The organism is Elusimicrobiaceae bacterium (assembly GCA_017520185.1).
Lineage (GTDB): Bacteria > Elusimicrobiota > Elusimicrobia > Elusimicrobiales > Elusimicrobiaceae > Avelusimicrobium.
The window spans coordinates 57,672-173,014 of sequence record JAFXGO010000008.1 but is presented as its reverse complement, the minus strand read 5'-3'; the positions used below and the strand labels follow the sequence as shown (position 1 = coordinate 173,014).

Genomic DNA, 115,343 nt, shown 5'->3' with positions numbered 1-115,343 from the left:
AATTATGCAAAATGTTGATTATGACGGAAAATGCCCATTTGACATGCAGGAAAGTTCTTTTCCTGAAGTTTTTCAAGCGGGAGATTTAACTACTTGCGGATATATGGAAAGCGGCGCTTGGACGAATACTTCTTTTGAGTATATGATTTGCGGTACAACTCCTACGGGAGAAATTTGTTCGAAAAAAGACGGAGAGAATTTTCCTTTGGCTTGTGTGAAAGCAAGAGACACAGCCCGACTGCCGGATCAGTTTAAAACCAATACCTATTGTGTGTATGAAACCGGAAAAGGTATAGAATGCCGTAAAAAAGATTCTGAAGAAAAATGTGTGTCCTTATAGAGGTGTAATTATGGATAAAAAGGGTTTTACCTTAATGGAAATTTTGTTCGTGCTTTTGGTTATCGCAACGATTGTCAGCTTTGCGGTGCCGGGTTTACGTTCGGTACGTTTTGATATTCGTAATTCTCAAGCAAAAAATGCTTTAAAAAACTTGTTGGAAGCACGTCGCTCTTTTTATCAAAATACAAAAGGGGTGGATATCAAGGAGGACTCTTCGTTTGAGGCTAAAAATGCTAAGGGTTTCTCTACTCAGGCATGCAATAACCAAGCAGCCAGCGGTATCCCTTCTCCTGCTCAAGAAAAGGCAGAACCCGCCCAATTGTTCGCTTGCGGTTTTGCTAATTGGAAAGACTTTTCCTCTTTGCCTTATACCTTTTATTTTTGTGATCATTGGACTGCGGCCAGCCATACCAGTGAGTTGTGCCAAGTAAAAAGTTATGACGACCGGACGGTAGCTATGTATGCCTATGTAGCAGAAGCAGACAGACGCTTAGGCGGAGATAAATACTATATTTTAAAAGATGGGAGTACTCATTATTATATGGCTATCGGTTGGGATGGGCAAATATATGAGAATTTGGAGTAAAAAATGAAAAGAATTTTAAAAAGTAAAAAGGGTGTTTCGTTGTTGGAAGGGTTGATTGCGCTGATGCTTTTGGCCATTGTGGCGACTGGTACCTTTGGCGTTTTGCTCAGTACTTCTCGCAAAAGTTCAGCTCCGGATATGCGTGAAGAAATGGCTCTTGCCGTAGACAGAGCCCAGCAAATGTTGCAAGTGTATGTAAATGCAAATCAAACCAATATAAGCAGTGATTTTGGCGATACTTATGCTACGCAGATTTCGTCTGGATTGTGCGGAGATGATACCACCCCTTTGGCTGTGGGCGAACATGAAATAAACTGTTTGTTGCCGCATCAATGCGATGTTAAAAATTCCGGTTTTATATATAAAGTTTCAGAAGTTGCCAATGCTGCTTTGCGTCCTCGCACAACAGATTTGGCCAAGAAGAAAAAAGAAGATGGTACAGATGATGCTGTTGTAAATAACGCAGCGACGACGGAAATTCAGGTAGAGTTTTTGATTTCTTGTAATGGGTACACGTTATGAAAAATAAAAAAGGGTTTACGTTAACGGAAGTGTTGTTGGCGGTGATGATTGTGGGCCTTATTTCCATCTCTTTGGCAGCATTAACTCGTTCTGCCGCCAGAGAATCCGGTGTGGGCCGCAGCAAAGTAATGATGAGAAACAACTTGTCTCGCTTTATGCGTACATTGCGTGCTGATTTGCAGGAGGCTACAAGAGTAGATGAATGTGCTCTTTGTGCTGCAGACGGAGATAATGGGGTGTTTGAGGTAGGTGCAGGAGACACCGTAAAACTTTTGCGCTTGACGAAAAATCAAATGCGCGACGGAAATCCTGTTTTAGAGCAAATTACGACGCAAGTCGGTTCTACTTCTTCCACAGAAAAAAAGACGGTTTTGTATTGTTTTGAAAACGGTACCGAAACCAGCAATGTTGTGCCGGAAGGAGCTATCAGAGGCGGTAAGATTTATCGTTATGAATATCCTACTGCTATTGTGCTGACTTGTGATGAGGCCAAAAACTCCGGAGAAGTCTCCAAAGAAGTGGCACTCTCTCACGTGAAATACATTCCCTCTATTGCAGGATATGCCGTGCCTATGATAGGGCGCAGAAGTTTTAGTCGGGAAGGGATAAACAGTATGTTGCGTGTAAATATTATTACGGAATTGGATTCCGTCCCCGTTGTTAACGAAACGGTGGAAGAAACCTTTGTTGCGCCTATCGGCTACTAGAGGGGGAGAAGATGATTAAAAATAATAAAAGAGGCGCCGCCCTCATGCAGGTATTGTTAATCACCGTTATTCTGGCAGGAATTACCACGATGATTTTGCGGGCTAATTTGTCCCGTACGGCCTCTGCCCGTAAAACCCGTCGGCAGGCATCGGCTCAGGTGTTAATCCAGGCTTGTATGTCCAGAGTAAATGATTTGTGGACGGCCAAAAGTCCGGATGCTTTTCGCAGAGATATGAAAGACGGTATTATGTATTGCAAAGGGAGCAATCCTTCTCTTGCTTGTCCTGCTGCTGACCAGGTAAAATCCATCGTTTGTGAATTTGGTAAGTTTAAAGTGACGGCAACTATAGAACCTGATGCGACAAAAGAATCTGCCAACAATGGCGGTTTACGTGCCATTGTATATGAAGTGACAACGGGAAGTAATTTTCTGTAAAAAAGGAGGCTGGTGAATGAAAAAGATTCTTATTTTCTTTTTCTGTTTTTGTGTTGTAGGTTTTCTTCAGGCTCAAACTTCTTCATTTCTGCAAGAATCTTTAGGTGGTAATGCAGTAGATGCTCCTCCTTCCAATATTGATTTATTGAAAAAATCTTTTGGCACTTCCGGCATTGCTGCTCCGGCTACTTCCGTTAATACGGATACGTCTGCCCCAAAAGAGCAAGCCAAACCGCAAGTGCCCTCATCGGCTCCTTCTCAGACTGTGGAGACAAAAAAAACTGCTTCTTCAGCAGCTCCGCTAGTACCTCAGAAATCCGCCGTGCCCGCTGTTCAATCAAAAGAGGTGGTAAAGAAAAAAGTTGTTTCTCCTCTAGAATCTTTGCAACCTAAGCCTGCGCAAACGCCTCAAAAAACTGCCATTGAAAAAGAATTAGAGACCAACAATGCTTTAAAAGAGGGTGAACGCATCGGTACTCCTAAAAATAAGCAGGAAAAAGCAGAAGATAAACAAAAAAAAGAAGCAGAAGAAGCCGCACAGGCTGAATTGGATTATGCCGCGCGCATGTTGCAAGAATCCAAAAAAGCCAGTACACAAGGTCGCTTTATTCCAGAACCGGCTTCTAAGACTGCTCATGCTTCCGTCCCTTCGCCTAAAGAAAAAAAATTTAACCCCAATACCTTTAGACCGGGAGTGGAGTGGGTCAAAAGCAATAGTACACATTTTGTAATTTATACGCAAAAAAGATCGGGCGGAATCGGAAGTTCTAATATGTCAATGGCTTTTGAGTCTGCCTATGCCACGCTCCGTCGAAACATTCCCTGGATGATGACGGAAAAAGTAAGGGTGTTTGTATATCAAGATCATGGTAATTACTTAAAATATGAACCCAGCGCCAAAGCATGGACCAGAGCGTTAGCTTATCCGACTCGTGGAGAAATTGTGGTCTATGATGAGCCGGGTAAACAACAAGAACTTAAAGAAGTGTTTACGCATGAATTGGTGCATATCTTTACGCAAAAATATTTTGACAAGCATAAAACCAATCGCTTAGCTACGCCCATTTGGCTGGATGAAGGGTTGGCTGTTTATATGGAAGACCAAGCCTATAATGGTGTGAAAGGCGGTCCTTGGGCCAATGATTTTAAGACGTATAATTTGCAACGAAGTAAATCCAGCCCGACGGAAGAATTTGGCTCTAGTCGCGTTAAAAAATTTCGTTCATCCTCTCGCAGAGCAAAGCCGCTGGTGCTGATGCCGTTTGGCCAATTTATGCAAGAGGGGTCTTTGGAGGCAATGCAAGCGCGTGGAAAAACGCAAGAGTGGTATTTCCAAGCCTATGCTATGGTGCGGTTTTTATTAAATCCGGCCAATACTTCTTCCCCGTCTAATCGTATGCAATTTGAGCAGTTTACCCGCCTGCTTTCACAAGGAGAACCTATGAGAGACCCGTCGACGGGGTTTGTGATGAAAGATAAGAGCGGAAAAACCTTGTATCAGCCTTATTCCGTCGAAAAAGCATTAGGTAAAGCCTACCGTTATAGCAGTGCTGCCAATTTTGAAGATGCTTTTTGGAAATGGGTCAACACCCTCCGTTAATTTCCACTTAACGAAAGTTTTTAACAGCATAAGATTATATCTTATGCTGTTTTTTTCTCGAAAAATTGACCTAATTTTTTATTTATTTGACAAACAATAAAAAATATGATATAATAAATACATACAAACTAAAAGTTTGTATTTTTTTGTCCTCATTTTTCCCCGAAATATTATTATCTTCTTTTTGGCCCGTTCTCAGCGGGTTTGTTTTTCATCGATCGTTATGACTTCTCGTAGCAAAAAAATGACAAATTCCAAAAGAAAAAACATATCTTCCGACAAGGATACACTTGTTTATCAAGAAGAATATGCCCAACGTTTGTTGGCATTTTTTGACATATCGGCTTTTACCGTCACAGAAGTAATAAAAAAGGACGGTTCTGTTTCTTTAATAGAAACGGCGGCAGAACTGCCTACCTTTGCGGCATTTGCACGAAGTTTGGGGGTCACGCAAGAAATATTAACCCAATGGGAAAAAGAATATCCGGACTTTGCCCAATCTGCCAAAAAAGCACGCGATTTGCAGGGAAATATCTTAATTCAAAATAGTTTGCGTGGGAATTATTCTGCTTCTTTTGCTGTTTTTACGGCTAAGAATTTATTAGGGTGGAAAGACGGAAAAGAAGAAACCTCTAAAAAAGAAGTACCTTTAGTGATTCGGTGGGAGAAATAAAATGCCTCGTCAAAGAATGGTAGAAGAGATTGTTATTCCTTACAAGCCGCGTTATCCTCAGACGCTGATTCATGAGCAGTTGGAAACTCACCGCTTTAATGTTTTGGTGACGCATCGGCAAATGGGCAAGACGGTTTGCGCCATTAATCATTTACTAAAAAGTGCTTTGAAAAATAAACGCACCGCTGGACGTTATTTTTATATTTCTCCTTTTTTAAAACAAACCAAACTCATTGCTTGGGATTATATGAAGCGTTATACTATGCCTTTGCCGCAGGTTAAACTGTGCGAAACAGAACTAAGTGTTTTATTGCCGAACGGGTCTAAAATTTGGCTGTTGGGGGCCGATAATCCAGACGCTTTGCGCGGTACATATGCCGACGGAGTAGTGCTGGACGAATATGCCCAAATTAAGCCAGATGTATTTGATGAGATTATCCGCCCAATGCTTCTTTCTCGTCAAGGATGGGTTCTGTTTACCGGAACACCAAAGGGACAAAATCAATTTTATGATTTGTATCAACACGCCCAGAAAGCCATGATTTCTATGCCGCAACAATGGTGGTGCGGTGTTTTTCCGGCGGATAAAACAGGAGTGATTGACGCAGACGAATTGGCTCATATCAAAGCGCATACGCCGCAGCATTTATTTCGCCAAGAATATTTGTGTGATTTTACGGCCGATGCCGATGATGTGCTGATTAATGTAAGTGAGGTGTTGGCTGCAGAACAGAGACATTATTCTTCGGCTCAATTACGTTATGCGCCTAAAATTATCGGGGTTGATCCGGCCCGTTTTGGAGCGGACAGAAGTGTAATTTTTAGACGTCAGGGAATGCAAGGTTTCCCACCGGAAATATTTTCCAAAACAGACCACATGACGCTTGCTTCACGCGTAGCAGCTACGATAGATTCTTTTCGTCCGGATGCAGTATTTATAGATAGCGGTTGTGGCGGGGGGGTGATAGACCGCTTGAGACAACTTGGTTTTGAAGTTTGTGAAATAAACTTCGGTTCTGCTCCGATAAAAGTGGGACAATATGCCAATAAACGAGCTGAAATGTGGGGGGAAATGGCACAGTGGTTGCACGACGGAGGGGCCTTGCCGGTATCGGCACAACTTAGGGCGGATTTGTGCGGGGTGCGTTATAGTTTTGATTCTTCCGGCAAAATGAAATTGGAAAGTAAGGAAGATTTAAAAGCACGTTGTGGCCGAAGTCCGGACTTGGCAGATGCCCTGGCGCTCACTTTTGCCATGCCTGTTTTGAAGAAAAAAGGTGAAAGTTCAAGTTTTGCCAAAACAGAATATAATGTGATTTAAAACTAACTTTAAAAAAGAAATTTAATAATTTATCGACGAAAAAATAAAAAATGCTAACAAAAAACTTGACAAAACTAACAAAATATGCTATAATCGTTTTATCAAGTTTATCTATTAAATCTAGGTCTTTTTAGACCAAAAACACTTACAACATTGTTCCAAACATCATAAGCAGTAAACCTACTAAAAAAATTGCACTTACCAATCCTGAAATCCAAGCCGCCTTGCGTTTGCTTCCTCTCGGAAAAACTTGGCGTGTGATGAGATAAAATCCCGGAAAAGCCAATAGTAGTACAAATATCAAAATAAAAATAACTCCCAACATAAACACTCCTTTAGGTTTTTTTATATCCTAATAAATTTTTCTTTTCTTTGCACGCAGTACATATCTTCCAACAAAGGTGATTTATGACTTACAGAACACAAGAAACGGAATTTTTCCGCAAACAGTATGACGGCATGAAAGCCCAATCTAAAACGTGGAAAAACACGTGGAAAGAGTTGTCTAAGTTTATTGCTCCCACACGTGGTTTTTTTGAGGGAGAAGCAGTAAATGACGGGCAGAAAATAGATCATCGCGCTTTAATTGATTCCGATCCGATGCTGGCGGTAGAGGTGCTTTGCGCCGGTATGATGTCTGGCCTTACCAGTCCCAGCCGCAGTTGGTTTGAATTAAACTTATCGGATGCCGATTTGATGAAACAAGACGGGGTGCGTCATTGGTTGTATGAAGTAAGACGCAGAATGGAAGAAGTGTTAAGCCGTTCTAATCTTTACAATACTTTGCACAGTTTTTATCAGGAGATTTCTATTTTCGGTACGGCTGCTTTTCTATTGGAGGAGGATGCTGACCATATTATCAGTTGTCGCAGTTTTACGGCCGGAGAATATGTGTTGGGAGCCGATAGTCATGGGAAAATTAATGCTTTTGGGCGAGAATTTTTTATGACAGCAGGACAAATGCTAGAACAGTTTGGCTCAAATAACTTACCTGCTTCTATCGCCTTGCGTGCCCAAGAAAAAAGTGCAGAATTTTTTCCTGTAATTCATGTAATTGTACCCAACCCTCAGGCCGATCCAAGCAAAATAGATTTTCTTCATATGCCATACGCATCTGCTTATTTTACACCGCAAGGACATCTGCTCAGACGAGCAGGATATCAAGAGTTTCCCGTTATTGCGGCCCGTTGGGAAGTAAAAAACAGTTCCGATATCTACGGACGCGGACCAGGTTGGAAAAGTTTGGGCGATGTAAAAATGCTCCAAAAAATGCAAAAAGCCAAATTGGTGGCTTTGGATAAAAATATTAATCCTCCGATGATGGTATCTGCCAATGTGCAGGGAGAGGTAAACCTTTTACCAGGTGGCTTGACCCGCTATAACGGCACTACAGATGCCGCCGTTAAACCGGCCTATCAGGTGCCTATAGATTTGGCCGCCCTAGACAGTAGTATTGAACGTGTAAAACAGACGATTAAAGGGCAATTTTTTGCCGATGTGTTCCTGATGTTAAGTGCACAAAATTTTTCAAAAATGACTGCTAGAGAAGTGGCCGAAAGACATCAGGAAAAAATGTTGGTATTGGGGCCGGTATTGGAAAGATTGAAAAATGAACTGTTGGACCCGTTAATTGAGCGCACCTTTAATATTATGTACCGTCGGGGGGTAATTCCTTTGCCTCCGCAAATTGTAGAGGGAGAAGATATTAAAATTCAGTACGTATCCATGATAGCACAGGCGCAAAAAGCAAGCGGAGTCAGTGCTATCGAACAGGGGATTAATTTTGTTGCACAGTTGGCGCAAGGGCATCCGGAAGTACTAGATAAGATTGATTTTGACAGAGCCGTAGAGGAAGGATTGGATTTGTTGGGAGTGCCGCCGGTGCTTCTTCGCAGCGAAGAAGAAACGCAACGCATTCGCACACAACGCCAAACGGTGGCGATGGCTCAGATTGAGCAAATGCAACAAAAGTAAAAATCTAAAAATAATGCTGCGGCGCGGGGAGGCCTAAAATTAACGAGCCCCCCTACGCAGTGGGGAAGGAAATACGCTGTTGTTTCCTTCCCCGTTAAAAGCAGAGAGTGAAGCATGAGTAAATCGATAGAAAAAAGAAATCTGGCAGATTTATCTGCCGTATTGAAATTGCCACAAGGAAGGCGGCTATTATGGCGTTTATTACAGGTGGCACAACCGGATCATCACGGCTTTGTGCCGGCAGATCCGTATGCAACGGCTTTTCACTGCGGTCAAAAAAGCATTGGACTGTTTTTGCAAAACCAAATTTTAGAAGTTTCTCCCTTGCTGTTGGCACAAATGCGGGCGGAGTATTTGTCTGAATTGAAGGCCCAGCAAAATAAAATTGATAAAGAAAAAGAGGAGCAGCCTTATGTCTGAAACACAATCCTTAGAAACAACCCCCATAGATGATTTGAAGGCCGACGAAACAACCGGCCGGCTGAGCGAAGCGGAAAAAAGTTCCGCCGCAGATCAGCTGCCTGCTGTAGAAAAGTTAGACGAGTATGAAAAATTGGAACTTCCCACCCAATTAAAAGGTTGTGAGGAAAACTGGCAATCTTTTAAGCAATTGGCCGGTCAATTACATCTACCGGCTGAAACGGTGCAGAAATTATTGGATTGGGAGATGCAAATATTGGCGGACGGACGGAAAATATCCGACGAAGCGCGTCGACAAATCCTAGATAAATGGACGGCACAGACCCAACAAATGCTGGGACCCTGCTATCAAAAGCATTTGACTGCAGCTTTATCTGTGGTGCAACGTTTTGGCGGAGAAGAACTGAGAAACTTATTAGATGCCACCGGTTTGGGCAGTCATCCGACAATCGTTAAGACTTTTTATGAAATCAGCAAACAAATCAGCGAAGATTGTTCTATCGGCGGTTCGGCGCGCACCACGATGGACAAAACCTTTGCTGAGGCTTTATACGGGAAATCCGCCTAGACGGTTTTCTTTGTCCGAAAGGACCGACTTTATAAGGAAATTTAATTTATGGCGATTATTGCAGATAAATATTACAACCTCTTAGATTATGCCAAACAATTTGACCAATCCGGCCAAGAGTTGGCTATTGCTGAGGTATTAAGTAAATCCAATGACATCATCGCAGATGCGTTGGTGGTGGAAAGTAATTTAGACTCCGGTCATGAGTATGCCGTTCGTACCGGCATTCCGGAAGGTACTTGGCGCAGAGCCTATCAAGGAATTGAGCCTGCCAAAGCTACTACAAAAGTGGTGGTGGAAGGGTATGGCACGTTATCTTCTTATTCTGTGGTGGATAAATTGGTGGCGGAAAAAGGCGGTAATTTGCAGGCGGTACGTACAGGGCAAAGCAAAGCCATTATTGCCGGTATGTCCAATACAATGGCCAGTAATTTGATTTATGGAAATGCCGGTCACACACCGGAACGCTTTACCGGTTTGGCGGCTCGTTATAATACGCTGACTGAAGCCGAAAGCGCACGCAACGTTATTGATGCCGGTGGAAAAACCGACGGGCAAAACTCCTCTATTTACTTGGTTGTGTGGGATAATGATAAAATCTTTACCTTTTTCCCGCATGGCTCTAAAGCCGGTATTGAGCGGGTGGATCATGGTTTAATCAATCATACCGATGCCGAAGGCAACGAATATCCTGCTTACAAAGAGTATTTTGAATGGAAATTAGGTCTGGCGGTGCAAGATTGGCGTTATGCCGGGCGCATCTGCAATATTGATGTGACCAATGTGTCGGAAGATTTGATTGATAAAATGTGTGATTTGGAAGAACGTATCCAAAGCCTTAACTTGGGAAAACCTTTCTGGTATATGAACCGCACCGTAAAAGCGGCTTTGCGCAAGTTAACCAGCAATAAACATAACGTACAGTATACGCCGGATCAAATTACCAGCCGTCCATTAATGACGTTTAATGAAATTCCGGTCCATATCTGTGATGCTATTACCGATACGGAAAATGTGGTTATTTAAGAAATTAAGGAGAAAATATGTTAATTGATACCAGTTTGCTTCTTTCAGATAAACAGGCTGTTGTCGCTTCCGGCGCATCAGAGCATGTCATTGACCAAACGGCCGCAGGGGATATGGCCGGACATGTAATGGTGGTGGCGCAAGTGGCAGAAGATTTTGCCGGATTATCCGGTTTAAAAATCTCTTTGCAAACTTCCAATCAGGCAGATTTTGCCGGAATGGAAGAATTGGCCGCCGTTTCTTTAAAAACGGAGGATTTAAAAGCAGGAAAAACCTTACTGAAAATGGTTTTGCCTTTGGGAGCCAAAAGATATATTCGCGGTTATTATGATGTGACAGGATCTGCTACGGCAGGGAAACTCTCTCTGTTTCTGACAGACTGTTCGGATATGTAATCGCAGCCAGAGGGCGCAGGTTTTTGGGTGTCTCCTGCGCCCTATATCGCTATTTTATAGAAAAAAAGAGTGTGTCTGGTAGGTTTTTAAGGCATAAGAGGGTAAAAGTATATATCAAGAACAAAAAAAACAGAAAATAAAGGGTTTTTTGGAGAAAAAAAGGTTTAAAAGATGAAATTTTAAAGAAAAATGATATTTTATGTGCTGTTTGTATCCAAACAATAATGAATTGAATCTAAATCTTTTTAAATTTGTTAAAGAAGGTTTTAGTTGTGTAAAAATATATATAAAAATAAAAATACTTAAAAAATAAGTATTTTTAAAAATTGTATTTATTTTTAATATTATAGTTTTATTGAAAAACCTTTAAAATTTAATATAAATTAAAATCGGAGTTTAAAATGATATCAAAAACGGATATATGTAATATGGCTTTGGCTCATTTGGGGCAAGAACCTATTTCTTCTTTGAAACAAGATGATGAGAAGTCTCGCAGATGTAATTTATTTTATGAACCTGTAAAAAGAGAGGTTCTGCGGACGCATAATTGGGCTTTTGCCGGCTGTATTGAAAATTTGTCTTTATTACCGCAAAAAACCCCATCCGAATGGCCTTATATGTATGCTTATCCGCAAGATTGTTTATTTATTCGCCGCGTTTTTGGACAGGGGGGATATGCTCAATCTACTGCCTTTAAAGAGATTTATCAGCATGATATTCATGCCAGAGTTATTTTTTCCGGTATATCTCAGGCTCAAGCCGAGTATACACAAGATGTAAAAGATGAGGGAATGTTTGACCCGGCCTTTGTAAAGACCTTTTCTTTGGCTTTAGCGGCAGATTTGGCAGTGGCTTTGACCGGTGATGGGGCTTTGGCGCAGCGTATTTTACAGAAATATACGTTGGCTTTAGATGAAGCTCGCCGCTGCAATATGACGGAAAGTTTTGATATCCATCAGGGTAAAAGTAGTTTTTGGGAGGCAAGATAATATGGTTTTTCATGCAGTACAATCCAACTTTTCGGGTGGGGAAGTAAGCCCTCATCTTTATCCTCGAGTAGATGTGCCTTCTTATACTTCTTGGCTGAAAACAGCCTGCAATTTCTTTGTTCACCCACAGGGGGGTGCCTCTAACCGTTGCGGTACGGCCTACATCAATCAGGCTAAATATTCTGATAAAAACTGCCGTTTGATTCCTTTTGTGCTCTCTGAAGAAGAAGCCTATGTCTTGGAGTTGGGAGAGCAATACATTCGTGTCCATGCTCCGGCCGGCACTTTGCTAAAAGAGGGGCTGATTTATGAAATACCTTCTCCGTATTTAGCAAAGGACTTGGACTTGATTCATTATGTACAGTATGACCAAACTCTTTTTTTGGTCCATAGCGAATATTTTCCTAAAAAATTGATACGAACGGAGGATGGTTTTTTTACTTTACAAGATTTGCAGATAAAAGACGGCCCTTTTATGTTGGCTAATACAGACGAAAGTAAAAAAGCACGTTTGTGGAGCAAAAGCGAAACGGTAGTTTCGGAAGGGGTAAAGGCCTCTTTGTCTTTTTTGCCTATTATTTATCCAAATTGTTTTATTCAGGCTTATTGGCGGGGAGAACGTTTTTATGACCCCAGCGGATTTGGTTTTAACATTAATGAAGTGGTGCAAGCCTTCAATCTCAGATGTAGCAGTAGTGGTTGTATAGCATTTAATCAGGGCGGGGTATTGCGCATTGAATCACCTCAGCAGACGGGGGGAAGTCATAATGGAGCCCAGCTGGTCATTGAATATAGAGAAGCACTTTTGTCTGCACCCAAATTGATCGTGACGCAAACCATGAGCGGTGGCTCGAATGCCGGAGAAGTGATAAGCAGCGGAGAAGAAAAACTTTATCTTCAGACAGATTTTGATTTTTTCAGACCGGGACAGGTAGGGGGACTTTTTGCCTTAAATCACCGTATAGAGAGTTTTTACGAGACGGGAACATTAGGCTACAACGGCGTATCTGCGATTATTAAAACAGGGGGGGATTGGCGCTTACGGACCACCGGAAATTGGTTTGGAGAAGTAGTGTTGGAATCTTCTGAAGATGGGCAAACGTGGAACAAAGTGAAGCACTTTACCAAAGCCCAAGATGAAGATAATATAAGTACTTTGGGAAATTTGGAACTGTCGGCCAAGATGCGTTATTTGCGTTTGCGTTGTTTGGGCATTTCCGGCGAAATGGGTTATATTTTGCAATCGGATGCCTTTATGCAAGAAGGAATTGTAAAGTTGGAAAGTTATGTCAGCCCTCGAGAAATGTTGGTATCGGTGCAGCGTCAACCGGGAGATATGCAACAGTGGACCTCAGATTGGGCAGAGGGATCTTTCCATTCGGAGGCAGGGTTTCCTAGTTGTGTATTTTTTTATCAGGACCGTTTAGGCTTTGCCGGTAGTAAAAAAGAACCGCAAACAATTTGGTTTTCTAAAACGGGGGAGTATGAAAATTTTGGGTATTTGCGCACTTTAGAAGATTCAGATGCTATTAGTTTGCATCTTTCCAGCAAAAAACTCAATGCCATTCATTCTGTGGCTGTTGGAAGCAAATTACTCATTTTTACGGCAGGAAGTGAGTGGAGTTTGGGTTGTAATGGGGCCTTAACTCCGTATAATATTGAAATTGCTCAAGAGGGAGAACGCGGTGCCAGCAAAGTGGCACCGTTGGTGGTGGGCAATCGCACTTTGTATGTACAATCGCGCGGGGGCGTATTACGAGATTTTTTCTACGATTATAGCAGCGACTGTTATACAGGTAGAGATTTAACCTTACGTGCCAAACATCTGTTTTTTAACAAGGAGATAAAGGCCCTCTCTTATCAGCAAGAGCCCGATAACTTAATTTGGTGTGTACTAAATGACGGAAGTTTGCTCTCGTTAACCTATTTGGCAGAGGAGGAAATGTGGGCCTGGAGCAAACACCAAACACAAGGGAAATTTCTTAGTGTGTGCTGTATCCCTTCGCGCGGATATGACGAAACTTGGTTTTTAACACAAAGAAATGGAGTTTGTTTCATAGAACGCATGTTGGCCCGTATGCCCAGCAAAGCAGTGGAAGATCAGATTTTTTTAGATTGCAGTGTATCGCAAAAAAGCAATCAGCCTTTTAGCCAAATGAGCGGATTAGAGCATTTAGAAGGGCAAAAAGTGGTGGTTTTGGCAGACGGAAATCCACTGATGGATGTGCAAGTAAAAGACGGAAAAATATCCTTTCAGCAGCCTGTTTGTACGGCACATGTGGGGCTTTCTTATCAGGCGCAGTTAGAGACACTGCCTGTTTCTTTTGAAACATCAGAAGGCAGTATGCAAGACAGAAGACGCCGTCTAGTTAAAATAACGCTTAAAATGTTGGATAGCCGCGGTGGGGAAGCAGGAGCATCAGGGGGAAAATTGGACCCATTGTATCCGTTGCCTTCAGAGGTATATGGACAAGCAGCCCCATTGCAGACGCGCGAGTTTTGCAAAGTGTTATCTTCTGCTCATTCGGTCTTTCCGGCAGTGACGTTTGTCCAAAAAGACCCATTTCCCGTCACTGTTTTGGCGGTGGTGGCGCAAATATGTTAAAAAAACGCCCGATGTTTATCGGGCGTTTGAGAAGTTTTTATTTGGTGATAACAAAACTGCTGACAGTATCTAAAACCTTTTCATTTCCTAAGTTGCCAACCCCTACTAAGAAATAAGTGTTATAACCTTTGGTGGCCATTACTAAAGAAAATGTCAGCGGAGGGGTTTGATCCAATGGGTAAATATCTGCGGTGAGTATTTCTCCTATAGTATTGGATCCTACATCAATAGGTTGTGCCTGTTTTATTTCAATTTTACCTTCGGATGAATCGTAAGAAGAAAGAGCTTGTGTTATATCTTCCATGATTTTATGCACATTTTGAGGGTCATCGTCTGTTTCGTGGCCCAAAAGGTAAAATGAGAAGGGCTGATTTTTCTTTTCTTTGTTTACGAAAATATTAGTATCCAAGCCTACCAAAAAGTTCCAATCCTCTACTTTAATCCAATTACTCATGGTAGTCCCATCATGTAAAGTAAGGGCAAAACCTACGGGATTAGTATAAAGGCGACTTCCTATTTGCAAACTCTTTTGCGTTTTGGCAGTTTGTATGATAGGGTCAAAAGGTTTTACGTATTTTTGATATACAGAATAGCTAAAGAATGCCGCCGTTAACATCAGGATAGTGGATAATACGGCGGAAAGAATCAGCGGCCAAAAGTTTCGTTTGTTTTTGCATAAAATCCAAATGAGCTTAAAAATAAGGAACAAAAGGCCGAAAGAAACTGCTCCTAACAACAGGATAGCAAGAATGATGAATGCAAGCATTATATCCTCCTTAGATAAAAAACTACTCTCTTATCATGATATTAGTTTGCGGTTGCTTTGTAAAGAAGATTTAGCGCAGTTGGCTTTATCTTTACGCAGACAAGATCGCTCAGAAATCTGGGCGGCCTATCGTCTGCCGGTAGAAGATGTGTTGGAGAAATGTTATCAAAAGTCCAGCATTGCTTTGGCTTTGTTTTATCGTGGGAAGATTTGCGGCGCAGCTGGAGTAGAGGCAGACAGTTTGTTGGGCGCGAGAGGATGTGTGTGGTCTTGGACGGGAAAAGGAGTGGAGCAAAGCCCCAAGAAATTTTGGCAAGTGTCCAAAGAGGTTTTACGCTACTTTTTAAGTATTTATCCGCAATTATATGCCTTGTGCGATGTTCGCTATCGGCAGGCGCAACGGTATTTGTTGCGTTTAGGTGCATGTAAACAAGAAGGAAAAATACATTTAGCCGGAAAAGAAACCGTTTTTGAGTTGTATCAATTTCAAAGACCTTGTTAGGTCTACAAATCAGCAAGGAGGCATTATGGGAGGAGCTTTAGGAAATGTTTTATTTACGGGGGGGAGTGTTCTATCTACGGCGGCGGCACTATTGACAGATCATGATCAGGAAAAAGATTATTACCGCTCTTTGGCTAAAATGGCTGATGAACAAGCCAAGCAAGCGCAAGAAAATGCCAAAAAAAATACGGAATATATTTTTCAAGATGCAGGATATCAAAATAGGGAACTTGGCAAGGATTATGCCCATTTATTGGGCCAGCAGAAGACTTCTTTGGCTGCCAGCGGTTTATCTGCCGGTTCGGCTACAGTACAGAAAATCTTGAAAAATAGCCGTCTTAATGCGCTTTTGGATCAAGAAATGTTGGCTGAGAATATGAGCCGATCTATCCGGCAAACAAATACACAAGCCACGTTGGAGGCCATGCAAGCACGTACAGAAGCGGAGCAATATCGAAAAGCAGCTAAAAGAGCAAACTCTAAATGGTGGGGCAAAATAAACAATGTGTTGAGCAGTTGGTTTAGCCAATAATGAGGAAAATATGAAAATACCGGTTTATAAAAATAAAGTAGTATATCAAGGCAGTTTTGCCCGTTCGGTGCCTTTGGCCAGACCTTTAAAAGAGGCTTCCGGTCATCAGCATTGGTTTGATTTGCATAAAGTGGGACAACAGTGGAAAGCCGTTGCTCAAACATATCAGCAGGCAACAAATCTGCTGGAAAAAAATAAATATTCCAAACAGAGCAAAACAGAAAAGACGGAAAAAAACGCCATCTCGGAAAATCCGGCGAAACAAAGAGTTTTTTCTTCTGATCAGAGAAAAGAATTGTTTGATTTCTATCAAAAGAATCTATTTTCTGCAGAAAATGAAAAAGATTCTTCTTCGGTAGAAAAATTAGATCAATACGCAGAATCTCATTCTTCCGGAATGGAAACGGATTTCTTGGCTTCTCAAGATTATGTGGTCATGCGCCGTCATGCGCTAGAGCAAGAACAAAAGAAATATGCGCAGGCTCATCAAATGCGTTTAGTACAAGGACGTCAAATTTTCTTGCAGGTGGCCAGTGCCGTTAGGGGGGTGGCCGCTTTGGAAGAATATATTCAAAACAATTTATCCGCAGCTTCACAAGAAAACGGGAGTGAAAGTATGTCGGAAATCGCATGGAAAGAAACACAACAAACCTTGCGACAAGAGGCCGTTTTGAAAAATATCCACACATCTTTACAAGAAGGTCTTGTTTCGCAAGCGGAGGAAGTGTTTCATCATTTTTTAAATGAAATTCCTGAAGAAAAAGCAGCGGTTTTATCATCTAAAATCTCTTATAAAAAAGCAGAGTTGCAGGTGGCTTCTTTGCCGAAAAGTATATATCAGCAGATGGAAAAAGAGCAAGATTTTTCTGCCAAGAGAATGGAGTCTTTTATCCAAGATATCAAGCCTGAAACAGAGGATAAAGATATTTTTTGGCAGGTTTTTTCGGCTCATGTGGCAGAGCGGAAAAGGGCCTATTTTGCCGATAGAGCCAACCTGTATAAAAAATTATTTTCCCAAAGAAATTCATCCATGATAATAGACTTTGAGGTGGATAAGTTAGGGAAGGAAAGTTTTGATAAATTGCAAAAAGCCTCTTTGCGTATGGCAGAGGAGGGCTCTTTTAGCAATCCGGTCGTTTTTAACAGTTTGTATGAAAAAGTGCTGGAGGGAAAGGCAGAAGAAAAAGAAATAGAACGTTCTTTTGAAAAAAAACAACTGACCGCTAAAGAATATTTTTTGCTTCAGCATAAATTTTGTCAAAAACAGGCAGGTGAAAGTGTATCCGACGAAGTGTTTTTAAAACAAGCGGTGGAACAGTTGGTACAAGAACAAGCAAAGGAGGACTCGCAAAGGCAGGCTCTTAAATACAGTATTTATACTTCAGGGATAAATTGCGAAGATGCTTTAGCAACAGCGCAACGCGCCCGCCAAATTTTGCGCCTGCAAGAGGTAGAAAAATGACAATCAGAACAACGCAAACATATGTAATCTATCAAGGAAACGGAGAAACCGTACGGTGGGATATTCCTTTTCCGTTTTTAAATAAAGAAGATATAAAAATTTATTTGCTCGATGAAAAAGGAGAAAAAAATCTTCTGACGGGAGATTTTGAAATTGATGAGGAAAATAAAATTTTCTATTATCCGCAGCCGGATAGCGATGCTCTGCCCCTTCCGTCAAAAAAAAGATTATTGTTGGAGCGAGAAACACCCCTGTGCCAAGAGACAGAATTTTTGGCCCAACAAAGTTTTGACCCTTCTATTTTAGAAGCAGGCTACGATAAAGCCATGCTGATTGCACAGGAATTAGCGGCACAGTTGTCGCGTGCAGTAAAATTTCCTATAAACGCAGAAAGTACTTCTACCGATGCGATGGAATATTTGCAGGAATTGGCCCGCGCCAAAGAAGATGCGCAAAACATCACTGTCTCAGTCCAACAGAGTTTATCTACCGCCACCTCAGCGGCACAAACGGCGCTACAAGCAAGTGCGGCGGCAGAACAGGCCGTAGGTAATTTGCAGCAATATGCACAACAGGCTGCTGATGCGCGTGATGAGGCGGTGGCATCTTCTCAAGCGGTCGGCCAAGCCCAAGAGAATATTTTAAACGCGCAAATAAGCGTTCAAGAAGCCGCTTATCAGGCATTATCTGCTTCGCAAACAGCGCAAAATGCGGCTATTTCTGCCGAATCTTTTGCACAAGATTTACAAGCCAGCCAAGAATCTGCCGCCCAAAGTGCAAACCAAGCTAAACAAAGCGCAGAATCGGTGGCAGAAAGTGCGTCAAAATTAGATTTATTAACAGAATCTATTCAACATAAAGCCAATGCCGACTTCAGCAACATTCCTCCTGCTTATAACTATGTAGTGGAAAGTTATTCTGATGAAGATGGAAATTGGTATAGAGTTTGGAAAAGCGGTTGGTTGGAACAAGGCGGGATTGTACCTACAGGCTCAAATACCTACGTCTCTGTTTCTTTTTTAAAACCTTTTGCTGACACTAATTATTATGTATCTGTCCCTTCTTTGCAGGATAATTCTACTGTACAAAGTGTGTGGGGCGCGATTACAGCAAAGTCAGAAAGTAATACATACTTTAAAACTCTTTCATTGGCATACGTAAGAAAATATTATGCCTGTGGACAAGGAGCATAAAAATGTTTGAAATCGGACAAATTTTAACGAAAGAAAACTATACGAAAGCCGCTATTTGGTGCAACCAAAACAATGCGCACATTAAAAAACAAGGAGCGCAGTATGTCATCGTGGCTAATCCTGCTCCTAAAGAGCCGACATTAGAAGAACAGGTGGCTAAACTTGAGCAAGACTATGGCATGAGCCGTTGGCAACGCGAAGGTATTTTGGCAGAAGGCTCTTTGTATTCCGACTACACCAAAGCCAAAGCCCAAGAGATTGAGGACTTGGCTGCCGAGTTGCGTGAGGGGGAAAAATGAGTGAAAAAATACAAGGCTGGGTATATGTATTAAGCATATTGGGGGCGGTGTTGTTTTGGTTTTTTACGATGTATGGCTTGCCACCGCGTGTAGATAAATTGGAGGCACGTGTACAACAACACGAAGACCAATTGGCTCGTCAAGACGTCAAAATGGACATCGTGATAGATGATGTTAAAACTATCAAATCTATTTTAATGCAATTCAGACGCAGTAATTAGGAGAAAAATATGGAATGGATACAGAATAATGCAAAAGATCTTTTGGCCATATTGGGGGTGGTAGTGACACTGAGTACGATGATAGTAAAGTTAACCCCTACGTCTAAAGATGATCGTGTTTTACAAAAAGTAATCAAAGTTCTTTCGGCTTTGTCTTTGTGTAATCCGGATGGGTCTTTTAGCAAATGATAACGGAAATCATTTTTGTTTTAGTGGTCTTGGTAGCCGGTGTTTTTGGTTTTTGGACCGGAAAAACCTTTGCTGATAAAAAATCACTTCAACAACGAGAGCGAGAAAATGAACAAATTCAACAAATATTACGCGCTAATGCTCATCTTTCTTATGATGAGTGTATGCAGCGCTTGTGCGGGAAATATCAAAAATAATGCACCTGTTTGTCGGGTACGTTTTGATTATCAAGATGAAGCAATCGGACAGTTAAATATTCAAAATCTTCGCGCTTTGCTGAGTTTTCAGCAAATCTGTCCATAAAAAAAGCCGCCTAAAAAGGCGGCTTTTTAAAAACAACTTTTACCATTTTCCGTCAGAGTCATGTCCGCCGGTGATGGCTTTGCACATCTTCAAAATTTCACCGCTGGCGGCTGTTCCGCAGGCGCTGGCAGAGGACGGAGCCGTACTTCCACAACAACGAACAGCCTCTCCGCTGGTATCGACGGCTGTATATAATTTGTAGGCATTACCGCCGGTAGCTCTTTCCGCCGTAATCAAGAAATCCCCGCTGTCTAAAGATTGCATGGTGATGCTAAAGTTTTTGGTTTGGGCACCGGCATCAGCCGATTCATCGGGAACCTCGAGGTCTAAATCGTCAAAAGAAGTAGGCCATGCGTTGGTTTGTAAACGAAACCGCTCCGCCGCATGACGAATATTGCCCAACAGGGTCACTGCTTCAGTAGCGCGGGCTTTTTCTACGGAAGTAGTGTATTGAGGCAATGCCACCGCCGATAAAATGCCGATAATGAGTACCACTACCAACAATTCAATTAAAGTAAAACCTTTCTTCATAAATGTCTCCTTAAATCCAAATGGGTACTATTGCTAGTCCGTACACATAGTATAGCAAATCAGACTCTAAAAACAAGTAAATTTTTTAAATCTTAATGAAAATTGCTACCATGTATGTATGTCAGCCAAACGTACCTCCAAAAATCTTAAGAAAATTGCGAATCAATCCGCTCAAAGAGGGGCAGGTTGGGTGCCTTTCAGAGGCCAAGAATCTCCGCATACAGTTTGCCAAACCAAGCAAAAGACGGGCAGATTTGTGTCTTTTGTAGATAAGGCTTTGTCTTGGGGAGTGGGTTTTTTGTGTTTATTGGTATCTATTTCTTTTTATACGGGTACATATGATACCGCTTTTGTTAAGATTACCCTGTTTCAAACAGGAGGATTAGTGCTCAGCGCTCTATGGCTGAGTTTGCTGGCGGTACAAAAACGGTGGCCCTTTACGCGTAAAAATGCAGTATGGTTTTTGCCTTTCCTTTTGTATTTCGGTTGGAATTTTTTGGGCTATGCTTTTAACCCTTATAAACTCGTCGGGTTTGATGAATTTTTCCGATATGTGTTATATTTTTTCCTATCTATTATTATTTTAGATCGTTTTAATGAAAATTCCGCCAAAGTGTTAACGAAATGTATCATCTGGGCGGCATGGATATCCTGTCTGTATGGTATAGTGCAAGTGCTGGACCGCTGGATAGTGGGGGTGGATATTATGCCTTGGAGAGGGTTTTTCGGTACGCGGATTTTTTCTACCCATGCTAATCCTAACTTCTTTGCTGATTTTGTGGTTTTTTCTTCTTGTATCGTCACAGCAGAGTATCTTAGAACGAAACAAAAAAGCCTTTTAGCTCTTTTGGCCGTTGCCTCCATTGATTTGTTTTTCAGTGAAAGTAAAGGTGCCTGGATAGGGTGTGCCGCGTCTGTGACGTTTTTTTCCGCTCTTTACACCTATGGCATAACAGGGGTTAAAAAACATCTGCGCAAAGCGCATATAGCCGCTGCACTGCTTTTATTGGGTGCGGTGATTTTAACGGGTGTATATGCGGCAAAGCGTTTTCAATCTGTCAGTTTCCGCGCTTATACATGGGCGTCTACATTTTCTATGGTACAGCAAAGCCCTATCATGGGTACGGGAGTAGGCAGTTTTAAAGCGATTTATCCGGCCTATCGCAAACCGCAAATTTTTTATATTGAAAAAGCCCATAATAATGAAACGCAACATGCTGAAAATGAATTTTTAGAACAATGGGCCACTGCCGGTACAGTGGGGTTGGTGCTATTTTTAGGGCTTTTGTTTTTTGTGATTTATGTCGGTTCGTGTGGCATTAAAAGTATGGCACAAGAGGCACGCAAAAGCGGTCACAAACTTGCTGCTCAAACTTGGTGGTTGCTGGGATATACAAGTGCATTTTTTGGTATTTTGGTTCATAGTTTTTTTGATATCAGTATCCGGTTTGTATCTACGGGGCTTTTCTTTGCTGTTTTTGCCGCGCTTATTGTGCGCTTGGTGATGCCGGCGCAGCAAGAATCGGATCGTTTGCCTGCTTCATCAAGTGGGCTGTGGTTGGGGATTAGTCGGTTTGTGTTGGTGGCGGGGGTGTGTTATGTGGGGTATTATGTGATTTATATGTTTGGGCAAACCGCTGCCAATATAGCAGCCAAAGGACTAGGCGAATGGCTATTGAAATGTTGCGCTTGGACGGTGCTTATAGGGGTTGTTGTGGCTGTGGGTTGGCTTTATATCAAGGTTTCTTGGATAGCCCGTTGGGTACGGGTACCTGTGATACTATTGATGAGTTTGTTGCCCGTTTATGTTGTGTTCGGTTTCTTTTTGTCAGACCATTATTATGGTATTGCGGCGGCTTTTTCTGGTAAAGGTTTGTTAGACGGTGCTTTAGATTTTTATAATAAAGCCATTGTTGCCAATCCTTTAGTCCCCAGTTATCGGCAGTATCGGGCGTATATTTTGCGCCAAACGATGGATTTAAGCAAAACTTTTTCTCCTCTCAAAGGTGATAAAAAAGAACCTTCTAACGATTATGACCGCGCTTTAAAGGACTTAAAATATGTAGAAAAACACGTCCCCAATCATGCAATGTTGCATCAGGCTTTTGGGGAGTTTTATTATACCTATGCTGTGTACTTTAGTAAACTTTCACAAACGGCGCGGTTGGGTTTTGAGCAAGCGGACTATCATCAAAAAGCGGTAGAAAATATGGAACAGGCCAAAAAAAGTTTTCAACACTCCTTACTCTTAGACCCCGTTAACGAAGCTACTTATGTATATTTAACCAGCATTGCCTTAATGGAACATCAGCCGGCTCAAGCGCAAGCATGGATAGATGCCTATCGTCGAGGACCTAAAGAAGTGACGGAGCCTGCATTTTTAGACAGTCATAAACGCTCCGGTAAATTGGACCAATTACAGATGCGTTTGTGGCAACCGCCGTTTAATTACTTCCCGGATAAAAAATAGAACTCTCTCTCATTAAAAGAGAGTGGTCCATCCATCCATATTTATGCTGACATTTTGCTGACACGCAAATCATCATCAACCGCGCTTATTGCGTAAGTAGTTTTACGACGAGAAGCAAGCAAAAAAAGTGTTTTTTAGACGAAAAAAAACCCTCCGTCGGAGGGCTTAAAGTTTAGCCAAGAGGGGGGATCGAACCCCCGACCTACCGCTTACGAAGCGGTTGCTCTACCAGCTGAGCTATCTTGGCGTAAAAAAGGAAAAGAACTGTGATAAATATATTTTACAAAAAACAAAATACTTTTGCACTTTTTTCTTTATTTTATAAATAAATCAATAAAAAACCCTCACTTGAAAAGCGAGGGTTTTTTTGAAGGAAATCTTATTATTTTTGCGGTGCTCCGCCGGTCAAGTCTTTAATAGCAGCTACCGCTCCTAAGACATTGCTGGCTTCGTAAGGCATATAAATAACTTTATTATCTTTACCTTCGGTCATTTTGGATAAGGCTTCAATATATTTTAAAGAAACCTGATAATTGGCTGGGTTGGCTCTGTCTCCCACACCTGCTGCCAAAATTTTAATAGATTCGGCTTCAGCACTGGCTACTTTTATCTTGGCTTCGGCAATACCTTCCGCTTCCAAAATAGCGGCCTGTTTCATACCTTCAGCTTTTTTGATTTCGGCTTCGCGAATAGCTTCGGCTTTTAAAATTTGAGAAGTTTTCAACCCTTCCGCTTCCGTGACGGTGGCCCGGCGGTCGCGCTCAGCCTTCATTTGTTTTTCCATTGCTTCGCGAATAGCGGTGGGGGGGATAATGTCTTGCAATTCTACGCGGTTTACTTTTACACCCCATTTGTTGGCGGCATTATCCAAAGTCACTAAAAGTTTGCTATTAATTTTTTCGCGTGCGGTATAAGTTTGGTCCAAATCCAACTCACCAAAAATATTGCGCAAGGTGGTTTGGGTTAATTTTTCAATAGCTACCGGCAAAGATTCCACTTCGTAGGCGGCTTTAACGGGATCGGTGATCTGGAAATACAAAACAGCGCTGATTTCAATGGTAGCATTATCTTTGGTGATAACGCTTTGGCGTGGAAAGTCATACACCGTTTCGCGCATATCGATCACCGTACGTGCTTCTTTGCGCGGAATCATGTGCGTGCGGCCGGCGCCGTCGATATATTCATGGTTTTCGCGCCATTCCATGATGTGGGGTTTATCCATAATGGGGATAATCCAGTTGATGCCCGGTTTTAGAACCCTATGATATTTACCAAATCGCTCGATGATGACTACTTGCGCTTGATCAACGACGCGAATACCTTTTGCAATGAGTACGATTGCAAAAAATACGATCATTACCAGAAATGTGGTATACAAGTCCATATTATTTCTTTTCCTCCTTTTGAATAGGTACTACAAAAAGGGTATTTCCGTCTAGTTTTTCTACGCGCACCTGATCTGAGTCTGAGGCCGGCTGGTTAAAGTATGCTCTCCAAGAGTCTCCATCTATTTGTACCCGTCCGATACCGTCTTCGTCCGGTTGGGAGGTGACACAAGCCACACGACCGATTAAGGCGTCCACATTGGTTTTAATGTGTTTGCTTTTTTGATAAAGATGTTTTAAAGCAATAGGACGAATCCCTACGAACAGGGCCAAAGAAAGAACTACAAAAATGGCCACTTGCCAACCAAATCCCAAACCTAAGAAAGAGACTAATCCTGCTCCAAAAAGCCCTACACCGAAACAAGCAAGGGAAAAATCCATCGTAAACATTTCTCCCACAAAACACAATACCCCCAAACTTAGGTAAAAATGATAAGCCATTACATTCTCCTTAGAAATTAATTTTTAAAATATCCATATAACGGCGTAAATAATCTAGGCGCCGTTCGTCCTTTAATTTATTTAAAGCAAAAATCATATTTCCAAAAAATCTTCGCAGTAAGGTGCGGGAGGATAACGGGGAAAGAAAAGATTCATTCCATTGCAAATTACGAGAATCAATATAACGGTGACAATCAAATTCAGTGAACAAACATCCTTTTTCCACCGGATCTATAAATAGTTTCTCACTGGAGTCATTTAAACGGATAAAAACCATCAGTTTTCCGGCCAAATCCACCACGCCGGCTTCTAGGCCGAAACGTTCAGCACATAATACATATAAACAGGCTAAACACAAGGCAGAGCCGCGTTTTTTTTGTAAAAATCGTCCGAAAGAAATTTCCTTGATATCTTTGATAGTAGGTACAAGGGTTAATTGTTGTTTTTGAATGAAGAAATATTCCATCGCGTGCAATAAGTCAGCCGTATTGGCCGAACGCGCCGCCAACGGCTGCAAACCGCGAGCAACAACATCTAAGTCTTGCGTTATTTCTTCCGATTTAATAGCCGGATTGACAAAGCGGGTTTCTATGGAAAGAGCTTCTTCCAATGAGGGGTTGATTTTGGCCACAAATACTTCTATTTCTTGGGCTAAGTTTTCCCAACAGGCTTGCTCAATATTATGCACTAAATCAGCCGGTACAGAGGAATGGAAATCCTGCTCAATAACATCTCTTAAAGCCTGCGGTTGTTCTTTCATGATGCGGGCCAACTCCGTACGCAAAAACACCGCCTGCTCGCCGCTTTCTTTGCCAAGCAGTTCAATCAAGGCCTTGATTTGATGTTTTTGAGTGATAGCCATGAATATTTTATAGCAAATTTACTGCTGATATGTGTAAGAAAATTTACGTTTCGTAAAAAAAAATCCTCCGGTTTTCCGGAGGATTTGTAAGTTAAGATTGGCTTATTGCAAATCTTTTTCATTGGCCGTAATCAAAAGTTCTACGCGGCGGTTTTTGGCGCGGCCTTCAGCAGTAGAATTGTCTGCTACGGGGCTGGTTTTGCCATAACCTACGTATTGAATGCTTTTAGTTTGCAAATCATTGGCCAATAAATAGTCGTACACGGCTTTGGCACGTTGTACGGACAAAGCGTTATTCAATTCGTCAGAACCGGTAGAGTCGGTGTGACCGGCTACTACGATATTGTTTTTCGGGTATTTTTTAAGTACGCGCAACAAATCGTTCAAAGTGGTGACGGATTCAGCAGACAAAGCGGCATTGCTGCTTTCGAATAAAATTTCGTTTTTCAAAGTGATTACCAAGCGAATGGTTTTTCCGTTGGCATCTTTTACTTTAGTCACGTCAGCGATAGCGGCTAATTCTTTGGCTTGAGCATCATAATAGTTGCCCAACAAACCACCGGCTGTTGCACCAGCCAAAGCACCGTAAATGGCGCCTTGATGGCTTTGACCGCCGGTATTATTGGCGATAATAGCCCCAGCCAAAGCACCTACGGCAGCACCGCCACCGGCACCCCAAGCAGTACGTTTGCCCGGAGTAGTACAAGCAGCACACAACAAACATACGGCACTGCCTAACAGAATCAGTTTTTTCATGTTTCGGGTCTCCTTTTGACTTCCATAGAGGAAGTGTTTAAAATAGTGGATATATTGTATCTTTTTTCGTGCCATCTGAAAAGCAATTATGTAAAACCTAAAAGGGAGTTGCTTTTTTGCTCAGGAAATAGAGTTGAATTTGGTATAATCTGTATATGAGAAAATGTGCCTTTATTTTATCTGTTTTTGTTTTATTTGCTGCGGGCATAGCACGTGCAGAAAATACGGTGTTGCCCTCTTTGACTGATAAAGCGGTGCCTGCAGTGGGGCATGCTAGTATTACCCTGAGCGAAGGTGCAGCAGAAAATATACAAGCCGTTAAAGAAGGGGAAGGTTTTGTGTCCGGTACGGTGACCAAAAGTTCTTTAGTGACCCGTATGGACTTTCAGTTGAACGATAAAATTTTGCACACGTCTGTTCAGGATTATACTCAACCGGCAGAACTGAAAGAAGTGGCTGAAAAATGTTTGACCGCCGATCCGGATGAATGTTTCTTTTATTATAAATCATATGAAAATTCTGCTGACAAATCCGTCTCCGCACGTGCTAATTTGGAATTATCTATTTTATCCTTGCAGCGCGGGCAAGTAAAGCAAGCCTTATCTTATATTAATCAAGCGGCCGTCTTAGAACCGGAAGATCCTTTTATTGAATTAACGCGCGGGTGGACATTGTTTTCTGCCGGAAAGTACAAAAAAGCACGCAAATCCTTTGCCGATATGCTGTTTTTAACGGCAGATTTTGAGTATGCTTCTTCTGCCAAATTAGGCACAGCCCTATCTTATTACTTTGAAGGAAATATCACCAAGACGGCCGAAGATTTGCAATATATCTATACCTCTGACCCGTATAAGATTTCTTTTGCTTCATATATGATGGGCCGCTTGGCCGCACAGAAAAAATCTTCACGTTATCAGGCCCCCGTTTTTTTACAACAATCTTTGAGCCATGATGGGCATAACTACCCGGCTATGCAAATGTTGGCGCAATTAGCGGCGAAAAATAAACAAAATAAACTTGCTGCTTTTCAATCTTATGCCACTTTGTACAGTTTAGATCCGGCCGATAAAAAAGCCAAAAAGCAGGTGTCTCGCTTTGCTAAAGATTTATCGGGTAATTTGTCCGATTATTTGTTTTTCTTGCGTTTAGACCGTCCCATTGTGCAGGATTTACCTTCCGTTCCTTCACCTCTTATCAAAATGGCTTTGTATGCCAACCGTTGGCAAGAGCCTGTTGCTTTGCAAAAAGTAAATGTGATTCCTTCCGGCATCATGACCATCAGCAGCCAACATTTGGGGGAGGTGTTGAAATCTCCTTCTTATGTGACGCGCACCTTGTCTTTTAATCCGGAGACGAAAGCCGTAGATTTTAAAGATAGGTATGGGCATGTGGAGTTTTCCTCCAGAAAACCGTTTACGATTGCTACGGAAAAAGAGGTGAAGACTTTGGTAGTAAAAGAGGCTGAAGCAAAGGATTTGTTTGCTGCTGATTTTAGCGATAAAGAATTAAAAGGCTCGTTGACAGTTATTCCGCAAGAGGAAGGCATGTTGCTTATCAATCATGTGTATATAGAGGATTTGATTCCGGCTTTGCTGGCCACTCAGGCCCAAGCCGTTCAACATCCGCAAGCATTGGCGGCATTGGCGGTGGTATTTCGCGCCGCATTAAAAGAAGCTGCTGAAAAAAATGCAACGCAAGTTTATCATATTACCGATAATGACGTTTATTTTAAGTTTAAGGGAATTAATCTGACGGTGCTGGCCATGTTGGAGGCAGTCAAAGCCTCTCGTGGTTTAGAACTGTCCGGTACGGATTTGGGCTACTACGGAGCTTGTGGCAGCGTAAGTTATGACCAAGTGGCCAATACCCAAAACCGCCCGAACTATACCTATTCCCCAGCCAATTTGTCCAAATATATCCTTTCCAGCCCTCCGGCGGATTTATACGCTCGTCCTGATGATGAGACCCAATGGGCGGATGTGAAGTGGATTTATTTGTATGACGGAAAAGATATACAAGCGCGCTTGAATGCGCGTGGGAAATTCGGCACGTTGCGTGCCATGACGCCAACAAAACTTTCTCCCAACGGGCGCGTGTTAGCCATGCGCTTTACGGGCAGTAAAGGTACTTATGAAGCCCAAACTCCGCAAGAAGTGAGTTATATATTGAGTGCGGGGACGATGCGCTCTACCTTTTTTGATTTTGTACCCATGTATAAAGGCAAAAACGTAGTGCGCGTATTGGTGCGCGGTTATGATAGCGGCACCGGGGTAGGTCTGTGTGTAAACGGCGCAGACGGATTGGCGCGCGGAGGCAGCGATTATCAAGGTATTATCAAATATTACTTTCCGAATGCCCGTATATTAGATACCCATACCGGAGAAGTACACTAATGGAAAAAACAAGAATTCTGTATTTTATTACTGCGCTCGATCAAGGTGGCGCACAAAACAGCGTGCTTACCACAATTAAGCGCTTGGATAGACGTGAGTTTGAAACTCATTTGGCAGCCGGAAAAGGCGGTCGTTTAGACGGTAAAGTAAAGCGGGAATTTAAAAATATACATTTTATCCCTGCTTTGCGCCATGATGTACGCCCCCGCTATTGCTTTCATGATGCCATCGCCATTATTCAAATGGGTCTTTTAATGCGCAAACTGCGTCCGCACATTGTGCATACCAACGCACCGAAGGCCGGTATTTTAGGCCGTATTGCCGCGCGTATATTTTACAGAAAGGCAAAAGTGGTGCATACGTTTCATGGGTTGGGTTTTGCCAAAGAGCATGGTGCCAAGCATTTTAATTTCTTTGTAAAAACGGAAAAATTTTGCTCCTCTATGACAGATGTTTTAGTGTTTGTCTCCAAGAAAAACGCTGCCGAAGCGGCCCAGCTGGGTATTGGTAAAGGAGTCAAGAGTGAAATTATTCGCGCAGGTATTGAGTTTGAACGTAAACTTCCTTCTAATTTTAATCCGGCGTCTAAAAAAGCTTCTTTAAAAATTCCTGCCACTGCGCGTGTGGTGCTGGCCATTGCTAATTTTAAGCCGCTTAAAAATCCGCTTCATTTTGTATTAGCTGCTTATAAGGTGCTGGGCAAGATGAAAAATGTCTATTTCGTATATACCGGTGACGGTGAATTAAAAACCACCGCTACCAACTTAGCCAAACATTTGGGGATAGAAAAGCAGGTCATCTTTCCGGGTTGGCGCGGCGATACAGACGAACTTTTGGCCATTAGTGATGTTTATGCCAGCACTTCTTTGCGTGAAGGGGTGCCTATGTCTTTGCTGGAGGCGCAGGCCCATCAAGTACCGGCCGTTTGCTATGATGTAGACGGCATTAGCGAGGTGGTGACGGATAATCGCACCGGTTTCTTAGTCAAAGTAAAAGATATTTCCGCATTGGCGGAAAAAATCCGCACTTTACTGCGCAATAACGGTTTGCGTGAGCGCTTTAAAAACAATATTGAACGTAGAGATTTTGGTGAATTTACGGTGCCGGTGATGATTCGCCGCCAAGAGCAGCTTTACCGCTCTTTAGCGCCTAAAAAACAGAGCCGTCATAAAAAGTTTTTCCGTCATAAAAAGCATAATTCCCATCGGAAATTTCAGCCTAAGGGGGAGCATAAATAATGGACTACGCTATCAACGAAATAGAGCAGGAAACCTTAAACGCAACGCGTGAGTTTGCTCAGAAAAAACTAAAACCCGTTCGTGCTGAAATGGACGAAAAGGAAGTCTTTTCTCCGGAGATTTTAGAAGAATTTCGCAAAAGCGGAATGTTTGGAGTTTGGTTGCCGGAAAAATACGGCGGTTTGGGAGGGGGAATTACTTGTTTGGCGATGGCATTTGAAGAATTTTCTCGTGTATGTGCCGGCCTTGCCTTAACACCCGGAACGACGGCTTTGGGCGCAATTCCGATGTTTTTGGCCGCTACGCAGGAGCAAAGAGAACGCTGGTGTTATGATTTGGCCAGCGGTAAAAAGTTATGGGCCTTTGCACTTACGGAGCCGGAAGCCGGTTCCGATGCCACTGCTTTGAAAACCACCGCTATTAAAGAGGGTGATTATTATATAGTAAACGGTACCAAACATTTTATTTCCACCGGTAAAGAGGCCGATTTTTATACGGTTGCCGTTAATACCAACCCTTCTCGTGGGGCGAGGGGTATTTCTTTATTGGTGATTGAAAAAGGAACACCCGGTTTTACCTTCGGTAAAAAAGAAGAAAAGATGGGCATCCGTACCAATCCGACCTATGAACTTATTTTTGAAAATGTACGTGTCCCTAAAGAAAACCTGTTGGGTTCTGAAGGGCGTGGACTTTTGTATGTACAGGAAACCTTAGACTATTCCCGTCCGGGAGTGGCAGCCCAAGCGGTAGGTATTGCACAAGGGGCATTGGACGAAACGGTGCCTTATCTGCGCACCCGCAAACAATTCGGGCAGCCGATTATCACTTTTCAAGCCTTAGCCCACAAGGTGGCTGAACTGGCCGCAAAGACCGAAGCCGGCCGGGCGATGGTGTACAATTTGACGCATCGTATGGACGAGGAATTTTTGCCGGCGGTGAAAGCCGCTTTGCAAAACGGTACCACCGTACATGATGAATTGAAAAAAATAAAAGGGGTGCGCTGGACCAAATACAGTGCTATGGCCAAACTCTTTTGTGCCAATACGGCAATGGAAGTAGCTGATGAGTGTGTCACCCTGTGCGGTGGGGTGGCTTATATGCGTGATTTCCCGTTAGAAAAATATATGCGCGATGCTAAAATTACCCAAATTTATGAGGGTACGGTGCATATTCAGAAAAATGAAATTATAGCGGCTTTGATTAAAGAATATGCCGCTAAAGGAGAGTAATATGCATATTTTGGCTTGTGTGAAACAAACCCCCAAATCTGACAATGTAAAAATTGACCCCGTCACCGGTTGTTTGATTCGCTCCGGTGCCGAAAGTGCTATAAATCCGTTTGATGAATATGCCTTAGAAGAAGCAGTGGTGCTGAAGGAACAAATGGGCGGCACAGTGTCTGTGATTACTATGGGGCCTGCGGCGGCGGAAAATGTGTTGCGCGACAGTATTGCGCGCGGTGCCGATAAAGTGTACCAACTTTCCGATATGGCCTTTGCCGGCTCGGATACTTGGTCCACCAGTTATGCACTAGCAAAGGGTGCTGAAAAGATTGACCAAATTGAAAAAATAGATGTCATTATTTGTGGAAAGCAAACCAACGATAGTGATACGGGGCATATCGGCCCTCAAATATCTGCATGGTTGCATTGGCCTAATGTTGCCTTTGTCAAAAAGGTCATTTCTGTAGGAGAAAAAGGGCTGACGGTAGAACGTCTAACCGAAGCCGGTACCGACGTGATAGAGTTGCCTTTTCCCTGTGTGATCAGTGTGGTGAAGGAAATCAGTAATCCTCGTGTGCGCAGCATCAAAGGGCGCATAGCTGCCAAACGTGCCGAAGTGGTGAAATGGACGGCCGATGATATTGCTGCCGATAAAAATAAATTAGGGGTGAAAAATTGCCCGACCCGTGTGGTAAAGTCTTTCTCTCCGACACGCTGCACCAATGCCCTTGTGATAGAGGGAACTAATGCCAAAGAAAAAGCGGCCAAATTGGTAGCCTTACTCAAGGAAAACAAATATATTTAAGAGGGTTTATTTATGAACGAATGGAAAAATGTATGGATTTTGGCAGAAGTTTCGCAAGGTAAAATAAGCCCGACTGCTTATGAACTGTTAACGGCAGGGAAAAATTTGGCCACTGATTTGGGAGAAAAACTGTGTGCCGTTTTGTTGGGCAAAGATGTCAAAAAATTTGCTCAAGATTTGTTTGAGCATGGTGCAGATACAGTGTATGTGTGCGATAGTCCTGCGTTGGAAAATTACATAGATGACGTATGGGCCAAAACATTAAGTGCCATGATTTCGGCCTATAAGCCTAATAAATTTTTGCTTCCTGCCACCAATTTAGGCCGTTCTTTATCTGCCAAAACGGCTATTTTTGCCGGTACCGGTTTAACGGCTGATGCCACCGAAGTAGTGATTAATAAAGAAGACGGACAAATGCATGCCACGCGCCCTACTTTTGGCGGAAACCTCATGGCCACCATTACCTGTACGCGTACTCGGCCGGAAATGTGTTCTTTGCGTCCGATGTCTTATCCCAAAGCTGCCAAAACGGAAGGGAAAACAGCAGAGTTGGTTGAGTTTGCTTTTGATGCTCAAAAATACACTTCTTTGGCCAAATTTTTAAAGTTTATTAAAAGTGAAGGCGAAGGATTGGACCTTTCTGAAGCCGAAGTCATCGTGGCCGGTGGACGCGGTTTGGGTAAAGCGGAAGGATTTGAATTGTTAAACAAATTGGCCGTACGTTTAGGCGGTGCGGTGGCTGCTACCAGACCGCCGGTGGATAGTGGGTGGATTGAATATCGCCGTCAAATCGGTCTTACGGGAAGAACGGTTAAGCCCAAACTTTATATTGCTTGCGGTATTTCAGGCCAAATCCAGCACATGGCCGGCTGCAGTGGGGCAGATGTGTTGGTGGCTATTAACAAAGACCCCGAAGCCCCTATTATGAAGATGGCGCATTACGCGGTGGAAGGAGATTTGTATGAAGTAATTCCCGCGATGTTAGAAGCATTGGATAAATAAAAAGGGCTTTTGCCGGAATTGGAAAATGATACACAGGGTAAAACTTTATGTTTTACCCTGTGTTTTTCAGTTGCTGAATTTGTTAGAAGTATAAAAAAATAATTTAGAAAAAGAAAGAGTTTAACCCAAGTTTGGAAAGCATGCGGTCTAATAAGCCGCTGACCTTTTCTTTGGGGGAGGATAATTTGCGTCCGCCATGTTGTTGAGAATGACGTGCCAAAGCCAACGCAGACGTATATTGCGCAGCCAACATTTCTTCTCCGTCTGCAATCAAATGCTCAAAATTGGCCAATCTGGCGCGCCGAATGCCGAGTGCTTTTTGGGCGGCATTTTTTACATGTATGCCCACACCGCCACCCGTTAATACCACTACAGAGGGAGCATATTTTGCATAGCGTGGCTCTAAAATCAATGTCTTGCGTAAGGTTAGCAACATTTTGGTGGCTGCTTCATCCAACAAATCGTCCATGACGTCATCATCGCCATAGGTATAATCTTTTAAAATGGCTTTGGCTTGGCTGAGTTCGTTTTGTAATACTTCGGATACTTCTTGTGCCACAATATCAGCCCCTTGCGGGATTTCCCATGCGGCCTCTATAATTCCCTTGTGATAAAGCAAGGCAGAACTATTTTGTGCGCCAATGTCTAATAGCAACAAAGAACCTTTTTTTTCTTCCGGTTTAAGCAACTGATGCGCTAAGGCTAAAATGGTAGGGACAGCTTCAAAATCTTCACAACCGGCGGCTGCCAACACGCGGTTTAAATTATTTAAATGAGTTTTAAGGCCTAAAGATAAAAAAGTTTCCGCATCTAAACAATTGGCGAATAATCCAACAGGGTTCTGTACACCGGCATTTCCGTCAACCGTATAAGATTGGGCGAATAAATCTACCACTTCCAATATTTCACTTAAATTAATGGGAATAGAATTATCCAACACTTCCTGCACGTCTTTGGATGTGATGATTTGGTCTTGGTTTTCAATAGGTTTAAATCCGGCGGAACGGCGAAAACTTAAAAAGTCTCCTCTTAACCCTACAGAAACGGTGGGTGCAAAATCTATATATTCCTGAAACTGAGAGAATATTTTGTTCAAACAACGTACTGTTTTATCAAAATCCAAGATATAGCATCCGTTAACGGACGGGCAAGGCTCGCGCAAAGCATGGCGAACGCGGCAAGAGAGCGTTTGTTCGTCATATACAGTCAGCACGGCGGAAATTTGCCCGCTACCAAAATCTAGGGAGATAAAAGGATGTTGCATGTTCATATTTTATCAAATTTACATTTGCTTCTGCTTTCGCCTAAGCCTCGCCTAAAAAACCAACCTTTACGGCGAGCAGAGGGGGGAATTTCATATAATATAAATATGATTGAGATTAAAGATTTATCTTTTCATTTTGGATTGCGCACCTTGTTTGAAGATGCCAACTTGCTCCTGCCGGACGGCTTAAAGGTGGGGGTGGTCGGTTTGAATGGGTGCGGTAAGTCCACACTCTTTAAACTCATTACGGGGGATTTGTTTCCCGACGGGGGAAAAATAGAAATTTCACGCGGAACCCAAATTGCTTCTGTGGCACAAGAAATCAAAGACCCTTCTAAAAAATTACTTGAATTTGTATTGGAAGCACATACGGAAATTACCCGTTTGGAACGGGAACTGACCAAAGATTTGTCCGGCGAAAAATTGGCTGAAATTTACGACCGTTTAGACTTTTTAGGTGCACATGCTGCCAAAGCTCGTGCCAGCGCTATTTTAAGCGGTTTGGGGTTTGAAAATAGTGATTTTGAACGCCCCTTAAAGGAGTTTTCCGGCGGTTGGCAAGTGCGTGCCAATTTGGCGGCCACTTTATACGCCCCAAGTAATTGTTTGCTTTTAGACGAACCGACCAACCACTTGGATTTAGAAACGGCCACTTGGCTGGAAAACTATTTGGCCAAGACGGATAAAACCGTTTTGCTTATCAGTCATGACAGACATATTTTAAACCGCTTGTGTGATAAAATCGTGCATGTGGAGGCGGACGGCCAGCTGCGCATGTATAACGGAAATTATGACAGCTACGAACGAACGCGCGAAGCTGAACAAGAGGGTGCCCGCTTAGCCGCAGCCAAGCATGAGCGTGTGGTGGCGCATTTGCAGTCTTTTGTAGATCGCTTCCGTTATAAAGCCACGAAAGCCAAACAGGCCCAAAGCCGTATTAAGATGATTGAAAAAATGGGCGAGCCTCCGGCTGTGATTAAAGACCCTGAGGTACATTTTCAATTTCCTTCTCCGTCTGCTTTAACGCAGGCATTGATTACTATAGAAGACGGCGTGGCCGGATATGACGAAAAACCCGTTTTGCAAAATTTAACTCTGCGCATAGAGCCAGATGATCGTATTGCCTTGTTGGGTGCCAATGGAAACGGTAAGTCTACGTTGGCTAAAATATTATCGCATCGGTTATTGTTGATGAATGGGCGCATGACCATTGCCAAAAAGATTAAAATCGCTTATTTTTCTCAACATCAGACGGAAGAATTAGACGTAGAAAAAACCCCGTATGAGCAACTTTCACAGTTGATGCCCAATGCCAGCGAAACTCAAATTCGTGCACAGTTGGGCGCTTTTGGTTTAAATAAAAGCAAATCAGATACCTTAATTGGGAAACTTTCAGGGGGAGAAAAATCCCGCCTGCTTTTGGCTTTGATTACCAAAGATGCCCCCAATTTACTCATTTTAGACGAGCCGACCAACCATTTGGATATTCTTTCCCGTCAAGCCCTTTTAGAAGCGCTCAATGCCTATGAAGGTGCGGTGGTGCTCATTACGCATGATTTGCATGTGATAGAAATGGCCTGTGATACATTATGGTTGGTCAAGGGCGGTACTTGTCAGATTTATCGCGGAGATTTGCAAGATTATAAAGCCAGCTTACTTAAACACAATGATAAAGAAAGCGCTGCCGGTGCGCGGCGCCGCAATGCGGCTCAACGCCGGGCGGAGCTGGCTCCTTTGAAAAAAGAAATTAGAGAAATTGACAAAAAATTAGAGAAATTAAACCACCGTAAACAAGAGTTGGAAAATGCACTTTTAGTGCGCTATGATGCAGATAATAGCATAGAGTTGGCTTTGTTGGGAGATCAAATTTCGGATTTGGAAGAACGTTGGATTTTGCTTAATGAACAATGCGAAGAAATTATGTCCGACAAGGAGGGCGCATGAGTGCCTTTCGGCAACTTCCTGCGTGGTTGCAGGCAGCATTAACGCGTTTGTGCATTACAGAGCCTACTCAAGTGCAACAATCAGCACTTCCTCCTGCTTTAAAAGGGCGTGATATTTTGGCCACTGCGCAAACAGGAACGGGCAAAACTTTTGCCTTTTTATTGCCGTTATTAGTTTATTTAACCGAGCAGACCGATAAGGCGGCCCTTATTTTATCTCCTACAAGGGAGCTGGCCCAACAGACCCAAGAGGCAATGCAATCTTTGCTGGAAGATAAAAAACAGATGCCCTGTGCTTTGATTATCGGCGGAGATAATATCCATAAACAGTATGCCGATTTGCGCCGTCATCCACGCGTGATTATCGGTACGCCGGGCCGTATTATAGACCATATCGGTCGTAAAAGTCTGAGTCTGAAAAATATTGGTTTTTTTGTGTTAGACGAGGCTGACCGTATGCTGGATATGGGTTTTATGCCCGACGTGCAAAAAATTGGGTCTGCCATCGTAAGCGAGCATCAAACTTTACTCTTTTCTGCTACGTTTCCTAAAGAAATTGAGGCTTTATCTCAAGGATTTTTAAAAGACCCTGTGCGCGTACAAATAGGCTCTGTGACACGCCCTGTAGATTTAGTGGTGCAGCAAATGGTACGTTTAAGCACGCGTGAGAAATTGCCACAGTTGGTGCATGAACTCAAATTGCGCAAAGGCTCGGTGCTTGTATTTGTAAAAAGTAAACATGGGGCAGACCGTTTGGCCAAACAACTGAAGCAATATGGTTGTAAAGTAGGGGCCTTGCACGGAGATTTACGCCAAAACCGCCGCCGTCAAGTAATGGAAGGTTTCCGAGAAGGCATGGTGCCTGTGTTGGTGGCTACAGATGTGGCCGCGCGCGGAATAGACGTGGCGGATATCGGTTGTGTCATTAATTATGATTTACCACAATGTGCCGAAGATTATATCCACCGTATCGGCCGTACCGGCCGAGCCGGCAGTGTAGGAACGGCGCTCTCTTTTGTGACGGAAGATGTGGAAAAATGGACCGAAATTTGCCGCGTATGCCGCTTGGGTAAAGTGACAGAATTAACCAAAACCACTCAAAACTTGCCGGCGCCTAAATTTGTGCCGGAGCAGGTGCGCCGTAAGAGAAAGGAAAATGCTGCTTTTGTAGAAAAGCCTACAGACTCGGCCTTGCCCATTCGCGCCAAAGAGCCTGCCAAGAAACCGACTGTTCAGCCTAAACCTAAACCTACTCTACCACAAGAATCTATCCAATTAAAAGTGGAAAATTCGGCTCAAAAAAGTGGATTTAATGTGGTGCGCGTAGGAGGGAAAAAGAACAATAATCCTACATCAACCCTACCTACAAAACATTTTTACGCGAGTGCTAAAAAGCATGGAAAACATAAGTTTTTTAAAAGAAAAAGGAAATAAAAACCCCGCTTAATAGCGGGGTTTTTGTAAGAGATCTTATCTTATTTCTGTGCAAGTCTCCTCCGGACTCTTAATTGTGGAAGCATTCTTACATACCCAATTATCAGCCGGACAACAATATATGGGGGCGGAAACGCCTTGTTCGGTGACTACGGGAAAGAACATTTGCAGATAATAATCATCTTTGTTGTTTTGTATTTTTAAGTGTGCCGGTTCTTCCGGTTGAATTACATAAGTAAAGTTTACATCGGTAAAAACATTTCCGTCAATAAAAACATTTCCTTCAGTATCTTCTTCTACGCCGATAAATCCCACATCTATTTGGTCAAAAGAGGGAAGAACACTGTTAACGGCCTTGTAGCGGATAACAGAATCAAAAATTGTTTTTCCGTTGGTAAGTCCTTCAATCATTTCAGCGCGGCGTACAGAACGGGTATATTTAGGGACGGCCACTCCTGCCAAAAGTCCGATAATCAGTACTACAGCTAATAATTCAACCAAAGTAAAACCTTTTTTCATAAACACTCCAAGCGATTAAGATACTTAAAGTATATTGCTTTTAAGAGGGGATTTCAAGATTTTTTATTTAACTTTTGCTTAACTAAAAATAAATGGGTAATAGGATATCAGTATTTTTAAGGCTTGTCAATCTGTTTCTAAAAAAGGACTTGCCAAAAAAAAATATTTTGGTTTAAAATAGGGGGGTAGGGTAGGTTAAATACAAACTAAGGAGGAAGTACTGCATGAAGAAACTACTTGGCTTACTGTTAGTGCTCACTATGGGTTATCCGGTAAGCGCAGATGTGCTGAAGAATGTAGACCTCAAAGGTGAGGTACAAGTGATCGGCTCTGATGTCAGAGACCATCGTTTAGAATATAACTCCGGTACCAATTTACGTGTGTTGGCCGGTGCTTCTTTTGACTTAGTGGAAGATGTAAGAGCCAATTTGTTATTTGGCTATGCCAATAGTTGGGGTTCTTCTACTGACGGCGTGAAAGGTTCCAACGTTCAACATTATTGGGATAATGTAGACTTGGCTGAAGCTAACATCGTACTTTCCAATTTGTTTGACTGTTTTGAACTGACCATCGGTCGCCAATTCTATGGCGATGAAGACAGTGCCGTTATGTACTTTGGTCCCGGCCATTACAATGCCGAAACCAATGATCACTGGGCTGCCTTAGATGCTGTAAAATTTAACTATGCCGATGATTATAAATCTTTTACCATGTTGGCCGGTAAAATGTTGGGCACTGAAACCCCGTTGACGAATGGTTTTGAAGGGGAAGTATACGGTGCCGACTTTAAATTAAACTTGGCAGACAACTTGCAATGGCAAGTATATGGTTATAACTTCCAAAACTTGAAATACTACGATGAAGAAACCAGCGCAGAAAAGGCTGCTGAACACCAAAACAGCGGTTTCTATGGTACTAAATTGACCTTCGCTCCCGAAGCCTTCACTTTGGCGGCAGAATATGCCCGCAACTTTGGCGGTGAACGCTTAGTGAAAGAAGAACAAGGTACCGGTTATTTCCTCAAAGCCGATGCTGCTTTGAACTTAGATGCCTTCACCCCGCGCGCCGCTTTTGTATATAGCAATGAATTCTTGGGTTTTGGCAACTATACTCCCGGCTTGCTCGTAGGTGACTTCGAAGATGTATTGGCACAAGAAATTCGCTTATACAACATCGGTGTGGATTTCAATACCGGTAAATGGACTTTTGCTTTAGACGGTTTTGCCTTCCAAGATCGCTATGGTCACCATGCCGCCACGTGGGAAGCTGACTTGACTGCCAAATATGCTCACAATGAATATGTGGACTTGTTTGCCGGTGTCGGCTATGCCAAATTTGGTACGGAAACCAAAGCTGACGAAGGTAGAGATAATACCAAAGGTCAGTTGGGTATCTTAGTGAAATTCTAATTTGTTAAGTTTGCTGCAAAGCCTCGCCAAACGGCGGGGCTTTTTTATGTAATATTTTTTTGTTTCGTTTCTTTGGCAGAGAAAAAGATAAAATAAAGATATCTATCTAAACCAGAGGAAACTATGAAAATTTATAAATGTCTTTTATCTGTGTTGTTGTCTTTTTTTATTTTTACGGCAAGTGCTTGGACGGCCGAGCCTTTAAAAGTGGTGGCAGCATCTCCCAAAGGGGAAGAAAGCGCGCAGGGGCGTTTGCCTATCAGTATTACCTTTAATCAGCCGGTGGTTGCGCTGAGCGAGCAAAATGCTTTTGCCGAGGATCAGTGCCCTATTAAGATTACTCCTTCCGTTAAAGGGAGCTGCCGCTACGTGGGTACGCAAACATTGCAATTTGAGCCGGAAGACAACTGGCCGCTATCAACGGAGTATAACGTTGTTTTAGCTGCTGGATTTCAATCTGCGGTATCTGGGCAAGGGCTGGCGCAAGATTATTGCTTTACTTTCACTACCCCTCGTTTAACCGTAGAAGGGGTTTTGCCTGCCGATCAAGAACAATGGATAGACTTAAATCCTCTTATTTTTGTTCGCCTTTCCCAAGCGGTCGATTTGGCCAGTGTGCCCGCATCGCTTACACTGAGTTATCAAACCCTAAAACCATTAACCTGGTGGGAACAATTAAAAGAGCGTTTTCTACAAGAAAAAATAGTACGTCAAGAACAAACGGTGCAGGTGCCTTTTGCCGTACGAAGTATTACGAAAGAAGAACATAAAGAACAATTCTCTTGGGTAAAAGAAGAGAATTTATTTGTTATTAAACCACAAAAATCATTACCTGTTGGGACTCAAATTACTTTAACGATAAATTCTTCCTTACGTGCCAAACAGGGAGATTTGGGCCTGAAAGATCCTTTTGTTTCTCATTTCTTTACATACCCTGCCTTAGTTATTAAATCCATCGTTTCTCAAGGGTGTTTGCCCTATGAGGCTCAAATTCAATTTTCTTCTCCGGTGAGATTGGAAGATTTACTAAAACACATTCGGGTTTCGCCACAAGGTGCTTTGCGTACATTAACCGAACAAGAAAAACAAACTTTAGGTCGTCAATATAATGGGGATATCCCCGGCGGTGGCTATTTTGCAATGCCACTTTCTTTTGTAAATATGACTCCCCAACAACCTCTGACGATAGTCATAGATAAGCAGTTGCCTGATATTTACGGACAGACATTAGGGAAAGAACAAACATTAAATTTTGAAAATAGCGGCTATTGTCCTGCAGTTGATTTTCAGGGGGGAAACGGTGTGTTGGAAAGTTATTTCCCGCCCAAACATCCGATTGATGTGCTTAATGCCAAACAATTAGATGTGCGTGCTGCACGTTTCAATAAATCCAACTTTATTCCCTTTTTACAAAAAAATATTCCTTATTGCGGTGAGGCAGAAATCAAACAAGCCGATTTGCAATATAACGCAGCCTATCCCTTCCACATCAGAGAAGACAAAACACAAAAAACCTATTTGGATCTAAAGAAATTCAATCCCACCGGTCAAAACAGTATTATTTTTTCACAGGTCAAAGTACCTTCCCGTCATAGAAAAGAGGGGTATTGTTGGGTTAATGCTACCGATAATATTACCGATTTGGGCATTACTTTAAAATCTTCTGCCGAAAATACCTTGATTTGGGTCACTTCTTTGCAAAGCGGTGAGCCCAAAGGCGGTCATAGCATAGAGTTAAAAGACGATACCAATACTACCTTATGGAAAGGAAGTACCGATGCCAACGGTTTGGCTTGGGCACCGGGCACTGCTGCGCTTAAAGCCCGCAGCAAAAATCAATGGTCCAACCCCACTTTGTATGCTTTTGTCACCAGCAGTGGCGGTGATGCGGTACTGGCCAGCAGTTGGAATAGTGGTTTAGAGCCGTGGCGCTTTCAAATTAATTATGATTATCAGCCTATGCAAAACACCGCTAAAACGGTATTGTTTACAGACAGAGGTATTTATCGCCCTGAAGAAACAATCTATATAAAGGGTATTTCTCGTCATAAAAAGAACGGAAAATGGACCTTGCCTCAGCAAAAAAAGGGAACCCTTAAAATATTCAACTCACGTGGCGACAATGCCTATGAACAAGAGGTTTTTTACCAAGAAAACAGTGGCAGTTTTTCTGCACGTTTTGACTTGCCTAAAAATGCCCCTACGGGTCTTTGGCAAATCTATTTTGAGGAGATTGGCGGCCAAAGCGACGGTTATGTCTCCGTACGTGTAGAAGCCGTAGAGCAAGCAGATTTTGCCATTTCCGTAAGTGCGCTAAAAGATCAATATATCGGCGGTGAAACGGCCGAATTTTCCGTATCGGCTGATTATTTATTCGGTGCGCCGGTATCAGAGGGAAAAGTAAATTGGAGCGTACGAAAAACGCGTTCTTTCTTTTCTGCTGACAAGTTTGAAGACTATGAATTTATGCCCTATTTCTTAACGGAAGATTTGCCGGAAAGTAATAATTTATTGGTACAATCTTCTGCCACTTTAGATGAAAAGGGGAAAATTAACTTTTCAGTGCCTTTGCCAAAAATTGCCTGGCCTCAGCGCGTTCATGCGCAAGTCAGCGTGCAAGATATGTCCGGTCAGCAATTGTTTGCGCGGCAATCGGTTTTTGTAAATCCGGCCTCTTTTTATCTGGGCAGCAAGATGGCTTCTTCCCAAATAGAATTGGGCGAAACAGCCCAAGCGCATATTCAGGCGGTCTCTTTGGAAGCAGAGGCGATAGAGGCTGCTAAAGTGACGGCTAAAATACAGAAGGAAGAATATTTAAGCGTTAGAAAAAATGGTTTATTTGGTAGGCTGGAGTGGATTACGCAACGTCGTGTAAAAGAAATTCACACGCAGTCTTTTTCTGTAAAGCGGCAAGGGTATGACTTTTCTTTCACACCCGAAGAAGCCGGTGTTTATCAGGTAGTTTTGCAAAGTGTCGATGAAAGCGGAAGAAAGGTGCTGGGCGGTTTTGAATTTATCGTATACGGAAAAGGGAAAGCCTATTGGAAACAAAATGATGATGATATTTTGGTTTTAAAGCAAGATAAAACCCAATATGACACTACGGATACAGCCCGTATTTTGGTACAAAGCCCTTACGAAAATGCCCTAGCCTTGGTGACGGTGGAAAGAGAAGGCGTGTTAGATGCATGGACGGTGCCCATATCGGCCGGAGCTGATTATATATCCGTTCCCATGAAGTCAAATTATCTGCCCAATGTTTTTGTAGGGGTCACTTTAATCAAAGGTCGCGCGGCAGAGCCTAAATTTGATGAGCAAGGCTTAGATTTGGCTAAGCCACAAGGAAAAACAGGCTACGTCAATTTAACACTTTCTCAAAAAGAGCGGGAAATTCAAACGAGAGTTTCATTGGATAAACCTGACTATCAACCCGGAGAAGAAGTAAATGTAAAGATAGAAACTTCGCGTTCGGATAAACCGGTATCGGCAGATATTACATTGATGGTGGTGGACGAAGGTATTTTGGCCTTGACGCAATACAAAACGCCGAATTTGTTAGATGATTTTTATGGTATGCAAGCCCTGTCTGTGTTGACGGCTGATAACAGAGTTTTCTTAATCGGTCAGCGTAATTTTGGCGAAAAAGGGGAAAATCGCGGTGGGGGCGGTGCTGCATCTTCCAAATTTGACGGGACAGACTTGCGCAGTCACTTTGAGTTTACGCCCTACTTCAATGGTCAACTTCGCACCGATTCCAAAGGCAGAGGCCATATTAAATTTACTTTGCCGGATAATTTAACTACTTTTCGGGTAATGGCGGTAGCGGCTACGGTGGCGGAATTCGGCGCCACACAGCAAGACTTTACCGTTTCAAAACCTTTAATGATTACCCCTAAATTGCCGCGTTTTGCCAGAGAAACAGATACATTTAATTGTTCGGCCATCGTGCATAACTACTCAGAAGATTTAGCTTCTTTAAAAGTGTGGGCACATGCGCAAGGGGGCCTTGCCCTGACGGAGAAAGTACATTCTCTTTCTTTAGAAAAAGGAAAAAGCGCAGAAATTTCTTGGCCTTGCAAAGCCACCAAAAAGGAAGAAGCAAAGGTGTCTTTTCGGGCGGAATCTGCCCTTTATCAAGACGCAGTGGAGAAAAAGATTGCCATTGTAGAAGTGGAAAAGCCACAAACATTGGCTTTGTATAGTGCTACTGACAAAGAGGAAGAACAACTTTTGGGCAAGCCCTCATCTATTAATAAAGATGCCCCGTCTTTAGTGGAGTTATCTTTGGCATCGACGGCCTTGTTAAATTTACGCGGAGGGCTGTTGTATTTGCTTAATTATCCCTATGATTGTTTAGAGCAGCGAATGTCTAAAATATGGCCTTTAATACAGGGGGAGGAATTGTTGAAAGATTTCTCTCTTGTGCAAGATGAATCCTATCGTAAAACCGTACAGGAGAGTTTGGACCAAATGCCCCAATATCAGGCATCTTCGGGGGGGTATGCTTATTGGCCCTCTTTTACGGCAGACCCGTATGTCACTGCGTATGCGTTAGAAGTTGCATACTGGGCACAAAAGGCCGGATACGGCTTGCCGGACAGTTCCGTCAAGAAGGCCTTATCTTGGTTGAAGGGGGTTTTCTCAGATGATAGGAACTATGCTTTTGATTATTCCGCCTCTGCTGACAAAACAGTGCGTGCTTATGCGGTGTATGTGTTGTCCTTGTACGGAGAAAAAATGACGGGACAGTTTAATAATCTCTATAGCCAAAGAAATGCTCTCTCCGTATCGGCTCAAGCCTATTTGTTGCAAAGTGCGCCTTTGTTAAACCAATCCAAACAGGTGCAAGACGAGCTGGCGCAAGGTCTTTTAAACCATGCTGTTTACGGTGCTCAGACCTTACACTTTGCAGAAAAACAGGAGCAAACCTGGTTGCCGATTAATGATGAAAAAGTGACGGCTCTTTGTTTGCAGGCTTTGTTAAAGACGGGGGATTATTTGCCCCAGCCTTATCAGGCAGTCCGTTGGTTGCTTGAGCAATTAAATCATCAAGGACACTGGCAAAATACGCATTCTAACGCGGCGGCATTTTCGGCCTTATATACCTACTATAGTTTAAAAGAAAATGGTTCGGTGAATTTTAAGGCAACGGTTTCTTTTGATGAAAAAGAAGTGCTGAAAAAGACCTTTAAAGGCCGCGATAACCAAAGCCAAGAGGCGCAGTGGCCCATGCAATCGGTTTATCAGGGGACAGATGAAGTACGTGTGAAAATGAATAAATCCGGCACAGGGACATTGTATTACTCCCTCTCTCAAGTTTATACCCCCAAGTCTTACGATAAATCTTTAAACGCAGGGTTTGCCGTGAGCCGGAAAATAGTGGACTTGCAGGGGACCCCCGTCCAGCAATTACAAGAAGGCCAACGCTACAAAGTAGTGCTTAATGTAGAGTCTGCCGTTTCACGTTCATTTGTTGTGTTGGAAGATTTCATTCCGGCCGGTTTTGAAATTGTGCAAACAGAGTTAGCCACTCAAGCAGTCCCCGCAGCTGAAAAATCCGTAAAGCCAAATTATTTTGCCAGAAATGAAAAATATGATGACCGTTTTGTTGCCTTTGCCGATTACCTGCCCGCCGGAGAACATGAGTATAGTTATTGGGTGCAGGCCCGAACGGCCGGCAGATTTGCTTATCCAAGTTTGTGGGCCAGCCAAATGTATGATCCTTCGGTTTTTGGAAGAAATAAAACGGGAACCCTAGAAATACAAAAACCATGAAAGGAAGAAGATTTTTCTTAACGGTATTGGGTTTTTTATTAATCTCATCAACGGTCTCTTTGGGGCAGGCTTTTGGTTCTTCTTCAATGGGCCGGCCCTCAGTCACCGTCACAGACCGTTATGGTACTGCTTTGCGCAGCTCTTTAACGCCGCAACAGACCTACCAGCAATGGGTTTCATTGGACAGAATGTCAGTGTGGCTTTTGCAGGCGTCAGTAGCGGTGGAAGATCGACGTTTTTACCGTCATTATGGAATAGATCCTAAAGCCATTTTGCGCGCCTTGTGGCAAAATATCAAAGCAGGCAGGGTGATTTCGGGTGCGTCTACCATTACGCAACAAGTAGTGCGTATGCAATATTCCACAAAAAAAAATATGGGCGGAAAACTAAAAGAGGCTTTTTTGGCTTTATATTGGGACTATCAACATAGCAAAGAAGAAATTTTAGAACAGTACCTTAATTCTGTATCATTGGGAAATTTAACGCAAGGGGTACAAGCGGCTTCGTTATATTATTTTGCAGTGCCTGCCAAAGAAGTTTCTTTGGCGCAAGCAGCATTATTGGTGGGATTGATACAGGCCCCTACTCGCTTAAATCCACTTCAAAATCCTCAAGGGGCTTTAGAGAAAAGAAACAAAGTTTTGCAAGCCATGAAACAGGTGGGAGCCATATCTTCTTCTTTATATGAAATGGCTTTGGCAGAGCCTTTGGGTGTTGAGCGCGGGGACAGGCCTTTTCAGGCGCCGCATTTTGTCCGCCGTCTTTTAAAAGACGCCCCTTCCGGCACAGTAGAAAGCACCTTAGACAAAGACTTACAACTCTATGCTGAAAACTCTCTGCGCAACCATTTGACTTTATTAAAAGACAACCACGTCACTAATGGCGCAGTGGTGGTGTTAGACAATACAAGCGGTGAGGTGCTGGCTTATGTAGGGTCGGCTGATTTTTTTGATACTAAAAATCAAGGGCAAGTGGACGGTGTGAGTGCCATGCGCCAACCGGGCTCTGCATTGAAACCCTTTGTATACGGACTTGCTATGCAACATGGGCTGACAGCGGCCAGCCTTTTGAAAGACGAGGATACCTTTTTTGATGGGGGATATCGTCCGCGCAATTATGATGAACGCTTTCATGGTGCGGTCACTGTGCGTAAAGCGCTTGCCAATTCTTACAATGTACCCGTTATCAAAGCGGCCGAACCGCTGGGGGCGGGAGCGGTTTTGGAGTTTTTGCACGAGTTTGGATTTCATTCTTTATCAAAACCGGCAGATTTTTATGGGCTTGGGTTGGCTTTAGGCGGCGGAGAAGTGACTTTGTTGGAGTTGGCCAACGCCTATGCTACGTTAGCACGCGGAGGTATTTTGCGGCCGGTGGTCTTTGCCCAAAATCCGTTGATAAGCCAACCGACAACCGTTAAACGAGTCTTGCCGGAAACGATCAGCTATATTCTTACCGATATATTGGCAGACAATGCCGCCCGCGCCGATGCTTTTGGCCTTAATTCCCCGTTGAATTTTCCTTTTGCTGCTGCTTCAAAAACGGGTACCAGTAAGGATTATAAAGACAATTTTGCCATTGGATACACACCGCGTATTACCGTAGCCGTATGGGTGGGAAATTTTGATGCCGCTTCCATGCAAAAAGTGTCCGGTATTTCGGGCGCGGCACCTGTTTTGCGTGATGTTTTGTCCTACGCTCAAACCAAGTATCCCGGCGGTGAATTTGCGCGTCCTTATGATGTAATTTCTGCGCTTGTTTGCCAAGAAACCGCTTTGCTGGCAGGGCCCGAATGTAGGCATGTGAAAGAAGAACTTTTTGTACAGGGTACACAGCCAAAAACATATTGCAGGGCTGAACATGAGCCGGCACAAACCCCGTTGCACTTTGTTTTTCCTGCGGAGAATGATATTTTTAACTATGACCCCTCTTTACCGCCGCAAGCACAACAAATACTTTTGCAGGTTTCTAAAACGGCTGCTTCTTGTGAGTGGAAAATTAATGGACAACCTTTAGCGGAAAATGGTACGGAAGTTTGGTTTGCTTTAAAAGAGGGGGAATTTGAGGTGCAAGTGGTTTGTGCTGAGGAGATTGCCCACACCCACTTTAAAGTATTGTAAGAGAAAAAGAGTTGAAAGGTTCTTTTTTGTTAGAAATTAAGGGTAGTGAAAATAAAATGAAAGAGGATAAAAATTTATAAAAAAAACATTTAAAAATGTCGGCGGTTTTACGCTGATTGAATTGTTATCTAATTGATATCTCGGGTTCCGATGCCGGTTCAGTGGCTTTCCGACGAACTGCTTCCGGTGGACTTACATATCCGGTATAGAGTTTAGTAAATGGAAAGAGACATTGTTTATCAGAAGATGTTAGTCTATGTAAAAGATTGGGAATGTCGATTGGCGGATCGGGGTGTACTTCCGGTGTGGGAACTACTGCTTCCAATAATTGTTATGTAGAATAAAATATCTGTATTTAAAAACCCGAGTTCTGTAAAGAACTCGGGTTTTTTTATCTTTATTTAATGTAGATTTTGTCACCGTCTGTATGGGCGGAAAATTCCGGTGCGTACATAGACTGTACTTGTGCGGGCAAGATGTGATATTCTCCCTGCAGAGTGGGACGCAATGTGTAGGAGAAACTATATTCACCCGCCGGTACGCGGTCTAAAAAGAAGTGGGTGGAGGCATCTCTATACTCGCGGTACGTGGGCAAGATGTCCCAACTCCAACCGCTTAATAATTCGGTATTTTCAAAACCGGCCGGTTTGGGGTCTGTTAATACTACAAAGTCAAAGGCAGAGGCGGTTTGTAAAGTCAAACGTACCTCTATTTCCGCCCCGACGGGTATTTCTTCTTCGGGCAAAATTTCACGCACTTTTTCTATTCCGTTTTCCGTATATTTGAGTAAATATCTGCGCGATACATTCAGCACCCCTTTTGGCGAAGGTAAGGCTTTTTGCGTTGTGTATATAGCATCTAAGGTGGCAAAGCCCGTTAAACCGGCGCGTTTGGTCACTTGTGCGGAATAATACTGAGGGTTTACGTCAGAGGCTTGCTGTGTCCAAACCAGTTGTTCCGTCCAATCAAACGGTTCAAAAGCAATTTTTTTGTGTTCGTCACCCCATGTGATGGTATATTCGGCAGGGTCGTCCAAAATGCCGTTTCTGGTCATATATTCCAGCAAAGCATAGATGGCTTCTGCCGTTTGTGTAGTGGAGTTCCATGCTTGGGCTTTGCGGTTAAACAACAACCACTTAACCATAGCACTGGCTTGCTCGGTGGCTTCGGGACGGAGTTCTAATAAAGTGCGCAAGGTGACCGCTTGCGTAGCAATGGTATCGTTGTACCATAGCCAACTTTGCGCTTCCGGCGCAAAATAAGCACCCGTCACAGGGTCGGTTTTCATGGTGGAAAGCACCAGACCCATATAATTTTGCGCTTTGGTATCCTCTTGCAAGCGGAAATAGGCTGCCGCCGCATACGTTTGCCCCAGAGGAGTCATAAAAGCGCTATGCTTGTCTGCATAATCTAACCATTTGCGTACAGGTGCGGAGGAAACTTCCTTCCACTCTTGCGGAAATGCGGTATAGACATAGGCCGCATACAATGCATGGGCCACCCCATGAAAAGAGGGGGGATTTTTCTGCAAATCTTCTTCAATGCGCGGGGCCAACCAGGCCAATGCTTTTTGAGCGCTTTTCTGGGGGATTTTCCCTCCATAACGCAAAACTTGCGCAAAGCCGGACAGGACATTCATGGTAAGGTATTGGCTGGCATTTCCGCCTGCTAACCAACTGTATCCGCCGGAAGAAGTTTGATATTTGCTCAATTCTTTTTCCGTTTCCTGACGTGTTTTTTCAACCATTTTTGCATTGAATAAATCTGTCAGAAATTGCGCTTTATCCGCTCCGCCCTGCGCCTGACGCAGCCAAGGGCTTTCTTCCAAGAGCATCAAACGGGCCGGATCTTGATTGTCATGCCAGGCCGGAGTGGCCGTATTTCGCTTGGGCAGTTTGGCTACGGCTTGCTCAAGCAGGGGGTATTTCTGGTAAAGCCCATGCACCACTGATAAAGGAACGTACCTATCGGTTAAACTCATGATATCTTGGTGATAGGGCTTGAGCAACTGAGGCATAGCATTAAAAACGCTGAGCAAAAGGCCCGGATCAATGCGTAGATTAACGGTGGACACTTTGCGCGTATCATCAGACACCAGCAAGTTTTGCAAAGATAAAGAAGCAGTGCCATTTTCTAAAGCGACCGTTGTACTTTCTGCCAAGCGTTCTACCGCCGGTAAAATGGGGATTTGACGTTGCTCTGCATCACTGTCTTGACCTGCTTGCAAAGAGGCGGTGGCCGTCAGCACTCCTACCCCTTGCGGGATATCGACAGGCCAATGCAAAGAGAGCGTTTCATTGGCAGGGATACTGACTTTTTGGCTTTGTGACTTAATGCCAAAAGAGGAGGAGACTTCTTGCCCGTCTAAGCGCAAGTCTAGGCTTAGCACTCCCTCTCTTTTTTTAGCGGTAGTGTTGGTAATTTGTACGACAAGTTGGCTCTTATCTTTTTCTCTCCAAAAACGAGGCAGAGACAGACGGACCATTACATCTTTTTTCGTAATGGTTTGTGCTGTAAAAGTGCCATAGTCATCTTTTTTGGTAAAGGCCAAAGCCAAGATGTTCCACGCGGTCAAACTTTGTGGCATGGTAAACTGCATTTTGGCCGTTCCTTGAGGGGCTGAGAGCATGGCATTAAAGTAAGCCGTTTCTGAAAAATCTGTGCGAGGGGCACTCTGCTCAGGGGAAGATGCAGCACTTGTTTGGGCGCTATCAGCCTGTTTGGCAAGGGCAGTTTCTTGTACGGCAGCTTCTTCTGCTACGGCCATATCTGCCCCGCGTGCAAAAGCAGCTTTTGGGGCGGCTAACGTGTTAAGAGTACGCATTTTGGTAATTCCGTAATGCAGAGCCATAGAATTTAAATTAATGCTAGGCATTTGCGGATAAGGCTGATACTTCCTATCTTGCGTTTCTACACGATCTAATGTGCGCGGATAAACCGAGTATGCGCTTTCTGCAAAGGCTAAAGATCCGCTTAAAATTTCTTTCCACAAACCGCTCAAATTGACGGAACTGTTTTTGGCATAGTAATCTAAGGATTTGTCGTACACTTTGGCGGAAACCTGCGCCGATACCGGTTTGCCGGCGGCATTTTTAACGGATATTTTCCAAGCATTTTTTTCAGCCGGTTTTACACGGTCCGGTACTTCTATGGATAAGGAAAGTTCTTTTTCCTTCGGATAAACGGGGATAACTGTTCTTTGGCCATAGAGTTTGTAATCACTAGCACCGAACCATTGTAAATGTAAATCTCCGGCCAAACAATCGGCCGCTATGGGCAAATGATACACACTGACGCCGGAATCTATCATTTGGCGCGAAAGAAGGAAATTGCCTTGCGTGATTTCCACCCGTTTTTTGCCTTTTAATTTTTGTGCGCCGATTAATATACGGGCTTGCGTGTTGGGGGAATAACTGTCTTCTTGTACGATAGCCACTTCCGGTAATGCAAGCTGACTGTGTTGTTGTGCTACCAAGAAGATTAGTTCTTGAGTGTCGGCTTGTTTGTGCTGTAATTTAAGTTTGTAAATTCCTTCAGGTAAGGCCGGAATGTGTATGGGAGCATAGTTTTCCTGTAAAGAAATAGTTTGAGATTTTACTTTTCTTACTTCTTTATTTTTGCCGTACCAAGCCTGTAAAGAATTGTTGGAGTTAGTGTTATCTTGTGACAATTCAGGCAAGGTGTTTTCTAATTCGTATATTTCTACGAGCACTTTTCCTTTAACGGCAGATTCGCTGATATCCGTTAAAGCAATATCAGCCAGTACGGTGGGGGTTTGGGCATCGTAGAAACCTTTTTTAAACTTGACGGCAAAAAAGAAAGGCTTTTCGCTGGTATAGTACGTATGAGTTGTGTCTATCGTTCTGCCCGAAGCGTCTCTGACAGATAACTCCACTAAAAAAGAGGTGGGCGTTTTTTGTTGTTGCGGAGCTAAAAAGGAGAATATAAAATCACCTTTTTCATCGGTTTTCGTTTCTCCCTGAGCAATTTGTTTCTCTGAAGAAACAGCAGGGCTGCACCACCAACAAAAGCGCGGCTGAAAGGAGCGTTGGGTCACTTTGTAAGAAACAATGGCATCTTGCAACGGCGTGCCAAAATAATATTGAGCATGACCGGTGATTTCTGCTTTTTTGCCAAATTCTATTTTTGCCTGCTTATGAAGATTTACTTCATACTCCGGGCGTTTATATTCTTCTACTTTAAAAGAGTGGATAGAAGAATATTCCTTGTTTTTAATTTTAAAGGACGTATTGACGTGATAATTTCCCAAAAGTCCCGTTTCCGGTAATGTAAAAGAAGTCTGCGCCGTACCAAAATCGTTGGTGGATAATTGTTCTTTATAGACCTCTTGATAATTAGGGTCACGAACAATGATTTGAACGGCGGAATCTTTGTCTAATGTTTGAAATCCGCGTGCGGTATTTTTAAATCCATATACAGCGAGTTGCACTTTTTGACCCGGACGATAAAGGGCCAAATCTGTCTCTGTATAAAATTTATATGGCTGCGCAGGGCGATAATAAAAATTAAACCAACCGGATAAAAAGGCGGTGTTTCCGTCTTTTTGGGCTTTGGGTGCAATTTGGAAATGAGAGGATTTTTGAGGAGAAATAGTTTGTTTAACCGTCAGCAAACCATTTTCATTGCTTGTTGCCTGATGGAGATTATTTTTATTTTGTAAAAAATAGGTGATTTTGGCATCAGCAACAGGTTCTCCCGTTTTAAGGTTTAAGGTGTACAAGCGGAAGGTATCGGCAGAGAAATCGGCCAGATTCCAGGCATTGCTGACGGGAGCATCAATAGCCCCGCTGGCAAATAAAGCCAAGTCTGTTTGATTGAGAACAAAGGCTTCAATCGGTGCTTGTTTGCTATTAAAATCCGGGTTGTGGCTTACCAACACCACATAGAATCCGCTCTCTTGTAAAGAAGGAAGTGTCATTTTGCTCTCTTTGAAAGCGTAAGGATAAGGATAACTTATTTTTTCAATATGCGTTTTAAAAGGAGTTTTTTGGACAAAAGATTGAATTAACTTTTGATTTGTATCCTTTAGATAATTCCAAGGAGGATAAGAATTTTTGCCGTTTAATTGCTGAAGTTCTGCCTCGTCGGTGCGGTAAATACGAGCGTAAACAGCGTCTATATTTCTGGCAGTAAAAGAAACCGTAATATCAGACGGATTTTGCGAAAAAGGAACAAAATCCAAATTTAAAACGGGTTTGGTGATATCATTCACCAACTCTGCACACGCATAAGAAGAATAATAATTATCTCCCAAATTTTCTTGACTCCACCGGCACAGTTCTAGGGCCTGTTGAAAGGATTGAGCCTGCTGATATAATTGGGCCGCTTCATGGGCGGCATAGGCCTGCCCATAGACGGGTTTGCTTTGCAGAAATTCTTTGCATTTATTCCACCAAGAGGTTTTTTCCTTTTTATGTCCGGCCAAGTCTTCCAGCAAAGAGGCCGTTTGTAAACGTTGGGCTTTTTCGTCTTTGAAGTCAAAAAGATAAGAATAATTAAAGGGGAGAACCAACCGTTTGGCCTGCCAGATGATACGGGCATTGTTGCGATTTTTGCCTGCTAAAAGAGAGGCTTGTTGATATAAGGAAAGTACTTTGGTGGTATTTTCTTTTAACAGAGTCGGCTCTGCTGCCGATTCTTGCAAAACAATATCGGCCGGCAAAGGTTCCTGTGTGGGTTGGTTTAACAGGAAATCACTCCAAGTCAGAACCACAAAATCAAACAAAGTGGCAATGGCGGTGGTATCAGTATCTTGAATGTTTAAGATAAAAGTTTCTTTTTCAATGGGGGCATTGAGCAGGGTAGATTTCAAATCCCACAACTGTTCAAAAGTTTTCGTTATTTTTTCATTCCATTGCGCTTGGCTTAATTGAGCCAAAGAGGCATTATCTTCTGACGTGTCAGGCAGAATGGCGCGGTATTGATTTTTTACGCGTTGGGCCGTTTGGATGCGGTAAAGTAAAAAACGCGCTTTCCAAAGATTGTTTTCCGGCAAAGGAAAGGAAAATGCACTTTGCGCCGCATTGAGATATTGCCCCAACATGTATTGGCTGGCAATGACGCGAAGCTGTGCCTGATAAAGTGCAGTAGAAGAAAGCGAGGGAATGGCCTGCTGGTATAAAGACAGAGATTGGGCGAAATTATTATTTTGATAAAATTCTTCGGCTTTTTGCAGGTCTTGGGCCGGTAAAAAACAGGGGAAAAAGAAGCCTAGCAATAAAATGGTTTTTTTCATATATTCTCCTTATTTAGACAGAAAATCTCTTTGAGTAAGCAACCGCAAAGAGATTTTCTATAAATACAACTAATCAATACACCAAATCATTTTTACATTTTTTCAGGTGCACTGACGCCTAAAAATTCCAAGCCTTTTTTAATGCGTTCGGCTACCCGTTGGCAAATGAGCAGGCGCGAGCGCGTAAGAGGCAGGTTTTGCTCGTCTAAAACGCGGCAATGGTCATAGAACGAGTGGAACAGGCCTGCCAATTCCATTAAATACGTGGTTAAATGATGCGGGCTCAAATCGTTTAAGCAGTTTTGAAGAACAGGTTTGAACCAAATCAGTTTTAAGAGTAAGGCTCTCTCCTGAGGGGACAACGGAGTCAACACATCACCGGTTTCAATACCCTTTTCTGCCGCAGCGGCAAAAATGGAGTGAATGCGTGCATGTACATATTGCACGTAAAATACAGGGTTCTCATTAGATTGTTTTTTGGCTAACTCAATGTCAAATGTCATTTGAGCATTCGGAGTGCGGCTGGCAAAGAAGAAGCGACAAGCATCAGCCCCTACTTCGTTGGTCAGTTCGCGCAGAGTAATAAATTTACCGGCGCGTTTAGACATTTTGACCTGCTCTCCGTTATCAAGCAAATGGATTAATTGGTGAATGATGGGGGTAAAAGCCTTTTCTTCTTTTCCCAACGCATGTACCGCCGCTTTCATACGAGGAACATAGCCATGATGGTCTGCACCCCAAATATCTACCAGGTTGTCATAACCGCGATCAAATTTGTTTTTATGATAGGCAATATCAGCCAAGAAATAGGTGGGTCTGCCGTCGGTGCGTACGAGTACGCGGTCTTTATCGTCTTTAGCTACAGAATCTTTAGATGAGCCGAACCAAACGGCATCGTCTTTTTTATACGCGTAGCCATTGTCTTCTAAGGCTTTTAAAGCATTTTCTACCGCACCTTCTTTATGAAGTTCGGACTCGCGGAACCAACGCGTAAACTGTACGCGGAAGGCTTGCATATCTTCCTGTTGGGTTTTAATTAAATATTCCATTGCCCAACGTCCGTAATCTTCTTCTTTCAAATCTTTCGGGGCTACTTTCGCCATTTCTGCCAAATATTCCCCATGATATCCGTTCTCCGGCGGTTCTTTGCCTTGAATGCGGGCTTTTAAAGATTCGGCCAAGAGTTGTGCTTGGTTGCCGGCATCATTGACGTAATATTCACTGTCGCAGTTATGGCCCAAAGCGCGATGGATGCGGACTAAACTGTCCCCTAAGGCGGCACCGCGTCCGGAAGCCACGTGCAAGGGGCCTGTCGGGTTGGCGGAGACAAATTCAATTAAAATTTTATGTTTATTGGTACCGACGGAGGTGTTTTCTTTAATGCGACGGTCCAAAGCAGAAGTGATGAGTAATTTGTCTTCCAACTGTAAATTAATAAATCCGGGTGCGGCGGCTGTAGCATCGGCAATACCGTTCACTTCTCTGAGCAAAACGGCTGTTTGTTTGGCAATTTCCATCGGGTTTTTGCGCAAAACTTTGGCAGCGGACATGGCCCAATTTAACGATAAATCGGCTCCGGTATGTTCCGGCGCGGGGGAAAAATCCACTTTCGGTAATTCTACCCCTTCAAAAGCGGGGGTGCTGGATAACTTAAGTTCAATTTCTTTTTTCAGGTATGCAAACATATTTATTTAGCCGCCTTTTTTGTAGTTTTTTTCGTGGTCGTTTTTTTGACAGTTTTTTGGGTGGTAGTTTTGACGGCCTTTTTAGCAGTGGTTTTTTTAGTGGTTTTCTTAGCTGTTGTTTTGGTTGTTTTTTTAGCGGTTGCTTTTTTAACCGTTTTTTTGGCAGCTTTCTTAACGGTTTTCGGTTTTTTGTAATCTACTTCCGTACCAAAACTAAAAATTTTATCCAAAGCATAAAAATCGCGTGCTTCTTGGGTCATGATATGCACTAAAAAAGAGCCATAATCAGCCACACGCCACGTCATGCTCTCACCACCGTCTCTGTTGGATTTATAAACACCGATTTGTTTAAGCTGGGTGCTGATTTCATCTTCCACTGCTTCCATGTGCGGTTTGGACGTGACGGTGGCAATTAATACATATTCGCACAAAGAAGATAATCCTTTCAAATCAATCAGTTTAATGTCTTCGGCCTTTTTATCATCTGCATAACGCGCAGCTAAAATGGCAATTTCTTTATTTTGCATATGGCACCTCTAGCTTTGTTCTAATATAGTAAAGCATAGCATTTTTGAGAGGCTTTTTACTATATACACCCTTACGCGCGCGTAATTTTATATACTAATTCTATGTTATCTATCGTTCCAACCCCTTTAGGCAATTTGCAGGATATTACCCTTCGTGCTTTGGAAACTTTAAAAAGTGCGGATTTTGTGCTGTGCGAAGATACGCGCCGTACGCATATATTACTGACGCATTTTGGTATTTCCAAACCGACGGTGCGCTATAACGAAAATGATGATTTTTCCGTACGTCGATGTTTGGATTTGTTAAGAGGCGGTAAAAACTGTGCCTTAGTGTCTGACTGTGGCACCCCTTGCATATCAGATCCCGGCTGGAAATTGGTGCGTGAAGCAGCTAAAGAAAAGTTGCCCATTACCTCTTTGCCGGGTCCCAGTGCGGCTGCTTGTGCCTTAGCCGGTGCCGGATTTACAGGCGGAGCATTTACCTTTTTAGGATTTTTACCCAGAAAAGCGGGTAAAGCGGCTAAACTTTTAACTTCCGCTTATAGCCAACAACATCCCGTCATTGTGTATGAATCTCCGTATAGGGTGATAAAACTGTTGGAACTGATAGCCAAAACCTTAGGTGAAAATACGCCTGTGGTGGCAGCACGAGAAATTTCTAAAGTATATGAAGAATGGTTGCGCGGCAGTGCCTCTGAGGTGGTACAAGAATTGCAAAGCCGCAAAAAAGTGCAAGGCGAGTTCGTGATTGTGATCGGGCGGCCTGAAACCCAACAAGAGCAAGAAGATGAGCCGGATTTACCATATTAATGAAATGACAGAACAGGAAATGGCTTTTGTAGCGGCACAAATAGATGCCGGTGCAGTGGCCGTATTTCCTACTGATACGGTATATGGTATCGGCACTAATGCCTTTTGTGAAGAATCTATCGGCCGTATTTATGCCATGAAAGAGCGTCCGTCCGGTGCCGCTTTACAAATTTTAATTGGTTCTGTGAGCCAAGCAAAAGAGGTGATCTGCTGGTCTGAGGAGGCCGAAAAATTGGCCAAAAACTTTTGGCCGGGCGGATTGACGATGATATTGCCTGCCAATGAAAAAGCAAAGCCCTTGTTGCGTGGTTTTAAAGGGCTTGGCTTGCGAGTGCCGGCACATGAAAAATTGCAAAAAATTCTTTCTTTAATGAAAAATCCATTGGCTTCTACCAGTGCCAATAAACATGGATGTCCCGTTATTACGAAAGAAAAAATATTATTAGAATTTTTACAACAGCATGCAGATATTGTTTTGTTAGGGGGGGAGTGTACTCCGCTGGCATCAACGGTATTAGACTTGCTTTCCGTTCCCACTATTTTGAGAGAGGGAGCCCTTTTCCGTCAGGAAATAGAAAAAGTATTGGGTATAAAGGTACAGTAAAATTATGATTTCTTTCATTTCGCATCATTTGATTTATTATGCGGTTTTGTCTATTCCGCTTGTAATACTGACATATTGGATTACGCGTCGTTTTGCTACATACAAGATGAAGCGTGTGGTGATGAAGGCGGAGCATAATTATCAGCAGCAGATGGCCTCTTTGCAGATTCAACTTTCAGGCAAAGTAAACATGCTGGAAAGTATGGTAGAAAAATTGCAACTCTCCAACCAAGAATTAAACCGTTTAAATGAAATCCGCTCTAAATTTATGTCTATTGTTGCGCATGATTTGCGCCAACCGCTTACTTCTATTCAAGGGTTTACCTCTGTACTTATGATGGACGGTCCTCAAGGCAGCGGCAATGAAGATCAGCTGGCTTTAAACAATATTTTAAAAGCCACCGATAATATGAACCAACTAATGGCCGATTTGATGGATATTTCCATGATTGAATCTGGTAAGTTTAAAATGGATTTTAAACATTTTACATTCAACCAATTGATTAATGATGTGTATGCTTTACAACAGGTCAATGCTCAAAAGAAAGGACTCTTTTTGGTGCGTTATGAATATCCTCATGATGTGACGGTATATGCAGACCGCTTTCGCATTTCTCAAGTGCTTAATAATTTGCTGGGAAATGCCATTAAGTTTTCTCCGCAGGGGGGGCGTATAGAGATGCGCTATTTCTTGCAAGACGGTTGGTTGGTGTGTTATATTGCTGATGAAGGGCCGGGTGTCGCGGCTGCCGAGCAAAGTAAAATTTTTCAAAAATTCCATCAGGCCGATAATGAACGTTCTGCCAAGAAACAGGGCTGGGGCTTAGGTTTATCTATTGCGCAAGAGATTATTAATGCGCATAACGGCGAGATTGGGGTGCAAAGTCCCGGTATCGGGCAAGGGGCTTTGTTGTGGTTCAGGATACCGGTTGACCCGTCTGCCTTTGAAATATAAAAGGTTTAAACGGCCTATTCGGTTTTGTTGTTGTCGGGTAAGGAATTTGCCACATTTAAGTTTCTTCCCTCCGCCTACGTCGTAGTTAACGAATATAGGAGATAAAAAGATGAAAAGGGGTTTTACTTTAATAGAAGTTTTGGTTGTTGTACTAATAGTAGGTATTTTGGCAGGAGTGGCCTTGCCGCAATATCACAGGGTTGTGGAGAGAGCCAAAACACCGCAGGCCGAAACAATGCTTAAATCTATGGCAGATGCTATGGATTTGTGTTGGTTGGAATTTTCTCCAACTATTTGTACCACAGACTTTTTTTATGATAGTTCCACCTTCTCTCCGCCTACCCCCTTTTTATCTGAGGATAATGAACAATGCGTAGCAGGTGTAAGATGCTTTGCAACGAAAGATTGGGTGTATTGGGTAGAGGAATATGCCTATGCTGCAAGAGTGAAAAACGGCGAGTGGATTTACTCTTTAGAAATGCAAGAAGATAAAAAAATGTATTGTGAGAACCGCAGTGAGGAAATAGATTACTGCCAAATGATTGGTATGAATGAATAAATTTCAAACCCCCGCCAAAAGCGGGGGTTTTGATTTGTCTATTTTTTACTTTCTTTGTTTTTTAAACTTGCTTTAATCAGTCCGTCAAATAACGGATGCGGGCGCAACGGACGAGAGCCGAATTCAGGGTGAAATTGACCTGCGATAAAGTACGGGTGATCTTCACGTTCCACGATTTCGGGCAAAACTCCTTCGTGCCAACCGGATACTTTCAACCCTGCTTGTTCCAATTGAGCCACATATTTGGGGTTAAACTCATAGCGGTGCCGATGACGTTCCAAAATTTGGTCCTGTCCATATAGTTTATGTGCCAAAGAGCCTTTGGCTAAATCGGCCGTATAGTGCCCCAGACGCATGGTGCCGCCTTTGTACTGTACGTTTTGTTGTTGAGGGGTCAGGTCCACCACCGGGTCATTGGTTTGGTCATCAAATTCGGTAGAGTTGGCATCAGTAAGGCCGCATAAATTGCGGGCCGCTTCAATAACGGCACATTGCATGCCTACGCAAATGCCCAAAAACGGTATTTTGTTTTCACGAGCATAACGTACGGTTTCAATTTTTCCTTCAATACCACGCGTGCCAAATCCTCCGGGAATTAAAATACCGTCGGCTTCTTTGAGTTTGGAGACTACATCATCTTTTTCAGTATTGATATAGGTAATTTCCACTTTAGCATCATTGTTCATACCGGCATGGCGTAAGGCTTCATTGACGGATTTGTAAGCGTCTTGCAATTCTGAATATTTGCCGGCGATGGCAATTTTTACTTTTTGGGTAGGATTTAAGGCTTTTTCAAAGAATTTAAACCAATTTTCATCAATTGGCTGGGTGGGGGTAATCCCCAAGAAATCCAGCACTTGTTCATCTACTTTTTGATGGTAGAATTTGCGAGGTACTTCATAAATGGATTTAGCGTCGGCACATTCAATTACCGCCTGTGCAGGAACATTGCAGAACAAGGAAAGTTTATTCTTAATGCCTTCGGATAAGGGTTTTTCTGTGCGGCAAATGAGCATGCTGGGCTCAATCCCCACTTCGCGTAATTTATTGACGGAGTGTTGGCTGGGTTTAGTCTTGAGTTCTTGGGCTACGGCGATATAAGGGAGCAATGTGACATGGATACAGATAACATTTTTGGCTCCTCTTTCCAAACGTAATTGGCGCGCCGCTTCCAGAAATGGCAAGGACTCGATATCTCCCACCGTTCCGCCGATCTCAATAATAGAAACATCACATTCTTTTTCAAAAGCGCAAAAGCGTTTTTTGATTTCATTGGTAATATGAGGAATTACTTGTACGGTAGCGCCTAAATATTCACCGCGACGTTCTTTGTCAATAACGGTTTGATAAATACTTCCAGCGGTATTGGTGTTGGCCTTGGTCATGTTGACATCTAAAAAGCGTTCGTAATAACCCAAATCCAAATCTGCTTCTGCACCGTCCACCGTCACAAACACTTCCCCATGTTGATAAGGGCTCATGGTGCCGGGATCAACGTTAATATAAGGGTCACATTTAATCATGTTGACCTTAAGACCATGTAATTGTAAAAGTTTACCGATGCTGGCGCCGGAAATCCCTTTACCTAAGGAACTTACCACCCCGCCGGTGATAATAATGAATTTTGACATAATAATTTCTCCTTAAAAATAAAAACGAGTACTAAAAAGGGGAACTCCCGCCATAGCGGGAGTTCTTCGCTTTAGATTTTTTTTAAATATTCTTCTGCTTCTTGCAAATCTTGGGCTGTATCAATGGCCGGGCCGGCGGCATCGATGGCAACACACTTAATGGTCAGGCCGTCTTCCAAAGCACGCAATTGTTCCAATTTTTCCAATTGTTCCAACGGACTGGGCGGCAAAGTGACAAAGCGTTCCAATGCTTCGCGGCGATAACCGTAAATGCCGCAATGTTGCCAGTAGGGAATGTTTTTGTTTTCTTCGGTAATTTCCCGTTTATACGGTATAGCAGAGCGAGAAAAATACAATGCTTTGCCCTCTTTGTTTAAGACCGCTTTAACACAGTTGGGATTATTGATTTTTTCTTCGTCCAAAGTCGGCGCGGCGGCGGTGGCAATATCACAAGAAGGGTCACTTTGCAACATTTCAGCAATTTTTTGCACCGTCGTCGGGTTCAAAAAAGGCTCGTCACCTTGTACGTTAATAATAAATTTTTCACTGCGGCCTTTGGCGGCTTCATACACGCGGTCGGTGCCGCTTTGGCAAGCATCACTGGTCAGCACACCTTTGGCTCCGAATTGGGCTACAGCATCTACTACGATTTGATTTTCCGTAGCAATCAATACCTCACCTACATCGGCTTTTTTGCAGGCTTCGTAAACGTGCTGTACCACCGGTTTACCGCCTAAAAGTTTTAATGCTTTGGCAGGCAAACGCGTAGACCCATAACGGGCAGGAATAACAATTAAAATATCGCTCATGGCAGCTCCTTTTCTATTTCTTGCGGGGTGACGGTGGCAGTGCCGGATTTGGCCACCACGATGCCGGCGGCATAATTGGCCAAGACGGCGGCTTCATGCAGTTTTGCTCCGCAAGCGAGGGCTAAGGTAAATACGGAAATGACCGTATCTCCCGCACCCGTCACGTCAAAAACTTCTCTGGCAGTGGCTTTAACGGTAATGGATTTCTTTTTTCCTTTTTCAAACAAACTCATACCGTCTGCACTGCGGGTAATTAAAATAGAATCTGCATTGAGCATTTTTAAAATTTTCCAACCCAGATTTTCCATCGCTTCTTCTGTAGATTTGGGGGATAAGCCCGCCCCTTCCCATGCTTCTTTAGTGTTGGGGGTCATGCAGGTAATATTTTTATATTTTTTGAAATTATCAATTTTGGGGTCTACACAGACGGGGATTTTTTTCTTCCGGCAGGCTTCAATCAGTGCTTTAATGTTTTTATCGGTCAGCATGCCTTTGGCATAATCGGATAAAATAACCCCTTTAGCCGTTTTTAAGGCCTGTTCAAAACTTTTCATACATTCGCCGGCCACATCGTGAGCAACAGGGTGTTTGCTTTCTCTGTCATAGCGAACGATTTGTTGTTGTTCTGCCATAACGCGGATTTTTTGTGTGGTGGGGCGGCCTTCATCTTCACAAATACCAGAGATATTTACATTTTTGCTTTGCAGAAAATCTTTGAGCAGTGCTCCGCCTGCATCCGTACCGACGACAGATACTAATGTCGGTCTTGCACCTAAGGCGGCCAAGTTTACGGCCACGTTTCCGGCTCCTCCTGCTACAAAAAATTCTTTATTTACGGCTACCACCGGTACAGGGGCTTCCGGTGAAATACGGCTGACAGAGCCTTTGATGAAGTGGTCTAGCATAATATCGCCTACCACAATCATTTCTTTATTTTTAAACGAACGTAAAATTTCTTTAAGTCTTTTGCTGGATATGCTTTGCATAAATACCTCTTATAATCTAAGATTATAAAATATTTTCAGGCGATTGTCTTTTGTACTCCAACAGTTCGGCCGCCACTGAGCCGATAAACACTTCCACCGTCATTTTAACAGGCATTTTGTATTTGTCATCGGTAAGCCAAACTTTTAAACTTTTTCCTTTAGAAACAAAAATTCCTTCTCCGCGTATTTGCGGCTCTACTACAATCGTATTAAAGGTACCGGCTTTTGTTTTTACTTTTTCTTTTTTTAATACTTTGACAAGAAGCGGATATTGTTTGTTGCGGTTAACGATATCAAACACCAAATCTTTGCCTACCTTTAAATCTTGACTGCGTACATAATATAAAGAAGTCAGCATATCCAATACTTTTATGTCCAACGGGCCTTGTATCTGTTTGGGTTGGCTTTTCTTCTTGGATTGGCCGATATACTGATGATTTTCATAATCAAAAGTAATCCATTCATCGCGGATATAACGGCCCTCTCTTACGCTTTGGCCGTACCCTACGGAATAGAGCCCCTGTGCATCCAACCAAGATTGATTAATATCTCTTACCTTAAATACGGCATCAATGACCGGAGCAGAAAATGCGGTAGTTTGTATAAGATAGGTCGGCCGACCGTTTAGGCTGACTAAACCTCTGTTTCGGATATAAGCCGTACCTGCTTTGACAAAAGTATAATAAATACCGTATTTGAGTTGTTCATAGGCCCAAGGGGCTTTTTGAGGGGCATTGACATCCGGCACTAAGCCTGCGTAGGGGTGTAAACTGCGGTCAGAAAAATCAATAAGTTCTTCATCTTCAAAAACGGCTCTGTCTGTAGCAACAGTGTTGGGCAAAGTAAATGTTTGCTCTTGAATAATAGCCGGTTCTTTTTCAACAGAGGGTTGTTTTTGGCTAACAACGGGTTTATCCAAAAGAGGCATTTCTTCTTTTTTAGACTCAATATCTTTAGGCTCAATATCGGCAATAGTTGCGTCCGATGGTTGCGTTTTTTCTGCCTTATTCGCAGTTTCTTGCGTTGGTGAGGTAGCTAAAGGTAAAGAGTTTAAGTCAGAGGGGGAAGATTTAGCCGCGTGACAAGCGGCCAATAGAAAAACAACGGAAAAAAGAACAGCTTGGCATTTAGTCATCGGCTTGGTCCTCTTGCAATATATAGCGCGCGGCGGCCGCCATGTCTTGTGCTATAAAATCAGGCTTTAAATCAGGATATTTTTTCAAGTGGGTTTTGCCATTAGCCGTAGTCATTAGTACGGAGCGAAAGCCTAATGTTTGACCAAAAAGAACATCTGCTTTTTTATCTCCCACCATAAAAGAGCGTTTGGGATTGATATTATATTTTTGAATTAAATTTTCACCTAGAGCAGTAGCCGGTTTGCGACAGTTGCATTTTTCTTCAGGCGCGTGCGGACAGAACACAATTTCTTCTATCACCACAGGACTAAGCATTTCTTGCAAGCGCACGTGGACTTTGTTGACTTCTTGAGAGGTAAAATATCCTCGTCCGATACCGGATTGATTGGAGACGATAAAAAAATGAAACCCAGCCTTAGCCAAGCGTTGCAAAGATTTTTTGACGGGCGCGTAGAGGCGTACTTTGTTTGGGTCGCATAAATAAGTGCCCGGTTTTTCATGGATTAATGTGCCGTCACGATCAAAGAAAATAGCTTTTATTGAATGCATTGCGGATTCTCCGATAGCCATTTGGCAGCTTCTGCTTCTCTTTTCCAGCGGTTATGCGCCCAAAGCCAATTTTCAGGGTTTTGGCGAATCCAATCTTCATAAATGTCCGTCAGTTTGCGCATAAACAGGCGGATATTTTCAGGGCTATATTCCGTTGGCGGTAAGAGCGGTTCTTGCACGGTGCAAATGATTTTTCCGTTTTCTCTGTTTACCACTACCGGCAATACCGGCACTTGCAGGCGAATGGAAAGCAATGCTGTAATGGGAGACATGGCTGCCGGACGACCTAAAAATTTCATAAAAAAATCAGTAGACAAAATATTTTGGTCGGTCAAAATACCTATCATTTTTCCTCGTTTAATCCAACGAACACAAGCCAAGAAAGGGTTAGCATCGTGATTGCTGTAAAAAGTGGTACCGCCGAAAATATTGCGCAAGCGATTGGTTTCTTCATCGACGTACGGATTGTCCATTCGTTGCGCCAGTACGGCTTTATCCAATCCTTCTACCGATACTGCCAGACCAAAGGCTTCCCAATTGGTTAAATGGCCGATGTGAATAACACCGCCGATTTTGTCTGCTTGGTTTTTTTTCAATATTTCCAAACCGCGTATTTCCACGTGTTTTCTAAATTCTTCTTTAGAATAAGAGGTTAATTTTATCACTTCTGCCAAAATTTGCCCCATATTTTTCCAAGATTTAAAAGCGATTTTGCGTACTTCTTGAGGGGATTTGTCGGGAAAAGCTAAAGAAATATCGCGGATATTTCGCTTAAAGCGTTTGCGGGCCACTTTGCTGGCTAGACCTGTGGCAAACCGTCCGACAGAAATGGCGGCTCGGTAAGGCAGGCAGCGCAACAAACAACATACCGTCTGTAATCCTACATATTGTGCAAAGTAGGTGGGGGATTTTTGAAATCTCATACCTTATTATACTAATTTTCTGTTATTTTCCCCGTTGAATTTAAGAGGACTCAAAAGTAGGCCCGTAAAATGCTAAAATATATCAAATTTATTTTGTAGAGGCTACATATGGACGCACTTACTTTGCGTGAAAAAATGAAGAAAAATTGGGCCGGCCGCTTGGTATTGCTGGCTGCCAGCAAACTCTATGGTGTAGGCGTTTGGTTGGACCGCATTAGTTATGAAAACGGTTGGCAGACCATTAAGACTGTTAATTCCCGTGTGGTCTGCATCGGTAATATTACAGCCGGCGGAACAGGTAAAACAACGGCAGTGCTTTTGGCCGCTACAACTCTGGCTAAAGAGGGTATTCGCGTGGCGATTGTTTCACGCGGATATAAACGCCAACAAAAAGAGAAAGACGAAGTTGTCGTTTTGTTTGATAACCCCGATGCTGATTGGCGCCAAGCGGGTGATGAGCCTTATATGATGAGCCGCGTTCTGAGCCAATATAAAGTGCCCATTGTTATCTGTCAAGATCGCGCCAAAGCCGCTACGGAGGCCTTGCGTCGTTTTAAAAGCCAAATTATTTTATTAGACGACGGTTTACAACATCATCGCCTAAAAAGAGACAGTAATATTGTTTTAATTGATGCCAAAAACCCTTTTGGCGGAGGGCACTTGTTGCCGTTGGGAAACCTGCGCGAACCGTTGACGGCTTTGCAAAGAGGTTCTTTGTTTGTGCTTACCCATTGTGATCAAGTGACAGAGCGCGAATTGGAAGAAGTTAAAGATGTAATTCGCCAATATAACGATTTGCCCGAAATTGTGGAAAGTGTGCATGAGCCGGAATATTATATGGACGTGTGCAAAGGGCAAAAAGTGAATTTGAAGGATATCAAAGCAGATGTGGCCTGTTTTAGTGCGCTGGGACACCCCGAAACTTTTGAAAATACCCTCAAAGGACTTGGCCTGAATTTAAAGCAAGTATGGCGCTTTCCAGACCATGAGCACTATACGGAAGATAATTTGCGCACTTTTGAGCAAACCCGCAACGGATTGCCTTTGATTACGACATTTAAGGATTTTGTAAAGTTTCCGGACAACTGGCGTGATATTTTAACTTCTGATGTATATGTCCTTTCTGTCAATTTAAAAATACGCGGAGGGGAAACCGAGTTTAATAAATTTACAGACGTGTTGTATCCGAAGTTTTCTAAGATGCACTAATCGATCCTGTTTTAAGCAAAAAATACCCCGCTCAAGAAAGCGGGGTATTTTTTAATCAGGAAAGCAAAATGAAATTAAAACTAGCAGTCTTTTAAATTACTTGCTAGTTTTAAAGGAATTTGTTATACTATTTTAAAATAGCCCAAAAATGCGTTTGCAACAGGGGTACAGAATTTTTATCCTTTTCCCAAATAGGGGGGTTTGTATGGAAGAAACGAAAAAGAAAATGCTTTCCTTGCCGCAGGTAGTGCCGGCGGTAGCTATCCGCGACGTGGTGATGTATCCGGGAATGTCTTTACCTTTATCCGTTAATCGCCAAAAATCCATTATAGCCATTGATTTGGCTTTGGAATCACCGGGTAAATATGTGTTGGCCTTGTCTCAAAAATCTGCCGAAGTGGACGAACCGCAGACAGATGATATTTACCAATTTGGTGTTTTGAGTGAAATTACGCAATCATTAAAAATGCCGGACGGCTCTGTAAAGGTGTTTTTGCAGGGGTTGGTACGTGCAAAAGTGGAAAAGTTGGATTTAAATCCGCTTACCAATACCTGGTTTGCCTCTGTGCAGTATATTGAAGAACAAGAAGACCACAGCCCTGTAGTACAGGCCCTTATGCGCAAAGTGGTGGACGAGTTTGAAAACTATGCCCGCATATCTCAGCGTATGGCCGTGGAAGGCGTGTCTTTTTTGCGCAATATTGAGGACCCTTCCAAATTGGCCGATACCATCGCCTCTAATATGATGGTTAAAACAGAGCAACGCCAAGAGATTTTGCAAACCACTAATATTAAGACTCGTTTAGAAAAAATCTTAAAATTGATTACCAGCGAAGTGGAAATTTTAGGATTAGAAGAAAAAATTCATAATAAAGTACGTGCTCAGATTGAGAAAAACCAAAAAGAATATTATCTCAATGAGCAAATGAAAGCCATTCAAAAAGAACTGAGCCAAAAAGATGATTTTCAAAAAGAATTAGACGGCATTCGTGCAAAAATCAAGAAAAACGGCTTGCCGGCTGCTGCCAAAGAGGCCGCTGAAAAAGAAGTGGACCGCTTACAAAAAATGCAGCCTTTTTCTCCGGAGGCTACGGTGGCCCGTACTTTCTTGGATTGGTTGGTGAATATGCCATGGAATATCACCACCAAAGATGTATTGGATATCAAAGAAGCCAAAAAAGTGTTGGACGAGGACCACTTTGGCCTTGATAAGCCCAAAGAACGCATTTTAGAATATATTGCCGTTAGCAAATTGACTGAGGGATTGCGCGGTCCGGTGCTCTGTTTTGTGGGGCCTCCGGGAGTGGGTAAGACCTCTTTAGCCAAATCCATCGCGCGTGCTATCGGACGTAAGTTTGTGCGTATGTCTTTAGGCGGTGTACGTGACGAGAGCGAAATACGCGGCCACCGCAGAACCTATATCGGTTCTATGCCGGGACGCATTATTCAAGGGATTAGCAAATCCAAAAGTTCTAACCCTGTGTTTTTATTAGATGAAATTGACAAGATGGGTTCAGATTGGCGCGGTGATCCGGCAGCGGCTCTTTTGGAACTTTTAGATCCCGAGCAAAATAAAGACTTTGTAGATCACTTTTTAGATGTGCCGTATGACGTGTCTAAGGTGATGTTTATCACTACGGCCAACTCTTTAAGTTCTATCCCCAATACTTTGCGTGACCGTTTGGAAATTATTGATTTCTCCGGTTATACCGATTACGAGAAACATGAAATTGTGGATCATTATTTAATTCCCAAACAGATGAAATTGCATGGGTTGAAAGAAGGTACTTTGCAGGTGTCCAGAGAAGCAGTGGCTTTGATGATGCGTGAATATGTACGCGAGGCCGGTGTTCGTAATTTGGACAGAGAAATCGGTACACTCTGCCGAAAAGCCGCCAAAAAATATGTAGAAAACGGCGGTAAAAAAATAAGCATTGATGCTAAGAATTTGCATGAGTTTCTTGGTGTGCCCAAATATTCTAACTTTGCCACCGAAGAAAATGGCATCGGTATCGCTACAGGTTTAGCGTGGACCAGTGTGGGCGGGGAAACCTTGTCTATTGAAGCTACGCAATTGCCGGGTAAAGGCGGGTTGATTTTAACGGGTATGTTGGGCAATGTGATGAAAGAATCCGTTCGCGCTGCATTGACGTATGCTCGTAGTCGTGGTATCGGGAAAAAGGTGGATTTTGACCATACGGACTTTCATATCCACTTCCCTGAAGGAGCCGTACCGAAGGACGGACCGTCAGCCGGTATTACCATTACTTCTGCCTTAGTCAGTTTGTTGTTGGCAATTCCTGTCAAGAAAAACTTGGCCATGACAGGGGAAGTGACAATTACAGGACGTGTTCTTCCGGTAGGTGGAATTAAAGAAAAATTCCTTGCCGCTTATCGCGAAGGGGTAAAAACGATTCTTTTTCCGCACACGAACGAAAAAGATGTGTCTGAAATTCCGGAAAAAGTGCGCAAAGAACTGACATTAATTCCCGTTAAACACATGGACGAAGTATTGCCTCTAGCCCTAGAAGGATATAAAGCGCCAAAATCCGCTAAAACTTCCTCTAAAACGGCTAAAAAATCTACGGCTAAAAAAACTGTCAAAAAAGCCTCCGCTCAAAAAGTGGTGAGTAAAAAAACAATACAGAAAAAAACGGTTAAAAAAGCGACCGCTAAAAAGCCGACAGTCAAAAAAGTACTCAAAAAAGTGCTTCGTAAAAGAAAATAGTTTGTACTTCAAAAAACCGCCTCAAAAAGGCGGTTTTTTTGGTGCTTGTCGGGGCAGATATGCTAAATGCTATAATAAGACATGATTTGTTTAATATGGAGAAAACAAGTATGAAAAAATTTATTATATGTTTGATGTTTGTGCCTGCTATTTTGTTGTTTGGATGCAGTAATTATGTACCCAATATTACGTTGTGGGAAGCGGTTGTTCAGCAAAATGAAAAAGATGTAAAGGCTCATTTGAAAAATGGCGAAAAAGTAAATATTATGTCTTGGGAAGACGAAACAACCCTGCTTATGCTGGCGGTAAAAACGGGAAATTTAAATATTACAAAACGACTGATTAAAGCGGGGGCTTTTTTAAATGAAGAAAATAAAAAGGGGCTAACGGCTGTTATCATTGCTGTAAAAAATAATGATATCCCCATGTTGACTTTGCTCAAAGATTCCGGTGCTTCTTTGAGTCAGATTAATAGATATAGCCAAAGCCCGTTGATGTTTGCTAAATCAACGGAAGTGGCTCAATTGTTGCTGGATAATGGTGTAAAGTTAGATACGCAAATGAATCGGGGGGAAACGGCCTTGATGTTTGCTGCTTCAAACGGAAATCTTGCGCTCGTGAAACTTTTAATAGATAGAGGGGCAGATGTAAATCAAAAGATGTTTTATACGCAGGAAACGGCCCTTACTAAGGCCAGTGAGAATGGGCATAGCGAAGTGGTGAAACTTCTACTGGAGAAAGGGGCCGATAAAGATGTAATAACCTTAAGAAATACTACTGCGTTGATATTAGCCGCTGCAAATGGGCATCTGGAAACAGTAAAACTCTTGATTCAAGCAGGTGCAAAGGTAAATTTTAGAGAAGAAAATGATTTTAATGCGCTTATGTATGCCTCTAAGAACGGACACGCAGAAGTGATCAAGGTGTTATTAGCGGCCGGAGCCGATGTAAATGAGTATAATGAGTTGGGAGGATATGCCTTGATTTTGGCCTCTGAAAATAATCACGCCGAAGCGGTGAAGGCTTTGCTGGCAGGCGGAGCCGATGTGGAGCCGAAAAAGAAAAACCGTTGGACTGCGCTGATGGCTGCTAGTTTAAACGGAAATGTAGAAGCAGTGAAAGCCTTATTGGCAGCCGGTGCCGATGTAAATGCAGAAGACCGAAATAGATTTCCGCCGGTGGCTTCTGCCAGAAATAAACATGGCTGGACTGCACTCATGTTTGCCAGTCAGGCCGGCCATACGGAAGTGGTGAAAATATTGGTCGAAGCCGGAGCCAACGTGCATGTGCGCAATACCTTTGATATGAACCGAACGGCGCTGGATATGGCCGATAATGAGGAAATTAAAAATATTTTGAGATCTGCACGTAGTTAAAATCAAAACTTCTTAATGCAAACCCACCTCAAAAGGTGGGTTTTTTTGGGTTTTAAAATTTTTTTAAGGAGGGGATTTTATTAAAAATGAGATTTTTTAGGTATCTTCTTGTGTTTTTTTGGTACAATTTTTCTGATAGAAAGGTTGTATCCAAAAAAGGAGGAGTTTTATGAAAAAAGCTTTTACCTTAACAGAGCTTTTAATAGTTGTGTTGACAATAGGAGTGCTGGCTGCTGTTGCTACTCCTAAAATGAAACACGTGTTAGAAACTAGAAAAACTACCGAAGCAGAAAGTATGCTTTCTTCAGTTCGTGTGGAACAGGAAAAACGTTGTTCTATAGGAAAAAAATATCATACCAATCCGGCAGAACTATCTGTATTAGCTTCTGCTGCCAAAGGCAAGAATTATACCTATCAATTGTCTGACAGTGGAATAGCAGCCAATAGCGCTTCTCATCAATATAGTATAGAAATGCTTTCTTATAAAGAAGGGGCTTTGTGTTGTCGTGGTGAATATTGTGAACAATTAAACAAAGATTACCCGCGTTGCGAAACGATAACTATTTCCTCAAAAGATGAGTGTGCCTCAGAAGAAACACCTTCTGACACTTATGAATGTGATGAGAATTTGTTGGAAGTTAGCAGATCTTGCCCTGAAGGTAATGGTACTCAAACGCGCACTGCCACCTGTGATACCCAAACGGGTCAGTGGATTTATGGAGAATGGACTGGACCTTGTTTGCCCTTCTGTGGTCCAAAACTAGAAACGGAAAAGGAATGTTCGTGGGGTGTAGGAAAGCTAACGCGTACAGCCACCTGTGATACCCAAACGGGTCAATGGATTTATGGTGTATGGGAAGGTACTTGCGAACCAGATGAGACAAAAGAATGTGATGAAAGTAGTAAGCCTTCTACTACCGGTTCGTGTGGGTGGTGTGGAAAGCAAGAGTATGAAGTAGAGTGCGTGGCTGGTTCTTGGAAGGCTACTCCTGTGGGGGACTGTGTAGAGCCTGATACCGCACAATGTAAAGCCGGTAGTACAAGTTCTTCAGGGGGCCCGACTTGTAGGGTAAAAGTCTTTGACCATGAAGAAATGACAGATGCAGATTCGAAAATGCAAGAAACAGAAGATGAAGTCCTGGGAAGTAATTTTGGGGATTCTGATGGGTTAAGTAATAAATACCAAAGTGGTAATAATTCAACGGAACCGACATATCATTGGGAAAACAAGGATGCTGGTATGATATGTAATACTTCCTGCCGTTGGATGCCACTCACCTGTCCGTCCTATAATAGCGGCGGTGGCGGCAGTGGTGGCCGTCCAATAGGATGTAGCGGTCCTTCGCACCAATACTACACTCGAGTTAATACTAATAAAGAGATGACGACTGAGCATTGTACGCGAGTAGTTGATTGTGATGGTTCGGTGTTGGGCGATAGTTGTACTTCTTTTTAATAAAAAAACCCCGAAGAAATTCGGGGTTTTTTATTGAAATCTTGCTTAAACTTTGAGCAAGGTTTTTACTATAATAAACTATATGAAAGAAAATAATACCGGTACGTATAAGTACGATCCGAAAACCGGCAAAGTGGTGAAAGTTTCTTCCAATGTGCCGTCTACTGCCAAAAAAGGACACATGGGTCCTTGCGGCGGGTGTTGCGGTTGTTGTCATGGGGATTAAACTTTCCGCAGTGGCGGAGAATAGTGCAGGGGCTTTATCGTCAGCAACGCAGCAGTTGCGGGCGGCTTTTTTGTTGTTATTGGGGGGAATGTTAACCTCTTTGCGGACGATATTTCTGCCCTACTTAGCCCTTGCTTTATGTTTATCGTTGGTGGGAATTTATGCCTTGTATCAGCAGTTTATCGGTTTTTTGCCGGCTCCACTTTCTTGGTTTTTATTCTTTTTAGCATTTAGTTTGTATGGCGCGCTGGCCTTTGCTTATGCGGTGCTGTTGTCTTTAGTATATGGAGTAAAAAGCGCAGCAGCCCATGTGGAAGATTTTTTATATGAATTGTTCTCCTCTGTCAAAGAGCAAGTGCGCTCTAAAATAAATGATATGGAAGATGGCCTTCCCAAACAACAGGCAAAAGTGATTCTGGAAAATAGTGTTTTGGAAGTGATTGCTCCATTAAAGAATTTTCGTTTAAATTCTGCTCCGAAGGTGGCGGCTTTCGTGTTAATTTCAGCTCTTACTTTTGTGACACGCTCTGTATTTTTGGCTCGTTTGGCACGTTTAACCACCAATACGGTTCAATTTTCCACCGTATTTGCCAGCAGAGCCACATTGGTGGGGGCTTTGTTTTTAAACCTACGTTGGTTGGCAGTGCTAGTTTTGTGGATTTTATATGCTTTGGGCGTATGGGTGTTAATTTTAAATTTATGGATTATTTTTTAATTAATATGAAAAAAATTATTTTACTTGTGTGTGCGTTGTGTTTATCGGTTTCGGTTGCGGCACAGAGTGCTGCCTCTTTGGTGAACCGTTCTAAAAAACAGACCGACCTTTCTCAAAAAATGATCCTGTTAACCAAAGCCGTTAAAAAATCTCCCAAATATGCCGCAGCCTGGCATCACAGAGGGGACGTTTACCGTCAAATGGGAAGATACAATAAAGCCATTTCCGATTATTCTAAAGCCATTAGTCTTACACCTAAGGATCCGTTTCGTTATTATGCGCGTGCACTGGCCTATATGGATATGGAAAAAAATACGTTGGCTTTGGCTGATTTGACAAAAGCCATCTCTCTGAAAAAAGATTATTCTGATTTTTACTTGCACAGGGCACGTGTCCATTTTGATTTGCAAAAATACGCTGCCTCCATCAAAGATTACAAGAAGTATTTAAAACGCAAAAAAGCCACTGCGGAAATATCTTTTGCTTTAGCGCAGGCTTATTTTCATATTTATAAATACAATGAAGCGGAGGAGGAGTTAACCGCGCTATTAGAAAAGTATGAAGAATGGGCGGAAATTTATTTTTGGTTGGGCCGAATCCGCTATAATCAGGGCAGACTGGATGAAGCCGTTTCTTTTTACAGTAAAGCCATTAACCGCCATCCCGAATGGGATCAGGCATACCGTTATCGTGCCTCTGCTTTTAAAGATATGGGAGAGCCGGAAGCGGCAGCGCAAGATTACAGCCGTCTGTTAGAGTTGGCTCCGGAAGATATTTTTTATAATAGACGCGGGCTCGTGTATGAGGAGATGGGGCAGTTGGATAAAGCCTTAGCCGACTACAATAAAACTATAGAAATTTCTCCCAAATGGCCGATTGCTTACAATAATCGGGGTTATGTGTATTTAAAACAAAAAAATTATAATATGGCTAGAAAAGATTTTCAAAAAGCCATTGAATTGGACGATAGTTTGCCTACGCCTTATATTAATTTGGCCGGTACCTATTGGTTGCAAAAGAAAGACCGCCGCCAAGTATATCGCTATTTAGAGCAGGCTTTAAAGCGCGGTTTTCGTGATTTTGATGCTTTGTATGACCAAGAGAAGAAAGGGTGGATGTTTGAAGGTATTAATAAGACGGCAGAATTTAGAGCTGTGATGTATAGATAATAAAAACACCCCGCATTAAGCGGGGTGTTTTTTGTTAGGAAACCTATTTTTTCAATTCTTCCGGCAGATTGACCGCTACGTTTAAGAGGAAGGGTTTTTTCTTTACTTCTTCTACAAACGCTTCATCGCGCAAGGCATTGCGATATTCAGGGTCTTGGAAGATATAGTGGAACTTGGTGTACACATCATAGGTGCCGGCTTGAATGGCCACGATGTCTTGCACACCTACGATTTCTTCATCGGTCGGAACCACAAAGATTTTTACTTTAGAATCTGCGGCAGAAATACAGGTTTCCGCATTTTTGGTGACGGATTCGCGGTTTTTCTGTGGATCCAAAATGATACCGTAGTTTTCCAATCCTTCCACACTCTTACCGCGCACGACGGGGCCTCTTTCACCTACACCTGCGGTAAATACAATAGCATCTACTCTGCCTAAAGCGGCCATGTAAGAGCCGATGTATTTTTTAATACGGTAGCTTTCCATCGCGATAGCTAATTTGCATAATTCATCGCCTTTTTGCGCATTAATTTCAATGTCGCGTCTGTCGGCAAAGCGACCGCCGGTAATGGCTTTTACACCGCTTTCACGGTTTAAAATGCGGTACATTTCTTCCGGAGCCATGTTGAGTTTTTTCATCATGTGGAAACAAATAGAGGGGTCAATATCACCGCTGCGCGTCCCCATGATTAAACCTTCCAGCGGGGTTAAGCCCATGCTGGTGTCATAGCATTGTCCGTTTTTAATAGCCGTACAGCTGGCTCCATTGCCTATATGACAAACAATAGTGCTGGTGTCTTCTACATTTTTGCCCAAAAGTACGGCAGCGCGACGAGAACAATACATCACAGATGTTCCGTGCGCACCAAAGCGGCGCATGCTGTAATCGGTGTACCATTCACGCGGAAGTGCGTACATATACGCAAAGGCAGGCATCGTTTGGTGGAAAGCGGTATCCATGACACAGACGTGTTTGACATTCGGCAAGATGGATTTAGCCGCTTCAATACCCATAATGTGGGCCGGATTATGCAGGGGGGCCAAATCAGAAATATTTTTAAGTTCTGCGATCACTTCGTCCGTTGCTTCTACGGATTTGGTAAATTTGCCGCCATGTACAATACGATGGCCGACGGCAGAAATCATATTAATATTTTCAATAACACCATGTTCTTTATGTGTTAGTGTGCTGATGACCAAATTAATAGCATCTTTGTGGTCTTTGCAGTCTTGTTGCAATTCATGGGCGGCTTGACCCGGACGTTCATGCGTGATAAAAGAACCGGCAATACCCACGCGTTCTACGCCACCGGCGGCTAAACTGCGTTTTTTCTCCCAATCATAAACACTGTATTTGACAGACGAGCTGCCACAGTTGAGAAACAGAATAATCATGTCATATACCTCTTGTTTGGCCCTGCGTTAAAACGTAGGGAATAAAATAAAAGACTTCCCTCTTATTTTAACAAATTGAAAGCCAATGGGCGAGGTTGCCATAGAAAATTCTTTTTGTTAACATTAAAAAAGGAGGATTTTATGAAAAGAATCACTTTGATTTTTTTTATGCTGCTTTGTGCAGCAACCATGCAGGCGGCAGTGAAGTTGACGGGACCGGGAGCAATTGAAAATATTGCCGGTATTGCGGGAAAGCGCGGGTTTTCCGGAGATAGCAGCGATGCTATTGAAGCACGTTTGGCCAGCCCGCTAGGTATGGTAATAGACCGATGGAATAATATTTATATTGCCGATACTTTAAATCATCGCATTCGTTATATAGAAGCGCGTACGGGCCGTATTTATACGGTTGCCGGTACGGGCAAAGGGGGATTTTTTAATGATGGCGGAAATGCTGATATGGCAGGTCTGCGTGGACCGACGGGTTTGGCTTTGGATCAGCATGGCAATTTGTATATTGCAGATACCGGCAATCACCGTATCCGCATGTTAACGCCCAAAGGCTATTTGCATACCATTGCCGGAAACGGGAGCAAAGGCTATGAGGGGGAAGGCGCCCGAGCCAAAAGCACCGCTTTGAACGCACCTACCGGTATAGCCATTAACAGTAAAGGGGAAATTTTTATCGCCGATACCGGCAATCATCGCATTCGTAAAATAGACCGTACTACCGGCATTTTAACGACGGTAGTGGGTAAAGGATATGCCGGTGATGACGGTGACTTTGGCTTGGCGGGAAATGCTTTGCTCAACAAACCCAGCGCTATTCTTTTTGATAAGTATGACAATTTGTATATTGCTGATACCAAAAACCATAAAATCAGGTTTGTAGATCGTATCAAAAATCTCATTTTTACCTTTGCAGGAAATGGCCGTTCCGGCTACTGCGGAGATAATAATTATGGGCGGACGGGGGATATCTGCTTTAATGATCCCACCGGCTTAGCCATAGACCGTTTAGGCCGATTGTATGTAGCCGATACCGATAACCAACGAATCCGCCGCATTAACATTAATCTGCAGGAGCGGCGTGGTGAGGCAGAAACCGTAGTGGGAAACGGGGAAAGAGGGTATAACGGGGCTAATATGAACGCGTGGGACGTATCTTTGGCTTATCCGGGAGCGATGGCCATTTCTCCGTTAGATATGCTCTATTTCTTGGATACCGGCAACAATGTGGTGCGCCGCGTACAAGCCATTTCGCGCGTGCGTCCGCCTACCAGTTATTCTTCTTATGCAAAAGCAGGTGGAACAGTAGATAGCCGTAGTTTTATAGATGTATTATTTAAACCGCAAAAAGAAAAAATACAGCAAGGAAAATAATTGTTAGTTAAAAAAAGAGCCTGATTTCAGGCTCTTTTTTTACGGGTAAATTAAATGCCACCGAATCTTCGCTGTCGGCGTTGATATTCTTGCAATGCTTTTTGCAGTTGTTCTTTGTTAAAATCCGGCCACAAAACGGAAGTAAAATAAAATTCACTATAAGCAGCTTGCCATAATAAAAAATTAGATAAGCGTTGTTCACCGGACGTGCGGATAATCAACTCCGGAGCAGGAAGTTGGGGTTGATAAAGGTGGTCGGAAATATCTTGGATTGAGATTTGTTTTTTTCCGTCTGCCAAGAGTTTGTTAACGGCATGGGTGATTTCTTGTTGTGCGCCATAATTAAGCGCCAAATTTACCGTCAACCCCGTATGATGAGCAGTGCTTTGAACCAATTTATCTATTTTTTGCAAAATTCGAACCGGTAAAGGCTCTCTTTCTCCGCTGACCCAAATGCGTAAATTTTTCTTCTCGGCTGATTTTTGATATTCATCTAAGGTTTTTTCCAAAAGATCCATTAAGGCATCAATTTCTTCTTTCGGACGAGACCAATTCTCTGTAGAAAAAGCATAGAGTGTAATAAATTTAATGCCTAACTCCGGCGCACTTTCAATAATACGTCGTACGGATTGGGCACCTTCTTTGTGGCCGGCAGAGCGCGGTAAATTACGCATAGCGGCCCAACGGCCGTTTCCGTCCATAATAATAGCCACGTGTTTGGGAGTAGGGTTTGTTGTATCTATGCTCATAGTTTTATTTTACCTAATTAAAAGACTTAGATAAAGTTGGCACAAACAGGTTTGCTTTTTATAAAATACAAATATGCACTTTATTAAATATCAAGGGTTGGGCAATGATTTCGTATTTGTGAATGCCCAAAAAGAAAAAATAAATGACGTTTTTAAAGCGGCTCAAATTTTATGTGATCGCCGCTTTGGCATTGGCGCAGACGGTTTGATTTTGATGTCTGATTCTGCAACGGCCGATGCTCAGATGAGGGTGATTAATGCAGATGGGAGCGAAGCCGAAATGTGCGGCAATGCCTCACGTTGTGCCCCGTTGTTTTGGAAAGAACAAGGCCTCTTGAAAAACGATACCTTGTGTCTGGAAACACTGGCCGGCCCTATTATTACTGAAGTAAAAGATTGGCAAAAGGGCCTTGTATCGGTGGACATGGGAATGCCTCGATTGACCAGGGGGGAAATACCGATGAGTGGAAACCCCGCCCAACAAGCAATAAACGTGCCGTTAACGGCTGCCGGACAAGAATGGTGCGGTACGGCTGTTTCTATGGGTAATCCTCATTTTGTAATTTTTGTGCCGGATATGGCTTTGGTAGATGTGGCGAAGGTAGGGCCTGTAATTGAAAAACATGCCTGCTTTCCTAAGAAAACCAATGTGGAATTTGTACAAAAAATAGACCATCGTACTTTGCGTATGCGTGTGTGGGAACGCGGTGCCGGTATTACACAAGCCTGCGGCACCGGCTCTTGTGCTACGGCAGTGGCGGCGGTCTTAACAGGGCAAACGGAAGAAACGGTACGAGTAATTTTGGACGGAGGAGAGTTGGAAATTGATTGGACAGGCCGCAAGCACTTGCGTATGACGGGGCCTGCGCAAAAAGTTTTTGAAGGAGAATTTAAAGAAAGATTATGACGAAAATGAATGAAAATTATTTAAATTTACAGGGTAGTTATTTATTTGCTGAAGTGGCCAAACGTCGCAGTGCTTATATAGCCAACCATCCTGAAAAAGAGGTGATCAGTTTAGGAATCGGAGATGTGAGCCAACCGTTGGTGCCGGCAGTTGTAGCGGCTATGAAAAAAGCCTGTGATGAGATGGGAAATGCCGAAACCTTTCGCGGATACGGCCCCTATGAGGGGTATGATTTTTTGCGTAAAGTCATTGCCCAACATGACTATCAGATTCATGGTGTAAATATTGCCGAAGACGAAATTTTTATTAGTGACGGTGCCAAAAGCGATGTGGCTAATTTTCAAGAATTATTCTCTGCAGACAGCCGCGTAGCCTTGCAAGATCCGGTGTATCCGGTGTATTTAGATACCAATGTCATGGCAGGCCGCAGCGGTAGTTTTGAAAACGGGCAATTTAAAAATATTATTTATTTGCCCTGTACGGCTGAAAATAATTTTTCACCTCAGTTGCCCAAAGAGCATGCTGATTTGGTGTATTTGTGCTCTCCCAACAACCCTACCGGTTCTGTCATGAGCCGCGAGGAACTGACAAAGTGGGTAAATTGGGCTTTAGAGCATAAGGCAGTGATTTTATATGATAGCGCCTACGAAGCCTTTATTCGTGAAGAAAATGTGCCTCATAGCATTTTTGAAGTGGAAGGGGCGGAGAAATGTGCAGTAGAGTTTCGTTCGTTCTCTAAAACAGCCGGATTTACCGGTACTCGCTGTGCCTATTGTGTAGTGCCTAAAGCATTAGAAATTTATGATAATTTGGGGCAAAGCCATAAAGCCAATGCTTTGTGGATGCGCCGTCAAAGCACCAAATTCAACGGTGTGCCGTATATCATTCAACGCGGTGCCGAAGCGGTATATTCCGCAGAAGGATTGCGCCAAACCCGTGAAATTATTGATGGGTATTTGTCCAATGCCCGGGTGATTTATAGCGCACTGAAAGAGACCGGTTTAGAAGTGTTTGGCGGAAAAAATGCCCCTTACATTTGGCTGAAAACTCCACAATCAATGAACTCTTGGCAATTTTTTGATTTTATGCTTGAAAAATTGCAGATTGTCGGTACGCCCGGATCCGGTTTTGGACATAGTGGGGAAGGCTATTTCCGTTTGACGGCTTTTAATACGCCGGAGCTTACGCAAAAAGCGGCCCAGCGAATTTTAGATTTAAAATAAGGAGCATGCTATGAAGAAAGGATTTACCTTAACGGAATTGTTGATGGTGGTAGTCATTGTCGGGATTTTATCTACGATTGCTTTGCCCGGTTATCAGCGTAGTATTGAAAAAACGCGCGCTACGGAGGCCATGAACATACTTAAAACGGCCAATGACGCAGTATATGCTTTTGCCGCAGAAAGGAACAAATGTCCGGAATCGTTTAAAAAAATTCTGGTGACAATTCCGGGAGAAAAGACATCTGATACATTAATTACCGGCAAATATTTCAGGTATCATTTAAATGCGGCCGTTAATGCTTATATTCCGGGAACCGGATGCGGTGGAATTATTGCAGAAAGAATTGGGGGAGAATATCAAATTTGGAATCCTTATGCCACCACTGAAGCCGGAAAACGTACATTGGCGTGCAACTCCAATACTGAAGCCGGGATAAAAATCTGCAGATCTTTGGGTATTTATACACAGAAAGATCCTATCATTCCGGAAACGGACATATAAATATTATTTGTTTTTGCTATCCTAAAAACCCCCAGCTTTTGGCTGGGGGTTTGAATTTGTACAGAATAATCAGAATTGTTGCTAGAATCCGGCCTTTTTTAATTTTTCAAAGAAATAGCAGGCTTTGGCATTTTTTTCTTGTCGCTCAGAGAGAAACTTCAGGTGATGAATAATTCTTATTTTAACGACATCAGTTTTAACGTCATCGTTATTTAAGAAAGAATTTCTTCCTTCTCTGTCATTAATGACGGAAAAAGATTCTCCGTTATCTGCAGAGGTAAAAACATATTCTTCCTTTTGTTGCTCGTTAAAATTATTTCTTACGTTAAAATGAGAATAAGTTCCTCTTTGGTAAAAAATTGCTGTATGTGAGTTCTGGCTCGCTTGCCGAGTGTAAGGATACGGAAATTTAGTCGTATAATTGTCTATAGTTGATCCGTAATGATCTACCTGATAATAGCAATCGGACCCGGAAAAGGATACCTTCTCATGGCTATTCGCTCCTTGATTCGTAATATACCACGTATTTGCTTGATGTTGAACCTCCAGAAAAATAAGCCGACGGTCAGCTATCCCAACCTCTACTGTAAAAGAATGTTTTTCTGGCAGTTGATTAAAATCAAATAATACGTAATAATTGTTCTCAGGATGTACTATTTGTTGAGTTCCGTTTAAAGGTAAATTAAGTACACCTTCCATAGCAAACGGATTAAAAAAAGTTCCGGGATCAGCAGCGCTTTTTTCCGATTTCAACCTTCCGTCTTCATGAAAAGAGTATACGGATAATCCTCTATAATGATCAGGCCTATTTACTTGGCGAGCCTGTTTATAGTATCTATTTTCGCAAAATCCCTTCCAGCCCTCATTAGCACGTTTGGAATAATTACCATTGATTTTAGCCAAATTAAAATCAATCAAATTGATAAAACCGTCTACATCATCACAGGTGAGCGTCACCTTGCCCGCTTTGCCTCCATCTTTTGACATAACGGCATCAGAATCGGCATCTGAGGAGGTGGAATATTCTACAGAAGATGAACTTATTCCATTGTTGTTTGTGTAGCGATCGGATAATCCCCAATAATGCCCTATTTCATGTAGTAGTAGCGGATTGAGGCGACTGATATATTCCGGATTATTCTGTGAAGAATAATTTTTACCGGACTCAAGTTCAGATTCTTCTAAATAAAAAGGATTGAGAATATTGATAAGCCTTTTTGAGTCATGATGAGGGTAAAAAACACCACCTCCTTGATGAGTGGTAAAGTGAAAAAGGATATCCTCCCCTTCTTTTACTTGTTTGAGTTTTAAAGAAGTGTGTCGAAAAATATTTAATATATCTTTAAAATCATTGGCTCTGCCTTGTTTAAGAATATAGTCACTGGTTTGGTTGAGCCATTCATTAAAGTTGCGTTCTATGGCTTGAGCAAAGATGCTCGTGTGCATCTGTTTGGTGATTTCGTCAGGTTGTACTCCTTCTCCATAATCAACTTGGATGGAGTATGAAATAGGCTGATTGGTTAAATATCTATACATGGCAAAGAACGGATATTGGTCTTTGCCTTCATCTGCTGGGGATTCTCTATCAGAAACAGTTTCTTCTAAGTGTTTCAAAAGGCCCCACTGTGCCGCTTGAACAGGGGCAAAAGCGCAACACAAGACACCGCATATCAAGGCGGCGGTTAAACAACCGGATTTTATAAGGGAAAAGAATGTTTTCATACTTATAGTATAGTAGAGTTTTGATAGGGTTTCAATATGTTTTTTCGGTCTTAATACAAAGCATCAATCTTCTATATAAAGCAACAGATATCCTTTGTCAAACAAGACTTCTGTTCTTTTAGCGGTAATTACGTTAGAAAGCCCCGTCTGCCCCAACTGCCAATCTACCCCGTTTAAGCGGTATTTTACACCTTTTAAGGTAAGATTTTGGCAATTTGTAAGAGGAATAATGCTCATGCGAGCTCCTTTATTGGCAGAAAAACGAAAAGACTGTGTTAAGGGGAAAATGCTCCAATTCTTTCCTCTAAATATAATTTTTATTTTGCTGAGGTAGGGATAAACCGATAGAAAATTACCCACTGTAAAATCCAACCTGCCGCCCGTTGCGCCTACGATGACACATTCGTCAAATTGTTGCAACACCAACCAATCCAACGCTTTTTCCAAGTCTGTATTATCTTGGCGTTTGACATGAATAAATGGAATATCTTGAAAGACATTTTTTGTTTTTGGGGAAGCGGAGTCCAAATCTCCAATCACTACATCGGGGGTGATGCCTGCCGATAGTGCCGAATTAGATCCACCGTCAGCAGCCAATACAAAGTCCGCCTCTTGGGCCAACTTTTTCAACCAACAGCCCGGTTTTTCTCCATTACAAATCAATAGTGCTTTGGACATTTTTGTTTTTCCTTGTTTTGTTTAAAAGCAAAATTACAATGCTGGTACTTACCCCAATATAGAACCCATCTATTTGTGCCCAAAATCCACTTAGTGGAAGTATTTTCCATGCCGTCATAACAGCCGCGCTGGAAAGAGCACTGCAGACAAATAAACGGTCACTAATGCGCTTTGGATATATATATCCTACCAAAATAGGCACCAGTAAACAGGCTGAAAAATAAGAGCCTAAGGTAATCCAAATTTCTTTAAAACTTCCATCTAGAAGTTGGGCCATTGCAATTGCTAAACCGCCTACAACAAAAAGAGCAATACGGTTGGAAAAAATAATATTTTTGAACCGGTGTTTTAGCAAATCATAACTTAATGTATTGGAAGCAATAAATAAAAAAGAATTAAGCGTGGAGAGAATGATGGCCAAAATGCCCGCTACAAAAAAGCCTTTTAATCCTGTTGGCAATAGTTGTATCGCATAAAAGAAATACGCTTCCGCCGGCTCTGCCGTCGGCAGTAAGGCACGAGCATATAAAGAGCCTAAAGTTGTACATATATCAAAACAAAACCAAATGAGAGTGGAAATCAATACCCCTTTTTTTACGATTTGCGGGCTTTTGGCCGCAAAACAACGCTGGTAAAAACTAGGGTCTATTAAAGTAGATAAAGCAATAAATCCCCAAATCAGCGTATTTAAGATACCGTTTCCGCCCGTCAAACTAAAGTGAGAGGGGGGAAGATGGGTTTTCAAAAAGGAAATTCCTCCAAAATCTTGCAAGGAAAAAAGAACTACCAATAATACGGCACTGCACATAACAAAAAATTGGACCAAATCTGAAAAAACAACCGCTTTAAATCCTCCCCAAGCGGTATAAATACACGTAAAAACAGTGCCGATAATCATGCCGTTTAATACGCCAATGCCAAAAATCATATTTAAAAAAATTCCCAAACTCAACACGTAGGCTACCGGCGTGATATAGAAAAAAGTAAACAAGGCTGCCACTTTTCCTGCTTTAGGGCCGAACATATTTTCTGCCAAATCCGGCAAAGTGACAGATTGATACTTGGCCACTTTTTCTGCAATAAAGAAAGCAAATATAATATAAGCCACATACCAGAAAAACCCTTGTGTCACAAAATTGTAAATTCCATAGTTAAAGGTGATTTCATTGACTCCAAAAATACCGCCATACCAAGTGGCTACTAAGGTGGCTACAAACAAAGGCAAGGTAAGTTGCCGGCCCATTAATAAATAATCCAAAGCGGTATTTTGTGGTTTTTTTTGACGGTAATGGCCATAGACGGCTACGGCAAAAGTAAGCGCCATTACTAAACCGAACACACACCAATCAGTGGTGGAAAGATAAGAAATTATTTTTAATTTATTGAGCATATTTATCCTAAAAAAGGCCCCGTTTGGGGCCTTTTTATTTTACCAAATATAATATGCCGGTATCAGCAGTAGTAAGGATAATACAATTAAAATGATCTCTAACTTCATAAACCATTTTACCCAAGATCCGTAAGAAATACCCGCTAAGGCCAAAGCCCCCATCGTGACAGGAGCTGTGGGGATAATAGGATTGCCCCAGCCTTCTCCGAATTGGTATGCCAAAATAACAGTTTGACGGGAAACATGCACCAAATCTCCCAACGGAATCATAATAGGCATTGTCAGCACTGCTTGTCCTGAACCGGAAGCGATAAAAAAGTTCAATATAGTTTGCACAAAGAACATTGCCTGAGAGGCTAAAATGGGGTGTAAAGTACCCAAACTTTGAGTCATGCCGTGCAATACCGTATCTAAAATGTGTCCTTGCGTAGCCACAATGACGATAGAGCGTGCCAAAGCCATCAAAATACATACCCCTATCATGCTTTGTGCTCCGGCCAAAATGGCATCGGTCGTTTGGTCCAACTTCAATTTGCCAAAGTAAGCCACTGCAATCGTGACACCCAAAAATACGGCGGCAATTTCTGTCATGTACCACTGATATTTAATAATGCCGTAGAACAAAATGCCCATACCGCTTACAAAGGAAAGAAGTACCAATTTGTGTGCGTTTGTCAGACGGAAAGATTCATCCACCACCACATCATTAACAATATTGAGTTCTGCACGTCTAACGATGTCCTTTTTGCAGGTTAAACTTTTGCTGGGGTGTTTGCGTATCTTTTCTCCATACCAAGTAAAAAAGGCCGCCACAACGCTCGTAAAAATAAACCATACCAACACGCGATATTGCCAACCGGAGTACATGGGCAATTGGGCAATGGTTTGTGCAATGCCTACGGTAAACGGATTGACAAAAGCAGAAGAGAATCCTGTAAATGCCCCGATAAACGGAATGGCCATACCCACCAAAGTATCATATCCCAAAGAAAGTGCCAGCGGAATAAAAATGGGAATAAAAATCAGTGTTTCTTCTTCCATGCCAAATACGGCCCCACACAGAGAGAATAAAAACATACAAGTAGGGATAAAAAAGATACGGTGCTTGGGGTGTTGGGCAAAGTAAAAACTTACTTTTTTAACTACGGTGCTGACGGCTCCCGTACGTTCTATTACCGTAAATAAAGCACCGACAACTAAAATAAAAGCGATAATCTCGGCGCATTGATGAAACCCTTGAATGGGGGCTTGTAAGGCTTGGCCTAATCCTTGAGGGGTTGGCTCAACCGTATGATAGGAGCCGGCAACGGCAATCGTGCGTCCGTCTTGTTCTATGCGTTGATATTCGCCGGCCGGAATTACCCAAGTCAAAGCCGTCACGGCCAACATAATGCAAAAGATTAAAAAATAGGTATTACAGAATTTGGAAAAGAATTTTTTCATTTTTTGTTTTCCTCTTTAAAACCAAAGCCTTCCGCCGGCTCAAACAAAAGAAAATGCGGCGGAAGGCTATAAAAGGCCGAATTACCAATTCATGAAATACGGCGGAACCAAAGCGGCAAAAGACAACAGATACATCAAAATTAACAACGGAGCCAACCATCTAAGCCACTTGGAAAAGGCAATATTGGCAAAACCGATGGCCGCAATGGTGACGGGGTCAGTGGGGAAAATCATATTTAACCAACTTCCGCCTAATTGAAATGAAAGTACCATCGTTTGGCGGGTAATGCCAATCAAATCTGCCAACGGAGCCAAAATAGGCATAGTCAATACTGCTTTGCTGGAGCCGGACGGAATAAAGAAGTCAATTACCGTCTGCAACATCATGGCAGCCCAAGAGGCACAAATCGGGTGCAGTTTGGAAATTCCCTTAGACATGAAGTTTAAAAGAGTATCTAAAATCTGACCGTTTTGAGCAATCAGCACGATGGCTTGAGCAAAACATAAGGTAATGGCGATAGAGGCCATGCCGCGTACACCGTCAAAGAAACTGTCGGTAAATTGGCTCATGTTTAATCCGCCTAAAATAGCCGATACAAAGCCTATTCCCAAGAATAAGGCGGCAATTTCGGTAATATACCAACCGCTGTTTTCAAGGTTTAAAAGAGTCATTAAATCAATGCCGGTGAAGCCTTTAATAAAGTCACAGAGTTGGGGTTTGAGTACACCACACACCAGCCCGACCATCCCCAGCCCAAAAGCAAGTAATACTAGTTTTTGACGGGTGGTAATTTTGTGACTTTCTTTATTCATGCCCAATTCTTGACGTTTGGCTTGATCATATTCATAGGTCAAACTTTTCGTGGGATCTTTGGTGATTTTGCGTGCGTAGAGCATTAAGAATGTAATCACAACTGTCGTACAAATGGACCATACAATTAAACGATATCCCAAACCAGAATAAAGCGGTACTTGGGCGATGCCTTGAGCAATACCTACGGTAAAAGGGTTTGTAAAAGCCGCTGCAAAGCCGACACCTGCACCTACAAACGGGATAGCGGTGCCGATAGCAGAGTCATAACCCAAAGAAAGAGCTAAAGGAATCAAAATGGGAATAAAAATCAAAGTTTCTTCACACATGCCAAATGTGGCACCACATAACGAAAAAATGATAATACCCATCGGGATAAAAAGGAATTTAAATTGAGGGTTTTTGCCAAAGAAATTGCTGGCTTCTTTGATACCTGCGGTAATGGCGCCGGTTTTTTCCACAACGGCCAATACACCGCCGATAATGAGCAAAAATGCAATAACCAAAGCGGTATTTTCAAAACCGGTAATAGGGGCTTTTAGTACGTCAAAAATACCTTGTGGGTTGGCTTCTACGGCATGATAGGTGCCGGCCACTACAACTTCTCGGCCATCGCTGAGTACGCGGTCATATGCACCGCTGGGTACAATCCACGTCATTGCCGTCACCAATAAGATAATGGCAAAAATAATACTTAACGTGTTGAATTGTGGTAATTTAAACTTCAACAACTTCATTTTCTTTTTTCTTCCTCCCAATGGATTTGTTTGCAAAATAAGAACGGATTTTTACCTCTGTACCACCCGGCTGTCGGCAGACCGATACCATAGGGCCCTGTAGGGTTGACGCGGTTTTTTGCGTCAATAAAGTACAAAAATAAAAATCCGTCCTTACATATATTTTACAAAAAACAGAGATAAAAATAAAAGAAGTTTCACAAAAAAATACCCGCCTACATATAGACGGGTATTTTCATCTTTTGATTTGCGTTAAAAATACAAATCCCGCTTTCCGTTTTTGATTTTGGTTAAGTTTTCCTCAATCATTTTTCGGATAGCACCCCCTTCGGCAAAATTTTCTTTGGAGGTCTTTTCAATAAGAGCATAGCCTTTTTCTTTCAATGCTGCCGGAGCAAAATCTTCCAAATACTCGGCAAAGGTGAACATGGCATTGGGCAGACAATGTTTTTTGATTAAGCCCGGTTTGGCTAAATCCATAAAATCTTTGCCCACGCGTCCTAAGCGGTAGCAACCTGTACAGAAAGACGGCATATGTTTAGCATCTGCCAAGGCATCAATTACTTCAGCCAAAGTGCGCTCATCGGTTAAGGTGAACTGGCTTCCGTTGTCCTTGTCATAAGAATATCCACCGGGGTTTACACGGCTGGCGGCAGAAATTTGAGATACGCCTAGTTCCATACACTCGGTACGCATTTGGGCACTTTCACGTGTGCTTAAAATGATTCCGGTATAAGGCACTGCCAAGCGTAAGACGGCTACCACTTTTTTAAAGTCGGTATCGCTTAATTGGTAAGGCGGATGCAAACTAAAGTCAGACCCTTCCGCCGGCTCAATGCGCGGAATGGATATAGTATGCGGGCCTACGCCATATGTTCGATCCAAGTAAAAAGAATGTTCCAACGTGGCCAGGATTTCATACTTGTAGTCATACAAGCCAAGCAAAGGCCCGATGCCTACATCATTAATGCCGGCTTTAAGGGCGCGGTCCATCGCATCTAGGCGGAACTGATAATCTTTTTTGGCTCCTTCCAAATGCAACTTTTCATAAGTTGGTTTATGGTAGGTTTCTTGGAAAAGTTGATACGTGCCGATATTGCATTTTTTGAGTTCTTCAAATTCTTCTTGTACCAGCGGAGCTATATTTACATTGACACGACGAATATTTTGTCCGTTCCAGCGGGTATCGTAAATGGCTTTAATACTGTCATATACGTATTGCAAACCGCCGCCGGGATAGGCTTCCCCGGCCACCATCAAAATGCGTTTGTGCCCCTGTTGTAAAAGGGCGGTCACTTCTTGGTGAATTTCTGCTGCAGTGCTGGCGTGGCGTTTTAAAGAGGTGTTGCTTTTGCGAAAGGCGCAATATACACATTCATTGGTACAAATGTTAGAAATATAAAGAGGGGCAAACAACACAATGCGATTGCCGTAAATCTCTTCTTTGACGTATTTTGCCGTATGAAATAAATCTTGTAGCAGGTTTTCGTCGGTAATGTTTAAAAGGACCGCCGCTTCTTCAAGGGTTAACCCTTTGAGTTGTTTGGCTTTGGTTAAAATTTCCGTCACCTCAGCGTCCGTATGGGACTTGGCTTTTTCTAAGGTTCGTTGCAGTTTCTCATCATTAATAATCATATGTATATCATAGCACTTTTTAAACCGCTCCGGCGGCGGAAATATTCCACCGCCGAAACGGATCCGCCGGTTTTGGCCGACGTCTTACCCGCGGGGATGAGGGCCCGCGTGCAAAGGGATATTCTTCTTAAAATAAGATAACACAGGTTTATTGGTTTTAGCAAGAAAAAAAAAGGGTTAGATAATTATTTTTTAAAGAAGATAAATCTTTTGCTTGACTCTTATTTTTTCTTTTTGATAAAGTGCTTGTATGGGTAGTGCTGGGAGGAAACGATATGAAAAAAATTTTTGTAATGATGTGTCTGGCTCTATTGTCAAATGTGGCAATGGCCGAGATTATAGACAGTGTAAGTTTCAATCCTTCTCGTTTGGGGCGATATGAGCATTTAAAAGTTTCAGACTCATTAAGTACGGGGGGGACTGTTTATACGCAGTTTCTCTCCATATCATCTAAGAATAAGGTGACTATTTCTAAAGATGATTCAACTCCTTTGACCATTTTCAACGCTCAAGTGCCTATGTTGGAAATGGGTGATACCGAATTGATTACCGACAATTTGTCTATTTTCGGTGGTTCTTTGGAAGTGACGGGCAATGCCTCGTTTAACGGAAATTTTAATATCAATCCGGCTTCTTTTTCTGCCATACATGCGTACAAGTTAAACTTGCCTAATTCTACTGTTAGCGTAGAGGGGGAGGGGGAGTCTTTTTGGAACGGAATCGGAATGCAAAAAACACTGAAAAAAGGCCTTGTGTTGGGAGGAGTTGATATTCCTGCTCCGGCAACGGCTCGATGCGAGGCTTTACAATGGTATACCCGTAAAGATTCAGTGACAAACAAAACATATAAAGTATTAGGTTGTAAGGGACCTGCTGTAGCATATCCGAACTGTACTATGACTATGGGGAGTGTTTCCACCGCTTCTTTTAACGTGGCATCGGATGCCTCTTTACTAGATACGTGTGATGGCTCTCTGACACCCTACAACGGTGGATGTACGGATGCCTTAGTGTCGCAAGGAAGTTGTGAGGATTATTATTTTGATGCAGAAACCACTTACGGCAGAAGTTTAACAGGAAAATGGAACGATTCTTCTTCTTCATTAAGTGAAATTCCATCTAACAGTTATAAATATGTTTGCGGAAAACCGTCAGATACCTGTAAACAAACGTTGAAAGATTCTTTGGGTGCGGTGCCCGGGAGTGCCGATAACGCTTGTAGTATCGCTTATGATTTGGATAATGGCATCAACACAGGAACTAACACTTGTTCCTTGTATTATTGTGAGGACGGAGGAACCGGATGCGGAAGCAGCTGCGGGCCCGGTTTGTGTCAGCGTTGCGCAGAGCTCAAGTTGACATGTACCTTCCAAAAAGGAAAATATAATAAATTTAAGAAAAGAACCATCACCTTTTCAACGCCTACCAGCGGTAGTTGATTTATAAAAAAGCAGAGGAAACACCTCTGCTTTTTTATTTGTTTTATATTTAATACAATATATAGATGAATGCTACTCGTCGTGCAATGATTATGCTTTCCGTAGCCAATGGACTTTTGCTCTTTGGCTACGGTCTTTCTTTGCCCTTTTTTACGGTGTATTTAATCAGTCAAAAAGCCATGAGTGCTTCTTGGGCAGGGCTGATTATTGCCTTATCCTCTTTAAGTCGCAGTTTTTCCAGCGCTTTGGCAGGGGAACTCTCTGATGCGTTTGGACGTAAAAACATCATGCTTTGGGGGTTGGGATTGGAAGTAGTGGCAATGCTGGGGTTAGCCATATGCATAGAGAAAAATGCACACTTGGGTTGGATTTTATTGACCTATTTTTTAACTGCCTTTTTGGGTGCTGCCTTTCGCCCTGTTTCCAATGCATGGGTGAGCGATAATACAACCCCCAAACAGCGCGTAGAGGCTTTTGGGATTATCCGTATCGGTGTGAATTTGGGGTGGGCTTTAGGGCCGGCGGTAGGCGGATTTTTGGTGCGTTATTCGTATAGTTATGCTTTTTATTTTACGGCATTGGCGTATACGCTTACCGTTTTGTACGTCTATAAAACATTGCAAGATAAATCCACCGCTACCGGACAAAGCCGCCGTCCTAATTTTGTTTCTTTGGTGAGCTCACTTAGAGATAATAAATTGGCTAAAATTTGTTTATATGTTTTGTTGATTACGGCGGTTAACTCTCAGTTAGTGGTGGGCCTTTCGCTACATTGCCATACTTATTTGAAAATGCCGGAATATTATATTGGCTGGTTTTTTACCATTAACGGTATGGCCACCATTTTGCTTCAATATCCTGCCAGCAAAATGATGGAGAAAATCCGTCTATCCAGCGCATTGTTTTTGGGTTGTCTGCTATATGCAATAGGATATGGCTCAGTGGGATTTTTTGGCAGTTTTATACCCATTGCTTTTGGTGTTTTTTTGGCTTCGATAGGGGAATTGATTGTCAATCCGGCTGAGCAAACTATTACCTCTAATATTGCCGATGCTCGCACGCGCGGTCGCTACTTGGGCATGATTATGGTATTTTATAACTTGGGGTCTTCGGTCGGGTTTTTTGCCGCCGGTTGGTTGGGGCAATATGTGGCCCCTGTGTTTTTGGCCGGCCCGTGGCTGATTATCGGAGCAGTGGGCCTATTGGCAGGGATAGGCTTTTTACGATTGCGTAAAGATTTGACGGACGAACAAGACGGCAAGTATAATGTGCCCGTTCCCGTCAAAAAAGATACCGTCACTTTGCATTAATATATAATTTAGTATCCATAAAAAAGGAGAGAAAAATGAGAGGAATTATTTTTGCTGTATTGACCTTAATTGTTGGTGGATTGATAGGCTTGGGCTGTGAATGGCTGGCTGCTTTTTTACCGTCTGAAATGGCCGGTGCTTTGCTAAAAATTTATTCAATAGGCATTCACCCGCTTTCTGTGCATATTAATATTTGCGGTGCCTTAGGTTTGGTGCTGGGATATATGATTATTTCAAAATTTGTGAAAAAATAATATGAAATTTGTTTTAGCTTCCAAGTCTCCTCGTCGGATACAAATTTTGAAAGAGTTGGGATATGAGTTTGAAATCTGTCCGTCCGATTCTGCCGAAAATACCCGCTATAAAAGACCTCATTTGCAGGTGGCGGACTTGTCTGCCAAAAAGGCTTTAGAAGTGGCTCAACAGTATCCTGATGCTTGTGTCATCGGGGCAGATACATTGGTATATTGTGCAGGGGAAGTAATCGGCAAACCGAAAGATAAAAAAGATGCCTTGCGGATATTAAACAAATTAAACGGAACCTGGCAAACCGTTTATACAGGTGTCACCTTCATTCATTGGAGCAGCCGTCGTTTTGTACAAGGGGTGGATAAAACCTATTGCAAGGCTCGTCGTCTATCGGCTCGGCAATTGGCTGAAATGGCCGGCAAACACATGGATAAAGCCGGCGCATATGCCGTACAAGACGATGATGACCAATTTATAGAAAAAATACGCGGCAGCCGCAGCAATGTGGTAGGCATGCCCGTAGAAATGTTTCAAGAAATGTTAAAGGAGTTTGAAAATGACAAAAATTGATTTAATGATTATCGGGGCAGGGCCCGCCGGTTGCAGTGCTGCAATTTATGCGGTACGTAGCGGAGTAAAAACCATGATTGCAGGCGGAGCCATGCCGGGTGGTCAACTTTTGCAAACTAACGATTTGGAAAATTATGCCGGATTTGAAAACCCTGTTGGCGGTTTTGAACTCATGAGTGCCATGCACAAGCAATGCAAACGTTTGGGAGTAGAAATTCTGACTGATAAAATTGTAAAAATAGAAGGGACAGAAAGCCCGTTTATTTTGACGGCAGAAAACGGCACGCAATACCAAGCCATGTCTGTTATTATTGCAGCCGGTGCAAGTGCCCGTTGGCTTAATGTTGAGGGAGAAGAAAAACTAAAAGGACATGGGGTCTCTGCCTGTGCCACTTGTGACGGATTTTTCTTTAGAGGCAAAGAAGTAGTGGTAGTCGGTGGAGGAAACACCGCTTTTGAAGATGCGTTATTCTTGTCTCAATTTTGCCCCAAAGTGACGTTGGTCCACCGCCGCGAAGGTTTCCGCGCAGATGCCGTCACCGTAGAAAAAGTAAAAAACACGCCTAATATTTCCATGAAGTTAAACTGCGTGATTGAGCAAGTCATCGGAGATGAAAAAGTGACGGCTGCGGTGTTGCGTAATGTTCAAACGCAAGAAAAAACAACCCTGTCTTGTGATGGTATTTTTGTGGCGGTAGGAGCAGTGCCACAAACCCAATGGTTGCAAGGTTCGGCCATTGAATTAACGGAGAACGGGTTGGTGAAAGTGGATGCACATCAACAAACCAATATCAAAGGAATTTTTGCCGCAGGCGACTGTACGGAGCCTGAATTTAGGCAAGCCATTGTGGCCGCCGGCAGCGGAGCAAAAGCCGGTATTTCAGCGGCTTCTTTTATCAATCTGCACCGCTAAAAAATAATCCAAAAAAGCGCATCGTTTCGGTGCGCTTTTTACTACAATAAAACAAAGGGGGGATATTATGAAAGAAATACAATTTGATGAACATGCCAAAGAAGTGTTGCAAATCCTGCGTAAAGGGGCTTTTTTGACTACGCACGCAGACGGTAAAACAAATACCATGACTATCGGGTGGGGGTATTTGGGAATTGCGTGGGGAAAGCCGGTGTTTGGCGTGATGGTGCGCCACAATCGCTACACTCATCAACTATTGGATAAAAATGCTCAATTTACCGTCACTTTGCCTCAAGAGGATTTAAGCAAAGAGCTGGCTTTTTGCGGTACGAAATCCGGCTTGGAAACGGATAAAATTAAGGCTTGCGGATTTAGTTTAGTTCCTGGCAAAACGGTGGATGTGCCTTTGATTGCCTGTCGCGGTTTTCAATATGAGTGTAAAGTATTGTGCAAAACAGAGATGCAGCGGCCGTTGTTAGAAGATGCTGTAAGAGAAAAATGGTACGAAAAAGTGCCTAATGATTACCACACTTTTTACTTCGGTGAGATTACCGCCTGCTATTTAGAAGATTAAAAAAGCGCTCCGAAAGGGGCGCTTTTTTAAGACTTCATTTTATAAAAAAGAGGCCAAAGCCACGTTTTGTTGCTCACAGAGATTATACGCAAAAAAGCATGGCTGGGGGAGGATATTCGGCCGGATTTACTCTTTACCAGCAACAGGTTATACTCTTGTTGGGCTTTGCTCAATACGGCAGGTTTTTGTAAAAAATCTTTGGTAAAGAGTAAAGTCTCTGTAGAAATGCTATATAAATTGTGCAGGCGGAATTTGCTTTCTTCTAATTGCCAAATGGCCTTTTTTTCATCGAGTTTAGAGGAGGAACCATTGTCTAATCCTTGCGAAATAAAAGCGATATTTTTATCTTTTTTTAGTTGGATTAGGTCTTCTTTGGTTAATAAATCTTGCCATGCCCCTTCATCGGCCGGTTGCCAGGCGTCATATTGTCCGATAAGCCCCACCGGCAAGCCTACTGCCGCTTTTAAACCATGCTTCTTTAGCAAGGGATATACTTGCGTAAAAAAACTTCGATATCCGTTGGCAAAAACGAGTAAAAAAGATTTTGTTAAAGAAGATGTGTCTAGTTCTGATGGTAAAAGAGAATGAAAACCCCTTTGATTAAGATACTTAAACAAGGCTTCTAATTTTTTTACGGAAATTCCGCTCGGTCCTATTTTTTCAAAGAATAATACCGATGTTTTTTGAAAAGAAGCAGAATCAGAAGGTAATTTTTTCATCTTTCTTTATTTTATCATATCTGCAACAGACGCAAAAAACCCCCTTGAGGAGAAAGGGGGTTTAAATGGAAACCGCTGCAGCAGGGTTTAAGACTACAGCGGTTAGGGAATAAATCGTTTTCTATATTATTAGTTTAACAGTTCTTGCAAGTAAGAAAAAGGGTCTTTGGGCCTATTTAATATCAGTTTTTGGACCTAGATAAAAATGGGCCTTTTGTGATATAATTTTTTAGAGTTTAAGGAGATTTTATGAAAAAAATTTTTTATGTTTTGCTTCCTTTATTATTTTGTGCCTGTCAAACCTTGCCTACTTCTGCAGAATGGTTGGCGCGCGGAGACGGATATTTTCAAGACGGTAAATATCAGCAATCTTTAAAAGCCTATAACCGCGCTTGGAAACTAAATGACCAAAATGCCGCTGTTTACGCATCACGCGGAGCGGCTTATTTTTTTCTGGGGGAATATGCGGCGGCGCAAGCCGATTTTCTGAAAGTGTTGCAAATTAATCCTTATCAGGCCGATGCCTATACGGCCTTGGGTTCTGTATTGGCGGCTCAGGGAGCTTACGAAGACGCGTTAAAAGTATTAAACGTAGGGTTGATGCTCGCCCCGACTAAACCGGAAACGTTTTTTTCTAGGGCAGGGGTTTATTTTATGTTGGGTCAATATGAGCAAGCACTACAAGATTATACGTACGTACTACAGATGCGTCCGGCTGCAGATGTGTTAAACGCACGCGCAGCGGCTTATGCAAAAATGGGCGAGACGGAAAAAGCGGAGGCGGATTTGGCTGCTGCTAAAAGTGGACAAGTGCCTCAAAAGTTAAATGATTATACAATGATTGACTAGTTTTTTCCGACGATAAAAATAAATTATTGCAAGACTGGTATTTCTTTTGATATAATATTTATGTTGAATTTACGTCACCGTAGCTCAGTTGGTTAGAGCGAGCGTTTCATAAGCGCTAGGTCGGTGGTTCGAGCCCACCCGGTGACACCATTTAGAGGCCCTTCTTAAAGAAGGGCCTTTTTCTTTTGTTGATCGTCTAAAAATTTGCTATAGTAAGAGAAATGAATCAATCCTCTTTTTATGATGTAATTATCGTCGGTGCAGGGGCCAGCGGACTGATGTGTGCGTTGCAGTGTGGTTTGCGTGGTAAAAAAGTACTGCTGCTGGAAAAAGAACAGCAAGTGGGGCGGAAGGTGTTGGTCAGCGGCAACGGTCGTTGTAATTTAACCAATTCCCACGTTTCTGTAGCAGATTATAGCGGCGATGTTTCATTGGCAAAGAGTGTGCTGAATCAATTTTCTTTTCAAGATTGTCTGTCTTTTTTTCATAAATTAGGTTTGCTTACGCAAGAGGAAGGTTTGGGCCGCGTTTTTCCGTTGACGGGTAAATCCAGCGCGGTTGTGGAATCGTTGCGTTTGGCGTGTTTGGAAAATAAAGTAGAAATTCGTCTTGGAAGTGAAGTAAAAAAAATTGAAAAGAAAAATAATTTTTCAGTCTTTTTACAAAGCGGAGAAAAATTTACTTCCAAATATGCTGTATTGGCTTGTGGCTCAAAGGCTTACCCTCAAGTGGGCGGGACAGAAAGCGGCTATCAACTGGCCAAATCCTTAGGCCATCACGTGACGGCCATAACCCCTTCTTTATCTGCATTAAATGTGAAGGAAAAGGCGGTGGCTCGTCTGCAAGGGATTCGAGCTCAGGTAGAAACTGTTTTGTGGCGCGGTACGGAAAAAGAAAAACGTTGTGAAGGGGAAATTCTGTTTACCAATTATGGCCTGTCAGGTCCGGCGGTTTTGAACGTAAGCGGCGCAATTGGCAAAGAATTAAATAAAGGTCCTGTTTCTATTGAGATTAATTTCTTTCCGAAAATTAAAAATATGCAAGAATTTTTAAAAGAAAGGATCCATTGCTTCGCCCACCGCAAAGCCAAAGATTTTTTTGCCGGTTTGCTGCACGAGAATATTGCCAATTTGCTCATTGATTTTTGTGGTATTAAGAAAAATATTTTAGTAAAAGATTGGACGGAAAATGTGATAAAAAACATTTCCAAAACCCTTTGCGCGTGGCCTTTTACGGTGCTTTCTTTAAGAGGTTGGACGGAAGCGATGGTGGCGGCGGGGGGTGTAAATTGCGCTGAAATAAACTATAATACTTTAGAGTCGTTGCGTTGTTCAGGGCTTTATATTTTAGGTGAGTTGCTGGATGTGGACGGACGCAGCGGAGGATTTAATTTACATTTTGCTTGGGGGTGCGCAGCTGTGGCCGCCAAGTCGATGCCGGAGGAGTAATTTATGGCCGATATTATACGTAAAACAAGCAGTTTAAATGACCCGTTGCATGTGGGATTTTTGCGCACTTATTTTGTGGATGAAAAAGAAGTGTACAGAGAAACATTGGATAAAAACTTAGATATCGTTAAACAAGAAGGTTCCCTTCCTGACGGTACGGTAAAAGAGTTTTTTGAAAATGGAAAATTATATTTTGAATGTGAATTTAAAAATGGTTTGCGTAATGGGCGCTGCCGCATTTATTTTGATAACGGAAAAGTAAGTATCGAAAAATTTTACGATAACGGGCTTTTGCAGGGAACGGTGCGCGTGTATCAACCCACCGGACGTTTGCATAAAGAAATGACCTATGTAGCAGATTGCCAAGAAGGCCGCCAGACTAAATTTTATCCCTCCGGCAAGGTGTTAGAGGTGGCGGAATATAAAAAAGGTTATTTGCATGGTCCTTGCCGTATTTATACGCAAGATGGGGACTTGCGCTCTGAATGTAGCTATAAAACCGATAAACTCATTGGCGATAAAATCGTTTATCACCCTAACGGCACGATTGCATTGATTTCTCCGCATAAAGATGGCAAACCTAACGGCGTCACCAAAAAATTCAGTGAAACCGGAGATCTTATTGAGGAATGGTTTTTTGAAGATGGCGTGTTGACGTTAAAGAAAGTTTACTAAATAAAAACCCGCTTATTAAAAGCGGGTTTTTTTATGAAGTTTCTTAATTTCTCCTACGCAAGTTTGAGCAGTTTAATAAAAAATCCCTCTCCAAAAGGAGAGGGATTTTTAGACTTTTAAATATTTTATTCGGCGGATTCTTCTTCCGGTTCTTCTGCATATTCGTACTCATTGTAATCACGCACAAAAAGTAAGATATACGCTAACAACGAAGCACCAAAGAACATCAGGAAAGAATAAGAAAACCACCATAATTGGTTCAACGGATTATAATCCAGCTGAATAGACTGCCAAATGAGAGAACCTAAAATGCACATCAAATAGGCCCACACGCAGACGGTGATAACCTTGACGATTAAATCAATCAGGCCCCATACAAAACCCTTAGCCGTAAACGGTTTAACAAAAAAAGAATGTATTTTTTCCATAAGTTTATTTTAATCCTCTTTGAAAGGCTTGTCAACCTTAGGGCTGCAAGGCCGGATCGGTGGCATTGTAGCCAAAGTTGTCGGATCCCAACACACCATCGTCTAAAAAGCCGGCCGGAACAATGCCGTTGTCGGTATTATTTTGAGTTAACGGATCGTTTTGTAAAGCCTGCGCTTGCGCCACCTCTGCAGCAGGAGTTTGAACCGGTTGAGGCTGTTTGTTAGGTGCTGCGGCTTTTGCTGCTTTTTGGGGTTTTGATTTTTTTACGGTCTTTTTGGCAGGTTTTTTGTGACCGCGCAAAGCCTCTAAGGCCGTTTCATGTGCGGCCTCTGCATTAATGCTGGGTAAGGTGTCATTGCGAAAAGCGGGGTATTCGTTGCGGTCTGAATATTCCAACGAAACGGGAGGTTGGATATAAACCTTGTTGTCTTGTTTTGGGGCAGAGGTTTTGGCCGAGCGTTTATTTTTGCGTTTGGGATATTGCACGTCTTGCGTGTCGGAAAAAATGAGTTCGGTGGAGGGGGCTTCTTCGGTTAAATCCACTTCTTCTGTCAGGCAGAAATCAATTTTTTCTGCGGTACTTTTATCTAAGTTTTTATCTACGCGGCTTACGCAGGTAGAGGCGGCTAACAAAGGACTTGCCAAAAAAGAACAAACGGCGAACACTAAAAATTTTTTCATAAATGACTCCTATTAAAGAGATACTTTCATTATACAAAAACTAATTTGTCGTATGTGATTTTTTAGAGAAATTTTAAAAAGCCTTAACTTTTTTGTTAAATTTTCCTTTCAAAGACAATTAAGAAAAAGGAGAGTTTTGATGAAAAATTTATCTAAAAAATATAAGCGGTTTTACGATGAAGAAGTGTATTTTTTAGAGCATGCAACATTGGTAGATGATACAAGAGAATTAAGTATGGCAATACTTAAAGGAGAAGTCCGGCCGAACTCCGGTGTGGGGGAAGAAGTTTATTTCAATGGTTTGTGTGTAAACAATATAACCGGTGCAAATATCGCAGCGTGCAGTGTGTTTGGCGGATATGGGGGCAAATGAAATGTTTCATCTATGGACGGGTGCTATTTAAAGATGTATTTTGATCCTCATGCAAAAGCGGAACAGGTGAGGTGTTTTAGAGAAAAAACGGGTTGTGCTGAAGTTTGTAAAACTTTTAATTTTAATTAGCTTTTATCTCTCATAAAAAACCCCGAGCCTTGTGGCTCGGGGTTTTTGTGTCAAAGCGCTTATTTGGCTTTTTTGATGACCGGTTCGCCGTAGTAAGCTTTCAAGTATAATTCCTTGATTTCGCTCACGAGCGGGTAGCGGGCGTTTCCGCCGGTACATTGGTCGTCAAAGGCGAGCTCAGACAATTTGTCCAAATTGGCCAAGAACTCTTTTTCAGGAATACCGTATTCTTTGATAGATTTCGGGATATTCAAGTCGGCTTTGAGTTGTTCCACCATGCTGATTAATTTGTGGACTTTGGCGTCTTTGTCGTCGCCTAATTCGCTGCTGGGAGCAATAAAGTCCACAATCTTGGCATAGCGTCCTTTCACGAACGGATATTTGTATTGCGGGAACAGACCTTGTTTGGTCGGTTTATCCGTAGCGTTGAACTCAATGACGTAAGAGAGCAACAAGGCGTTGGCCAAACCGTGCGGAATGTGGTACATGGCACCGAGTTTGTGAGCCATAGAGTGAGACAGACCCAAGAAAGCGTTGGCAAAAGCCATACCGGCGATGGTAGCAGCATAGTGCATTTTTTCGCGGGCATTGATGTCTTGGGCACCTTTTTCATAGGAGCTCTTTAAGTATTTAAATACCAAGCGGATTGCTTCTAAGGCTTGACCTTCCGTAAAGCTGGTAGAGAATACGGAGGTGTAGGCTTCGATGGCGTGGGTTAATACGTCCAAGCCGGAGAAAGCCGTCAAGCTCTTGGGCATGCCGAGTACGAATTCCGGATCAACGATAGCCATATCCGGCGTTAAGGCATAGTCCGTAATAGCGTATTTGGTATCTGTTTTTTCATCGGTGATGATGGTGAACGGGGTCACTTCAGAACCGGTACCGGAGGTGGTGGGAATGGCAACCATCGTTGCTTTTTTACCCAAGTCCGGAGCGGCATAAATACGTTTGCGGATATCCATAAAGCGCATGGCAATATCTTCAAAGCTGGTGCTGGGGTTTTCATACATCAACCATACCATTTTGGCTTCGTCCATAGCAGAACCGCCGCCCAAAGCGATGATGAGATCCGGCTGCCAAGAGTTGGCAATTTGCAAGGCTTCAGACACGTTGGCAATGTTCGGATCGGGCAATACGTTGGAGAAAACACGATATTTAATGTTTAAGTTTTCCAAAACATCGGTCACTGTGCGGACATGGCCCAATTGTTCCATCGTCTTATCGGTGATGATGTAAGCGCGTTGTTTACCGGCCAGCTCAGACAAAGCATGAGACAAGGCACCGCGTTTGAAGTAGATTTTGGAAGGTACTTTGTACCAGTACATGTTTTCGCGGCGTTCCGCGACGGATTTTACGTTCATAAGGTGTTTTACTCCGATGTTTTCGCTGACAGAGTTGCCGCCCCAAGAGCCGCAGCCTAAGGTCAACGAAGGGGCGAGTTTGAAGTTGTACACGTCGCCGATAGCACCCTGAGAAGACGGGATGTTGATTAAGGTACGAGCGGTGGGCATATCTTTGAAGATTTCAATATGTTCTTCATTGGCTTCATGAGTATAAAGCACAGACGTATGACCGGCGCCACCGTATAAGATTAAGTCGCGGGCGAGTTCTACGGCATGGTTGAAATCTTTGGCGCGGTAGAAGCCCAAAACAGGGGACAATTTTTCGCGGGCAAAGACTTCGTTGTCGTTTACTTCGCTGGCTTCGGCAATCAAGATTTTGGTGCCGAGAGGTACTTTGATACCGGCCATTTCAGCAATTTTAACGGCGGTTTGTCCCACAATGCCGGAGTTTAATTTACCGTCTACCACTACGGTATCGGCCAATTTTTTGCGGTCTTTGCCGGTGACAAAGTGACAACCGCGAGCAATAAACTCTTTCTTTACTTCTTCGTAAACGGCATCTTCAGCCACGACGGATTGTTCGCTGGCGCAAATCATACCGTTGTCAAAGGTTTTACTCATGATGATGGAGCTGACAGCCATTTTAATATCGGCGGTAGCATCGATTACGGCCGGAGTATTACCGGCACCTACACCGATGGCCGGTTTACCGGAGGAGTAGGCAGCTTTTACCATGCCCGGACCGCCGGTAGCCAAAATCAAGTTGATGCTGGGGTGGTGCATCAAGGCGTTGGAAAGCGGCATGGTCGGGTTTTCTACCCAGCCGATGATTCCTTCCGGAGCACCAGCTTCCACAGCGGCTTTCAAAACGATTTTGGCAGCTTCGATGGTGCATTTTTTAGCACGCGGGTGAGGAGAAAATACGATACCGTTGCGGGTTTTCAAAGCGAGCAAACTTTTGAAAATAGCCGTAGAGGTCGGGTTGGTGGTGGGAATAACACCGGCAATCACACCAATGGGTTCAGCCACTTGACGATAACCGAAAGCATCATCGTCAGAGAGGGTGCCACAGGTTTTGGTGTCTTTATATTGGTTATAAATATATTCGGAAGCGAATTGGTTTTTAATTACTTTGTCTTCCATAATACCCATACCGCTTTCGGCCACAGCCATCTTGGCTAAGGGAATGCGGTTTTGTGCGGCAGCGATGGCTGCAGCACGGAAAATTTTATCTACTTGTTCTTGGGTGTAAGTTGCGTATTTGCGCTGGGCAGCTTTGACCGAGTTAACTACATTGTCTAACATAGACAATTCTTCTTCGGTGGCTACTGCAGCCGGCGCGGTTTTTTTCTTATCCGCCATAGCGAACTCTCCTTTTAGATTTCCATCGCATTTTTATGCGTGGATATTTTTATATCTATAATGATACATTATTTGAAAAGCCCCTGTCAAATCATCGACGGTATGATAAAAAAGAAGGTTGACAAAAGAGGGTTGTATAAAATAATATATAGATATTGTGATATCCAGCATTTTCATAAGAGGAAATTTTTTTATGAGCCAAATTTCAGCCAAAAATTCTATTAGTAAACAAACTATTCGTCGTTTGCCGCAGTATTTGCGCGTATTTTATGACTTGCATGCTTATGGACGTTCTTTGGTATCCTCTACCGACTTGGCTGCCGAAATACACTTATTGCCTATTGTGATTAAAAAAGACCTTCAAGCGGTGGGCGCACCGACGAAATTAAGAGCCGGATTTAAGGTGGCCGGAACCATAGAGGCTATTGAGAATTTTTTAGGTTGGGATAACTTGAACAAGGCTTTTTTAGTCGGTACGGGGAATTTAGGCTCGGCATTGCTCGGATTTTCCGGATTTCAAAATCACGGACTTGAAATTGTAGCTGCTTTTGATACCAACCCCGAAATGGTGGGACAAGAAATACATGGCGTACATATTTACCATACGGCTCAGTTGAAAAGTGTCATTAAATCAAAAAAATTAAAAATAGCCGTTCTTACCGTTCCTGATTCGGTGGTACAAGGTATCACAGATACATTGGTGGAATGTGGCATAAAGGCCATTTGGAATTTTGCTCCTGTTAAACTTTCCGTACCCGAAGGGGTAGCCGTCCAACAAGAAGATATCGCCGCAGGGCTGGCAGAATTATGCGCAAAATTAAAAAGTAATTAAGACAGGACCTTAGCAAAAGAATCTTTTTTTCTGAAAAATATATTTTCATTTCTGAAAAATCATATTACAATTCATGCTACAATATACTTATGACTACACAAACAGAAAATTTTCACAGCGGTTTTGCGGTACTTTCCGGTTTGCCCAATGCGGGTAAATCTACGCTACTTAATGCGTTGGCGGGGGGACTTTTGTCTGCCGTGACGGATAAACCGCAGACCACGCGCCAAAATATCTTGGCCATTATTGAAGGTGAAAATTTTCAAGTGGTGTTTGTCGATACGCCGGGGTATTTGCGCCCGCGCTATAAACTGCAGCAAACCATGGCCGCGTGTGTAGACCGCGCCGTCGGGGAAGATGCGGATTTGGTGCTTCTTTTGATAGATGCCTCCCATCCGGATTTGCCCGCCCATCAGGGATTATTTGAAAAAATTTCTAAAGTGTTTTGTCCTGTTTATTTGGTGCTGACCAAAACGGATTTGGTCCGGGAAGCCTCCTCTTTGGCTGATTTGGAAACGGAAATCAAAAAATCTCTGCCCAATGTTTCTAAAGTGTTTACGGTGTGTGCGCCGAAAACCGAAGGGGTGGAAGAGTTAAAAGCAGCCGTCGCGCAGGCTATGCCTGTGAGCCCTGCTTATTTTCCGCTGGGGCAATGGACGGACCGTTGGGAACGGTTTTACGCGGCGGAATTTATCCGAGAGCAAATTTTTAAACTTTACAAAAAGGAAATCCCTTACAGCACTCAAGTGGAAATAGAGAAATTTACCGAGGACTTGGGTGATAAAAATTTTATCCGCGCTATTATTCATGTAGAGCGCGAAAGCCAAAAACCCATTCTCATCGGCAAAGGCGGTGCCTCTATTGCGCAGTTGCGCCAAAAGGCACAACAAAGAATTGCTGAATTTTTAGGCCGTCCGTACCGCTTGGAATTGCAGGTAGTGGTCAGCCCCGATTGGCGAAATGACACCAAACTGCTCGAAAAGTTTGGCTATATCGAAAGAGATAAATAAATTATTTTTGCATAAAAAACCCCGCTCAAGGCGGGGTTTTTGTTGTAGAGAAAAGTCTATTTTACTTCAATTTGCAGTTCCACACGGCGGTTTTGCGCGCGACCGACAGAGGTTTTATTAGTAGCTATGGGATTGGCAGAACCAAAACCGATGGCGGATACATTTTCTGCCTTTACACCACGTTCTACCAAAGCGTTAGCTACCGCTTGGGCTCTGCGCTGAGATAAGTCAATGTTATACAGCGGATCGCCTAAAGAATCGGTATATCCTTTTACGGTCACTTTGTTGTTAGGATATTTTTTGAGTATATTGGCGGTGGCTTCTAAATTTTTGTTGGAAGAAGCGGCAATTTTATCACTATTGTAAGCGAAGTGGATAGGCTCTTTGAATTTCAAAGAAATCATGTTCCCTTCGTAAGTGGCATTACCTACGGAGTTTAAGGCAGAGGCTTGCTCAGCCGCCTTTTTTTCAACAGCAGCCTTTTTTTCAGCAGTGGTCTTTTTTTCGGTAGCGGCCTTTTTTTCAGCAGCCGTTTTTTGAGAAGTAGTCTGCTTGGAGGCAGCTTCTTTTTGAGCATTCTGACTGGCAACGTTAGCAGCCTGACAGGAGGCTTTGCGACACGGGGTGCCGGTGGTTCTTCTTTCACAATGGCAGGCGGCTAAACAGATAGCGACTGCGCAAAGTAAAGCTACTTTTTTCATGTTCTCTCCTTTAAACAAAAAATCCGCTCTTGCAGATACGGATTTTATTACAAATTAATTGAGGGGATAGGGAAATTCTATCTCCACACGGCGGTTTTGCTCACGGCCTTCCGGTGTATTGTTGGAAACAATCGGATTGGCTGAGCCATAGCCTTTGGCAGAAATGTTTTCTGCCGGAACTCCACGAATTTGCAGAGAATTGGCCACTTTATTGGCTCTTTTTTTAGATAATGCTAAGTTTTTCTTTTCGCTGCCACTGGCATCGGTATAACCGCGCACTTCTATTTTGACAGACGGGTCTTTTTTGTATACTTTTACGGCTTCATCAATAAATTTGTATGAAGATAATTTGATTTCATCTCCATTGACTTCAAACGCTACCGTTGAAAAATACATATTCCCCACGCGGCCCGGTTCAGCTTTTCTGGAATGACAGGCCCCTAAAAGTAATATGCTTACAACCAAAAACAGCATTTTTTTCATACCAAAACTCCGCAAGAAAACTCAGGCTATATTTTACAAAATTTTACAGGTCACTTTTGCTTTTTTTCGCATTAACTCTCGGTACAACTGTGTCACACTCTTTTGGAGTTGAGGATGTATAAAATCCGGCAAAATATAACTAAGTGGTTTTAAAACAAACTCTCTTTGTGGTAAACGCGGATGAGGCACAAAGAGCATAATATCAGTATCAAAAATTACTTGATCATCATAAAAAAGAATATCCAAATCAATTACGCGCGGTCCGTTTTTAAACGTGGGAACGCGGCCTAATTTGGTTTCTAGTTCTTTTAGTTTTCTTAGTAAATCCGTCGGTTGATAAGGAGTAGATAAAATAAGAACGGTATTTACAAAATCCGGTTGCGCATCGTATCCTTCCGGTTCTGAAAGAATAAAAGGGGCAACCTCTTTCACCGTACCTAACGCGCTTAAAGCGGTGATGGCACGCTCCAAATTTTCTTTGGGGTTGCCCTGATTGCTGCCAAGTGCTAAAACAGCTTGAGGCATTATTCCTCGCCTCTATACTCTACCCAACGGTCTACGTCTTCGGCCACTTTTATGCTGTAGAGTTTGGGCATTTTGGCCTTGACTCGATTGTAAATCCAAATGGCTAAACTTTCGGCAGTAGGGAAAGGTAAAAATGTGGTTAAATCAGATCCTTCTAAACCTTTTTCCAATTCTGTTTTAAACAGTTGGCTGATTTGACGAAAATCAATTAAAAAATATTCTTCATTAATATCGCCGTAAAAGGTGGCTTCGTAGCGGAACAGATGATCATGTAAAGGTTCTGCCAAAGTACCGTCATGGCTGTGTTTGGCATGGAAAGAGCCTGCTTGGGTCAAATATACTTTGCTCATGAGTTAGCCTCCAATTCATTAAAAAAGTGTATCACTTTTTGGGTTTCTTTAGATTCATGTACGCGTAAAATGTTCGCTCCTGCTTGCAAAGCAGCAAAATGAGCGCATAGAGTTTGGGTTTTGCGTTTGGGGGGTTTTTCAGAGGGCTGGCTTAAGAATTTTTTATGTGAAAGTCCAATTAACATTCTTGCCCCTAATTTTTTAAATTCGCCACAGTGGGCTAAAAGATGGTAATTTTGCTCTCTGGTTTTGGCAAAACCAAAGCCGGGATCTATGATGATTTGTTCCATAGACAATCCTACTTTTAATGCTTCTTCTATCTTTTTTGCCAAAAAATCTTTTACTTCTGCTATTAAATCTTGATATTGCGTGTGTTCGTGCATTGTTTGACTATTGCCGCGATTGTGTGTAATCACAATATGAGCGCCGAAGTCTTTTACCAATTTAAACATCTCCGGATCCGGCGTACCGCTAATGTCATTAATCATATTTGCCCCTGCTTTTAAAGATTCTAAAGCAACGGGAATTTTGTAAGTGTCTTGTGATAGCAAGATATCCGGCCACATTTGGCGCGCGGATTTGACCAACTCTAAGGTGCGGGCAATTTCTTCTTCCGCCGATACAGGGGTGGCAAAAGGGCGGGTGGACTCTCCACCGATATCCAAAATAGAGGCGCCGTCTTCAATGTGTTGGCGGCATTTGGCTAAGAGTTTGTCTAAATTGTTTTGCGGGTCTCCGTCATAAAAAGAATCCGGAGTGGCATTAACGATACCCATGATTTTGGCAGTCATACAAATCCTATTTAATCATTTCCAAAAATTCGCTGCGAACTTCTAACTTTTTAAACGCACCGCGAATGGCACTGGTCACCATAACGGCATTGTGTTTTTCAATACCGCGAGAACTGATGCACATATGTTTGGCCTTACAAACCACCATGACACCATGCGGTTGAAGGGTTTGCATTAAACTGTCGGCAATTTCTGCCACCAATTTTTCTTGAATTTGCAACCGACGAGCAAACACCTCCACCAAGCGTGCTAACTTAGAGATACCGAGTACGCGGTCTTTGGGCAGGTAGCCGATGCTGATCGTGCCAAAGAAAGGCTGCAAATGATGTTCGCAAGTGGAGTAAAACTCAATGTCTTTGAGCACCACCATTTCTTCGCAGGAACCTTCGGTAAAGGTTTTAAGCACGTCTTGCGGTTTTTGTTTATATCCGCCGTATAGTTTGTCCCAACTGCGCAAAATGCGTTGCGGTGTTTCTAAGAGGCCTTCTCTATTGGGGTCATCTCCAATATAGGCCAAAATTTCGCGCAGGTTTTGTAAAATTTTTTCCTTAGAAACTTTGGCTATTTTATTTTTGCCATTTTGTGCATTTGTAGGCTGAGCCTTAGAAACGGATTTTGCTTTATTAATTTTACGCATAGGTCAATGTTCTCCTGTAAATTGCTTTCGGGCTGTAGGCAAACGGCGGTACGCTCGTTTGCATATTGAAAATAACTTTTTAAATCTTGCAAGTCACTCTGTTGGCCTACCACTATTTTGATGGCATGGGCTTTTTTTAACATTTCTTGACTAACGTATTTTTTAGGTGAGATAACCAAAAAATCAATGGCGCTGACGTCTGCTACTTGCGCACCGTTGCTTTCCATGTGTACGGTCCAACCTTCTTTTTTTAATGCAACTGCCAAAGCGGCAAAATCTTGCTCAGTCGGTTCTCCGCCGGTGATAATGGCATTGCGACAGGGGTGCTGGCTCATCTGTTGCACAATTTGAGCAATGCTTAGCATCTCTCCCTGTGCAAAAGCGTATTTGGTATCACAAAAATCACACCCCATACTGCATCCGGCCAAGCGTACAAATACCGCCGCCATACCGCTATGGGGGCCTTCCCCTTGAATAGAATAAAAAATTTCGTTAACCTTCAAAAACGGCTGCTGCATTTTCATTTTCCCACAATTCTATAGATTTTAAAGTTAAATTTAAAGGTTGCAAAACTTGACGTACCTTATTAAATAAATAAGGGGCCAAGTTTTCGGCGGTAGGGTTTTCTACCAAATCGTTTAAGTATTGATGGTCGGGCAGTTGCTCATCCAGCAATTTTTTTAGCACTTTGAAATCGTGCACCATGCCATTAGGTTGCACTTCTCCTTCTATCAAAAAAACCACCTTCCATGTATGCCCATGAAGTTGATAACAAGGTCCGTCATAATGCGGAAGACGATGAGCAGAACTGAATTTGCGAATGATTTTAAGTAGCATAGATATACCTCTTTTACTCGGGTAAAGTATTGTAAATTTGTTGACTGTACATCATAAATAAAATAAAAACGGCAAACAAAAACAGCGGTACGGAAATGAATAGATTAAGTGCAAACAAAGCCAATGCCGGCCCTTGTAGAAAAACCGCCCACCGCAGGCGCACGCTTAGCGGTACGCGTTTTTGCGTAAATCCCTGCCATAAGAAAATGACCGCCGCCGCCATACAAAAAGAGCCTAAGAAAAAGAAAAGCATAACAAAAAAAGAAACCACAAAAAATACAGTTTGCAAGACGGACTTGATGTCCTGCTCTTTTTCTTTAAACCATTGGGGCGTAAGATTGACGTTCCATTCTTTGGCAATGGATTGAGCCTGCAGGCCCGCTACGGAAGGGACGTAAAAGTGACTTTTGGATACAAAGAGCATGATTTTATCATCAAAAAAAGTTTGCAAAGAGGGGGGCTGAGTTGCCGTTGTATCCAAAATAATTTGATACTGTGTTTTGGGTACGGCTAGTGTCAGTTTGGTTAAAGGGGCCGTCATCTCTCCGTCGGCAAAAGAAATAGTGGGTAAAGACTTTAAAAAAACAGGTAATTGTTTGTTGGTTTGGACAATAAAATATACATTAAAAATCAGCATGCCCACCAATAGCAACCACAAAGCAAACAGAGCCGTCTTCCATGCGCTGATGCGCGAAAAACGGTGATAACACGGAAACCAAAAACTTTGTAAAAAACCCATCAACATATAGACAGTATATAAAATAAAGAAAAATTTCGCTTTTGCTTTTAGGCATAAAATACTTGACTATACTTCCTTATTTTTGATAAATTTTTGGTGTGTGTATATAGTTATGTGGGCGGAGAGGATTATGAAAAAATTATCTTTATTATCAGTTTTGTTTTTTAGTGCCGTATCCGTATGGGCGGCCGGAAGTAATATTAAAATGGTGTCTTACTTTCCGGTGCCGTATGTGTCTTATTCTGACTTAAAGGTCAGTAATACCTGTGATGTGGGGTTAGGCAATTCTTGTACTTTAAATGCTACGTCTTTGAAGGTGCAATCTACCACCACCGCTACGGCAAATGCAGCTTTAAATACCGGTACGGTGCTTGTAAAAGAAGGTAATTTAGAGTTGTACTCTCCCAATACGGCAGATTCCGTTTTAAGCGGTACTGCCCTGAATGTGGGTAATGGCTCTAATACAGGAAATGCCCGCTTGAGTGTGTGGGGGAATTTAACGGTAAACGGTACTTTTTTGAATGGGAACACAGTCACTAATTTGATTTCCTCCAATACTGCCACCATTAATTCCTTGCAGTTGCAGGGAGGAACCGAAGGCGCCTCTTATTTAACTTTTCCAACCTGCGATGCTACGGACAATAAAATTAGTTGGGCTAATTTGACCATTGACGGAAAAAATGGTGTGTATTTAGTTTGCGGAGAAGGAATTTTAGCTACACCTACACCATGCGTCCAATCATATGGTGATCAAGTTGAAAACTTAAAATCAGATCAACTGAAGGATACTTGTGATGAGGATACAGCTCATAAGTTTAGTTGTGGGTTTAGAGGAGAAGAAAGGAAGTGCTGGGATGTTTACAATGCATATAATTCCCCCGAGGACGTGTTTTCTCCTAAAGCGGATACTTGTGATGGTGATATTTATATCAAATCTGTTGATGGAAATAATGGCTGTGTAGATTACTATTTTGAATGGGAAGGAAATAAACATGAAAGTACAAATTGTGATCCTGAATCCGTACCATCGAATACACTTTGCATGACTAAGGAGTTAACATATAATGAAGATGACATGTTTGATGATCTTAAAAGTCTTGGCGCTAAAAAATTTTGTGAAAAGTATCTGAAAAAACCATCAAGTGCGTCAAATTGTACTATGAATTTTTGGATAGTATGGACATCTACTGCGGCTGAGGGTTTTTGTAATAGAATTAAGGATAATGGAAAATATCTTCTTGGAGTCACATGTCATGCTAATTTTTATAAACACACCATAAGGAAAGTAGGAAGAGATGTTCAATGCTGTAAAAAAGATAGTCCAATTTTAAAATAGTAAGTAAGGAGAAAAAAACAAATGACAGGGATTGGAATAGCTGTAATTATTATTGTAGTGATCGGTATTTATTTTGTGGTGACATATAACGGTTTTGTGACGTTGAGAAACCGCGTAAAAGAGGCATGGAGTGATATTGAAGTACAAATGAAGCGCCGTTATGATTTGATTCCCAATTTGGTAGAAACGGTGAAAGGATATGCCGCGCATGAAAGCGGTACTTTGGAAAAAGTAATCCAGGCCCGTAATGCCGCTATGGCCCCGCATAACAGCATGGCCGAAGTATCCAAAAATGAAAATGTGTTAACGGGTGCTTTGAAATCAGTCTTTGCTTTGACGGAAAATTATCCCGATTTAAAAGCCAACCAAAACTTCATGGAATTGCAACGCGAATTGCGCGATACGGAAGACAAAATCCAAGCCGCCCGTCGCTTCTACAACGGTAATGTGCTTGCTTATAATACCAAGACGGAACTGTTCCCCAGCAATATGGTAGCTACGTGGTTTCACTTCGAAAAATATGAATTTTTTGAACTTTCCGAAGACGAACAAGCCGCCCGTAAGGCTGTGGATGTTAAATTTTAATGAATAAAATTTTAACTACCTATGATTTTATAGCGCAAAACAAGCGGCGCACATGGCTGCTTGTTTTGCTTTTTCCGCTGACTTTTGCTTTATTATCTTATCTTTTTTTATTCGGTATTTTTAGTTTGCAGCCTGACCCGAATTATCTTTCGGAGCAAGAGGCAGCCTATTATGAATCTGTGGAAGAATACCCCAGTACTTTTCAAATCCTTGTAGAGCGTACCAATAAAGCAGCAGAGCATATATTGCCCTTGCTTTGGCTGGGGGCCGTGCTGTGGTTAGTGATTTCCTATTTTATGGGCGATATGATGATTATCAAGAGTATCGGCGGTCTGGAAATTACGCGCAAGGACCAACCTGAAATATATTGCTTGGTAGAAAATCTGTGTATTGCCAGCGGTATGCCGATGCCACGTGTCTACATTATTAATGACTCCTCTCTCAATGCCTTTGCTACCGGCAGAGACCCATATCATGCTTCCATCGCGCTTACCAAGGGAATTGTGCAAAAATTAGAGCGCGCCGAACTGGAGGGAGTAATCGCCCATGAGTTGTCCCATATCCAAAACCGCGATATCCGCCTGATGCTCATTACCGTAGCAGGGATATCGTTCTTTACGTTTTTGGCGGAGATTTGTTTTCGTATGGGTTTAAGAAGTTCCCTCCGTTCCAACAGCAAAAACAAAGGATCGACGGCCTTATTCTTTTTAATATTAGGTATATTTTTTGCCATATACGGATATTTAATTGCTCCCCTGATTCGTTTGGCTATTTCCCGCACAAGGGAATATCAGGCCGATGCTACAGCGGCCTACATGACGCGCAACCCTGCCGCATTGGCACGCGCTTTACAAAAAATCAGTGGGGACCCGCGGGTAGAAGCCTTAGACCGCCGTGCCAGTATGGCGGCGATGTGTATTGCCAATCCGCTTGAGAAAATGGGCCTTTTTAGTGTTCTTTCCGGTTTAACGGCCACCCACCCGCCAATTTCCAAACGTGTCAAAGCCTTGCAAGAAATGGATGGTAGAAGGATTGCTTAAAATAAAAATCCCGCTTAAAGCGGGATTTTTTTATAGGCTGTTTTCGAAATCAAAATAACTAAATCTTTTAAATTCTAATACATTGACAATGATGTTCAACGGAAAAATATCTGCCAACGTATTAAAATCTCTTACGGCGCTGTTGTAGCGTTTTTTGCAACTTTGCACACGCCCTTCTAAGGAGGATAATTTTTTGCGTATGTGTTGGAAATGCTCGTCTTGTTTAAAGTCAGGTGATTTGCAGGCTAAGGTAAATAATTGACGCAAATGTTTTGAAATTTCTTCCTCGCAACGGATACGTTTTTCTATATCATTGCAAAAAAGAATTTTTTCTTTAAGATGGTTCAGCTCCGTTGAAAAAGAGCGGTCTTCTTGGTCAAAAGCGGCGGCAATTAAGGATAAATTGGGCAGCATGTCCCGACGATTTTTTAAACTGACGTCCAAACGCAGCCACGTTCGCTTGATGGTTTTATGTAAGGACAAAAATTTAAAGTATGCCAACACGCATAATATAACAAATGCACACATAAATCCGAAGATAAACCAAATAATCATAATACCTCCTTGCAGAAACAATTGACTTAATGAGTTTTTATAATTACAATGAAAGTATAGCCATTAAATTTGTGTTTCGCAAGTGTTTTTTAAAAGCCGATTTTGTAGGAAGCGGTGCTTGTGCCGTGTAGTACAAAAAGTCGTTAAATTATCTCTTACGGAGGATGGATGCTACTTACAATCGTGTCGTTTGTAGGTTTTACTGCTCTTGTGTTGGGGCTTTCTTATTACCTCACACGCAAGAACGATACCTCATCTCAAGAAGGATACTTCTTGGCTGGGCGTGGACTGACAGGCTGGGTAATTGCTGCTTCTTTGCTATTGACAAACCTGTCAACGGAACAAATGGTGGGCTTGAACGGTCAGGGATATATGTTTAATATGTCCGGCATGGGCTACGAAGTGGGTGCTTCTTTAGCGCTGATTATCGTGGCTTTTTTCTTTTTGCCCCGTTATCTGAAAAAAGGTTATGCCACCATTCCTGAATTTATTGGCGAACGCTACGATGCGACGACTAAGCAGATTGTTAACTTCCTGTTCTTAGCCGGTTATGTGTTGATTTTGCTGCCTACGGTGCTTTATTCCGGTGCTATCGGTATGGGCGGTATTTTTGACATCATGGGTACGTTTAACGTGGACTACATGACCGCTATTGTTATTGTGGTAGTGGCTATTGGTATTTTAGGTGTTATTTACTGTTTAGCCGGCGGTTTGCGTATTATGGCTATTGCCGATACGTTAAACGGTATCGGTTTGATTATCGGCGGTTTGATGATTCCTATTTTTGCCTTGATGTACGTGGGTGGTGGGGATATGATCGGCGGTTTGAAAACCGTTATTGAAGCCCATCCGGAAAAATTCAACGCCATCGGCGGTCCGAAAGATCCTGTTCCTTTCTTGACCATGTTTACCGGTATGTTCTTGGTGAACCTTTTCTATTGGGGTTGCAACCAAACTATTATTCAACGTGCTTTGGCTGCCAAGAACCTCAAAGAAGGTCAAAAAGGCTTGTTGTTAGCGGCAACGTTTAAGTTGTTTGGTCCCTTGTACTTAATTATTCCCGGAATCGTGGCATTTCATATCTTCCAAGATAATCCGTTGCAAATTGGTGATATGGCGTATCCGATGTTGGTAAATAAAGTGCTTCCTTTTTACTTGACGGGTTTCTTTGCGGCGGTCTTATTCGGTGCTATTTTAAGTTCCTTTAATGCCGCTTTGAACTCTACGTCCACTTTGTTTATGTTAAACATCTACAAACCTTATATCAAGCCTGATGCTACGGATAGACAAGTGGTAGTGGCCGGTAAAGTGGTGGCGGTTATTTTGGCGGTGTTCTCTATGTGTGTGGCCCCGCTAATTGCCAAAGCACCGTCTGGCTTGTTTAACTACCTGCAAATGGTGAACGGTTTTTACAACGTACCTATTTTCACTTTGATTATCTTTGGTATGCTCAATAAAACCGCTCCGGCTTGGGCTGCTAAAGTGACGTTGGTTTTCTTCATCATTGCTTACGGTTTGACACAGATTCCGTTTGGCGGTAAAGAAGTAATCCCTGTACTTGGGTGGTTGTCTTCGTTGCACTTCTTGCACGTAATGGCTATCTTGTTTGTCATTGCCATTGTCTTTATGTACTTAACGGGCAAATTTGCGCCGGCTACCAACAAATATGACGATGCAAAAGACTTGCACGTCGTGGATACGACTCCTTGGAGTGCGGGCACCGTGATGAGTGTTGTAATTGTATTGTCCGTATTTGCAGTATACGTAATTTTCTCTAAATTCGGTATAGCTGCTTAAACATTAAGTCTTAAAAAACCCTGTCTCTTGATGAGGCGGGGTTTTTTTTATTCAAAAAGGGGAAAAACTTGTTATAATACAAGTAAGGTTTTTTAGGAGAAAATATGAGCGAAGAATATCGTATTAATATTATGGAAGATGCCCCTCAAGTTCAGCAACCGCAACAAGAAGCGCAAGGTCCTGTATTGGCCGGTGTTATAGAGCGCTTTGTAGCATTGTTAATTGATGCCGGAGTAGTGTTGTTTGTTTATCAAATTTTCTTAGCCATTTTATTTAAACTTTGTCAGCTTGATTTAGAGCAGATTTATTGGGCTTTGGCAGGTATTGTGCCGGCTTTTGTAGTGTACGAAACTTTGTTTACCTGTGGCGGTCGCAGTACATTGGGTAAAAAATTAGTAGGAATTGTGGTGATAGACCAGCATACGGCAGAGCCGCTGAGTTTGCTGCACTCTTTTATTCGGGCGGTGGGTTATGTAATCAGTGCCTTGCTGTTGATGTGTGGTTTTTTGTTGGCTTTTATTGATGATAAACATCGCGCTTTGCAGGATTATCTGGCCGGTAGTGTGGTGTTGCAATCGCGGGAAAAAAGTTTTGCCGAAAATGCAATCCTTACTGTGACAGGTATTATATGGCTTGCTTTGTTTTCCTTCGTGTTTTATTCCCAAATTTTCGGAGATGGTTCTTTTGCGCAGAAACGTTTGATTTTAAAAGCAAAAAATCATTTGGAAAAAATCGGTTATCTGGAAGAAGTACACCGCATTAATTATGGTTATTACACCAATGATTTGTTGCGTTTGTCTATTTTGTCGGGAGATCCGGTGCAATTTCAGCGTGATACTCATAAAGTATTGGATAATAAAGGCTTCCGCATTGGCGTGACGGATAAAAAATATAAAATTACTGCCAGAGCCAAAGACGTTAAAAAAACCCTTGTCACTTATCCGGAATTTTAAAATAAAAACCTTCCTTCGGGAAGGTTTTTTGTGGCGTCCTAGAAAAAATATAGGACCAAAATCCACCAATTTATAGGACCAAAGGCCCTATTATTAAAATAGTAATACTGTTATACTATCAATATAAGATCAGTAAAAAAGAGGAGAAAAAAATGAAAAAACTGTTCATGGCTGTTTTAGTAGTAAGTTTGTTTCCTGTTATCGCTTCTGCAAAAACTCAGCAAGAGATGAATGATTCTTTTGCTACGGCTATAGAAGCGGCTAACACTAGTGCTGTTAGAGGAGAATGGGATAACGCTCTTGATGTTTCAGCAGTATATGGTTTTTGTTTGGGAATTACGGAAAATCATAATGTTCAACCGAAAGTCATCGTATTGACAGAAAAAGGCCAAAAAGCTTTGAATTTTTGTGTGGACATTATGAACAGTTTTGCTAATCCTCAATATGCCTTAAATCCTCAAACTGTTCAAGCTTCTAAAGAAGCGGCTTCAAATTGGTGGAAAGCCTACGCGGTTGCCTATAACAATGTAGCCAAAAGTTATGATTTGCAAGGTCAAGCCACCTCTCAAACCATCAAAGATATACTTTCTTGGGTAGAAAAAAATTATGAAGCAGGTTATAACAATGTAGCAATTAGCTACTCTTTACAAGGTCAAGCTATGTGCCGAATGATCAATGGTACTTGCCTCTGGATAGGAAGAAATTATAAGGAAGGTTATAATAATGTGGCCAGAAGCTACCAAATGCAGGGAGATGCCATGTGCCAACTGATCAATGGTACTTGCCTCTGGATAGGAAGAAATTATAGGGAAGGTTATAATAATGTGGCCAGAAGCTACCAAATGCAGGGAGACGCCATGTGCCAAACCATTAATGATGCTTGCAAAGCTGCTGGAGAGTTGGCCTCTGATGTGAAAGAAACTTATAGGGAAGGTTATAATAATGTGGCCAGAAGTTATCAAATGCAGGGAGAACATGGTATCTCCAGTTTGATGAAAGATATTTATCATTTCTTAAAAAACTTGTG

General features: G+C 42.5%; 107 protein-coding genes and 2 tRNA genes (2 of these 109 cut by a window edge). 68 read left to right on the top strand and 41 right to left on the bottom strand.

Annotated features, from left to right (window positions below; all coding sequences use genetic code 11):
• The 8 genes from IKL48_01435 to IKL48_01400 all read left to right on the top strand — a co-directional run.
• On the top strand, positions 1 to 340 hold the 3' portion of the coding sequence (locus IKL48_01435; protein ID MBR3603347.1) for a prepilin-type N-terminal cleavage/methylation domain-containing protein. 203 nt of this gene lie to the left of the window's left edge; only the last 340 of its 543 coding nucleotides appear in the window; its start codon lies off the left edge, out of view; the stop codon is at positions 338 to 340.
• A gap of 10 nt (positions 341 to 350) precedes the next feature.
• Positions 351 to 926: a type II secretion system protein gene (locus IKL48_01430; protein MBR3603346.1), complete on the top strand. Its 576-nt coding sequence runs from the start codon at positions 351 to 353 to the stop codon at positions 924 to 926.
• A 3-nt stretch (positions 927 to 929) separates the two neighbouring features.
• Positions 930 to 1,448, top strand: a complete 519-nt coding sequence (locus IKL48_01425; GenBank protein MBR3603345.1) for a prepilin-type N-terminal cleavage/methylation domain-containing protein — start codon at positions 930 to 932, stop codon at positions 1,446 to 1,448.
• A complete protein-coding gene (locus IKL48_01420) occupies positions 1,445 to 2,155 on the top strand; it encodes a prepilin-type N-terminal cleavage/methylation domain-containing protein (GenBank protein MBR3603344.1) in 711 nt (236 codons plus the stop codon). Before IKL48_01425 ends, IKL48_01420 begins: the two co-directional genes overlap by 4 nt.
• Positions 2,156 to 2,166: 11 nt before the next feature.
• Positions 2,167 to 2,592, top strand: a complete 426-nt coding sequence (locus IKL48_01415; protein ID MBR3603343.1) for a hypothetical protein — start codon at positions 2,167 to 2,169, stop codon at positions 2,590 to 2,592.
• Between the two features lie 16 nt (positions 2,593 to 2,608).
• Complete coding sequence (locus IKL48_01410; protein ID MBR3603342.1) at positions 2,609 to 4,192, top strand: hypothetical protein; 1,584 nt, start codon at positions 2,609 to 2,611, stop codon at positions 4,190 to 4,192.
• A gap of 244 nt (positions 4,193 to 4,436) precedes the next feature.
• Positions 4,437 to 4,865: a hypothetical protein gene (locus tag IKL48_01405; GenBank protein MBR3603341.1), complete on the top strand. Its 429-nt coding sequence runs from the start codon at positions 4,437 to 4,439 to the stop codon at positions 4,863 to 4,865.
• 1 nt (position 4,866) lies between these two features.
• Complete coding sequence (locus IKL48_01400) at positions 4,867 to 6,186, top strand: terminase family protein (protein MBR3603340.1); 1,320 nt, start codon at positions 4,867 to 4,869, stop codon at positions 6,184 to 6,186.
• 145 nt (positions 6,187 to 6,331) lie between these two features.
• Here IKL48_01400 and IKL48_01395 read toward each other — a convergent pair whose 3' ends face one another.
• Positions 6,332 to 6,511 (bottom strand): hypothetical protein, encoded by a 180-nt coding sequence (locus tag IKL48_01395; protein ID MBR3603339.1) that lies wholly within the window; start codon positions 6,509 to 6,511, stop codon positions 6,332 to 6,334.
• An 83-nt stretch (positions 6,512 to 6,594) separates the two neighbouring features.
• Here IKL48_01395 and IKL48_01390 point away from each other — a divergent pair, with 83 nt between their 5' ends.
• From IKL48_01390 to IKL48_01360, 7 genes are all read left to right on the top strand, one after another.
• The gene (locus IKL48_01390) at positions 6,595 to 8,160 is read left to right on the top strand and encodes a head-tail connector protein (GenBank protein ID MBR3603338.1); all 1,566 of its coding nucleotides are present in this window, start codon (positions 6,595 to 6,597) and stop codon (positions 8,158 to 8,160) included.
• A 114-nt stretch (positions 8,161 to 8,274) separates the two neighbouring features.
• Positions 8,275 to 8,580, top strand: coding sequence for a hypothetical protein (locus IKL48_01385; GenBank protein ID MBR3603337.1), 306 nt, complete (start codon positions 8,275 to 8,277; stop codon positions 8,578 to 8,580).
• Entirely contained in the window at positions 8,573 to 9,148 is a 576-nt protein-coding gene (locus IKL48_01380; protein MBR3603336.1) for a hypothetical protein, read from the top strand. The genes IKL48_01385 and IKL48_01380 overlap by 8 nt, the downstream gene beginning before the upstream one ends.
• Before the next feature lie 48 nt (positions 9,149 to 9,196).
• Entirely contained in the window at positions 9,197 to 10,174 is a 978-nt protein-coding gene (locus tag IKL48_01375; protein ID MBR3603335.1) for a hypothetical protein, read from the top strand.
• Positions 10,175 to 10,191: 17 nt separating this feature from the next.
• On the top strand, positions 10,192 to 10,569 hold the full coding sequence (locus IKL48_01370) for a hypothetical protein (GenBank protein MBR3603334.1): 378 nt from the start codon (positions 10,192 to 10,194) through the stop codon (positions 10,567 to 10,569).
• A 401-nt stretch (positions 10,570 to 10,970) separates the two neighbouring features.
• On the top strand, positions 10,971 to 11,558 hold the full coding sequence (locus IKL48_01365) for a hypothetical protein (GenBank protein MBR3603333.1): 588 nt from the start codon (positions 10,971 to 10,973) through the stop codon (positions 11,556 to 11,558).
• Between the two features lies 1 nt (position 11,559).
• On the top strand, positions 11,560 to 14,163 hold the full coding sequence (locus tag IKL48_01360) for a hypothetical protein (protein MBR3603332.1): 2,604 nt from the start codon (positions 11,560 to 11,562) through the stop codon (positions 14,161 to 14,163).
• Between the two features lie 37 nt (positions 14,164 to 14,200).
• On the opposite strand, the gene IKL48_01355 is transcribed toward IKL48_01360, so the two are convergent.
• Complete coding sequence (locus IKL48_01355) at positions 14,201 to 14,929, bottom strand: hypothetical protein (GenBank protein MBR3603331.1); 729 nt, start codon at positions 14,927 to 14,929, stop codon at positions 14,201 to 14,203.
• Between IKL48_01355 and IKL48_01350 the strand changes: the two genes are divergently transcribed.
• The 8 genes from IKL48_01350 to IKL48_01315 are packed head-to-tail and all read left to right on the top strand — an operon-like array spanning position 14,913 to position 19,524.
• Positions 14,913 to 15,431 carry a hypothetical protein gene (locus tag IKL48_01350; GenBank protein MBR3603330.1) on the top strand — a complete coding sequence of 173 codons (519 nt, stop codon included), beginning with the start codon at positions 14,913 to 14,915 and terminating at the stop codon, positions 15,429 to 15,431. The genes IKL48_01355 and IKL48_01350 overlap by 17 nt on opposite strands.
• A 25-nt stretch (positions 15,432 to 15,456) precedes the next feature.
• On the top strand, positions 15,457 to 15,963 hold the full coding sequence (locus IKL48_01345) for a hypothetical protein (GenBank protein ID MBR3603329.1): 507 nt from the start codon (positions 15,457 to 15,459) through the stop codon (positions 15,961 to 15,963).
• 10 nt (positions 15,964 to 15,973) lie between these two features.
• Positions 15,974 to 17,425, top strand: a complete 1,452-nt coding sequence (locus tag IKL48_01340) for a hypothetical protein (protein ID MBR3603328.1) — start codon at positions 15,974 to 15,976, stop codon at positions 17,423 to 17,425.
• Complete coding sequence (locus IKL48_01335; protein MBR3603327.1) at positions 17,422 to 18,618, top strand: hypothetical protein; 1,197 nt, start codon at positions 17,422 to 17,424, stop codon at positions 18,616 to 18,618. The genes IKL48_01340 and IKL48_01335 overlap by 4 nt, the downstream gene beginning before the upstream one ends.
• Before the next feature lie 2 nt (positions 18,619 to 18,620).
• A complete protein-coding gene (locus IKL48_01330; GenBank protein ID MBR3603326.1) occupies positions 18,621 to 18,917 on the top strand; it encodes a hypothetical protein in 297 nt (98 codons plus the stop codon).
• On the top strand, positions 18,914 to 19,138 hold the full coding sequence (locus IKL48_01325; GenBank protein ID MBR3603325.1) for a hypothetical protein: 225 nt from the start codon (positions 18,914 to 18,916) through the stop codon (positions 19,136 to 19,138). Before IKL48_01330 ends, IKL48_01325 begins: the two co-directional genes overlap by 4 nt.
• Positions 19,139 to 19,147: 9 nt before the next feature.
• Complete coding sequence (locus tag IKL48_01320) at positions 19,148 to 19,327, top strand: hypothetical protein (protein ID MBR3603324.1); 180 nt, start codon at positions 19,148 to 19,150, stop codon at positions 19,325 to 19,327.
• Complete coding sequence (locus IKL48_01315) at positions 19,324 to 19,524, top strand: hypothetical protein (GenBank protein MBR3603323.1); 201 nt, start codon at positions 19,324 to 19,326, stop codon at positions 19,522 to 19,524. The genes IKL48_01320 and IKL48_01315 overlap by 4 nt, the downstream gene beginning before the upstream one ends.
• Positions 19,525 to 19,669: 145 nt before the next feature.
• Here IKL48_01315 and IKL48_01310 read toward each other — a convergent pair whose 3' ends face one another.
• Positions 19,670 to 20,161, bottom strand: coding sequence for a prepilin-type N-terminal cleavage/methylation domain-containing protein (locus IKL48_01310; GenBank protein MBR3603322.1), 492 nt, complete (start codon positions 20,159 to 20,161; stop codon positions 19,670 to 19,672).
• Between the two features lie 118 nt (positions 20,162 to 20,279).
• Here IKL48_01310 and IKL48_01305 point away from each other — a divergent pair, with 118 nt between their 5' ends.
• A complete protein-coding gene (locus IKL48_01305) occupies positions 20,280 to 22,631 on the top strand; it encodes an O-antigen ligase family protein (protein MBR3603321.1) in 2,352 nt (783 codons plus the stop codon).
• 174 nt (positions 22,632 to 22,805) lie between these two features.
• Here the strand turns inward: IKL48_01305 and IKL48_01300 are convergent.
• The 5 genes from IKL48_01300 to IKL48_01280 form a co-directional block, all read right to left on the bottom strand.
• Positions 22,806 to 22,878 (bottom strand) — tRNA-Thr (locus tag IKL48_01300).
• Between the two features lie 135 nt (positions 22,879 to 23,013).
• Positions 23,014 to 24,015, bottom strand: coding sequence for an SPFH/Band 7/PHB domain protein (locus tag IKL48_01295; protein MBR3603320.1), 1,002 nt, complete (start codon positions 24,013 to 24,015; stop codon positions 23,014 to 23,016).
• Position 24,016: 1 nt separating this feature from the next.
• Positions 24,017 to 24,457, bottom strand: coding sequence for an NfeD family protein (locus IKL48_01290; GenBank protein MBR3603319.1), 441 nt, complete (start codon positions 24,455 to 24,457; stop codon positions 24,017 to 24,019).
• A gap of 10 nt (positions 24,458 to 24,467) precedes the next feature.
• Positions 24,468 to 25,319 (bottom strand): hypothetical protein, encoded by an 852-nt coding sequence (locus tag IKL48_01285; protein MBR3603318.1) that lies wholly within the window; start codon positions 25,317 to 25,319, stop codon positions 24,468 to 24,470.
• A gap of 102 nt (positions 25,320 to 25,421) precedes the next feature.
• The gene (locus IKL48_01280; protein MBR3603317.1) at positions 25,422 to 26,075 is read right to left on the bottom strand and encodes an OmpA family protein; all 654 of its coding nucleotides are present in this window, start codon (positions 26,073 to 26,075) and stop codon (positions 25,422 to 25,424) included.
• 155 nt (positions 26,076 to 26,230) lie between these two features.
• Between IKL48_01280 and IKL48_01275 the strand changes: the two genes are divergently transcribed.
• From IKL48_01275 to IKL48_01255, 5 genes are read left to right on the top strand one after another with little or no spacing between them, the layout of a single operon-like run.
• Entirely contained in the window at positions 26,231 to 28,468 is a 2,238-nt protein-coding gene (locus IKL48_01275) for a hypothetical protein (GenBank protein ID MBR3603316.1), read from the top strand.
• Entirely contained in the window at positions 28,468 to 29,706 is a 1,239-nt protein-coding gene (locus IKL48_01270; protein MBR3603315.1) for a glycosyltransferase family 4 protein, read from the top strand. The genes IKL48_01275 and IKL48_01270 overlap by 1 nt, the downstream gene beginning before the upstream one ends.
• Positions 29,706 to 30,935 carry an acyl-CoA dehydrogenase family protein gene (locus tag IKL48_01265; protein ID MBR3603314.1) on the top strand — a complete coding sequence of 410 codons (1,230 nt, stop codon included), beginning with the start codon at positions 29,706 to 29,708 and terminating at the stop codon, positions 30,933 to 30,935. Before IKL48_01270 ends, IKL48_01265 begins: the two co-directional genes overlap by 1 nt.
• 1 nt (position 30,936) lies before the next feature.
• The gene (locus tag IKL48_01260; GenBank protein MBR3603313.1) at positions 30,937 to 31,734 is read left to right on the top strand and encodes an electron transfer flavoprotein subunit beta/FixA family protein; all 798 of its coding nucleotides are present in this window, start codon (positions 30,937 to 30,939) and stop codon (positions 31,732 to 31,734) included.
• Positions 31,735 to 31,746: 12 nt separating this feature from the next.
• Complete coding sequence (locus tag IKL48_01255) at positions 31,747 to 32,736, top strand: electron transfer flavoprotein subunit alpha/FixB family protein (protein ID MBR3603312.1); 990 nt, start codon at positions 31,747 to 31,749, stop codon at positions 32,734 to 32,736.
• Positions 32,737 to 32,839: 103 nt separating this feature from the next.
• Here the strand turns inward: IKL48_01255 and IKL48_01250 are convergent, their stop codons facing one another.
• Positions 32,840 to 34,000, bottom strand: a complete 1,161-nt coding sequence (locus IKL48_01250; GenBank protein ID MBR3603311.1) for a hypothetical protein — start codon at positions 33,998 to 34,000, stop codon at positions 32,840 to 32,842.
• A 105-nt stretch (positions 34,001 to 34,105) separates the two neighbouring features.
• Here IKL48_01250 and IKL48_01245 point away from each other — a divergent pair, with 105 nt between their 5' ends.
• Both IKL48_01245 and IKL48_01240 read left to right on the top strand, forming a co-directional pair.
• Positions 34,106 to 35,944: an ABC-F family ATP-binding cassette domain-containing protein gene (locus IKL48_01245; GenBank protein ID MBR3603310.1), complete on the top strand. Its 1,839-nt coding sequence runs from the start codon at positions 34,106 to 34,108 to the stop codon at positions 35,942 to 35,944.
• On the top strand, positions 35,941 to 37,377 hold the full coding sequence (locus tag IKL48_01240; protein MBR3603309.1) for a DEAD/DEAH box helicase: 1,437 nt from the start codon (positions 35,941 to 35,943) through the stop codon (positions 37,375 to 37,377). Before IKL48_01245 ends, IKL48_01240 begins: the two co-directional genes overlap by 4 nt.
• Before the next feature lie 36 nt (positions 37,378 to 37,413).
• Here the strand turns inward: IKL48_01240 and IKL48_01235 are convergent, their stop codons facing one another.
• Positions 37,414 to 37,896 carry a type II secretion system protein gene (locus IKL48_01235; GenBank protein MBR3603308.1) on the bottom strand — a complete coding sequence of 161 codons (483 nt, stop codon included), beginning with the start codon at positions 37,894 to 37,896 and terminating at the stop codon, positions 37,414 to 37,416.
• Between the two features lie 224 nt (positions 37,897 to 38,120).
• Between IKL48_01235 and IKL48_01230 the strand changes: the two genes are divergently transcribed.
• The 3 genes from IKL48_01230 (at position 38,121) to pbpC (ending at position 47,197) form a co-directional block, all read left to right on the top strand.
• A complete protein-coding gene (locus IKL48_01230) occupies positions 38,121 to 39,305 on the top strand; it encodes a hypothetical protein (protein MBR3603307.1) in 1,185 nt (394 codons plus the stop codon).
• 123 nt (positions 39,306 to 39,428) lie between these two features.
• The gene (locus tag IKL48_01225; protein ID MBR3603306.1) at positions 39,429 to 45,080 is read left to right on the top strand and encodes an Ig-like domain-containing protein; all 5,652 of its coding nucleotides are present in this window, start codon (positions 39,429 to 39,431) and stop codon (positions 45,078 to 45,080) included.
• The gene (gene pbpC / locus IKL48_01220) at positions 45,077 to 47,197 is read left to right on the top strand and encodes a penicillin-binding protein 1C (protein ID MBR3603305.1); all 2,121 of its coding nucleotides are present in this window, start codon (positions 45,077 to 45,079) and stop codon (positions 47,195 to 47,197) included. The genes IKL48_01225 and pbpC overlap by 4 nt, the downstream gene beginning before the upstream one ends.
• A 397-nt stretch (positions 47,198 to 47,594) precedes the next feature.
• Here the strand turns inward: pbpC and IKL48_01215 are convergent, their stop codons facing one another.
• The 3 genes from IKL48_01215 to rsfS all read right to left on the bottom strand — a co-directional run bounded on the left by IKL48_01215 (position 47,595) and on the right by rsfS (position 55,665).
• Positions 47,595 to 53,453: a hypothetical protein gene (locus IKL48_01215; GenBank protein ID MBR3603304.1), complete on the bottom strand. Its 5,859-nt coding sequence runs from the start codon at positions 53,451 to 53,453 to the stop codon at positions 47,595 to 47,597.
• Positions 53,454 to 53,545: 92 nt separating this feature from the next.
• Complete coding sequence (locus tag IKL48_01210) at positions 53,546 to 55,138, bottom strand: arginine--tRNA ligase (GenBank protein ID MBR3603303.1); 1,593 nt, start codon at positions 55,136 to 55,138, stop codon at positions 53,546 to 53,548.
• Between the two features lie 2 nt (positions 55,139 to 55,140).
• Positions 55,141 to 55,665, bottom strand: a complete 525-nt coding sequence (gene rsfS, locus IKL48_01205) for a ribosome silencing factor (protein MBR3603302.1) — start codon at positions 55,663 to 55,665, stop codon at positions 55,141 to 55,143.
• Positions 55,666 to 55,767: 102 nt separating this feature from the next.
• On the opposite strand from rsfS, the gene rsmI reads away from it, so the two are divergent.
• From rsmI to IKL48_01185, 4 genes are all read left to right on the top strand, one after another.
• On the top strand, positions 55,768 to 56,475 hold the full coding sequence (rsmI, locus tag IKL48_01200) for a 16S rRNA (cytidine(1402)-2'-O)-methyltransferase (GenBank protein ID MBR3603301.1): 708 nt from the start codon (positions 55,768 to 55,770) through the stop codon (positions 56,473 to 56,475).
• Entirely contained in the window at positions 56,453 to 57,079 is a 627-nt protein-coding gene (locus tag IKL48_01195; protein ID MBR3603300.1) for a threonylcarbamoyl-AMP synthase, read from the top strand. Before rsmI ends, IKL48_01195 begins: the two co-directional genes overlap by 23 nt.
• 4 nt (positions 57,080 to 57,083) lie before the next feature.
• Positions 57,084 to 58,034, top strand: a complete 951-nt coding sequence (locus tag IKL48_01190) for a HAMP domain-containing histidine kinase (GenBank protein ID MBR3603299.1) — start codon at positions 57,084 to 57,086, stop codon at positions 58,032 to 58,034.
• A gap of 109 nt (positions 58,035 to 58,143) precedes the next feature.
• On the top strand, positions 58,144 to 58,593 hold the full coding sequence (locus tag IKL48_01185; GenBank protein MBR3603298.1) for a prepilin-type N-terminal cleavage/methylation domain-containing protein: 450 nt from the start codon (positions 58,144 to 58,146) through the stop codon (positions 58,591 to 58,593).
• 38 nt (positions 58,594 to 58,631) lie between these two features.
• On the opposite strand, the gene IKL48_01180 is transcribed toward IKL48_01185, so the two are convergent.
• From IKL48_01180 to IKL48_01155, 6 genes are all read right to left on the bottom strand, one after another.
• Positions 58,632 to 60,224 carry a CTP synthase gene (locus IKL48_01180; protein MBR3603297.1) on the bottom strand — a complete coding sequence of 531 codons (1,593 nt, stop codon included), beginning with the start codon at positions 60,222 to 60,224 and terminating at the stop codon, positions 58,632 to 58,634.
• Between the two features lie 71 nt (positions 60,225 to 60,295).
• Positions 60,296 to 61,033 (bottom strand): 3-deoxy-manno-octulosonate cytidylyltransferase, encoded by a 738-nt coding sequence (kdsB, locus tag IKL48_01175; protein ID MBR3603296.1) that lies wholly within the window; start codon positions 61,031 to 61,033, stop codon positions 60,296 to 60,298.
• Positions 61,030 to 62,019: a D-glycero-beta-D-manno-heptose-7-phosphate kinase gene (gene rfaE1 / locus IKL48_01170; GenBank protein MBR3603295.1), complete on the bottom strand. Its 990-nt coding sequence runs from the start codon at positions 62,017 to 62,019 to the stop codon at positions 61,030 to 61,032. The genes kdsB and rfaE1 overlap by 4 nt, the downstream gene beginning before the upstream one ends.
• 22 nt (positions 62,020 to 62,041) lie before the next feature.
• Positions 62,042 to 63,154 (bottom strand): DUF3108 domain-containing protein, encoded by a 1,113-nt coding sequence (locus IKL48_01165; GenBank protein MBR3603294.1) that lies wholly within the window; start codon positions 63,152 to 63,154, stop codon positions 62,042 to 62,044.
• On the bottom strand, positions 63,147 to 63,704 hold the full coding sequence (locus IKL48_01160; protein MBR3603293.1) for an HAD-IIIA family hydrolase: 558 nt from the start codon (positions 63,702 to 63,704) through the stop codon (positions 63,147 to 63,149). The genes IKL48_01165 and IKL48_01160 overlap by 8 nt, the downstream gene beginning before the upstream one ends.
• Positions 63,692 to 64,627 (bottom strand): hypothetical protein, encoded by a 936-nt coding sequence (locus IKL48_01155; GenBank protein ID MBR3603292.1) that lies wholly within the window; start codon positions 64,625 to 64,627, stop codon positions 63,692 to 63,694. Before IKL48_01155 ends, IKL48_01160 begins: the two co-directional genes overlap by 13 nt.
• A 108-nt stretch (positions 64,628 to 64,735) precedes the next feature.
• Here IKL48_01155 and lpxK point away from each other — a divergent pair, with 108 nt between their 5' ends.
• From lpxK to IKL48_01120, 7 genes are all read left to right on the top strand, one after another.
• Positions 64,736 to 65,836: a tetraacyldisaccharide 4'-kinase gene (lpxK, locus tag IKL48_01150; protein MBR3603291.1), complete on the top strand. Its 1,101-nt coding sequence runs from the start codon at positions 64,736 to 64,738 to the stop codon at positions 65,834 to 65,836.
• Between the two features lie 205 nt (positions 65,837 to 66,041).
• Positions 66,042 to 68,564: an endopeptidase La gene (gene lon / locus IKL48_01145; GenBank protein ID MBR3603290.1), complete on the top strand. Its 2,523-nt coding sequence runs from the start codon at positions 66,042 to 66,044 to the stop codon at positions 68,562 to 68,564.
• Between the two features lie 110 nt (positions 68,565 to 68,674).
• A complete protein-coding gene (locus IKL48_01140; protein MBR3603289.1) occupies positions 68,675 to 69,940 on the top strand; it encodes an ankyrin repeat domain-containing protein in 1,266 nt (421 codons plus the stop codon).
• A 169-nt stretch (positions 69,941 to 70,109) separates the two neighbouring features.
• Entirely contained in the window at positions 70,110 to 71,396 is a 1,287-nt protein-coding gene (locus IKL48_01135) for a prepilin-type N-terminal cleavage/methylation domain-containing protein (GenBank protein ID MBR3603288.1), read from the top strand.
• An 82-nt stretch (positions 71,397 to 71,478) separates the two neighbouring features.
• Positions 71,479 to 71,622, top strand: a complete 144-nt coding sequence (locus IKL48_01130; protein MBR3603287.1) for a hypothetical protein — start codon at positions 71,479 to 71,481, stop codon at positions 71,620 to 71,622.
• Positions 71,612 to 72,337, top strand: coding sequence for a hypothetical protein (locus IKL48_01125; GenBank protein ID MBR3603286.1), 726 nt, complete (start codon positions 71,612 to 71,614; stop codon positions 72,335 to 72,337). The genes IKL48_01130 and IKL48_01125 overlap by 11 nt, the downstream gene beginning before the upstream one ends.
• A gap of 5 nt (positions 72,338 to 72,342) precedes the next feature.
• Positions 72,343 to 73,506, top strand: coding sequence for a tetratricopeptide repeat protein (locus IKL48_01120; protein ID MBR3603285.1), 1,164 nt, complete (start codon positions 72,343 to 72,345; stop codon positions 73,504 to 73,506).
• Positions 73,507 to 73,549: 43 nt separating this feature from the next.
• Here the strand turns inward: IKL48_01120 and IKL48_01115 are convergent, their stop codons facing one another.
• Positions 73,550 to 74,902, bottom strand: a complete 1,353-nt coding sequence (locus tag IKL48_01115) for an acetate kinase (protein MBR3603284.1) — start codon at positions 74,900 to 74,902, stop codon at positions 73,550 to 73,552.
• Between the two features lie 141 nt (positions 74,903 to 75,043).
• Between IKL48_01115 and IKL48_01110 the strand changes: the two genes are divergently transcribed.
• Complete coding sequence (locus IKL48_01110) at positions 75,044 to 76,285, top strand: hypothetical protein (GenBank protein ID MBR3603283.1); 1,242 nt, start codon at positions 75,044 to 75,046, stop codon at positions 76,283 to 76,285.
• Positions 76,286 to 76,335: 50 nt separating this feature from the next.
• Here the strand turns inward: IKL48_01110 and IKL48_01105 are convergent, their stop codons facing one another.
• Positions 76,336 to 77,034, bottom strand: coding sequence for an isoprenyl transferase (locus tag IKL48_01105; protein ID MBR3603282.1), 699 nt, complete (start codon positions 77,032 to 77,034; stop codon positions 76,336 to 76,338).
• Between the two features lie 73 nt (positions 77,035 to 77,107).
• Between IKL48_01105 and IKL48_01100 the strand changes: the two genes are divergently transcribed.
• The 3 genes from IKL48_01100 to IKL48_01090 are packed head-to-tail and all read left to right on the top strand — an operon-like array spanning position 77,108 to position 79,666.
• Positions 77,108 to 77,941, top strand: coding sequence for a diaminopimelate epimerase (locus IKL48_01100; GenBank protein MBR3603281.1), 834 nt, complete (start codon positions 77,108 to 77,110; stop codon positions 77,939 to 77,941).
• The gene (locus IKL48_01095) at positions 77,938 to 79,164 is read left to right on the top strand and encodes an LL-diaminopimelate aminotransferase (protein MBR3603280.1); all 1,227 of its coding nucleotides are present in this window, start codon (positions 77,938 to 77,940) and stop codon (positions 79,162 to 79,164) included. The genes IKL48_01100 and IKL48_01095 overlap by 4 nt, the downstream gene beginning before the upstream one ends.
• Before the next feature lie 10 nt (positions 79,165 to 79,174).
• Positions 79,175 to 79,666, top strand: coding sequence for a prepilin-type N-terminal cleavage/methylation domain-containing protein (locus tag IKL48_01090; protein MBR3603279.1), 492 nt, complete (start codon positions 79,175 to 79,177; stop codon positions 79,664 to 79,666).
• An 81-nt stretch (positions 79,667 to 79,747) separates the two neighbouring features.
• Here the strand turns inward: IKL48_01090 and IKL48_01085 are convergent, their stop codons facing one another.
• The 6 genes from IKL48_01085 to hydG form a co-directional block, all read right to left on the bottom strand.
• On the bottom strand, positions 79,748 to 81,388 hold the full coding sequence (locus IKL48_01085; protein ID MBR3603278.1) for a hypothetical protein: 1,641 nt from the start codon (positions 81,386 to 81,388) through the stop codon (positions 79,748 to 79,750).
• 63 nt (positions 81,389 to 81,451) lie between these two features.
• Entirely contained in the window at positions 81,452 to 82,066 is a 615-nt protein-coding gene (locus IKL48_01080) for a thiamine diphosphokinase (protein ID MBR3603277.1), read from the bottom strand.
• Positions 82,041 to 83,456: a sodium:solute symporter family protein gene (locus tag IKL48_01075; GenBank protein ID MBR3603276.1), complete on the bottom strand. Its 1,416-nt coding sequence runs from the start codon at positions 83,454 to 83,456 to the stop codon at positions 82,041 to 82,043. Before IKL48_01075 ends, IKL48_01080 begins: the two co-directional genes overlap by 26 nt.
• Before the next feature lie 39 nt (positions 83,457 to 83,495).
• Entirely contained in the window at positions 83,496 to 84,899 is a 1,404-nt protein-coding gene (locus tag IKL48_01070) for a YfcC family protein (protein ID MBR3603275.1), read from the bottom strand.
• A gap of 81 nt (positions 84,900 to 84,980) precedes the next feature.
• Complete coding sequence (locus tag IKL48_01065; GenBank protein MBR3603274.1) at positions 84,981 to 86,447, bottom strand: YfcC family protein; 1,467 nt, start codon at positions 86,445 to 86,447, stop codon at positions 84,981 to 84,983.
• Positions 86,448 to 86,699: 252 nt separating this feature from the next.
• Positions 86,700 to 88,082, bottom strand: coding sequence for a [FeFe] hydrogenase H-cluster radical SAM maturase HydG (hydG, locus tag IKL48_01060; protein ID MBR3603273.1), 1,383 nt, complete (start codon positions 88,080 to 88,082; stop codon positions 86,700 to 86,702).
• 275 nt (positions 88,083 to 88,357) lie between these two features.
• On the opposite strand from hydG, the gene IKL48_01055 reads away from it, so the two are divergent.
• The 6 genes from IKL48_01055 (at position 88,358) to IKL48_01030 (ending at position 93,137) form a co-directional block, all read left to right on the top strand.
• The gene (locus tag IKL48_01055) at positions 88,358 to 89,521 is read left to right on the top strand and encodes a hypothetical protein (GenBank protein ID MBR3603272.1); all 1,164 of its coding nucleotides are present in this window, start codon (positions 88,358 to 88,360) and stop codon (positions 89,519 to 89,521) included.
• A 65-nt stretch (positions 89,522 to 89,586) separates the two neighbouring features.
• Positions 89,587 to 90,831 carry an MFS transporter gene (locus tag IKL48_01050; protein ID MBR3603271.1) on the top strand — a complete coding sequence of 415 codons (1,245 nt, stop codon included), beginning with the start codon at positions 89,587 to 89,589 and terminating at the stop codon, positions 90,829 to 90,831.
• 35 nt (positions 90,832 to 90,866) lie between these two features.
• Positions 90,867 to 91,085 carry a hypothetical protein gene (locus tag IKL48_01045; protein ID MBR3603270.1) on the top strand — a complete coding sequence of 73 codons (219 nt, stop codon included), beginning with the start codon at positions 90,867 to 90,869 and terminating at the stop codon, positions 91,083 to 91,085.
• A gap of 1 nt (position 91,086) precedes the next feature.
• Positions 91,087 to 91,650 carry a septum formation protein Maf gene (maf, locus tag IKL48_01040; protein ID MBR3603269.1) on the top strand — a complete coding sequence of 188 codons (564 nt, stop codon included), beginning with the start codon at positions 91,087 to 91,089 and terminating at the stop codon, positions 91,648 to 91,650.
• Positions 91,637 to 92,563, top strand: a complete 927-nt coding sequence (gene trxB / locus IKL48_01035; protein MBR3603268.1) for a thioredoxin-disulfide reductase — start codon at positions 91,637 to 91,639, stop codon at positions 92,561 to 92,563. Before maf ends, trxB begins: the two co-directional genes overlap by 14 nt.
• Positions 92,564 to 92,630: 67 nt before the next feature.
• Complete coding sequence (locus IKL48_01030) at positions 92,631 to 93,137, top strand: flavin reductase family protein (GenBank protein ID MBR3603267.1); 507 nt, start codon at positions 92,631 to 92,633, stop codon at positions 93,135 to 93,137.
• Positions 93,138 to 93,163: 26 nt separating this feature from the next.
• Here IKL48_01030 and IKL48_01025 read toward each other — a convergent pair whose 3' ends face one another.
• A complete protein-coding gene (locus IKL48_01025; GenBank protein ID MBR3603266.1) occupies positions 93,164 to 93,856 on the bottom strand; it encodes a polysaccharide deacetylase family protein in 693 nt (230 codons plus the stop codon).
• Positions 93,857 to 94,105: 249 nt separating this feature from the next.
• Between IKL48_01025 and IKL48_01020 the strand changes: the two genes are divergently transcribed.
• The 4 genes from IKL48_01020 (at position 94,106) to IKL48_01005 (ending at position 96,828) form a co-directional block, all read left to right on the top strand.
• Positions 94,106 to 94,705: a tetratricopeptide repeat protein gene (locus IKL48_01020; protein ID MBR3603265.1), complete on the top strand. Its 600-nt coding sequence runs from the start codon at positions 94,106 to 94,108 to the stop codon at positions 94,703 to 94,705.
• 73 nt (positions 94,706 to 94,778) lie between these two features.
• Positions 94,779 to 94,855: transfer RNA gene (locus IKL48_01015), tRNA-Met, on the top strand.
• 71 nt (positions 94,856 to 94,926) lie between these two features.
• The gene (locus IKL48_01010) at positions 94,927 to 96,153 is read left to right on the top strand and encodes an NAD(P)/FAD-dependent oxidoreductase (GenBank protein MBR3603264.1); all 1,227 of its coding nucleotides are present in this window, start codon (positions 94,927 to 94,929) and stop codon (positions 96,151 to 96,153) included.
• 3 nt (positions 96,154 to 96,156) lie between these two features.
• Positions 96,157 to 96,828, top strand: coding sequence for a toxin-antitoxin system YwqK family antitoxin (locus tag IKL48_01005; GenBank protein MBR3603263.1), 672 nt, complete (start codon positions 96,157 to 96,159; stop codon positions 96,826 to 96,828).
• Between the two features lie 125 nt (positions 96,829 to 96,953).
• Here IKL48_01005 and IKL48_01000 read toward each other — a convergent pair whose 3' ends face one another.
• Positions 96,954 to 97,256, bottom strand: a complete 303-nt coding sequence (locus tag IKL48_01000; protein ID MBR3603262.1) for a hypothetical protein — start codon at positions 97,254 to 97,256, stop codon at positions 96,954 to 96,956.
• A gap of 37 nt (positions 97,257 to 97,293) precedes the next feature.
• Positions 97,294 to 97,938 (bottom strand): hypothetical protein, encoded by a 645-nt coding sequence (locus IKL48_00995; GenBank protein ID MBR3603261.1) that lies wholly within the window; start codon positions 97,936 to 97,938, stop codon positions 97,294 to 97,296.
• Between the two features lie 139 nt (positions 97,939 to 98,077).
• Here IKL48_00995 and IKL48_00990 point away from each other — a divergent pair, with 139 nt between their 5' ends.
• Positions 98,078 to 98,311, top strand: a complete 234-nt coding sequence (locus IKL48_00990) for a hypothetical protein (protein MBR3603260.1) — start codon at positions 98,078 to 98,080, stop codon at positions 98,309 to 98,311.
• A 188-nt stretch (positions 98,312 to 98,499) separates the two neighbouring features.
• Here the strand turns inward: IKL48_00990 and adhE are convergent, their stop codons facing one another.
• On the bottom strand, positions 98,500 to 101,145 hold the full coding sequence (adhE, locus tag IKL48_00985; GenBank protein MBR3603259.1) for a bifunctional acetaldehyde-CoA/alcohol dehydrogenase: 2,646 nt from the start codon (positions 101,143 to 101,145) through the stop codon (positions 98,500 to 98,502).
• 193 nt (positions 101,146 to 101,338) lie between these two features.
• Here adhE and IKL48_00980 point away from each other — a divergent pair, with 193 nt between their 5' ends.
• Both IKL48_00980 and era read left to right on the top strand, forming a co-directional pair.
• Positions 101,339 to 101,977 (top strand): redox-sensing transcriptional repressor Rex, encoded by a 639-nt coding sequence (locus IKL48_00980; protein ID MBR3603258.1) that lies wholly within the window; start codon positions 101,339 to 101,341, stop codon positions 101,975 to 101,977.
• A gap of 89 nt (positions 101,978 to 102,066) precedes the next feature.
• Positions 102,067 to 102,987, top strand: a complete 921-nt coding sequence (gene era, locus IKL48_00975) for a GTPase Era (protein MBR3603257.1) — start codon at positions 102,067 to 102,069, stop codon at positions 102,985 to 102,987.
• A gap of 56 nt (positions 102,988 to 103,043) precedes the next feature.
• Here era and IKL48_00970 read toward each other — a convergent pair whose 3' ends face one another.
• Genes IKL48_00970 through IKL48_00930 form a run of 9 tightly spaced genes read right to left on the bottom strand, consistent with a single transcriptional unit; the run spans position 103,044 to position 108,056 of the window.
• On the bottom strand, positions 103,044 to 103,688 hold the full coding sequence (locus IKL48_00970; GenBank protein ID MBR3603256.1) for an OmpA family protein: 645 nt from the start codon (positions 103,686 to 103,688) through the stop codon (positions 103,044 to 103,046).
• 54 nt (positions 103,689 to 103,742) lie between these two features.
• Complete coding sequence (locus IKL48_00965) at positions 103,743 to 104,171, bottom strand: OmpA family protein (protein ID MBR3603255.1); 429 nt, start codon at positions 104,169 to 104,171, stop codon at positions 103,743 to 103,745.
• 33 nt (positions 104,172 to 104,204) lie between these two features.
• Positions 104,205 to 104,696: a 2-amino-4-hydroxy-6-hydroxymethyldihydropteridine diphosphokinase gene (gene folK / locus IKL48_00960; protein MBR3603254.1), complete on the bottom strand. Its 492-nt coding sequence runs from the start codon at positions 104,694 to 104,696 to the stop codon at positions 104,205 to 104,207.
• The gene (locus IKL48_00955) at positions 104,696 to 105,046 is read right to left on the bottom strand and encodes a 6-carboxytetrahydropterin synthase (protein ID MBR3603253.1); all 351 of its coding nucleotides are present in this window, start codon (positions 105,044 to 105,046) and stop codon (positions 104,696 to 104,698) included. The genes folK and IKL48_00955 overlap by 1 nt, the downstream gene beginning before the upstream one ends.
• Positions 105,043 to 105,837, bottom strand: coding sequence for a dihydropteroate synthase (gene folP, locus IKL48_00950; GenBank protein MBR3603252.1), 795 nt, complete (start codon positions 105,835 to 105,837; stop codon positions 105,043 to 105,045). Before folP ends, IKL48_00955 begins: the two co-directional genes overlap by 4 nt.
• A 7-nt stretch (positions 105,838 to 105,844) precedes the next feature.
• The gene (gene folE, locus IKL48_00945) at positions 105,845 to 106,474 is read right to left on the bottom strand and encodes a GTP cyclohydrolase I FolE (GenBank protein ID MBR3603251.1); all 630 of its coding nucleotides are present in this window, start codon (positions 106,472 to 106,474) and stop codon (positions 105,845 to 105,847) included.
• Entirely contained in the window at positions 106,399 to 106,992 is a 594-nt protein-coding gene (locus tag IKL48_00940) for a 7-carboxy-7-deazaguanine synthase QueE (protein ID MBR3603250.1), read from the bottom strand. The genes folE and IKL48_00940 overlap by 76 nt, the downstream gene beginning before the upstream one ends.
• Positions 106,967 to 107,311 (bottom strand): 6-carboxytetrahydropterin synthase, encoded by a 345-nt coding sequence (locus IKL48_00935; GenBank protein ID MBR3603249.1) that lies wholly within the window; start codon positions 107,309 to 107,311, stop codon positions 106,967 to 106,969. The genes IKL48_00940 and IKL48_00935 overlap by 26 nt, the downstream gene beginning before the upstream one ends.
• A gap of 13 nt (positions 107,312 to 107,324) precedes the next feature.
• Entirely contained in the window at positions 107,325 to 108,056 is a 732-nt protein-coding gene (locus tag IKL48_00930) for a DUF1189 family protein (protein ID MBR3603248.1), read from the bottom strand.
• 124 nt (positions 108,057 to 108,180) lie between these two features.
• On the opposite strand from IKL48_00930, the gene IKL48_00925 reads away from it, so the two are divergent.
• The 3 genes from IKL48_00925 to IKL48_00915 are packed head-to-tail and all read left to right on the top strand — an operon-like array spanning position 108,181 to position 111,011.
• Positions 108,181 to 109,386, top strand: coding sequence for a hypothetical protein (locus IKL48_00925; protein MBR3603247.1), 1,206 nt, complete (start codon positions 108,181 to 108,183; stop codon positions 109,384 to 109,386).
• 21 nt (positions 109,387 to 109,407) lie between these two features.
• Positions 109,408 to 109,971, top strand: coding sequence for a LemA family protein (locus tag IKL48_00920; GenBank protein MBR3603246.1), 564 nt, complete (start codon positions 109,408 to 109,410; stop codon positions 109,969 to 109,971).
• Positions 109,971 to 111,011: a M48 family metallopeptidase gene (locus IKL48_00915; protein MBR3603245.1), complete on the top strand. Its 1,041-nt coding sequence runs from the start codon at positions 109,971 to 109,973 to the stop codon at positions 111,009 to 111,011. The genes IKL48_00920 and IKL48_00915 overlap by 1 nt, the downstream gene beginning before the upstream one ends.
• Before the next feature lie 30 nt (positions 111,012 to 111,041).
• Here the strand turns inward: IKL48_00915 and IKL48_00910 are convergent, their stop codons facing one another.
• Positions 111,042 to 111,566, bottom strand: a complete 525-nt coding sequence (locus IKL48_00910; GenBank protein MBR3603244.1) for a LemA family protein — start codon at positions 111,564 to 111,566, stop codon at positions 111,042 to 111,044.
• 168 nt (positions 111,567 to 111,734) lie between these two features.
• Here IKL48_00910 and IKL48_00905 point away from each other — a divergent pair, with 168 nt between their 5' ends.
• The 3 genes from IKL48_00905 to IKL48_00895 all read left to right on the top strand — a co-directional run.
• The gene (locus IKL48_00905) at positions 111,735 to 113,363 is read left to right on the top strand and encodes a solute:sodium symporter family transporter (protein MBR3603243.1); all 1,629 of its coding nucleotides are present in this window, start codon (positions 111,735 to 111,737) and stop codon (positions 113,361 to 113,363) included.
• A gap of 104 nt (positions 113,364 to 113,467) precedes the next feature.
• The gene (locus IKL48_00900) at positions 113,468 to 114,316 is read left to right on the top strand and encodes an RDD family protein (GenBank protein ID MBR3603242.1); all 849 of its coding nucleotides are present in this window, start codon (positions 113,468 to 113,470) and stop codon (positions 114,314 to 114,316) included.
• Between the two features lie 152 nt (positions 114,317 to 114,468).
• Positions 114,469 to 115,343, top strand: partial view of a hypothetical protein gene (locus IKL48_00895; GenBank protein MBR3603241.1) — the 5' portion only. 4 nt of this gene lie beyond the right edge of the window; 875 of the gene's 879 nt are visible here — the first part of the coding sequence; it begins with the start codon at positions 114,469 to 114,471; the stop codon falls past the right edge of the window.

Excerpts from the sequence above, each read along its gene's own strand:
- IKL48_01390 (MBR3603338.1), top strand. The coding sequence starts at position 6,595 with ATGACTTACAGAACACAAGAAACGGAATTTTTCCGCAAACAGTATGAC.
- rsfS (MBR3603302.1), bottom strand. The coding sequence starts at position 55,665 with ATGCAAAATAAAGAAATTGCCATTTTAGCTGCGCGTTATGCAGATGAT.
- IKL48_00910 (MBR3603244.1), bottom strand. The coding sequence starts at position 111,566 with ATGATTATTTGGTTTATCTTCGGATTTATGTGTGCATTTGTTATATTA.
- IKL48_01265 (MBR3603314.1), top strand. The coding sequence starts at position 29,706 with ATGGACTACGCTATCAACGAAATAGAGCAGGAAACCTTAAACGCAACG.
- IKL48_01190 (MBR3603299.1), top strand. The coding sequence starts at position 57,084 with ATGATTTCTTTCATTTCGCATCATTTGATTTATTATGCGGTTTTGTCT.
- IKL48_01070 (MBR3603275.1), bottom strand. The coding sequence starts at position 84,899 with ATGAAAAAATTCTTTTCCAAATTCTGTAATACCTATTTTTTAATCTTT.
- IKL48_01305 (MBR3603321.1), top strand. The coding sequence starts at position 20,280 with ATGTCAGCCAAACGTACCTCCAAAAATCTTAAGAAAATTGCGAATCAA.
- IKL48_01065 (MBR3603274.1), bottom strand. The coding sequence starts at position 86,447 with ATGAAGTTGTTGAAGTTTAAATTACCACAATTCAACACGTTAAGTATT.
- IKL48_01240 (MBR3603309.1), top strand. The coding sequence starts at position 35,941 with ATGAGTGCCTTTCGGCAACTTCCTGCGTGGTTGCAGGCAGCATTAACG.
- lpxK (MBR3603291.1), top strand. The coding sequence starts at position 64,736 with ATGGACGCACTTACTTTGCGTGAAAAAATGAAGAAAAATTGGGCCGGC.
- IKL48_01100 (MBR3603281.1), top strand. The coding sequence starts at position 77,108 with ATGCACTTTATTAAATATCAAGGGTTGGGCAATGATTTCGTATTTGTG.
- IKL48_01165 (MBR3603294.1), bottom strand. The coding sequence starts at position 63,154 with ATGACTAAATGCCAAGCTGTTCTTTTTTCCGTTGTTTTTCTATTGGCC.
- IKL48_00995 (MBR3603261.1), bottom strand. The coding sequence starts at position 97,938 with ATGAAAAAATTTTTAGTGTTCGCCGTTTGTTCTTTTTTGGCAAGTCCT.
- IKL48_00915 (MBR3603245.1), top strand. The coding sequence starts at position 109,971 with ATGAATAAAATTTTAACTACCTATGATTTTATAGCGCAAAACAAGCGG.
- IKL48_01215 (MBR3603304.1), bottom strand. The coding sequence starts at position 53,453 with ATGAAAAAAACCATTTTATTGCTAGGCTTCTTTTTCCCCTGTTTTTTA.
- IKL48_01325 (MBR3603325.1), top strand. The coding sequence starts at position 18,914 with ATGAGTGAAAAAATACAAGGCTGGGTATATGTATTAAGCATATTGGGG.
- IKL48_01290 (MBR3603319.1), bottom strand. The coding sequence starts at position 24,457 with ATGGCTTATCATTTTTACCTAAGTTTGGGGGTATTGTGTTTTGTGGGA.
- IKL48_01155 (MBR3603292.1), bottom strand. The coding sequence starts at position 64,627 with ATGAGATTTCAAAAATCCCCCACCTACTTTGCACAATATGTAGGATTA.
- hydG (MBR3603273.1), bottom strand. The coding sequence starts at position 88,082 with ATGATTATTAATGATGAGAAACTGCAACGAACCTTAGAAAAAGCCAAG.
- IKL48_01105 (MBR3603282.1), bottom strand. The coding sequence starts at position 77,034 with ATGAGCATAGATACAACAAACCCTACTCCCAAACACGTGGCTATTATT.
- IKL48_01250 (MBR3603311.1), bottom strand. The coding sequence starts at position 34,000 with ATGCAACATCCTTTTATCTCCCTAGATTTTGGTAGCGGGCAAATTTCC.
- IKL48_01280 (MBR3603317.1), bottom strand. The coding sequence starts at position 26,075 with ATGAAAAAACTGATTCTGTTAGGCAGTGCCGTATGTTTGTTGTGTGCT.
- IKL48_01235 (MBR3603308.1), bottom strand. The coding sequence starts at position 37,896 with ATGAAAAAAGGTTTTACTTTGGTTGAATTATTAGCTGTAGTACTGATT.
- folK (MBR3603254.1), bottom strand. The coding sequence starts at position 104,696 with ATGCCTCAAGCTGTTTTAGCACTTGGCAGCAATCAGGGCAACCCCAAA.
- IKL48_01230 (MBR3603307.1), top strand. The coding sequence starts at position 38,121 with ATGAAGAAACTACTTGGCTTACTGTTAGTGCTCACTATGGGTTATCCG.
- IKL48_01055 (MBR3603272.1), top strand. The coding sequence starts at position 88,358 with ATGAAAAAAATTTTTGTAATGATGTGTCTGGCTCTATTGTCAAATGTG.
- IKL48_00900 (MBR3603242.1), top strand. The coding sequence starts at position 113,468 with ATGAGCGAAGAATATCGTATTAATATTATGGAAGATGCCCCTCAAGTT.
- IKL48_01275 (MBR3603316.1), top strand. The coding sequence starts at position 26,231 with ATGAGAAAATGTGCCTTTATTTTATCTGTTTTTGTTTTATTTGCTGCG.
- IKL48_01315 (MBR3603323.1), top strand. The coding sequence starts at position 19,324 with ATGATAACGGAAATCATTTTTGTTTTAGTGGTCTTGGTAGCCGGTGTT.
- IKL48_00930 (MBR3603248.1), bottom strand. The coding sequence starts at position 108,056 with ATGTTGATGGGTTTTTTACAAAGTTTTTGGTTTCCGTGTTATCACCGT.
- IKL48_00970 (MBR3603256.1), bottom strand. The coding sequence starts at position 103,688 with ATGAAAAAAGTAGCTTTACTTTGCGCAGTCGCTATCTGTTTAGCCGCC.
- IKL48_01360 (MBR3603332.1), top strand. The coding sequence starts at position 11,560 with ATGGTTTTTCATGCAGTACAATCCAACTTTTCGGGTGGGGAAGTAAGC.
- IKL48_00920 (MBR3603246.1), top strand. The coding sequence starts at position 109,408 with ATGACAGGGATTGGAATAGCTGTAATTATTATTGTAGTGATCGGTATT.
- IKL48_01110 (MBR3603283.1), top strand. The coding sequence starts at position 75,044 with ATGAAAAGAATCACTTTGATTTTTTTTATGCTGCTTTGTGCAGCAACC.
- folP (MBR3603252.1), bottom strand. The coding sequence starts at position 105,837 with ATGACTGCCAAAATCATGGGTATCGTTAATGCCACTCCGGATTCTTTT.
- IKL48_01010 (MBR3603264.1), top strand. The coding sequence starts at position 94,927 with ATGAATCAATCCTCTTTTTATGATGTAATTATCGTCGGTGCAGGGGCC.
- IKL48_01400 (MBR3603340.1), top strand. The coding sequence starts at position 4,867 with ATGCCTCGTCAAAGAATGGTAGAAGAGATTGTTATTCCTTACAAGCCG.
- IKL48_01355 (MBR3603331.1), bottom strand. The coding sequence starts at position 14,929 with ATGCTTGCATTCATCATTCTTGCTATCCTGTTGTTAGGAGCAGTTTCT.
- IKL48_01430 (MBR3603346.1), top strand. The coding sequence starts at position 351 with ATGGATAAAAAGGGTTTTACCTTAATGGAAATTTTGTTCGTGCTTTTG.
- IKL48_01125 (MBR3603286.1), top strand. The coding sequence starts at position 71,612 with ATGGGGATTAAACTTTCCGCAGTGGCGGAGAATAGTGCAGGGGCTTTA.
- kdsB (MBR3603296.1), bottom strand. The coding sequence starts at position 61,033 with ATGAGCGATATTTTAATTGTTATTCCTGCCCGTTATGGGTCTACGCGT.
- IKL48_00980 (MBR3603258.1), top strand. The coding sequence starts at position 101,339 with ATGAGCCAAATTTCAGCCAAAAATTCTATTAGTAAACAAACTATTCGT.
- IKL48_01395 (MBR3603339.1), bottom strand. The coding sequence starts at position 6,511 with ATGTTGGGAGTTATTTTTATTTTGATATTTGTACTACTATTGGCTTTT.
- IKL48_01025 (MBR3603266.1), bottom strand. The coding sequence starts at position 93,856 with ATGAAAAAATTACCTTCTGATTCTGCTTCTTTTCAAAAAACATCGGTA.
- IKL48_01415 (MBR3603343.1), top strand. The coding sequence starts at position 2,167 with ATGATTAAAAATAATAAAAGAGGCGCCGCCCTCATGCAGGTATTGTTA.
- IKL48_01005 (MBR3603263.1), top strand. The coding sequence starts at position 96,157 with ATGGCCGATATTATACGTAAAACAAGCAGTTTAAATGACCCGTTGCAT.
- IKL48_01075 (MBR3603276.1), bottom strand. The coding sequence starts at position 83,456 with ATGCTCAATAAATTAAAAATAATTTCTTATCTTTCCACCACTGATTGG.
- IKL48_01375 (MBR3603335.1), top strand. The coding sequence starts at position 9,197 with ATGGCGATTATTGCAGATAAATATTACAACCTCTTAGATTATGCCAAA.
- IKL48_01095 (MBR3603280.1), top strand. The coding sequence starts at position 77,938 with ATGACGAAAATGAATGAAAATTATTTAAATTTACAGGGTAGTTATTTA.
- rsmI (MBR3603301.1), top strand. The coding sequence starts at position 55,768 with ATGTTATCTATCGTTCCAACCCCTTTAGGCAATTTGCAGGATATTACC.
- IKL48_01210 (MBR3603303.1), bottom strand. The coding sequence starts at position 55,138 with ATGTTTGCATACCTGAAAAAAGAAATTGAACTTAAGTTATCCAGCACC.
- IKL48_01340 (MBR3603328.1), top strand. The coding sequence starts at position 15,974 with ATGAAAATACCGGTTTATAAAAATAAAGTAGTATATCAAGGCAGTTTT.
- IKL48_00925 (MBR3603247.1), top strand. The coding sequence starts at position 108,181 with ATGAAAAAATTATCTTTATTATCAGTTTTGTTTTTTAGTGCCGTATCC.
- IKL48_01160 (MBR3603293.1), bottom strand. The coding sequence starts at position 63,704 with ATGCATTCAATAAAAGCTATTTTCTTTGATCGTGACGGCACATTAATC.
- IKL48_00965 (MBR3603255.1), bottom strand. The coding sequence starts at position 104,171 with ATGAAAAAAATGCTGTTTTTGGTTGTAAGCATATTACTTTTAGGGGCC.
- IKL48_01045 (MBR3603270.1), top strand. The coding sequence starts at position 90,867 with ATGAGAGGAATTATTTTTGCTGTATTGACCTTAATTGTTGGTGGATTG.
- folE (MBR3603251.1), bottom strand. The coding sequence starts at position 106,474 with ATGCGTAAAATTAATAAAGCAAAATCCGTTTCTAAGGCTCAGCCTACA.
- IKL48_01245 (MBR3603310.1), top strand. The coding sequence starts at position 34,106 with ATGATTGAGATTAAAGATTTATCTTTTCATTTTGGATTGCGCACCTTG.
- IKL48_01225 (MBR3603306.1), top strand. The coding sequence starts at position 39,429 with ATGAAAATTTATAAATGTCTTTTATCTGTGTTGTTGTCTTTTTTTATT.
- IKL48_01385 (MBR3603337.1), top strand. The coding sequence starts at position 8,275 with ATGAGTAAATCGATAGAAAAAAGAAATCTGGCAGATTTATCTGCCGTA.
- IKL48_00990 (MBR3603260.1), top strand. The coding sequence starts at position 98,078 with ATGAAAAATTTATCTAAAAAATATAAGCGGTTTTACGATGAAGAAGTG.
- IKL48_01030 (MBR3603267.1), top strand. The coding sequence starts at position 92,631 with ATGAAAGAAATACAATTTGATGAACATGCCAAAGAAGTGTTGCAAATC.
- IKL48_01335 (MBR3603327.1), top strand. The coding sequence starts at position 17,422 with ATGACAATCAGAACAACGCAAACATATGTAATCTATCAAGGAAACGGA.
- IKL48_01365 (MBR3603333.1), top strand. The coding sequence starts at position 10,971 with ATGATATCAAAAACGGATATATGTAATATGGCTTTGGCTCATTTGGGG.
- IKL48_01090 (MBR3603279.1), top strand. The coding sequence starts at position 79,175 with ATGAAGAAAGGATTTACCTTAACGGAATTGTTGATGGTGGTAGTCATT.
- IKL48_01260 (MBR3603313.1), top strand. The coding sequence starts at position 30,937 with ATGCATATTTTGGCTTGTGTGAAACAAACCCCCAAATCTGACAATGTA.
- IKL48_01130 (MBR3603287.1), top strand. The coding sequence starts at position 71,479 with ATGAAAGAAAATAATACCGGTACGTATAAGTACGATCCGAAAACCGGC.
- IKL48_01020 (MBR3603265.1), top strand. The coding sequence starts at position 94,106 with ATGAAAAAAATTTTTTATGTTTTGCTTCCTTTATTATTTTGTGCCTGT.
- IKL48_01350 (MBR3603330.1), top strand. The coding sequence starts at position 14,913 with ATGATGAATGCAAGCATTATATCCTCCTTAGATAAAAAACTACTCTCT.
- IKL48_01080 (MBR3603277.1), bottom strand. The coding sequence starts at position 82,066 with ATGTCCAAAGCACTATTGATTTGTAATGGAGAAAAACCGGGCTGTTGG.
- IKL48_00935 (MBR3603249.1), bottom strand. The coding sequence starts at position 107,311 with ATGCTACTTAAAATCATTCGCAAATTCAGTTCTGCTCATCGTCTTCCG.
- maf (MBR3603269.1), top strand. The coding sequence starts at position 91,087 with ATGAAATTTGTTTTAGCTTCCAAGTCTCCTCGTCGGATACAAATTTTG.
- IKL48_01270 (MBR3603315.1), top strand. The coding sequence starts at position 28,468 with ATGGAAAAAACAAGAATTCTGTATTTTATTACTGCGCTCGATCAAGGT.
- IKL48_00940 (MBR3603250.1), bottom strand. The coding sequence starts at position 106,992 with ATGCAGCAGCCGTTTTTGAAGGTTAACGAAATTTTTTATTCTATTCAA.
- IKL48_01405 (MBR3603341.1), top strand. The coding sequence starts at position 4,437 with ATGACAAATTCCAAAAGAAAAAACATATCTTCCGACAAGGATACACTT.
- IKL48_01285 (MBR3603318.1), bottom strand. The coding sequence starts at position 25,319 with ATGGCTATCACTCAAAAACATCAAATCAAGGCCTTGATTGAACTGCTT.
- IKL48_01425 (MBR3603345.1), top strand. The coding sequence starts at position 930 with ATGAAAAGAATTTTAAAAAGTAAAAAGGGTGTTTCGTTGTTGGAAGGG.
- IKL48_01370 (MBR3603334.1), top strand. The coding sequence starts at position 10,192 with ATGTTAATTGATACCAGTTTGCTTCTTTCAGATAAACAGGCTGTTGTC.
- IKL48_01000 (MBR3603262.1), bottom strand. The coding sequence starts at position 97,256 with ATGGAAAAAATACATTCTTTTTTTGTTAAACCGTTTACGGCTAAGGGT.
- IKL48_01310 (MBR3603322.1), bottom strand. The coding sequence starts at position 20,161 with ATGAAGAAAGGTTTTACTTTAATTGAATTGTTGGTAGTGGTACTCATT.
- IKL48_01135 (MBR3603288.1), top strand. The coding sequence starts at position 70,110 with ATGAAAAAAGCTTTTACCTTAACAGAGCTTTTAATAGTTGTGTTGACA.
- era (MBR3603257.1), top strand. The coding sequence starts at position 102,067 with ATGACTACACAAACAGAAAATTTTCACAGCGGTTTTGCGGTACTTTCC.
- IKL48_01120 (MBR3603285.1), top strand. The coding sequence starts at position 72,343 with ATGAAAAAAATTATTTTACTTGTGTGTGCGTTGTGTTTATCGGTTTCG.
- pbpC (MBR3603305.1), top strand. The coding sequence starts at position 45,077 with ATGAAAGGAAGAAGATTTTTCTTAACGGTATTGGGTTTTTTATTAATC.
- IKL48_00905 (MBR3603243.1), top strand. The coding sequence starts at position 111,735 with ATGCTACTTACAATCGTGTCGTTTGTAGGTTTTACTGCTCTTGTGTTG.
- IKL48_01195 (MBR3603300.1), top strand. The coding sequence starts at position 56,453 with ATGAGCCGGATTTACCATATTAATGAAATGACAGAACAGGAAATGGCT.
- IKL48_01320 (MBR3603324.1), top strand. The coding sequence starts at position 19,148 with ATGGAATGGATACAGAATAATGCAAAAGATCTTTTGGCCATATTGGGG.
- IKL48_01185 (MBR3603298.1), top strand. The coding sequence starts at position 58,144 with ATGAAAAGGGGTTTTACTTTAATAGAAGTTTTGGTTGTTGTACTAATA.
- IKL48_01115 (MBR3603284.1), bottom strand. The coding sequence starts at position 74,902 with ATGATTATTCTGTTTCTCAACTGTGGCAGCTCGTCTGTCAAATACAGT.
- IKL48_01295 (MBR3603320.1), bottom strand. The coding sequence starts at position 24,015 with ATGGACTTGTATACCACATTTCTGGTAATGATCGTATTTTTTGCAATC.
- rfaE1 (MBR3603295.1), bottom strand. The coding sequence starts at position 62,019 with ATGCAAAGCATATCCAGCAAAAGACTTAAAGAAATTTTACGTTCGTTT.
- lon (MBR3603290.1), top strand. The coding sequence starts at position 66,042 with ATGGAAGAAACGAAAAAGAAAATGCTTTCCTTGCCGCAGGTAGTGCCG.
- IKL48_01140 (MBR3603289.1), top strand. The coding sequence starts at position 68,675 with ATGAAAAAATTTATTATATGTTTGATGTTTGTGCCTGCTATTTTGTTG.
- IKL48_01410 (MBR3603342.1), top strand. The coding sequence starts at position 2,609 with ATGAAAAAGATTCTTATTTTCTTTTTCTGTTTTTGTGTTGTAGGTTTT.
- trxB (MBR3603268.1), top strand. The coding sequence starts at position 91,637 with ATGACAAAAATTGATTTAATGATTATCGGGGCAGGGCCCGCCGGTTGC.
- IKL48_00955 (MBR3603253.1), bottom strand. The coding sequence starts at position 105,046 with ATGAGCAAAGTATATTTGACCCAAGCAGGCTCTTTCCATGCCAAACAC.
- IKL48_01180 (MBR3603297.1), bottom strand. The coding sequence starts at position 60,224 with ATGTCAAAATTCATTATTATCACCGGCGGGGTGGTAAGTTCCTTAGGT.
- IKL48_01420 (MBR3603344.1), top strand. The coding sequence starts at position 1,445 with ATGAAAAATAAAAAAGGGTTTACGTTAACGGAAGTGTTGTTGGCGGTG.
- IKL48_01050 (MBR3603271.1), top strand. The coding sequence starts at position 89,587 with ATGAATGCTACTCGTCGTGCAATGATTATGCTTTCCGTAGCCAATGGA.
- IKL48_01085 (MBR3603278.1), bottom strand. The coding sequence starts at position 81,388 with ATGAAAACATTCTTTTCCCTTATAAAATCCGGTTGTTTAACCGCCGCC.
- IKL48_01380 (MBR3603336.1), top strand. The coding sequence starts at position 8,573 with ATGTCTGAAACACAATCCTTAGAAACAACCCCCATAGATGATTTGAAG.
- IKL48_01330 (MBR3603326.1), top strand. The coding sequence starts at position 18,621 with ATGTTTGAAATCGGACAAATTTTAACGAAAGAAAACTATACGAAAGCC.
- IKL48_01255 (MBR3603312.1), top strand. The coding sequence starts at position 31,747 with ATGAACGAATGGAAAAATGTATGGATTTTGGCAGAAGTTTCGCAAGGT.
- IKL48_01345 (MBR3603329.1), top strand. The coding sequence starts at position 15,457 with ATGGGAGGAGCTTTAGGAAATGTTTTATTTACGGGGGGGAGTGTTCTA.
- adhE (MBR3603259.1), bottom strand. The coding sequence starts at position 101,145 with ATGGCGGATAAGAAAAAAACCGCGCCGGCTGCAGTAGCCACCGAAGAA.